This window comes from Paraburkholderia sp. SSBN10T (genome assembly GCF_056619545.1).
This window is the reverse complement of sequence record NZ_JBWQQI010000008.1, coordinates 114,683-230,025: the sequence shown is the minus strand read 5'-3', so window position 1 is coordinate 230,025 and position 115,343 is coordinate 114,683. Positions and strand designations below refer to the sequence as shown.

Below are 115,343 nucleotides of genomic sequence, written 5' to 3'. Positions count from 1 at the left end.
GCCGTCGAATGTACCTTCACGGGGCTGAATCTGGCATCGTTCCGTTGGTTGGCCCCGCCGGAACTCGTCAAGACCAACGAGGACGCCGCGAGCGATAGCGCGGAATAAACGCCGCTGCGCGCTGGGCCTGTATCCCTTGATTCTCGGGTTCCGTGTACGGCGTGAGCCGGCTTCGATGTACGTTTCGACAGTCCTGGCCGTGCGTTCACGCCGGCTAGTCGGCGCGCGCAAACAGCGCCGCTTGCGAATCTTCTTCACACATCTTGTCACGATGTCGCTTCATCATCTTGTCACAATATCGATTCCTTAAAGATCAGCAAGACTAACAATCTCATCACTGCTCATTCCCGGAATCGAACTATCGCACCTGGCTCATAGCAAATATGCCCGGCTGCGGACCTGGCGAATTTTCAGTCAGAACGCGTAGTACGGGCCGGCGCCGGCCGGGGTGAGGCGCGCCTCGATGGCGGTGTAGATGCGGCGTCCATAGAAGAACGGCAGACCCCAGCCGAAACTGTTGCTCGAGATGCCCGCCAGGTTGCTGAATGCGTTGTTGGACGAGTTGAAGAGCGCCGTCGCGTTGCCCACCGAATAGGACACCACGGCCGTCGCGCCGTCGCTGCCCGCAATGGTCGCGCTCGCGGCCTGCGACCCGGCTGGGCAGTACCACAGGCCGCATTGCGGCATCCCGGCGTTGGCGATGAACAGCGCGTTCGAGCCGCTGTCTAGGTAGCTGAACGAATAAGTCCGGCTGTTGCTGAGCGTCGTGACGTAGCCGCTCTGGGCATTCGCCCGCAGTACCGTCGCTGCGCCCAGTACATTGTTCGCCTGGGTGCCGATACCGAAGATCAGCGAGCCGCTCACCGTCGGCGCGCCGGTGGCGGCGACGGCCGGCAGGTCGATCACGACGCCGTTGTTGTCGAGCGCAAAGGCGCTCACCGGATTCGTGACCTGCTGGGCGAGCGGTTGGGCGCTCGCCTGACAGGCGCCGGTCGTGCCGCAACTGTAGTACCAGCGCGGTGCGGCCGTATTCGCGCAGGTGCTGCCGCAATCCGCGGCAAACAGTCCGACGCCGAGAATGCCGTTGCTGCGCAAGCTGCTTGAGGTCTGCATGGCGAGACCGGCGCCGCTGCAGTCGGACGGCACGCTCGGCACTGTGGGGTCGGCGATCAACTGGACCGGCAGTGCGGCGGCCAACTGGCCGGCCATCCGCACATCCGCGCTGCGCACGGCACCCCACGTGTAACCGCCGCCGAATACCGCACATTCGCCGACGCTGCCGCCGCCTGCCTGCAGCGCCGGCAATTGCAGCGTGGCTGGCAACGCCGAGGCGAGGATGCGCAGTCCCTGCGAGCCGGTGTCGACCTGCACGTTGTCGATGGTCGCGCAGTGGCTGGTGCCGGGCACGCAAACCGTGACACTGGTCGTGAGCATATTGCGCGTCAGGCCGGGCGCGGTGCTTACGGCGATCGGCTGCACGTTCGGCATGCTCGACTGGGCGATCGCCGCCGGACTGCTGGCCTTGCTGCCGGGCGAAGTGGCGGCGAGCGGCGCGCTGGTGGCGCCCGAGGCGGTGACGGGGGAGGACGCGGTGCCGGTTGCGCTGCTGCTGCCGCCACCGCCGCCGCAGGCGGAGAGGGCGCCGCATAGCGCGCTGCCTATAAGGAGCAGGAACACGGAGCGGGTCGGCATGAGCGGGCTCCTTCAGGGCAGATCGTCAGGCGTCACGCCGGCGGGCAGCGCGCCTGGCAGCCAGGCGCGGCCTATGTAGCTGCGCATCTGGCCGCCCGACTCCACGACCACATCGGGTTGCACCACCCGCGAGGCATGCAGCTCGCGTTCGGCCGCAAGACCCGCGGCGGCGCCCGTCCGGTAGGAGGCGTCGTAGGCACCCAGCAGGGCCGGCAGATCGGGCATGGTCGGGCCCTGCCAGGTGTAGGCGAAGATCTCGCCGGTGTTCGAGGCGTACTCGTTGATCGTCGTGCCGCCCGTATCGACGCTCGTGCGCATCAGCACGGCGCCGTTCAGCAGCACGACCGGCGCGGTGGCGGACGCGCTTGAGCCAGTGGAGCCAGTGGAGCCAGTAGAGCCAGTAGAGCCAGTAGAGCCAGTAGAGCCAGTAGAGCCAGTAGAGCCAGTAGAGCCGGCTGCCACCGCTGCACCGGTCGAGCCGGCGCTGACGGCGCTGACCGCGCCGATGGCCTCGCCGAGCGCTGCGTGAGCGCATGTTATGGGCAGTAAGGCGGCAAGCGCGGCCACCCGTACGGCGCTGGTGTTGAACGATCCAGGGACGATCCTCGATACCTGCATGGCTGACCTCTCGTTTCATTTTTAAGACGGTAAATTCAAGATATCACTGAGGTTTCCTGAGCAATGCCGGCAAGGTCGAACGAGGTGTTCTGAAATCTCAAAAATGGTCATCGTGCGAGCTGGGAATGGCTCGAATAAACAAGGGGATAGCGCCTCTGACAGGACTGTCTGATGCAGATGTGGGAAACGTTGTGAATTGTTAAAACTGGGCACGCCATGACGGCTGTTAAAGCGTGTCGTCCGGGCCATTTCCGGTTGCGCGGGAAGCGCCATTCCGACGCGGCGATGAGTGCTTCGCCGTGGGCCCGGAACACACGCTAAAAGCGCCTTTGCGGCCCCGTCCGACGGGAGCCATACCGGCTTTTTGCACAGGTTCGTCCGGTGCCGGTAAAATCACGGGTTGATCCACGGAAACTTGCCGTGGCGTAGCGGAAGGATTCCCTGAACATGACTGATCTTCGTCTTACCAAGCGGTTTGCAGTATTGCTGATGGCAGGCGGGCTGGTCGCCGGCTGCGGTACCTCGTCGCCGACCCAGATTGACTACAAGAGCGATTCCAAATCGAAGCAGGTCTCGCTGGCCGTGCCGCCGAACATGATCGATGAGACGTCCGATCAGCGCTCGCTACCGCCACAGGGCGGCGAAACCTCGTTGTCCACGCTCAAGCAGGTGCAGGCCCAGGCGCCGGTTGCCGATCTGGGCGTGCTGCCGCCCGTCAAGGGCATGCATATCCAGCGTGACGGCACGGAAAGCTGGCTCGTGATCGACGGCAAGACGCCCGATCAGGTCTGGCCGCAAATCCGTCGTTTCTGGCAGGAGCAGGGCTTCCTGCTGGTGGTCGACCAGCGCGACAAGGGCGTGATGGAGACCGACTGGAACGAAACCCATGCGCAGATCAACGAGGGCCTGATCCGCGACACGCTGTCGAAGGCGATGGGCAATTCCTATGTCGCCTCCGAGCGCAACAAGTACCGTACCCGTCTCGAAACCGCGCCGAGCGGTGGCACCTACGTGTTCGTCAGCCAGAAGGGCATGCAGGAAGCCCTGAGCGGCGCCAACAACGATTCCACCACCTGGCAGCCCAAGCCGAACGATCCGGGCCTCGAAACCGAGTATCTGAAGCGCCTGATGGCGTCGCTGGCAACGGCCGATTCGCGTGGCGACACGCAGAGCGCGGCGCTGTCGCCGGCCGGCGCGCAGACGGCGCCGGCTGCGGCAACCGCAGGCGCAAACTCGGCTGCGGCCAGGAACGCGGCGCAAAACGTCGCCCTGGCGGCGCAACAGCCTACGCCGGAGCAGGACGCGGCGAGCACCTCGGCGCAATATACGTCGACCGAGCTTACGCTCGGCGAGCCGTATGACCGTGCGTGGGTGCGCGTGGGCATCGCGCTGGATCGCAGCAACTTCACGGTGGACAACCGCGACCGTACGCGTGGCCTGTATTCGGTGCGCTACGTGGATCCGAAGGACATGACGTCGGCCGAACAGGGCTTCTGGAGCCAGGTGTTCCATGGCAAGACCGAAAAGGTCGCCAAGCAGTACCTCGTGAACGTGCGCGCTGTCACGCCTGACCAGACCCGCGTGTCGGTGGTCGACGACAAGGGCAATATCGACTCGTCGGCGCCGGCCAAGCAGATCATGAACCTCGTGGTCGATCAGTTGCGCTGATCCATCGGGCTTCGCTCGAAAACCCGCCTGGGGTGGTTTCCCAGGCGGGTTTTTTTATGGCCGCTGTTTTTGCGGGAGTGCGCCTGTGGTCCCGTTGACGGATCGGCCCCGTGCGCATGGAGCTTGCTTATCTGGCCGGACCAGGACCAAGGAGACCGGCCATGTTCGACCTTATTCCCTACTGGATGTGGGCAGTCAGTTTGCTCTTTCTCGCGCTGGTGTGCGGCGCAGCGCTCTCGGAGCATGAGCCGAGGCATGCGGCGGTGCGCACGCGCGGGCTTGGGCTGCGTATCAAGTGGCGGGTGCGCTGAGCGCCGGCACCGTTTTCTCAGCGGATGTGCGGTCCGCACGTAACGTGACGTTACGGCGTAACGCGCCGCAAAAACCCTTCCGTTTTTCCGTGCGATAAAAAAATAAATATAAAAATCAATCGCTTGCGATTGTGTGTCAACGGTATTTCAGCCTGGCACGCAAGCTGCTGTTATCTATCTCATGGGGCCGGATGGCCACGCGGCGGCGGCGCTTGCAGCGACTGCGCGTGGCGCCGACTCACTCCGAAACCTGTTGATTGCACGCCGGACGACGAACCGGCGTGTTGCCGAATGATGGCTTGCGCGCTTGACGCGCGGCCCCGTTGGCCCCGTCGCCTATCCTCGTAGGGCGACGGTTTCGCCCGCGCTCCGCTGGAGCGCGGGCTATTTTTTTGCGTCAGTGGTTTTGCCCGCCTGCGTTCAGGCGTTCAGGTATCCGCGCCGCTCGGGCGGCGCGCTCCGAACGGAATGCGTTTGACGACGCCGGTCGCAAGCGCGGTGCCCATCAGGATGACGACGCAGCCCTCGAGCATGCCCGGCGAAACGCTTTCGCCAAGGAACAGCGCACCCCACAGGATGCCGAAGATCGGAATCACGAAGGTCACGGTGATCGCACGCGCGGGACCGATCGCCGCAATCAGGTGGAAGAACAGCATATAGGCGACCCCGGTGCAGGCGACGCCGAGCGCGATCACCGCGCCCCACGCGTGCAGCGAGACTGGCGTAGCGGGCCAGTAGATCACGGCGAGCGGCAGCAGCACGAGGGTGGCGCCGGTCATGGTGCCGGCGGCGACCGTGAGCGGATCGACGCCGCTCAGATGGCGCTTCGTGTAGTTGGCGGCAATGCCGTACAGCAGCGTCGCGCCGAGCGCGGCCGCCGCGGCCAGCGCGGCGGTCTGCGGCGTGGCGCTGGCGCCGTGGGGCGTGGCGATCTGATCCCAGACCAGCATCAGCACGCCGAGGAAGCCGACCGCGAGGCCCACGCTGCGCAGCGCGCTCAGCCGGTCCTTGAGCCACAGGAACGCCACCAGCGCGCCCCAGAGCGGCGTGCTGGCGTTGATGACCGACGTCACGCCCGCCGACAGCGTCAATTCCGCGTAGGCGAACAGGCAGAACGGCGCGGCCGAATTCAGGATGCCGACCACCAGCAAGGGCAGCGCGCGCTTGCGCAACGTGGCGACCGCTTCGCGCACGGGCCGCCGGGCCACCAGCAGGACGATGAGAAACAGCGCGCCGATGCCGACGCGCAGCGCCATCAGCGGCGCCACGCCGAAGTCGGTCACGCCGACCCGGATAAACAGAAACGACGCACCCCACAGGGCAGCGAGAACGAGGAGTTGAAGCAGGCTTTTGGTATTCATGGGAAGCGCGTCTCGCGCAGTTGAGTCGGGACGCGAAGTGATGTTAACAGCGTGATCTCGCGGATGTTTCAGGCTGGAATGAAACAGCAAGATGTTTTTGCCTGGGCGGGTCCTGAAGGGTTAAGCGTAAGCGTCGTGAAGGCTGGCGTAAAACGAGCAATTCTCACGGATATGTGAGAAAAATTGACAGAAACGCGGGTTGGCAGCGAGACGGCGAGCGTGCCTGAGAAGCCGCAAAAGGGCAACCAAAGAGCAAGCGAAGGGCAACAAAAAAGGCACGCCCTCGGGCGTGCCTTGATTCCTCACATCGAGTATCCGCTCAATGCGGGATCATGCCTTGCAGGTAGTTCTGCTGCAGCCACACGATGATGCCGAGCACGATCGTAAGAATCAGCGAGTGCTTCAAGGTCTTCGAGAACACCACGCCTTCCTTGCCTTTGAGATCGGTGGTCGCCACGCCGGTGGAGATGTTCTGCGGCGAGATCATCTTGCCCATCACCCCGCCTGACGAGTTGGTGGCGGCCATCAGGACCGGATTGAGATTGAGCTGATTGGCGGCCACCACCTGCAGGTTGCCGAATAGGGCATTGCCGGAGGTGTCGCTGCCCGACAGGAACACCGCGACCCAGCCGAGAAAGGCCGACACCAGCGGGAAGAATGCGCCGACCGACGCCACGCCGAGCCCGAGCGTATAGGTGAGCCCCGAGTAGTTCATCAGGTAGGCGAGTGCGACGATGGTCGCCACCGTCAGGATGGCGATGCGCGTCTGCACCCAGGTATCGACAATGGCCCGGCCGAATTCGGCTGCGGACAGCCGCACCAGCAGCGCGGTGATGATCGCCGCAACCAGGATCGCGGTGCCGGTGGCGAGCGGCTGGAAGTCCCAGATGGCCGCATACGGCGTGTTGTACAGCGTGATGAAGACGGCCTTGTTCAGACCCGGCCAGGCGACCTTGACGTCGCCGATCGTGAAGACCTTGGCGATCGTCCAGATAATCACGACCACCGACACGATGATCCACGGATACCAGCCCTGCGCGCCGCTGATCTTGCCGCGCACCTCGCCGATCCGGTCGATGTTGACCGCGAACTGCGGATCGGCGGCGGGCTTCCAGACCTTCAGGAACGACACCGTCACGATCAGCGAGACCAGTGACGAGAGCACGTCGGTCAGACTGTAGTTGATGTAGTTCGAGGCGGCGAACTGGGTGATGGCGAAGCTGCCGCCGCCGACCAGCAACACCGGCCAGATGCGCAGCATGTTGCGAAAACCCGCATACACGGCAATCACATAGAACGGCAGCACCAGTGCGAACAACGGCAACTGGCGCCCGACCATCTTGGCGAGGGTGTCGGCAGGCAGGTGGGTGACGGCGCCGAGCACGGTGATCGGCACGCCGAGCGCGCCGAACGCCACCGGCGCGGTGTTGAAGATCAGCGTGAAGGTCAGCGCCTCGAGCGTCGGAAAGCCGAGCAGGATCAACAGCGAACTGGTGATGGCGACCGGCGTGCCGAAGCCGGAAATGCCTTCGAGCAAGGCGCCGAACGAAAAACCGATCACGACGAGGACGATGCGCCGGTCGTTCGGCAGGTTGTCGATCATCCACATGCGGAACGCGGCGAAGCGGCCCGAGCGTTGCGCGATGTTGTAGAGCAGGATCGCGTTGACCACGATCCACATGACCGGCCAGAGCGCGAATACCGCGCCGGCGACGACCGTATCGAAGGCGAGCCCAACCGGAAACTGCCAGCCGAAGATCGCCACCAGCAGTCCGACGATCAGTCCGGCGAGCGATGCCTGCCACGCCGGGAGCCGGGCCCAGCCGAGCAGCACCAGCACCACCAGGATCGGTAGCGCGGCGACGAGGAATGACGGCAACAGCGAATTGCCGATAGGGGTGAGTAGCTGATGAAACATCACGTCTCCTTCGTTGTTGTTGGAGTCGACGCGACGGACTGCGCGCTACCTGACGCGTCGGGTGGAGCAGGACGGATGGCGGTGTGGCTGCGTGCGGTGAGCGCACCGGATCGCGTATTTAAACAGATAGTGCATGTGGCGGTTCCAGCATAGGACTTGGGCCGGCGCAGTCAAGACGGGAAACTACGGCAAGGGCGTGGGGGAATACGCAGGCGGCGCGGAGATGGCTCGAGGGTGGCCTGGAAATGACATGGACGTCATGAATGGATGACGTGGCACGCACTGGAGAGGCAACAGGCGTGATGAGCGGTAGTGGGTAGTGCAGTGAGGCGCTGCGAGGGGAGATGCAGCACGTAATCGGCAATAGGCCGGAAGCAATGGATCAGGAGCAGCGCGCTAGGGGCAGCGTATCGACGCGAGCCGCTGCCCTGCGCGCATAACCCGGCTCAGGTGGCCGGTTGGCTGGCTTAGCGATGGCCGTGCCAGCCGCCGCCCCAATGCCCACCCCAGCAGCAACCGCCGCCCCAAAAACCGGCGAAGCCGATCGAAACCGACGGCCCCCAGTAGGCGGGATAGCCGTATCCATAGTAGGCAGGGTAGGCCGGATACGGATAGTAGGCGGGATAGACCGGCGCAGGGGCCGGCACATAGACCTGCTGGGCCACCACCGGCGCCGCGCTTGACACGGCCGGCACGGTGTACGAGCCGGACGTCGTCACCGAGGGCGGCGGCGGGGCAGGGATCGGAGCGTGCTGGTTCAACGCGCCGACGGGCTCGCCGCTCGCCGTCACCGGCACAGCCGTTTGGGTCGCCGAAGCCGGTACGGTTGCGTAATAGCCGTTCGCGCCGTAGGGATAGTAGCCATACGGGTAATAACAGCCGGACAAGGCAAGCACCATGGCCGCGGCGGCGAGGCGGGTGGTGGCGGAAAGGGGACTCATGGCACGCTCCTGATGCATCTCGATGCCGTGGCGGTTGGTATTGATGATTCTGAAAAACGGCATGATCCGCTTAGCTTACGCCGTCGCGAGTTGCCTCAGGTTGCAATCTCGTTACCGCTTGTTTCAGGTCCGAGGCACGCCCACGCGGCCTGTCACGACGGCGACGGCGCCGGCCAGCAGGCTGCGCAAAAGCAAAAATGCAAAAGCCCGCCGGCGGCGGGCTCCTGCATGCATGGCAAGGCAAGCAGCGCGGCGCCTCCTGCAAGCGCCGCCTGCCGCCCTTACTGCCGCTGATAAATTTCAGCGCCCTTCTTCATGAACTCGATCGACTTCACTTCCATGCCTTTCTGCAAGGCTTCGTCGTCGGAGACGCCTTGCTGCGCCGCGAACTCGCGCACGTCCTGGGTGATCTTCATCGAGCAGAAGTGCGGGCCGCACATCGAGCAGAAATGCGCGACCTTGGCCGAATCCTTCGGCAGGGTTTCGTCGTGGAATTCACGCGCCTTGTCCGGGTCGAGACCGAGGTTGAACTGGTCTTCCCAACGGAATTCGAAGCGTGCCTTCGACAGCGCGTTGTCCCGCACCTGCGCGCCCGGGTGGCCCTTCGCCAGGTCCGCTGCGTGCGCCGCGAGCTTGTAGGTGATGATGCCGGTCTTGACGTCGTCCTTGTTGGGCAGGCCCAGGTGTTCCTTCGGCGTGACGTAGCAGAGCATCGCCGTGCCGAACCAGCCGATCATCGCGGCGCCGATGCCCGACGTGATGTGGTCGTAGCCAGGGGCGATGTCGGTGGTCAACGGTCCCAGCGTGTAGAACGGTGCTTCGTCGCACCATTGCAGTTGCAGGTCCATGTTTTCCTTGATGAGCTGCATCGGCACGTGGCCGGGGCCCTCGATCATCGTCTGCACGTCGTGCTTCCATGCGATCTGCGTAAGTTCGCCGAGCGTCTTCAGCTCGCCCAGTTGCGCTTCGTCGTTGGCGTCGTAGATCGAGCCGGGACGCAGGCCGTCGCCGAGCGAGAAGGCCACGTCGTAGGCCTTCATGATTTCGCAGATGTCTTCGAAGTGCTCGTACAGGAAGCTTTCCTTGTGATGCGCCAGGCACCACTTCGCCATGATCGAGCCGCCGCGCGAGACGATACCCGTCATGCGCTTGGCCGTCAGCGGCACATATTGCAGGCGCACGCCGGCGTGGATCGTGAAGTAGTCGACGCCTTGCTCGGCCTGTTCGATCAGCGTGTCGCGGAAGATTTCCCAGGTCAGGTCTTCGGCCTTGCCGTTGACCTTTTCGAGCGCCTGATAGATCGGCACCGTGCCGATCGGCACTGGCGAATTGCGGATGATCCACTCGCGCGTTTCGTGAATGTGCTTGCCGGTGGACAGGTCCATCACCGTGTCGCCGCCCCAGCGGATCGCCCAGGTCATCTTGTCGACTTCTTCGCCGATCGACGAGGTCACGGCCGAATTGCCGATGTTCGCGTTGACCTTCACGAGGAAGTTACGGCCGATGATCATCGGCTCGCTTTCCGGGTGGTTGATGTTGTTCGGGATGATCGCGCGGCCGCGGGCCACTTCTTCACGCACGAATTCCGGCGTGATTTCCGTCAGGCCGTTCGGGCCGAAAGCGCTCGCGCCGAAGGCCTGGCCGGGATGCTGGCGGCCCATCATCGCGGCCAGCTTCTCGCCGTTCGGGCCGCTCGTCTTCAGGCTTTCCAGATACGCGGCGCGCTGCTGGTTTTCGCGGATCGCGATGTACTCCATTTCCGGCGTGACGATGCCGCGGCGTGCATAGTGCATCTGCGAGACGTTCTTGCCGGCGACGGCGCGGCGCGGCGTGCGGTGCAGGCCCTGGAAGCGCAGCTCGGCGGTGGCCGGATCGGCGGCGCGTTCGCGGCCGTAGTCGCTCGTCAGACCCGTCAGCGCTTCGGTGTCGCCGCGCTCTTCGATCCAGCGCTGACGCAGCGCCGGCAGACCGGCGCGGATGTCGATCGACGCTTCCGGATCGGAGTAGGGGCCCGACGTATCGTAGACATAGACTGGCGGGTTCTTCTCGCCGCCGAAGCTGTCCGGCGTATCCGACTGGGTGATTTCACGCATCGGCACGCGGAGATCCGGGCGCGAGCCGCTGACGTAGATCTTGCGCGAATTCGGCAGGGGCGCGACGGCGGCCGCATCGACGTGAGCGTCGGCGGAAAGGAACTTCGGATTGGCGTTCATCTATTTCTCTCCTGTGTCGACCGGAGTTGGCGCTTTAGCGCTTACTCCGGTCCCATGCAAAGCTATGTGGGGCGGCTAAGCAGAGGAGACGAGACGGAAGTAGTCGGAATTCGCTAGAGGATGAAACGGTACAGCGGCGGCGAATTCCGTACGCTTCCCTGCGCTGGCATTATCCAGATCAGGTTCAAAGGGTATTTCTCACCCACGCAGCACGGACCTCCAACCTCCGTGCGACGCAGGACCCCCGCGTTAGCAGCGCACACGATACACCGGCCGGCCGGTGCTTGGCAACCTGTCTTGAAATGGGCGGCACGCCAGCAGAGACCGCCTTACAGGCCCGCAGGCTTATCTCTATTGGGCGGCGCATGGTGATGCGCCGCAGCATGAAAGGTGGCCGTAAAAGGAGCAAGCTGGTAGCTATCGCCAGCATGAATGGCATGCCGAACTGAGCGGCGCAGGCGCAGCATCAACCGGGAGCACGGGCAGCGTAGGCCACCCGGCACCCGCACCTTGCGCAAAAATATTTTCAAAACCGCTGTCATAACCGCCGGCCCCGTTCGACAAACGTGCAGATTTCCTCATGGAGCCTGCCATGCATCCCGTCAACCGCCGCCTTGCCGACTCGCGCTTCGTGCGTGCCGTTTCGCTGGCCGCCGCGCTCGCCGTGCTTGCCGCGAGCGGCGCCGCTCAGGCGGCTGCCTCGATGTGCACGGCGCACAGCCCGGCTCACCGGGTCGCTCTCGTGGAGCTCTACAGCAGTGAGGGCTGCAATAGCTGCCCGCCCGCGGACCGGTGGCTCAGTCAGTGGAAAGACAGCGGCGCGTCGCAGAGCATCGTGCCGCTCGCGTTGCACGTGGACTACTGGAACAGCCTCGGCTGGACCGACCGCTTTTCGCAGCATCGCTTCACCGAACGCCAGCAAAGCCTGACCGATCTCGCCGGCGGCCACACCATTTACACGCCTGAAGTCTTCGTCTCGGGCCGCGAATTGCGCGGCTGGTCCGAGCCTTCGAGCTTCGAAGCGCGCATCCACAAGGTGACCGCCGAGCCGGCCCAGGCCGATATCGCGCTGGAACTGGCTGCGCCTGCCCAAAGCCGCACCGGCTTCGGCGTCGACGCGCGTTTCACCGCGAAGGCCGCCGCCGGCGACTCGTTGAACGCCTACGTGGCGGTCTACGAAAACGCCCTGACTTCGCAGGTGCGTGCCGGCGAGAACAGTGGCGCGACGCTGCATCACGAGCGCGTGGTGCGGCAATGGATCGGTCCGGTGCCGCTCACGTCGGGCAGCGCGCAGATTCGCCGCGAGATCGCGCTCGACGCCTCCGAAGCCACGGACAGCAATGCGCAGCCGGGCAAGTTCGGCGTCGTGGCCTTTGTCGAAAACGCCGCCACCGGCGAGGTATTGCAGGTGGCGGAACTGGCGGCCTGCCATTGAAACAGACCGCCCGCAACTCCTGGAGACTCGCATGACTGCCTCTCGCACCCTGGCCGACACGGCGCCGCCCACCGCGCCAAGTCAAGGCACGATTCACCCGGTCTGGGTGCGTGTCACCCATTGGCTGAACGCGCTCGCCGCGATCGTGATGATGCTCTCCGGCTGGCGCATCTACGACGCGTCGCCGGTTTTCAAGGGCTTTATGTTTCCGCCTTCGCTCACGCTCGGCGGCTGGCTCGGCGGTGCGCTGCAATGGCATTTCGCGGCGATGTGGCTGCTGTTCTTCAACGGCTTCGTGTATCTCGCGCTCAACCTCGTCAGTGGCCGTTTCTTCCGCAAGTTCCTGCCGCTTTCGCCGCGCGCCATCCTGCACGACTTCGTCGCCGCGCTGACCGGCAAGCTCTCGCATGCCGATCTGCGGGTCTACAACGCCGTGCAGAAATTCGCCTATGTGTTCGTGGTCTGCGACCTGATCGTGCTGGTGCTTTCGGGCCTCGCGATCTGGAAGTCGGTGCAGTTTCCGCTGCTGCGCGAGCTGATGGGCGGCTACGACAACGCACGCATCGTGCACTTTTGCGCCATGTCGCTGATGGCGGCTTTCATCGCCGTGCATCTGGTGATGGTGGCGCTCGTTCCGCGCTCGCTGCTGGCGATGCTGCGCGGCCGCTAAGGAGATCATCGTGACCACGCAAGACAAGAAACCCGCCCGACGCGTCCTCGCGAGCAAGCTCGACCGTGAGTCGATCCTGATCGACGCCCGTCGCGAGCTCGCGCTGCCGTCGCGGCGCATGTTCGGCAAGCAGTTGCTCACACTCGGCGGCCTGTCGATGCTGACCGGTTGCTCGCTGACCGACGATAAATCGGTGAATGCGTTCCTGACGGCCGTCTCGCGTCTGAACGATCGCGCCCAGGCGTTCATCTTCGATCCGCAGCAACTGGCGCCCACCTACACCGAGGCGCAGATCACGCGGCCGTTCCCGTTCAACGCTTTCTATGACGTCGATTCGGTGCCCGACGTCGACGCTTCGGACTACCGGCTGCAACTCAGTGGCCTCGTCACCGGCCAGCGCACGTGGAGTCTGCCCGAACTGTATGCGCTGCCGCATGCCGAGCAGATCACACGGCACATCTGCGTGGAAGGGTGGAGCGCGATCGGCCGCTGGGGCGGCACGCCGTTTGCGGATTTCCTGCGGCGCGTGGGCGCCGACACGAGCGCGAAGTACGTCGGCTTCAAATGCGCCGACGACTACTACGAAAGCATCGACATGGCGACCGCCCTGCATCCGCAGACGCTCCTCACGTTCCAGTACGACGGCGAGCAGTTGCCGCCGAAATACGGCTTCCCGATGAAGCTGCGCATGCCGACCAAGCTCGGCTACAAGAATCCGAAGCACATCGTCGAGATGTTCGTCACCAACACCTACCCTGGCGGCTATTGGGTCGACCAGGGCTACAACTGGTTCGGAGGCTCCTGACGCGCGCGGGTTGGGCCCGACCCTCGAGCGGCAGAAGCTTCGGAAACACGCCGGCTTGACCGGCTCTCTTTATCCACATCAAACGGAGTCATCCCATGAAGAAGTACGCAATCGCAGCACTGGCCGTGGCATTTCTGACGAGCGGCACTGCCGCCTTCGCCCAGGCGAGCGGCGCCATGTCGAACGATGCGATGTCGCACGACACCATGAAGAAGGACAGCATGTCGAAAGATTCGATGTCGAAGGACACGATGAAGAAGGACGCCATGTCCAAGGACAAGATGAAGAAGGACGGCGATGCCATGGGCATGAAGCACGAAGCCTCGGGTGCGATGGCCAACTGAAGCGGCTTCATCCGGTCCGCGCAGGCGCGGCCGGGCCGGGCCGGGGTTTGGCCCCGGCCCGGCTGTGTTGCGGAAACACAATTTACGATTCTTTCATGGACGCCCAACGGCGTTCCTGCATAATGCTGCGGTGCGCGCCCAACGGTCGGCGCGCCAGGGTGTTCGCCGGTTTTGAGGCAACGCCCGCTGCCCTCAGGCGGCGCAGGGAGCACAGCGTATCGTGACGGCCCGGCCGCCTTGACCGGCCTGGTTTGCCGTTCCACGTTCTTCTCCCTGTTCGACCACCATGTTTTCCAGCCTCGCCTGTCAGGCCGCATTCGCGATGCGGCGCCCGCCATCCGGCCTTCGGGTCTTGAGCGCAGGCGCAGCGCCTCGAACGGCACGGGTGGGCTGAAGGCATGGCGCTGTCGCTTCCACACCGTTTCCCGCTTCGTCTTCCCCAGTCCCGTAACGGCCGGATCGCGCTCGCGCTCGCGGTCGTCTATCTCGTCTGGGGCTCCACCTATCTGGCCGTGCACGTCGCGCTCGGCTCGTTTCCGCCGCTTCTGCTGTCCGGCTTGCGCAACCTGTTTGCCGGGATCGGCCTGTTCGTGTTCGCCGCGCGCCGCAATCCGGTCTGGCCGGGCGTGACCGAGATTCGCAACGCCGGGCTGGTCGGCACGATGCTGGTCGGGCTCTCGAGCGGCATGCTGGCCTACGGGATGCGCACGGTCGGCACCGGCACGGCTGCCGTGATGGTCGCCACGGTGCCGCTGTTCGCGACGGTCATCGCCGCGTTCGCGGGACGCAAGATAGGGCGGGGCGAATGGTTCGCCGTCGGCCTCGGCCTCGTCGGCATTGCGATCCTCAGTCACGGCGGCGGCTCGTCCGGTTCGGCCGGCGGCAGCCTCGCGATTCTGTGCGGGGCGCTCTTCTGGGCCGGCGGCGCGCATCTGGCCGGGCGCTTGCGGCTGCCCTCGGACCTGTTCCTGTCCACCTCGCTGCAGATCGGCCTCGGCGGGGCGATGTCGACGATCGTCGCCTGGGTGTCCGGCGAGCGCATGGCCGAAGTGCACTTTCTGCCGCTGCTGGCCTTCTTCTACCTGATGCTGGTCGGCACGATGGCCGCCTATGTCGCGTACGGCTATCTGATCCGGCACACCAGCCCGATCATCGCCAGCAGTTGCATGTACGTGAATCCGGTGGTGGCGGTCGCACTCGGCGCGCTGCTGCTCGGCGAGCCGGTGACCAGCGCGACGGTGATTGCGACCGTGGTGATTCTCGCGAGCGTCGGCCTGTCGTTCTGGTTCGATTACCGGCGCCGCGGCCTCGCGTGAGGGTGGCGCGGCCGGCGCTGCGCTACAGCCGCGCCGCCAGTTCCGCGCCTTCGCGGATGGCCCGCTTCGCGTCGAGTTCGCTGGCGAGCGCCGCACCGCCGATCACGTGATAGCGTGGGCCGTCGGCGGGCGGGGTAGCCGGCTGTAGATCGCGCAACGAATCTTGCCCCGCGCAGATCACGATCGTCTCCACTTCGAGCCATTGCTCGACACCCTCGCGGGCGATCTTCAGGCCGCGCTCGCCGATCTCCAGATACGACACGCCGTCGAGCATGCGCACGCCGTTACGCGCCAGCGTCGCACGATGGACCCAGCCCGAGGTCTTGCCTAGGCCCGCGCCGAGCTTGCCCGCCTTACGCTGCAGCAGCCAGATGTCGCGCACCGGCTGCGCGGGGTGCGGCGCTTTTAACCCGCCGCGCTCGCCCACCGCGAGGTCCACGCCCCATTCGTCGAGCCATGCGTCGCGCGGTTTCGGCAGCGGCTCGCCGGCGCGATGCAGCAGAAACTCGCTGACGTCGAAGCCGATGCCGCCCGCGCCGATCACCGCGACGCTGCGGCCGACCGGCGCGCCGCGCAGCACGTCGACGTAGGACAGCACATTTGCCCGGTCGATGCCGGCAATCGCCGGGCGGCGCGGCACGATGCCGGTGGCGAGGATCACCTCGTCATAGCCGCCAGCGGCGAGCATCGCGCCATCCACACGGGTTGCGAGCCGCACTTCGACGCCGTGCCGCTGCAACTGGCTCTGAAAATAGCGGATCGTTTCGCGGAACTCTTCCTTGCCGGGCACGCGCATGGCGAGATTGAACTGCCCGCCGATGGTTGCGCTTGCATCGAATAGCGTGACGCGATGGCCACGCGAGGCGGCCACCGTCGCCGCCGACAAACCTGCCGGACCCGCACCCACCACGGCGATCGAACGCGGTGGCTGGTTGTCCGCGAGCGGCCGGTACACCAGTTCGGTTTCGCGTCCCGCGCGCGGATTGACGAGGCAGCTTGCCTTGCGGTTCTGGAACGTGTGATCGAGACAGGCCTGATTGCAGGCGATACAGGTGTTGATCTCGTGCGCGCGTCCTTCGGCGCTCTTCACCACGAAGTCCGGATCGGCGAGCATCGGCCGCGCCAGCGACACCAGATCGCCGGCGCCCTCGGCGAGCAGCGCTTCGGCAAGCTCCGGCGTATTGATGCGGTTCGAGACGATCACCGGCACCTTGACGGCCGCTTTCAGACGCGCACTGAGCGGGGCAAAGGCCGCACGCGGCACCGAGGTCACGATGGTCGGCACGCGCGCCTCGTGCCAGCCGATCCCGGTGTTGAACATCGTCACGCCGGCAGCCTCCAGCGCCTGCGCGACCTGCACGGTCTCGTCCCAGGTATTGCCGCCTTCGACCAGATCGATCAGCGAGAGCCGGTACACCACGATGAAGCGCTCGCCGCACGCGGCCCGCACGGCCTCGACGATCTCGCGCGCGAGCCGCATGCGGTTCTCGAGGCTGCCGCCATACGCGTCGCTACGCCGGTTGGTGCGCGGACAGAGAAACTGGTTGAGCAGATAGCCTTCGCTGCCCATGATCTCGACGCCGTCGTAGCCGGCGCGCTGTGCGAGGCGCGCGCAGCGGGCATAGTCGCGCACGGTTTTCGCAATGCCGGCCAGCGTGAGGGCGCGTGGCTTGAATTTCGAAATCGGCGACTTGAGCGCCGATGCGGACACCACGAACGGCTGATAGCCATAACGTCCCGCATGCAGGATCTGCAGCGCGATCTTGCCGCCCTCCGCATGGACAGCTTCCGTCACGAGGCGGTGATTGTGCAGGTCGAAGACGGAATTGAGCGTGCCGCCGAAGGGCAGCAGCCAGCCTTGCCGGTTCGGCGAGATGCCGCCCGTGATGATCAGGCCGACGCCGCCTTTGGCGCGCTCGCGGAAATAGGCGGCGAGCTTCGGGTAATGCCAGAAGCGGTCTTCCATGCCCGTATGCATCGACCCCATGACGACGCGGTTGCGCAGGGTCGTGAAGCCGAGGTCGAGTTCGGAAAGCAGGAGGCGGTAAGGCATGCGGCGGCCCTGGTAAAAGTGGGATGCGCCCGAACGATACACCGCCGGCTGGGCCGGACTGCCGAGGAAAAATTCTAATCGGCCTGGCTCATGAGCCGCCAGGCCGCTTTTCGTTCGAGACGGTCCAGGCTGGTTTAAGCGGCGCGACAAGGCCTGCTGTGCCGCCGCGCCTCGCTCGCCACGGAGCTCAGGAAGTCGCCACCGGCCGCGGCTGCCGGCGCGCATGGTTCCATCCGGCGAGCCCTGCAAACGCCAGCCCGGCGATGCTCACGCCAACCCATCCGAACGTCGACCAGACCATCGCGCCGACCGCCGAGCCTGTCGCGCCGCCGATGAAATACGCCACCATGTAGACCGTATTCACGCGGCTGCGGGCGTCCGGCGAAAGCGCGTAGATGCGCGACTGGTTGGAAATCTGCGCGGCCTGCACGCCGACGTCGAGAATGATCACGCCCACCACCAGCCCGGCGATGCTCGCGCCGGACAGGCCGAACACCACGAACGACACGGCCACCAGCCCGATCGACAGCGAGATGATCGTGCGCGGTCCGCGGCGGTCGGAGAATTTGCCGGCCAGCGGCGCGGCCAGCGCACCCGCGGCGCCGACGATGCCGAACAGCCCCGCGGCCTGCGGTCCGAGATGGAACGGCGCGCCCGCCAGCAGCAGCGCCAGCACCGACCAGAAGATGCTGAACGCCGCGAACATGCACGCGCCGGTGAGCGAGGCTTCGCGCAAGCCGGGATGCTCGACGATCAGATGCCACAGCGACACCATCAGCTTGCCGTAGGGCAGCGCCGAGGTAGGCCGGCTTTTCGGCAGGCGCAGCCAGATGACGACGGCCAGCACCAGCAACGCCACCACGGAGGCGCCGAACACCGCGCGCCAGCCGAAATACTCGGCGATGATGCCCGCCGCGGTTCGCGCCAGCAAGATGCCCAGCAACAGCCCGCTCATCACCGTGCCGACCGCGTGACCGCGGCCCGACGGCGGCGCGAGTTCGGCGGCGAACGGCACGGCCTGTTGCGCGATGGTGGCGAGCACGCCGATCGCGAGGCTGGCGCCGATCAGCACCGTGAGATTCGGCGCGCTGGCGGCGATCACCAGCGCGACACAGATGCCGGCGATCTGCAGCAGGATCAGCAGGCGTCGGTCGAAGCGGTCGCCGAGCGGCGCGAGCAGCAGCATGCCGGCGGCGTAACCGAGCTGCGTCACGGCGGGCACGGCGCCGACCCACGACGCGCTGTGCGGAAACGATTCGCGGAAATTGTCGAGCAGCGGCTGGTTATAGTAGATATTTGCCACGGAGATGCCCGCGATGGTGGCGAGCAGAAGCAGCAGCGCGCGCAGCGAGCGATCGGTGGTGGCGGGCGAGGCGGAATCGGAGGTGGACATAAGCGGCGGCGTTCGATGGACGACCAGGATGGGCAAGCTCCAGGCGAGCCGATCATACCGGAGCGGGGCGGATCGTGCTGACGCGCTGCCGATGTGGCCCACGCGGCCGGCTCGCGCGTAGCGGGTCTCTCGTACAATAGTGCCCACTGTTCGAGGTGGACTGCCAATGACGCTCGCGAAGTTCAGGTTGTCTCATGCCATTGCGGCGCGTCGTGACGCGCTTGCCGCCAGTCTTCGTCCACGCTTGCGCTACCTTCTCTCACGGCGGGCCGCCGTGTCCTGCGTCTTGATCACACTCGCGCTGCTGGCGATGCTGCCGTCCCACGCCGCACCGTCGATCGCCCAGTTCGGCCAGCCGCGCTACGCCGCCGGCTTCACCCATTTCGACTACGCGAACCCGGACGCGCCCGTCGACGGCACCCTGAGCTTTCCCAACTACAACGCCCTGCAGAGCTACGATTCGCTCAATCCGTTCCTGCTGCGTGGCGCGCCGGCCCCGGACATTCTCAACCTGATGTTCGATACGCTGATGCAGCGTAGCTGGGACGAACCGGCCTCCGAATACCCGCTGATCGCAGACGACGTTCAGGTGCCGGCGGACCTGATGTCCGCGACCTTTCACATCAATCCGGCGGCGCGCTTTTCCAATGGCGACCGCATCACGGCAGCCGACGTGAAATATTCGTTCGACCTGCTAACCAGCCCGCAAGCCTCGCCGCTCTTCAATTCCGGGTTTGCGGTGATCAGGCGCGCCACCGTGCTCGACGCGTCGACGATCCGCTTCGACTTCAGGCGTCCCGAACGCGATGCGCCGCTGATCGCGGGCGACCTGCCGGTGTTCTCGCCGAAGTGGGGCATGCGGCCCGACGGTACGCGCCCACCGTTCGACCAGATCGCCAACGTGCCGCCGATCGCCAGCGGCCCCTATCTGATCGAGCGGCGCAGCAACGACAAGACCATCACCTACCGGCGCAACCCGGCTTATTGGGCTGCGGATCTGCCGTCGCGGCGCGGCATGTTTCGTTTCGAACGCGTGACGTTCCATCTCTTCCTGGACAACTTCGGTCCGCTCGAAGCCTTCAAGGCCGGCAATCTCGACGTCAACGTCGAAGGCAGCGCCACCGTCTGGGCGCGCCGCTATGTCGGCCGGAAGTTTCGTGATGGAGAACTGAGGCAAGGCACGTTTGCCAACGGGCCGCCGTATATGCAGGGCATTCTCATCAACGTGCGCCGGCCGATGTTTCAGGATGCGAGGGTGCGCCATGCGCTGACGCTCGCGTTCGACTACGAGTGGATGAACCGGATGATGTTCTACGACCAGTACCGGCGCTCGACCAGCTATTTCGATCCTGATACGTTCGGCGCCACCGGCATGCCCGGCGCGAAGGAACTGGCGTTGCTCGAACCGTATCGCGCCAGCCTGCCGCCCGCCGTGTTCGGCCCGATGCTGAAACAGCCGTCGACGCTGCCGCCCAGCTCGCTGCGCGACAATCTGCGCGAGGCGCGCGACCTGCTGGCCGAAGCCGGCTGGCACTACCGCGACGGCGCGCTGCGCGATGCCAACGGCACGGCCATGAGCATCGAGATGCTCGACGACGAACCCGGCATGGACCGTCTGCTGTTGCCCTACATGCAGGCGCTGAACATGCTGGGTATCCAGACCCAATGGCGCGAGGTGGATAGCGCGCTATACCGGCAACGGCTCGACAGCTTCGACTTCGACATGACCACCGGCGGTTATCTGCCGATCGCCGTTCCCGGCGTCGAACTGCTGAGCCGCTTCGGCAGCGCGGCGGCCTCGGAAGTGGGCTCGGAGAATTACGTGGGGGTGCATTCGCAGGTGGTGGATGCGCTGATTCAGGCCGCGTTGTCCGCGCCAACGCTCGACGATCTCGAAGCGGCCACCCGCGCGCTCGACCGCGTGCTGATCAATGCGTATTACGTGGTGCCGGAGTTCTACGCGCCGAATGCGCGCATCGCCTATAAGGCGACCTTCGGCTGGCCCGCCGTCTTGCCGAAGTCCTATCGCGACGTGGACTGGGTCATCGACTACTGGTACGTCAAACCGCGCGGCGCCATGACGGCTGCTGCGTCGGGTGTGCCGGGGCTTGCGGCACATTGAGTGGGAAGCGCTCAGATGGCTTGCGAGTGCGCCCAATCATAAAGCCGAGCGTTTCCATGACCGGAAAAGGTCGAGCAATGCCTGCGCTTGTGTCGAGAGGGCGCCGGTCCGGCACCAGACTGCCCCGACGTCCATCGTAGGGACGGCAACGCTCAAATCCCGACGACTGATACGGTTTCCCTCCAGCGACCACGGCCGATAAACCAGGTCTGAAAGAATGGTGACGCCCTGGCCAAGGGCCACAAGACTCCTCACGGCTTCAATCGACTTGCTTTGCATACGCACGCGAGGCCGCACGCCATATTTACCCCAGTACTTTCCGACGGTCTGAATGTGTTCATCCATGTCGAGCAGGAGGTAGTCTTCCTGGGCCACGTCTTCCAGGGTCACCCGCTGAGCTTCCTGCAAGGGGTGGTCGGGATGAGTCCAGAGACGCCGCTGGGAGCGAAGCATTGTTTCGCTCTTCAGTTGGGGCAGTAATGCCGTGTTCGAGACCAGCAGCAGGGCGATGTCCAGTTCGTGGTCGACGAGGCCCTGTTCGATCGCCTGCCGGTCGCGTTCGACGATCTGAATCTCGAGGTTGGCGAAACGCTGGCTCATCGTCGATATCAGGGCGGGCATGAGATACGCCGAAATGGTCTCCGTCATGCCGATGCGAACGCTGCCGGCGAGCTGGCCAGGCTCTTCCTGGGCGGCGAGGATCGCATGGTCGACGGAAAGCGTGGCTTGCTGGACATGACGCAGGAACCGCTCGCCCGCCGGCGTCAGATGCACGCCCTTCGCATGCCTTTGAAGCAGCGGCACCCCGACTGCGTCTTCGAGATTCTGCAGGGCCACGGTCATTGAAGACTGCGAAACGTTGGACAGATTGGACGAACGGGAAATTTGACCCGTATTCGCGACAGAGATGAAGTATTCGATCTGGCGAAGCGTGATGTGCGTGGCCACGATGTCCGCCGCTGTTGGGGATAGCCGAAGGCGCGAATCATAGCACCGCGAGTCTGGCCTCGGCGGGCGCGCGGCACCGGGAAAGCAGGTATCGAAAAAGTATATATCGAGGCATGCGAAATATGAATTAGGAATCAAAATTCTGGATGCATACGATCGGGCCTGTCAACTGGAGAGGCTGCTGTGATCGAGGTTCAGGAGAAGAAGGGGTACTGCACATTGTGCCGTTCCCGGTGTGGGACGTTGAACACCGTGCGCGGCGACATGCTTCTCCAGGTACGTCCCGATACTTCGCATCCGACGGGCAGTGCGATGTGCATGAAGGGCAAGGCCGCGCCGGAGCTCGTGCATAGTCCGAACCGGGTCCTCTACCCGATGCGCCGCACGACTCCCAAAGGCTCTGCCGATCCCGGGTGGCAGCGCATGAGCTGGGAGCAGGCACTCTCCGAAATTGCCGCGAAGCTCGCGAGGTTCAAGCGTGAAAGCGGGGCAGAGTCGGTAGTATTCGGCGTCACCACGCCAAGCGGCACTCCGATGAGCGACAGCATCGATTGGGTCGAGCGCTTCATATGGTCGTTCGGTAGCCCGAATATCTGCTATGCAACCGAGATCTGCAACTGGCACAAGGATTTCGCGCACGTATTCACGTTCGGTTGCGGTATGCCGACGGCCGACTATCAGAATGCCGAAGTGATCCTGCTGTGGGGCACGAACCCGACCAACACGTGGCTCGCGCAGGCCGATGCGATCGGCAAGGGGCGGCGTAACGGCGCGCAGCTCATCGTGATCGATCCGCGGCCGACGGCGCTGGCAAGGGAGGCGAACGTCTGGATGCGGGTGCGTCCCGGAACGGATGGTGCACTCGCGATGGGCATCGCACGGCAGATGATTGCCACCGGCAATCTCGATTACGCGTTTGTCCGCGAGTGGACGAATGCGCCGTTGCTGGTGCGGGGCGATAACGGACGTTTCCTGCGCGAACGCGATTTCGATCCCGAGTCGTTGCAGAACCGTTACGCGATCTGGAACGCTTCGCGCAACCGTGTTGAACTGGTCGGCGAGGAGGCGCAAACCACCGCAGCCGATCTCGCGCTGGACGGCAACTACACGGTGTCTGTCGTGAAAGCCGGCCGTGCGGCCGCGATCCAATGCACGCCTGCATTCGAACTCTATAAAGGCGCCCTGGACGAATACACGCCGCAGCGCATCGAAGCGCTGACGGGCGTGCGCGCCGAGGATGTCGTCGCGGTAGCCGAAATGCTCGCGCCGCGTCGACGAATCGCCTATCACGCATGGTCCGGGGTCGGACAGCACACCAATGCGACTCAGACCGAGCGGGCTATCGCGACCTTATATGCGCTGACCGGTGCATTCGACACGCGCGGTTCCAACCGCGAATTCACGAAACAGCCGGCCAATGCCGTCAGCACGTATGCGCTGCTCGGTCCGCAGCAACGGGCCAAAGCGCTTGGGCTCGAGGAACGGCCGATTGGGCCGCCCGCGCAAGGATGGGTGACCGCCCGGGACGTCTATCGCGCCATCACTGAGGCCCGTCCCTACAAGGTACGTGCGTTGTTTGCCTTCGGCACCAATTTCGTCCTGTCTCAGGCAGATGCCGGTGCGGCACACGAGGCGCTTTGCGCGCTCGACTTTCATGTGCACTGCGACCTCTTCGAGACACCCTCGTCACGCTATGCGGACATTTTTCTTCCTGTGAACACGCCGTGGGAGCGAGAAGGGTTGCGTCTGGGCTTCGAGATCAACGAGAAGGCGGTCGAACTGGTGCAACTGCGGCAGCGGATGGTGCCGCCGCGAGGCGAGAGTCGTGCCGACTATGACATCGCGCTCGACCTTGCCGTGCGGCTCGGTATGGGCGATGCATTCTTCGGCGGCAGTATCGAGGCGGGATGGAACCATATCCTTGCTCCGCTGGGTCTCGATGTCGCCGAACTGCGCAAGCATCCGGGTGGAATCTATCGGCCGCTTGCCCAGCATGAGAAAAACTACTCGCTGCAAACGCCGGATGGCGTGCGAGGATTCAGGACCGAGACGCTGCGCGTCGAGCTGTACTCCGAAAAGCTCTTGCGCCACGGATATCCTCCCGTTCCAGAGTACGTACCGCCTCAGCATGGTGGCGACCCGGACGGCGACCGCGCGAAATATCCTCATGTGCTCACGTCCGTCAAGAACGGCTATTACTGTCACAGCCAGCAGCGCAGCCTTGCCAGCTTGCGCAGGCGCGCGCCTTATCCGGGCGCGGAGCTGAGCGCGCAACTCGCTGCCGAGAAGGGCATTGTGTCCGACGACTGGATCGTCATTACGACGTCGAATGGTTCGGCGCGCTTTCGGGCGCGCATCGTGCCGGAACTGGCGCGCGACGTCATCATCGCCGAGTATGGCTGGTGGCAATCGTGCGACGAAATCGGCATGCATGCGCTGCCGACCGAGGGCAAGAAAAACAGCAATTTCAGCAATCTTGTTTCGGCTGCGGCGCTGGACCCGCTTAGCGGCTCCTCACCGCTGCGCTCCACGCCTTGCGATGTGCGGCTCGACCCCTCGGTCGACCCCGCGCGACGGGTTTGGCAAGGGTTCAGGGAGTTTGTCGTGTCATCGATCGTCGAGGAGGCGCTCGGGGTGCGGACCGTCACCTTCGCCGCAGCCGACGGCGCTCCGTTACCCGACTATCTACCGGGCCAGCACGTCACGGTGCAGGTTCCCAGCCTGGGAGACGGCGGTACGGCCCGCGCTTATTCGCTGGTAGGGCCAGCCGTCGAGGACGAGCGCCGGACGTATTCGATCTCGGTGCGGCACCAGCGAGGCAAGACACCGGAAGGCGAACAGTTCGAGGGTGCGATGTCGGGCTATATCCACCGGGTATTCGAGGTCGGCCACAAGGTATCGCTTCGTGCGCCGAGCGGGACTTTCATCGTTCCCACCTCGTCGAAGCAGCCAGTGGTGATGTTTGCAGGAGGGATCGGCATCACGCCGTTTATCTGCTGGCTGGAATCGGTCAAGGATCTCGAAGGCGCTCCGGAGTCCTGGCTCTTCTATGCCAATCTGAACAGCGCGACGCATGCGTTTCGCCGGCGGATCATCGAGCTGCGCAAAAGGCTGCCGCGCTTGCGCGTCGTCAATTGCTATAGCCAGCCGCAGGACGAGGTGTCTGGCCGCGATTACGAAATGAGCGGCTATCTCACGGCCGACGTCGTCGACGAGGATCTGATCAGCCGCCGGGCGAGATTTTATTTCTGTGGCCCGGAGCCGATGATGAATTCGCTTACGGCGGGTCTCGTTGCACGTGGCGTGCCGCCGTTCGACATCTTCAAGGAGGCGTTCCGCTCGCCGTCCAAACCGCGGCTCGATCCGGCACAACGCTTTATGGTCGAGTTCATCCGTTCCGGGAAGAAGGCGCTATGGACACCTGATGATGGGAGTCTGCTTGCCTTTGCCGAGCGTCTGGGAATCCCGATGCCGAGCGGCTGCCGCGTTGGGCAGTGCGAAAGCTGTGCGGTGCGGGTGGCCGCGGGAAAGGTCGAGCACCTGTCAGGTCATGGACCGGACGAAGCGAATATGTGTTTCGCGTGCCAGGCGATACCCGCCAGCGAAGTGGCAATCGAAGCGTAAAGAGACAGTTTGATCTTGTTCGTTAATGAAGAAGGGGACCAGCATGAAGCAATTGTCTCAAACGGAAAGTACGGCGGCGCCCAAGGCGGAGTTGGCCGGCAAGCTCGAGCGCATGGCGGCGGGAGTGACGCGATGGTCGGAGAGGTGGTTTCCGGACGCGTATATCTTTGCGGCGATTGCGGTCGTTGTCGTCGCCCTTGGAGCCCTGGCTATCGGCGCCCCGGTTCAGCGCGTGGGAATCGCCTTTGGGGACGGCTTCTGGAGCCTGATTCCGTTCACGATGCAAATGGCCGTCGTGGCCATTTCGGGCTATGTCGTCGCGGTTTCGCCGCCGGCTTCCCGGGTGATTGCGTGGCTTGCCCGACTGCCGTCGGGGGGACGAGGCGCCGTTGTTTTCGTTGCCTTGGTCAGCATTCTTGCGTCGCTGTTCAATTGGGCGATTAGCCTGATTTTCAGCGGTCTTCTGGTTCGGGCGCTCGCGCAGAGAAAGGACTTGCGGCTGGATTACCGGGCCGCGGGCGCGGCCGCTTATCTTGGCATGGGCGCCACGTGGGCGCTGGGTCTCAGTTCGTCGGCGTCGCAATTGCAGGCAAACCCCGACAGCTTGCCAAAGGCGCTGCTGGCGATCACGGGTGTGATCCCTTTCTCGGAAACGATCTTCCTGCCGCAGTCGATGCTGATGGTCGCGGTATTGACCGTGGCGTCGCTGCTGATCGCCTGGCTTTCCGCGCCGCAGGGCGATCGTGTGAAGACTGCCGCAGAGTTGGGCGTTGTCCTCGACGATGGGGGGCGCCTGCTCGAGAAGCCGTCGCGTCCGGGCGACTGGCTTGAATACAGCCCCCTTGTCACGATCCTGATTGTCGCGCTCGGTGCGCTTTGGACATGGCACGAGTTCACGACGAAGAACCCGGTGCTTGCCATTTCAAACCTGAATACCTACAACTTCGTGTTTCTGTTGCTAGGCATGCTGCTGAACTGGCGCCCGCGACGCTTTCTGAATGCGGTGGCCAGGTCGGTCCCTTCTACCGCCGGCGTATTGATTCAGTTTCCGCTCTATGGAGGAATCGCTTTCATCCTCACCAAGGCTGCGGCTCCGTCGGGCCTGCCGTTGGCGGAGCACCTGTCGCAGTTCTTCGTGGCCATTTCCTCGCATGCCTCTTTCCCGGCGGTGATGGGGGTCTATTCGTCGATTCTGGGCTTCTTCGTCCCATCCGGCGGCGGAAAATGGATTATCGAGGCACCCTACGTAATCGAGGCGGCGAAAACCCTCAACGTGCATCTTGGCTGGGCGGTTACGGTGTACAACGCAGCGGAAGCCTTGCCGAACCTGATCAATCCGTTCTGGATGCTGCCGCTGCTTGGCGTCTTGGGGTTGCGGGCACGTGATGTGGTCGGCTTTACGTTCACGCAGTTCGTTGTCCACCTTCCGCTGGTGATCTTTATGCTGTGGGCGCTCGCCGGGACGCTGGCATACCATCCGCCCGTCATGCCGTAAGAGCCGCAAGCGGGCCTTTGAGGGCGGATGGGGCGTGCTTCGTGGCGGCTTCCCGGCCGCTTCCTGGCCGCTTGCTAATCGATCAACGCGCCTTCGGGCTCATAGAACGGATACGGTCCCTCAGCGGCATCGACATACCCGTGATGCGTCACCAGCCCGCTCGCCGCGTCGTAGCGATGCAGCGCGAAGGCGGGCGGTTCGAGCCTGAACGCGGACGGCGCGTCCGTGCGCAAGTCGAGCGCGACCTGATGCGCGGGCGCCGGCACCGCCGAGGCGATCGTGCCGCCGAAGCGCACGAACATCGGCCGGTGCACATGGCCGCAGATCACCCGCTCGACATTCGGATGGCGCGCGATCAGCGCCGCCAGTTGCTGCGCTGCCTGCGGTTCGAGGCGCAGCGCATCCATATGTCCGATGCCGCACTCGAACGGCGGATGGTGCAAGGCGACGATCACCGGCTTGCCTCGTGCTTCATCGAGTTGTCCGGCGAGCCACGCAAGGCGCGCCTCGCACAGGTTGCCCGCGCTTTGGCCGGGCACGATCGAATCGAGTGCGATCAGGCGCAGCGGACCGAGATCGGCCGCGTAATGCACGAACTCGCCGCCCGTGCGCAACTCGGCGCGCTCGCTGAACGCGTCGCGCAGCGCCGTGCGGTCGTCGTGATTGCCGACCAGCAGGTAGTAGGGAATCTCGAGCGGCGCGAGCAATGCCTTCAGGTGTGCGTATTGCTCCGGGTCGCCCTGGTCGACGAGGTCGCCGGTCATGACGACGAAGTCGGGCCGCGGTTCGAGCGCATTGAGCGCCGCGACGCAGCGGGCGAGGGCGGCGCCGGTGTCGACGCGGCGGTAAGCGAGCGCGCCGGGCCGTTTGATATGCAGGTCGCTGATCTGGGCTAGCAACATGGGGATGTCCTTATGGGTTCGTCAAGGTCACGATAGCGCAATCAGCGCTTCGGGCGCGATTGAAATGCCGACCGGCGTGCCGCGCGCCAGTTCGACGCGGCCCGCGACGTCGACGACGAGCGCGTCGGGCGCCGCGCCGCCGATCGTCAGCCGGGTGCGCTCGCCGAGAAACGCGGCGCCTTCGATGGTGCCGCGCAGATGGGCGCTGGCCGGATCGGCGAGGTAGGCGTCTTCGGGCCGGAAAAACAGTTCGTGTTGCCCGGCCGCGGGCGCTCCCGCTGCGCCGAATGGCAGCGGCAACGGCAGCGGCACCGCGCCGCCCGTGGTGGTCAGCACGCCGTCGCGCCGCTCGCCGGCGAGACGGTTGATGGTGCCGACGAACTGCGCCACCGTACGATTGGCCGGCCGGTAGTAGATATCGCGCGGCGTGCCGATCTGTTCGATCCGGCCGGCGCTCATCACGACGATGCGGTCGCCCAATTCCATCGCCTCGGCCTGGTCGTGCGTCACATAGACGGTGGTGATGCCGAGCTCGCGCAGCAGCGCATTCATCTCGCTGCGCAAGGCGTCGCGCAAGCGGGCGTCGAGCGCAGTCAGCGGTTCGTCGAGCAGCAGCACGCGCGGCTGCATCGCCAGCGCGCGGGCCAGCGCGACACGCTGGCGCTGGCCGCCGGAGAGCTGATCGATGGGTTTGTCGGCATGGGCGGTGAGCCGCATCATCGCGAGCAGTTCGTCCACGCGCTGCTGCGCGATCTCGGCTGCGACGCGCTTGATCTTCAGCCCGTAGCCGATGTTGCCGCGCACGGTCAGGTTCGGAAACAGCGCGTAGCTCTGGAACACCATGCCCACCTGGCGCTTCTCGATCGGCAAGGCGGTGACGTCGTCCTCGCCGAAGGCAATCCGGCCACCCGCGTCAGGCGTTTCGAGGCCGGCGATCATGCGCAGCGTGGTGGTCTTGCCGCAGCCGGACGGTCCGAGCAGCACGAGGGTTTCGCCGGCGCCGATCTGCAGGTCCAGCGGCTCGAGCACACGGGTGCCGCGAAACGTCTTGGCGCATTGCGTGAGCGTGATGGGAACGGGAGCGAGTTTCATGGCGTGTCGTTGGAACGGGTTGAACGTGCCGGCGCCGCGTTGCCGCGGGCGGGCCTGCTGCTGCGCTGGCCGGTGGCGTCGACGCCGAGCCACTGCATGGCGACCAGCAGCGGCATCGTCATGATGAAAAACAGGATCGTGTAGGCGCTGCCGATCTCGATGCGCAGCGACGCGTAGGTGTCAGCAAGACCCACGGGCAGCGTCTTGGTGTCGGGCGTGTGCAGCATCCAGGTGAGGTTGAATTCGCCGATCGAGAGCGTCAGCACCGCCAGTGCGCCCGCGACGATACCCGGGCGCACGTTCGGCAGCACGATGGTCAGGAAGCGCCGCGTGAAGCCCGCGCCGAGGCTGGCGGCGCCTTCTTCGAGGGTGCGCAGGTCGGCGCTCGCACAGACGGCGGCGACCGCGCGGACCATGAACGGCAGCGTGAACACGACATGGCCGGCCACGATGAACCAGAGGCTCATGCGGAACATCGTGAAGCCGCCGTAGACCACCAGCAGCGCGAGCGCCGACGCGAGACCGGGCAGGGCGATAGGCAGCACCAGAAACTCTTCGACGATGCGCGACAGGCGCGTCTTGCTGCGCGCCAGCACATAGCCCGCCGGCACGCCGGTCAGCAGCGTGATGACGAGCGTCGCCGCCGCGACTTCGAGCGACAGGAGCACCGAGCCGTGATACTGCGTCCACACTTCGCCGAGCCAGCGCAGCGTGAGGCCGCTCGAGATGCCCTTGAAGTAGTTGACGGTGAGCCCGGCCATGATCGACATCACGACCGGCACGATCAGAAACGCGCACAGCAGCAGCGTCACGAGCCACTGGCCGGCCGCGAGCAGCGTGCGCGACGACAGGCGCGGCAGGCCGCGGCGCCGCGCCGTCGGTGCCGAGGGCGGCGCGGCCGGCGGCCGGGCGGTATGGGTCACGGAATTCATCGGAATGTTTTCATACGGATTGAGAGCGGTGCTTTACCTAAGCGCTCGCGGCGACAGCCGAGCCGGTGATGTTGCGCGCCAGCGCCAGCACCAGCCACGTCACGAGACCCAGCACGATCGACAGGCCCCCGGCCGTCACCATGTTCGCGTTCAGCGTGAACTCGGTGTAGATGGTCATCGGCAGCACGTCGATATCGGTGGCGAGCGTAAAGGCCGTGCCGAATGCGCCCATCGAGGTCGCGAAGCACACCGCGCCGGCGGCGATCAGACCGGGCGAGAGCGCGGGCAGCACGATGTCGCGCATGATCTGCCACGGCGACGCGCCGAGCGAGCGGGCCGCTTCTTCGAGCGATGCATCGAGCTTGGTCGCCGAGGCCATCACCGTGACGATCACGCGCGGGATCGAGAAGTACAGATAGCCTAGAAACAGGCCGCTCATCGAATACGCGAAGACCCAGCGGTCGCCGGTCAGTTTCAGCGACAGCGCGCCGACCAGCCCCTGGCGCCCCGCCAGCATGATGACCATGAAGCCGACCACTACGCCGGGAAACGCCAGCGGAAACGTCAGCAGCGCCAGCAGCGTGCGCTTGCCCGGAAACTCGCGCCGCGCCAGCAGCAGGCCGGAGATCACCGAGAGCACCAGCGTCGTGGCCGTGACCGCGGCGGAGAGCAGCACGGTCGCGCCGAGGCTCGTCATGTAGCGCGCGTTGGTGAGCAGCGCGCGATACGTCTCGAACGCATGACCGTTGCCGCTCAGTTGCGCGAGCGCGCCCATCGGCAGCAGCCAGAACGCGATGAAAACCGCCAGCGCCGGCGCGATCAGGGCGATGCGCCAGCGCAGCGGGAACGTGACATCGTTCAATGCATCACCTGCAGATACTGTTCGCCGAAGCTTTGCTGCTTCTCGGCCATCTTGCCGAAATCGACCGGCTTGGCGCGCGCGTAATCGCCGGCGGGCAGGAACTTCGAGGCTGCCTCCGGGCTCATCGCATTGGCGCGGACCGGACGCAGATAGGCATTGGCCCACAGCTTCTGGCCTTCGTCGGAGAGCACGAAGTCGAGCACCTTCTTGCCGTTCGCTTCGTGCGGCGCGCCCTTCACGAGGCTCATCACGTACGGCACCGAGATCGTGCCTTCGGTCGGAATCACGAATTCGACGTTGGCCTGATCCTTGTACCTGGCGCGGTAGGCGTCGAAGTCGTAGTCGAGCAGGATCGGAATTTCACCGGAGAGCACGCGCGCATAGGCGGTCTGCTTCGGCACGATCGGCGCGTTGGCCTTGAGCTTGCGGAACCAGTCGAGACCCGGCTGGAAATTATCGAAGCTGCCGCCCAGCGCCTGGTTGACCGCCACCGCACCCGCATAGCCGACAAACGCACTCGACGGATCGAGGTAGCCGATCATGCCTTTGTACTCGGGCTTGAGCAGGTCGGCCCACGAACGCGGCACCGGCTTGCCTTCGAGCGCATCCTTGTTGACGAAAAAGCCGAGCGTGCCCGAATGGATCGCGAACCAGTAGCCTTGCGGGTCCTTCATGTTGGCGGGGATGTCGTCCCAGTGAGCCGGCTTGTACGGCTGGATCACGCCTTTGTCTTTCGCCTGGAAGGCCGACGATACGCCGAGGTACACGACGTCCGCCACCGGGCTTTTTTCCTCGGCCATCAACTGGGCGATGGCCTGGCCGGAGTTCTTGTTGTCGAACGGCACGCGAATCCCGGTTTTGGCCTGGATGGCCTTGATCTGGCTGGCCCAGTCGGCCCATTCGGGCGGGCAGTTGTAGCAGATCGCGGTTTCGTCGGCATGGGCCGCGAGCGGCGTGACGAGCCCCGTCAGCGCCGTGGCGCAAAGCGCCGAGGCTGACAGCATGCTGACGCCCGTGCGTCTGATGGTGCTTAGGGCGCCGGTGAAGGCGCCGCTCAGGGAGTGCAGCAGAGGACCAAAACTGGAGGAACGGCGGGTCACAGCGAATCTCCTTGGAAGGAAAGGTGCGAGAGGCGTTGCGTTACACGGTAGTACTGCGGCCGGACGTGAAAAGCGGTCGGCCGCGTGGCGATAAAGGCAAGGACTTGGGCCCGCGCGTGAGCGAATGCGTCAGTCAGCACGCACGCGCGAGCATCGACGCGAGCCGTCACGTCAGCGGTTGCATCGAGCGCACACGCTGCGTTTCATTGGTGCTCGAAATCGCGGCGATGGTGGCGCCTTCGCGCAGCGAGTGCGGCAGCGTGAGCGACAGCGAAGCGTCCGTATAGGTGCCGTCGATGCGCGCCAGCAGCCGTTGCCAGGCCGCGCAGCCGATCTCGCGATTCGGCGCGCAAATGCTGGCGAGCGGCGGCTGCAGCAGCTCGCCCATGGCGAGGCCGTCGAAGCCGAGAATCGACATGTCGGCCGGGATCTGCAGGCGCGCCCGGCGCAGGCCACGCATCACCACCATCGCCAGCAGGTCGTTACTGCAAAAGAGGGCGGTGGGGCGGTTCGGGCCGCTGGTCAGATGCGCGAGCACGGACGGGGCTAGTTCGTCGGCGTTGAAATCGATTTCAAGCGCCGGGGTGGGCGTGAGCCCGGCCTGCTGCATGGCCTGCGTGTAGCCGAGGTGGCGCAGGCGCGCGCGGTCCGAGGCGGCCAGCGTGCCGGCCAGCATGAGGATGCGGCGATGGCCGTGGGCGATCAGCATGCGCACGCCGTCGTGGGCGGCGAGGCGGTTGTCGACCGAAACCGACGGACGGCGTACCGTATCGTTATGCATCAGCACGTAGAGCAGGCCGGCGCGATCGAGTTCGTCCAGCAGCGGATGGGTATCGGCGTCGGCCACCGTCAGGATCAGGCCTTCGACGCGATGTTCGCGCAGCGTTTCGATGGCGTGGCGCTCGCGGTCGGCGTCGTACTGGGTGGTCATCAGCATCAGCCGGTAGCCTTGCGCGGAGGCCAACTCGTCGATGCCTTGCAGGCACTCGGCGAACACCGGGTTGGCGAGCGTGGGCAGCACGACGCCGATCAGGCGGGTGCGCTCGCCGCGCAACTGGCGGCCGAGCGGGCTAGGGCGAAAATTGAGGGCGTCGATCGACTGGCGGACCTTGTCGAGCGTCACGGGGTTGACGGTGTGCGGCGCGTTGATGGCGCGCGAAACCGTGGCAATCGAGAAGCCTGCGTGTGCCGCAACATCCTTGATGGTGGGGGTCATCGCTGTGGTTTCCGCTCGGGTTGTAAACGTTTTCGTGAGGGGAATTATCAGGACCCTTTGTGACTGCGCGATGAATCGGGTGGCATGGCAAGGCGTGCGTTTGGTGCAGCCGCGGCGCAATGGTAGAATCGCGTCCGCCCTGCCGGGGTGATGAAATTGGTAAACATAGCGGACTTAAAAAATTGAGTGCCCGACCGGAAACGGCCGGTGCAGAACCCCTCAAATTCGGTGAAACCCCTGGTTTTGCGCACGGCGCATCACCGCGGCAATGCCGAGCCAAGCCCGCCGTCGCAAGCATGCGAGGGTGCGGAAGGTGTAGAGACTAGACGGGGGGCGCCTAAGGCGGTGGCCGGCGGTATGCCGGCGCGGCCGCGATGGCGAAGGCATAGTCCAGCGCACGAACGAGGATGCCGCCTGGTATCGTCGGCGTCGAAAGACGTGGTGTGACGAAAATCCGCCGCTTAACAGCTTGCCGGTTCGAGTCCGGTCCCCGGCACCAGCTACCTTCCAGACGTTCACAACGTTTTCCCGGAAAATCCCGCTAATCCCCGCCATTGGGTGGACTACGACATCGACGACACGGTGACCCCGAGCGATTCGGTGCAATCCATCGCGAACGCAAAAGCATTTGCGTCGCACCTGGCAAATTTCCGTGGCCAGACCGGGAGCGCCGGAACTCAAGTCGCGACCGGGAACCCCAGGACGCGACAGGAACTTGACGAACAAATTTCCTGACGTTTCAACGTTCCAGTGCAGACGCCTCGCCCGAGCGGGGCTTCTCATTGGTGCTGCATCAAATGCTCCGCGCATACATCCAGCACGCCCTGCACCGTCGGCGATCTATAGTCGAGCCGCCAACCATCCACGAGCAGACCACACAAATCGGCGAGCCGGAGGCCTGCTTGGCCGAATACTGATGGTCCGTGTGCAACAGCAAAGACAAAGGGGCCTCGCGGCCCCTTGTAGTCATGCCCGGATACAGCTTGCCGTGTATCGCCCCGGTCCGAACCGCCCAGTAGGAACTAGCATTCCTCTATGCTACGATCCAGCGCGATACCAGCGTTGCTTGGTGGCGGTGTGCGCTACCCCCAGAGAGAGACTATGACAGCGACTTCCGACAGAGTTGGCTACCACTCTATCTTCGGTGGCATGTGGATCGATCAGGCCGATTGGCTGGAGCAACTGCAATCCAAAGGAGTTTCTCCGGAGCTTGCCAGCCTCATCGCCTCGTTCGCCGCGAATGGCTTTATCGTGCTGCAGGGTGCCGCGGACCTGTGCAAGGTCGACGCTTTCCAGGCGCAAATCGACCGCTCGTTCAGGGAAGGCAACCCGAAATTGTTTTACCAGAAGCACGGTTCGCGTGAGACCTTGCCGCTTAACGAGCCAGTGAACCGCCTCGGTTCGCGCGTCGTCGATTGCTATGGCGCTATGGATGAGGCACTGGATCTCTTCTCGTCGCCGCGCCTCATCGCTTTTCTGAACGCGATCTTCAGCGAAACGCCGCTCCTCTTTCAAAGCCTGAGCTTCGACCAAGGTTCGCAACAGGGCCTGCATCAGGATACCGCCTACGTTGTCGTCGATCGCCCTATGGAGCTCGCGGCGTGCTGGATTGCGCTCGAGGATGTCAAGGAAGGCTCGGGCGAACTGATGTATGCGCCTGGGAGTCACCGCCTGCCTGACTGGCCGTTTGGCGACGGGCGCAAGCACTTCGACGCCGATGTTGACGGCTGGGATGTCCACGAACAATGGTCCGATCGATTGCGAAGCTTTGCCGCCGATAGCGAGCGGGGCATCGAGCGTTTCCTCGCGAGGAAGGGCGACATTCTTGTCTGGCACGCCGACCTTGCGCATGGGGGCTCGCCCGTTGTAGACCCCGCCCTCACTCGCCAGAGCCTCGTCGGACACTTCTGCCCAGCCTCGGCACGACCACGATATTTCGACCATGGTGTATGCCGGAGCGCGGTCGTCCGGCGGGGGCCGCTGTGCTATTCGAGCATGTACTACGATCTGCAGCCCGAAGCACTTTCCCGCCGCACGTTCTGGAACTCGATCAGGTCCGTACTGGCGAAATAGGAAACGTCGTGACCTTCCGCGGCGCTTCGTTTCGGCTCTGGTGGTCGATCTATCGCGTCGGCGGGTGCCAGGTACCGGGAACGCAGCTCGAATGCGAATGGCAGCGTTCAACCCCATGACGAACTTGAACGCTGCTTACCTTTGGAAGGCGCCTTGCTTTCGCCTCCCGCTTTATAGGACAGTCACTACAGGCGGCATTAATAGGTAATGCTGTTGTAACCGTAGGTGCCGAGCCCACTTGAATAGGCGCCGCTGAGATTCAGCTTGCCGCGGGCAACCTCGCTTTGCCTGGTCTGGCTGAGGAGCCAGTCATAGCTATAGGTAATGCCGTTGGCATAGACCCAGGTCAACTTATGGCTGCCGTTAGCCAGCGCATTCCAGTAGATGCCCAACTTGGTAGACGTCCCCAATAGCGCTTTCAGCAAGGTGTTTTCCTCCGTCTCGGACGTAGTCGTCGGGTCCCAGGTTGCATACGGAACGGTTACGCCGGCAAGGCTACTGAAGAGCGTCTGGACCTGGTTCCAATACCCGGTGGCGGTGGCATCGCCAGTCATGTTGGTAGCCAGAATATTGTCGTCGGAAATCGAGTAGTACCAGTTCTGCCAATCAGCGTTGGTAATAATCGTTCCGTCGGTGGGGTACGTGTAGTAGACCTTGCCGTTATAGCTGGCGCTCTTGTTGTAGTTGTTGCCCCACTGCGAGGCGATCGCCCAGATGCCCGCGAAGTAGTTATCGCGCTGGGCTGCCATATCCAGTATCTGCATCCCGCCCATGGACTGACCGGACGCGTATATGCGATTGGTATCGATATTGTATTTGGACGTAATGTAGTCCATCAGTTGCCAGGTCGCGGGTATGTATTCGTTGCCCGTCAGGTTATCGGCCACACTCTGGCCTGAGTTAGGTATCTGCGGAATGACGACGATCAGTCCGGCGTAACCCTGAGCCTTAGCCAGCGCCTGCACCCTGTCTGAAGCATAGTTTGCCGCTTCCTGTGCCTCTGTCAGGCTGATCAGCGGGTCATCGCCCAAGCCGCCGGCATCTTCGATGTGTAGTACAACCATGTATTTCTTGCTCGCATCGTAACCGGAGGGGACGAAGAGGCTGTACTTCAGACTGACGTCATGGTACTGGCCATCATATTCGCTGAAGCAGTGGGTAGCCTGAAAGGGGCTCCCCGCCACCATGGAAAGTATGGTGGCATTTGGGTATGTGGTTGCAACGCCGTTTGCTGTCGTCCCGGAATAGGATGGCGTAACATCGTCTGTATAAAGCTTATAGCCCGTGATGCCGTTGATAACATAGGAAGTGTCATCGAGAACGGTGTCCAGGTAAACGGAGTTGTCACTGCCGTCTGGGGCGAAGTTATAGTAATAGTCTGATACGTAGTTACTTTTCACCGTGGTGCTGGGGCTAATGGTTACGTCTTCGTTGACGCTGATGGACGTCTTCTGTTCTACACCGCCGGCCACGCCTGCTCTCCAGTAAGGCACGGCGTTAGCCAGCAGATAACTGGTGTTGAGTTCGATGACGACATAATTGCCGCTGGCGGCGCCCGTGTGATTAGTCGAGTCAATCGTCGGCGTGGAGTTCACATAGACATAGGTGGGGGCGCCAGGAGTCCCAGTTTCTTGCGCAAAGGCCGGATACGCACCAGTCAAACCATTCCTCGTGGCCGCTGCGGCATCATCGTAATTCTGGGCAAGATTTGCATAACTAAGTGCGCTGTAGGTATTCAGGTTCACCGAGCCCGCTTTCAGCGTGTCCTTGTACTTGAGGACAATTGCCTGAACCTTGGGGCCGTCCAGGTCAACAAAAGAGATCGTGGAGACGCTCGAAATGGCGTCGTCAGCACTGGTCGTGGTTTTTAAGTCGCTACCGCAACCGGAGAGCCCCAATCCCAAAAGCATGCAGACGGCAAAGCATTTGTATTTCCTCACACTCAATGCGACTCTCATGCGATGTCTCCAATAGTCATATACGGACCATAATCAACGACCAGATTTCGTCGAAGAATTTTGTCTCTAGTGGAATACTATCCTTCGGAGAGCTTGTGCCGCCTTGGACAAAAGTAATGTTCGACAGAACTTTTTAATGAACGAATGGTTAACCCCGAGTCGATTACTCAGATGAAATGATCGGGCAATAACTGGAATGGTGTACTAAGCATCGAGCACCTGCGGTCGAATTTATATGTTTGCTGGGCGCGGCAGTTCGTGTGTATCGAAGCAGGGATGGCTGACCTCGGCGACATCAATCCTTTTCCGAAGACTCTGTGTCAAGCTCAACCGGAAGCCGGCGATCAACATGCCTGTGTGGATTTATCCATGCCGGCATGGTGCTTTACGAGGTTCATAAGCGTGCCGGCGATAAGCCGGAACGGCGCCGTGCCAGCCACGAGGTCGTGAACCGCTTTTACGCGCTCGCTGCCTGTTTCGTCCAGGAAGTATTCGCTGGTTCTGTGGAGTTGCGCAAATTCATCTTCCGTCAGCGCAGCCGCGAAGGTTTCTACGGATCGCAGTGGATGCGCACGTGCATGCTTTGCCTCGAACTCCGACAATGCACGGCGAATAGCCTCGATTCGGCCCGTGCCGTTAAGGACGATGAAGCGCTCCGCTCCGCCCCAACCAATCGTCAGTGGATCGGAGGAGGGGGCGAGGTGGTCGAGAGTGGGAATATCCATGACAACGGCATGAGGATTTTCCTCGAGCCATTGGCCGATACTCTCGGCACGCTTAGCCGTCTTGTCGACGGCAATCCCCGAGATGCCATGCTGTGAGCGTATATCCGAAAGCGGAACGGGCAAACGCGAATAGTCGCCCGCGTCGATATTTCCAGTGACCCACGATGCCGTATTGTGACGTTTGACTCGCGCAGTGTCAGTTACGGTACCTGGAAGCTCACGCATCCTGGCAAGACGAAGGAATCTGTTCGCGTTCGCGAGGATGCCCCCGCTGTCCTTTTGCCCTGGAGGCAACCCAGTCTGTGTCAGGTACTGCCTGGCCTCGCGTTCATCGTGTGCGTCGTTGGGTGACGAAGACTGATTTTGCTGCGCTCCGGATTTTCGGAAAGCCGCTTTGAACCGCGTGCCAACGCTCGTCCCCGGTTGACTTTTTAGCGGTGCTAATTGGACTGAATCTGGCCCGGGAACCGAACCGGAAGGAACATGGGTTTGCTGTGCTTCACGTGTGGAGGTTTCCGGTTCGTTCAGCGAGTGGTTGTCTCGGGACGAAGGGATGCGTTGAGAATCCATGAAAGCTCTCCGTGATCAACTTGTCCAGGATAAACGAATCCCGCGCGGGACGTTTAAACACAACAGGGCTAAAAGTATAGATCGCATAGGCCCCGCAGCGGACGATCGGAGGCCATATGGTTTCGTTTGAAAGCACGCTACTTAGTGCCGGTCCTGGCTTATGAATTGGGGGCGGGAGAGCTGTTTCGGGAAGCCAGGCGTGACCGGACAACAAGCATGATGCGTTCGAGTTCGGCGAGCTCACGATGGGCAGCCCAAAATCCGGACGTGCAGGCCGTGGCTTCGCGCCTGCAAACGTCCGTTCGACTGGCGAAGATGAGCTTGCGTCCTGGGCCAGAAGCTGTCCCTCGCGCAATATTGCCGTGACGCGGAAGAAACCGAACCGATAAACCGGTGGTCGGAGGCCGGTTTCCACGTTATCGTGAGGCTTATGAAACCTGCAAATTCAATCCCGCCGAATTCGAATCCTTCTCGTGCATGGGATGAGTGACAGGTGACGCTGAACACGAAGCTGGCTCACCTGATGCCGGCGCAGCGTGAGCAAGCCCGTGCAGTTTTGATCAGGCTGCTCAAGGCGCGCGCGATTCGCCGCTCTGGCGCTCTGACTGCTTTCCCATTGCGGGACGGTGGGCGCTTGAATGCTCAAGTGCGGCCATGACGCAGCGAAGTGAGGCAACTGTTAATTATGGTTAGCGATCTGGAAAGCAGTCAACGAGGATGGTCTTGGCACGTTGGGAGAAGCACGGCATCCACCGTCTGTTTTAAAACCTTTGGGGGGAACAGCATGAAAACTCTAGTCGCGACCGCATTGCTTGCGAGCCTTGGAATCAGCCTTTCTGGTTGTATCGTCCAGGGCCCCGGGGGTATTGCGCCTGTACCCGTTGGAATCACAATTGGATGGCATGGGGATCAGTACTATGATGGCCATCGTTACTGGGCGCACGACGACTGGATGCGAAATCATCCTGGTGATCGGGACCCGCACCGTGACCATGGCGATCGCCACGATGACGACCACCATCAAGAGGATCACTGACGGACGCATGATTCGACATCCGCGCTCTCTGCCTTGTGCGGGCCCTCGTGATGGTCTGACGCGTCACGCCGCACATCCTCGAGCAGTGCGTATCGATATCCCTGCGGCCAGCTTTGCCGGAACATCGGCTTGATACGCACTGTGTCAGTGCGCAGGGGTGGCCAGGCTTTGCCCCTGCAACTGTATGCAGTTACCTACTGGAGGAATCTATGAAAGTACACATGCACTGCGCCGTGGCTGCGGCAACGTTGATCGGACTGTCGATCCCGTTTTCCGCAGCTCACGCCCAACTCGGCAACCTGCTCAACCAAGGCACCAACGGTTCGTCTTCAGGCTTCGGCGGCTTGACCGGTGGCACTGCGTCGGGGAGTCTCGGTAGTCTCGGTAGTGCGCTGTCCGGTGGCTCGGTGACGTCCAGCAACAGCAGCAACGTCGCGGGCGTGCTGCAGTTCTGCATCAAGAATAACTATCTGGGCGGCAACAGTGCGTCGTCGGTCAAGGATTCGCTGATGAGCAAGCTTCCGGGTGGTGCGTCGAATTCCAATAGCAGCTACACCGACGGTGCCAACGGTATTGTCGACACAGGCAGCGGCCAGAAGCTGAGCCTCAGCGGCGATGGCGTCAAGCAGCAACTCACCAAGCAGATCTGCGACAAGATCCTCGACCAGGGCAAATCGATGCTGTAGGTATCGCAAGCTCAAATTCTGCGGGAGTGCTGATTGCCTGCAGGGTCGTCTTCCTGGCCGCACTGGGATGAGGTTGATTTCCCTCGGTTGGATGTACGAAATATTGAAGGCTATATCTTGATGACGTGCGCAAGGAACCCGGCCGAAGCCGGGTTCCTTGCCGTTTCTCTTGTGTGGATCGGCGGTTCAGCGGGTGTGCGCGTCGATTTCCTGCCGCAGACGCTTCTCTTTATCTTGAAGGTCCGGCGTAAAGGCTTCACCGAAATCGGCCGGCTCAAAAAACGGGCGGATTTCAATCTCCGAGTCACTTGTCATCGGGTTCGGGCAGCGGCGGACCCATTCGACCGCCTCGTCCATCGACTGGACTTGCCAGATCCAGTATCCGGCGATGAGTTCCTTCACTTCGGCAAACGGGCCGTCGACCACCGTTCGATCCTTCCCGGAAAACCTCACGCGAACGCCTTGCGAGCTTGGCTTCAGCCCGTCACCACCCTGCATGATGCCGGCCTTGACCAATTCCTCGTTGTATTGCCCCATGGCCGTGAGGAGTTCCATGCTGGGCATTTGGCCCGCTTCGGATTCGGGTGTCGCTTTGACAATGACCATCACACGCATTGCATGCTCCTAAAAAATATGATGAATTCCAGATTCGTGTTGAAAGGCAATCGCTGCCTTCAACAGCACGACGATTGATTGTCCGGGAAATCGACATGCAGCACCAAGATTTTCCACTTTCCGGTTCGACATGCATCAGGAGAGGCTCGCCGACGCCGCGGTGTCCCGTGCCGGCTTTCGAAGTCAAGGCGGACGGCTCACTTGTCTACCTGACGCTGGCCGAGGCCGCGTGAAAACGCGCGCGGAATGCAGCGCTCAAACTGCACCAAAAATCGCAATAATTCAAGGCCTTGCGCGATCGCCTTCTCTCGGGTTATACGAAGGCCGCCGGCGCCGGGGCGCGAGCGATGAGTTTGGCATCGGTCAACCGCCCGACGATGCCGACACCGACTTTTAGCGCGCGGAAAGTCCCGCCTTGTGCAGAAGGTCAAGGCGATATTGCACGGCCACATCATTCGATTAGACTAGCGCTTCACTATAACGGGGATTACGGAATGTCTACATACGGAAACTATGTCGAAAGCGTCAGGCAGAGGTTCGAGGCCGCGCGAATCAAGAGGGAGCGCAACGAGTATCAGCTTCGTCGGGCGGCGGCCTTTCTCATTGATCATGTGCGCTCGTATGCAGAGATCCCGCTCGGGCTTCCCGAAGCACTAGCATTGTGCGAGTACGATGGTTCATCTGCAAGTCTGATTCAGCCAACCGAATTGAGCGACTTTCCTAACGACACGACACTCAGATTTGGATTGAGCTTCAAGGCGCTGATCGACACTGCATCCCTCGGAAGCATCTTCATTCCCGTCATAGCCAGATGTGCCGAGGTGGATGGCGAGTTTATTCTCAACATCGACGACAACGAGTTGCCGTATACCCCCGATTCTGCGGAATCCGTTGAAACAGCGAGTGAACTCTGGAACATTTTGACCCGCAAATTCGACGAGCATCACCGCTAGCCGACGGGACCGAATGGCGCGATGAACATGCGCCAGATGCCGAACGGCGAACAGCTTTCGAATGTTTCCGTCGCCGGCGTGCACGCAAGTTCAAACAGCGTCGGGCCGCTCGCGCAGCCCGCTTTGGTTGGGTGCGTCACCGTCTTGTTTACGCGCTCCGCACGGGTGAGGGCGTCCCAAGGCAGCGCGCCTGGTGCGAGCCAACATGTGTGACAACCCACGCTCCACGGTGAAAGTGAGTTGTCCGCGGGCGGACCCGACACTAATGTGATTGCAACGCATCGCCCGGTTGGGGGCATCAGCGCGGTGATCACATGAAAGGGGCGCCCATGGACGGAATTCGAGCGTTCCGGCAGCGACTGATGCCAGGCGCCACCCGGGTGGCAGCCCTGGTCCTTGGCATTGTCGTGCTCGGCGGGCAGGCACGCGCTGCCGGACCCTTCGATGGCAACTGGAACGTCACGCTCACGTGCCCGAACACGGAAGAGGGCGTCTGGGGTTACACATATCACTTCACGGCGACTGTCTCCGACAGCGTGCTGCATGGCGAACAGGGTACGCGCAACACCCGCGGATGGCTGTCGCTCGACGGCCAGATCGGGCAGGACGGCAATGCGCGCCTCGATGCCGAGGGACTGACAGGCTCACCGGCATATACGATGGGTGGGGCGAAGCCGCTCACACCCTACGGGTTTGATGCCGACGCACATTTCGACGCGACCGGTGGAACAGGCAAAAGGCTTGGCACACGGCGTTGCGATCTGCTCTTTGTGAAACAGTAGAGCTGAGGTTGGCCCTTTCATAGAACGCATTAGATGGCCGCTATAGTCGCGCTACCGGCCGTCGTCGTGACGGCATCCTGATTGTGCGGTTTCCAACCGCTCCACATTGCATCGAGCAATGTGGAGCATCGTTAAAACCGGTACCCGATAGAGGCAAACGAGATGATCGGGTCGAGCTTGAGTTTCGTGCTACTCGTCACTGTCCCGGCCGCGGAGTGCGTAGTCAGAGTCGCCCGCGTCGACAGCCACATATACGACAACGAGACATCTACCGACCAGTGCTTGTCGATGTTATAGGAAAACCCGGCATTGACGACCGGTGCAAACGAGCTGCTCAGCTTCGCCGTGGTCGTCCCCTCCAGCTCGCTTCCGTAGGCTGACGAGTAAAGAAAACTACCGCTCGATACTGCCTGGCTCAATTTGACTCCGCTATACCAGACGTATGATCCACCCGCGCCAACGTAGGGACGGAAGTGACTCTGCGCATCGTTGAAGTAGTACTTCAGAAGCAGCGTCGGGCTCCATTCGTATGCAGAGCCGAGTTGCCCGAGCGCGGCAAGCGAGCCGGTACCGTTCAAATGGAACTTCGGCGGCGCACCAAATACCGCTGTCGTGGCGATGTGATCGGTGAAAAAATAGGTTCCCGTAATACCGAACGTATCGGAATCGTCAACCGACGCACCGGTGTTAGCCTCCGTTACGCTCGTGCCGACTGCGTTGACCGTGAGCGGTTTGCTCGAGTCCTGCGGCGCGAGATGGAACCAGCCGAGATTCGCGACGAAATCGCCGGCGCTCTGTGCTTGTGCGGCAGTACTCACTAACAATGCCGCCGCTAAACCGAATACTCGAGTCTGCATCACCTTGTCTCCTCTGTTTCAAACAGTTTTGTTTGTGAATCAGAGGTGATTCTATGCGCACGATCGTTCGATTCGCTATCCGATCCGTTGAGTGTTGTCTCTGAAATTTGGTAAGGATTTGGCGAGCCGCCAGGCGCTTCAATATCAGTTTGCAGTGCTTTGAATATGTGGAGCCATATTCAGTGAAAGGGAATCGGCCAAAGCCAAAAGCCCACTGGTTAGAGTGGGCTTCCGGTTGCCTTTTGGGAGGAAAATTACCTTGTGTCGCGGCGTTGCATGCAACACGAGCTTATTTAACCGCAGCGGAAACGCTATGCGCAAGGACTATCGCGAAGATGTGCGCGTCGACTTCCTTCTCTTTCCTTACGTGCCTGCGCTGTGGGCAGCGTGACTGGAAGGCACGTGCGATACAGGGAGACAGCCTGTATGGCGAGAACGCAAGTGTGCTTGATAGACGTGCGAGCCGGCGCATGGGTTCGATTGGCTCGCGTCCCGGCATGAGGATGAGAACGTGGCCGGAAACTGCACGACGCTTACGGCTGACCGGTTCGCGACGCTTCTGAAATGCCTGCAGGTACAGCGGGAGTCGGGCGATCCGGTTGCCCAGGTGGAGGTTGCGTTTCCTTGAGCGCCAGCCTTTCTATAGGCAGCGTCGTTGCGGCATCGATCTTGTCGACGTAGTGGAAGTGGTAGCGATCGTACGTAGCTTGCAATCTTCCGAAGCCATGGTAGAAGTCGTCGTGAACAGTGGTCCAGAAACCTAGTGGGTAGTGCGCACGTTCGAGACATGTTCCTTGCTGATCCGCGCCGTACTGTTCGTCATTGAAGATGAAATCCTCGGTTGTCTCTGGATCACACGACGCCACCGCGAGCGCGCAAAAAAATGCTGCAAGGACAATCCCAACTATTGGTGCGCGCATGTCGAGTCAATTCGTGGTGTTAACGGTGACTACAGACTCACGCAGGACAACAAAGTTTTTTACCCCGACCTTACACCTTGTTTCTCACAGGCTGGTTTCTGAATGGAGGCGATGACTGCGTCGGCGACGGTGCGCGGCCGGCCGACGCTCCGCGTTAGCGCGCCGCCAGCCGGAACACCCCGACGACGGAGCGCAGGCGCCCAGCCTGTTCGTCGAGCGATGAAGCCGCGGCTGCCGCTTGCTCCACCAGAGCGGCGTTCTGTTGCGTGACTTCATCCATCTGCGATACGGCCCGGCTGACTTGCTCGATACCGGTGCTCTGCTCGTCCGACGCGGCGGAAATCTCGCCCATGATGCCGGTTACCCGGTCAATCGATTGCACGATCTCGGTCATACGGTCACCGGCCACTTCGACGAGTCGCGTACCGTCACTGACGTTGGTGACCGATGCCTGAATCAGACTCTTGATATCCTTGGCCGCCGCGGCGCTGCGTTGCGCAAGCGCGCGCACTTCGCTCGCCACCACCGCAAAACCACGGCCTTCCTCGCCGGCTCGCGCGGCTTCGACGGCTGCATTGAGTGCGAGGATATTGGTCTGAAACGCGATCGTTTCGATTACCGAAGTGATCTCGGCAATCTTGCCCGACTCGTTCGCGATCTGATGCATCGTGCCGATCACTTCCTTGACTGTTGCGCCGCCGCGGGCAGTCGCTTCAGTTGCCTGGCCGGCGAGCACATTGGCGTGCCGCGCATTGTCCGCATTCTGTTTGACGGTCGCGGTGATCTGCTCCATGCTGGCCGCCGTTTCCTGCAGCGATGCCGCCTGCTCCTCGGTGCGTTGCGACAGATCGAGGTTGCCCTGGGCGATTTCGCTGGAGCCCGTCGCAATGGAATGACTGGCGGCCTGGATTTCTGCAACGATCGCGGCCAGTTTCGATTTCATGTCGCTTAGCGCGCCGAGCAGGCTGCCCGGGTGCGCGTGACGCATCTCCACTTCGATGTCGAGATTGCCGCCCGCGATTTGCGAGGCAATGTGGGCGGCGTAGGCCGGCTCGCCTCCAAGCGTCCGGTTGACGCTACGTGTCACCGCCCAGGCCAGCACCCCGACGGCTGCGAAAATGAGCGCCGCAATGGAGCCGAGAAGCGTCGCCAGCTTGTTGAAGGCCGCATTGATGTCATCGTAGAAGAAGCCTGTGCCGATCCACCAGTCCCAGTCCGGAATCGCGACGACGCCCTGCAGCTTGGGCACGGGTTCCGCGTCCGGGGTGCGCTTCACGAGCACGTCAACGAGGGCAATATGCGTAGCCGCCATGCCCTGGCGATACGCCTCGCTATCGGTCAGCCCCGTGGTGGTTTTATTGCCCTTCGCCCTGGTGCCGATGAAGCGGGCAATCGGATGCACGAGGTTGACCCCGTCAGACGTGGTGACCCAATAGTAGCTTTGGGTATTGGCATTGAGTTGCGCAACCGTGTCTTTGGCGGCCTGTTGCGCCTGATCGCAGGTCATGACGCCGCGCGCCTGCAAATCGCGGTAATAGTTGACCACGTGCTCGGCTTTCGTCAGGAGAATGACGATCTGTTCGCGCCGGCTATCGACCAGCGAACTGCGCAAGGTCTGCAGCGCTGTCACCGTCAAAAGCGCGACGCCGAGCAGCGCCGCGATCACCAGCGCCAATAACTTCGTAGAGAGTTTCACGCCCACGCCCCAAAATGGTAACTAACTAGTACATTTATCGGCATTATCGGGGCACTTCTTCAGTCGCCAGAACCCAGGGCAAACCCTTCCTGCAGCGGGAGTTCGGGGCGGGCGGTTGGGTGCGAGCTCTCTTGTCTCAGGCGTTCGCGAGAGCGCGTTTCAGCGGAGGGATCGATGCTTGAGTTACCGCCTGGCTACGAGTCGGTATGAGGCTATGGAGCCGGCGTGACGCACGAACGGATTGGGCCGGACTGCCAGTGTGCCGTGTGGGTCAAGCGTCTTTCTGAATCATGTCGATGCGCCGCTTGCCTTCTACATATCCAGCTTCACGGGCTAATTCTTCACTGCGAAACGTGGCGACCAGTTCCTCAAAGCGAATGCTTTGCCCAGCAAGATGAGCGTCCGCACCATGGCGGCAGAAATAGCCTGTGTAGTGCCACAAGGTGTCCGGAGCCGGTGGACCGTATGCAAGGATCGGTAGGACCCACACTTCGTATCCGTCATGTTCGATCTTGTCCCACATGGCAGTCTCCATCTGGAATTTGAAAGAATCGTAGCATGCAACCGGGGCGGATACGACAAGCACGCTGTTCATCAACGATTGGTCCTTCGCCTAGGGAGGAGGGCCGATAGGTACCGGCAAGGTGGGCGTATGCCGGAGAATTTCATTGCGGTTCTCCGCATCGGAAACGAGCGAAAAAAACACCCCTTCGAAAAGGGGTGTTCACTCCAGCAAGTACGCTGAATGCCGCAGCCATCCCTCCCGGGACGAAGGAACAGCTAACGGCGTACCGCCATCATGGAGTGAGCGATGTGCTCAGCTTGGTGAAGTCGAGGCTGCCAAATCCGGTGTCGTCGTCAAAACCGGCCTTGGCGTTGTAACCATGGCTGCTATAGCCGTTGTTGCCTGACGTCACATCGTGGATAGCCGTTTTGTTGCTCGGGAAGGTCTGATAAAAACCGGCCGTCGGCAAGCTCAGGCTGTTGCTGTGGGCCGATTCGACACGAGCCCAGCCGCCGACGAAAATCGGCGAAGCGAGGCTCGTGCCGCCAACCTGTTGATTCGGCTGGCCATTGATGACGATGTAAGCACCGGTTGCCGAAGCCGCATCGAACGCGACGTCCGGCACGACCCGTTTGGTGACCGAACTTCCCAATGCCGCGGTTTGCCAGCTCGGCGCGGCTTCGAACAGACTGACACCACCCCCGGTTGCCCAGATACGCACGGCGTTGTCGACGGGGTTGCCGCTGCTGTCGAGGTCGGCATAGGCCACACCTTCGTTCCAGACCGTTTCGCCGGCCCACGTGGTGGTATTGGTGGTCGACAAGGTCGTACCGCCTACCGCGACCACGTACGGTGAGCTGGCCGGCGACGACACGCTGTACTTCGAGAGGTTGATGGTCGTCTGGATGCTGCTTCCGTTGTAGGTGCCGATATAGCCGGGTGCCCCTTGCGGCGACGTGGACCACTGATACACGCCGGCGTCGCCTGCTGCTATGGAGAAGATCTGACCTTGAGCCACTGCCTGCTTGAAGACGGCATCGTTGGCTGCCACCGAGCCATCCGAGTTCGCCGCCGATTCATCCTCGCCTAACGAGACGTTGATGACTTTGGCCAGATCGTCGGTCACGACCTTGCTGTAGGCCGCAGTCAAGGTCGCGTCGGTCAGGCCGCTGTCGTTGCTGTCGCCGTTGACGGCGGCGTAGAAAATCAGTTGCTTGACTCCGCCCGAGGTGCCCACAATGTCCTGGCTATCGAGATCCCACTCGCTCGGATCGCCGTCGTCGGCGAGCGTACCCTGGCCTCCCGCTACCACCGCCGTGTTCACGGTGGGCAGACCGGCATTCGCGGTGAAGGTGTTCAGATCGGAAATCGTCTGGGTCATGTCACCCCAGGTAATGATGCCCACCGTGGTGTTCGTGGCGGCTGGCAATCCACTCGCGTCGTAGATCTTCGCGAAGTCGGTCGGTTGGTGCCCGACCTGTGCGGCCGCCGCGTTCGTCCTGGTTTGCTCGGGTTCAATGGCCAGATTGGCCGGCACCACACGATGATTCAACCGGTGCGGCACAACTGCGTTCTGCAAACCGAGCACCGAATCCACGGACGCACTCAAGGACGCCGGAATCGACGCCGCCGAATCGTTGGCGTAAGCCGGCTTGCCGCGATAGGTAAAGCGCTTCAGGCTCGTGTGAAAACCGTTCTGCGCATTGTTGGCGTTGCCGTCCGCCGAAACCAGCCTGTTATTCGGCGATACGGTGATGTTGGTGAAACCGTTGGCCTTCAGATGAGCGACAACCGCCTGAACCTGCGCATCGGTTGGTGCGAAGCGGGCGTTGAACTGCTGCGGCGTCAGATATTTATGGTAATTCGCGCTACCCCGCTGGTTAAGCTCGCTTAGAAACGCATCGAGCTGATCTTCGTTACGGCCTTTCAACACCACGGTGATATGCAGCGGCTGGCTTATTTCAAGCGGGCTCACCAGGCTGTTGATCGGTTCGGCCGCGGTGTTGCTGAGCGTGTAACCGCCGGACGCCACGGCGGCATTGCTGGCCTGGGATTGCACCGCCGTGCCGGCAGCTTGTGCCGAGGGCACGAGGAAAGCACCGGTCCGGGTCGATACCCAGGAATCTGCCGCCTGGGCAGATACTGGGATCAGGGTGGCGGCAATGGCCAGGGGAAGCAGCGCCTTGGCGAAGTCTCTGGAAAATACACTATTGACTTGCATAACCTTCTTCATTGTTTGAGCTCCAGGATAGTGGCAAAGAACCGACATATCGATGCATTGAAAGCATGATGCAACTCGTATAGCGCACACTGAAAACAGGCAATCCGACGCTTTAGCATGGCAATTGCCTGGTACCTCAATTCGGCATGGTTTTTCTCCTTAATGAAAATGTAATGTATGAATAAAAGCCGCCTCATTGGCCAATAGGGCAGGGGCGGGAAATTTATTCGTATCGAAGCATCCCGATAATTCTTGACTTGCGGATCATCATGAACCATTCCGGGGAAATTTTACAAAGTTAGGAATGCTATAAGCTATAAATGCATCGATACAAGATAATATGATTCCGCATAGAACCGCCAGCCGCCCTGATAAAGGTGGTTGCAATACGATCTACGGATTCGAGCGCGGTGCTATCTGCTGCGTTGCTCTATTCAACTTCTTTCAGTTGGCGAAATAACCCGGTCACCTGGCCAGCAAGCCGGATGGCTTCTACGTTCTCCGCAATTCGTCAGACTCACCAAAGCAAAAATGGATATATCTTTATTCGGAGAATAAATCTTCTCTATTCGCGACTTGCCACAAACCACCGAGGCAAAGAGGTGGGTATGGTAAATAATGCCGCCAAGATGGAAAAATTTACCGGATGCTATTTATCCGCACGACAATGCGTAGTGCATGGTTTATCGGTGAGCCTCGCTGGTAGATGCAAAGGGTAATAAAGAGATAACAAATGGGATTTGAGTGCTCAAAAGATAGGAGGAAGAAATCTTACTGTCAAACTTTTTTTGATAGGACTTGGAGTTTTTTGAAATATTCTTCGGTGTATTTTGTAATTATAAGAAAGCTTAATGTAAATATATGCGGAATCGCAGTAATCGATACAGGAAGATCGCAGGGGATTGTTAAATCCGCATCAGAACGCGAGATGCCTAGGCTTTGGGGAGGAACCCTCAGACGTCCTGCCAAAGAATTGAACTGATCTTCCACGCTCCCGCTACCTTGCAGAGCTGGATGAACTTGATTCCCTTTCCGGCATACGGGGCACCTGCGAGCGTGCCGGTCTTTTGATAGCGGGAGTGGCGAGAGGCGATATCGTGCGACACGATGGTCTTCGCCTCTATCTCCCATTCATGGAAATCACGTAACTGGCCGTCTGTCAGTAGCTTTTGCCGAGGCTCGACGAACGACTCCAGATTCCACTCGTCGACGCCGTCCGGTCCGATTCGCGCGATCGTCGCGCGAGGCGTAAACATCGTGAGCAGCGCCGAGATGGCGGGCGCTCGTCCAGCGCGGTTGTCAAACGCAGAGTAGAAGGCCGCGATCAGCTTGTCGATCTCGTCCAGCGTCTTGTCCATGTGGCTACCCTGTAGTAACGACGGCTTTCGCAACGCCGACGGCCGGTCTCAATCGATGAGGCCTAAACGTCTCGCATAATCGGTGGCTTGGGTCTTTGTGGTCACACCCAGCTTCCGCTTGGCGTTCTGCACATGAAACTGTACGGTAGCACTTGCCACACCCAGCATGGCCGATAGTTCATAGGTCGTTTTTCCCTGCGCGCTCCATTTCAAGACTTCGATTTCCCGCGGCGACAACTGATGCCGATATCGTTTCGAATTTTCGCTGTCGATCAGATTCTGCAGTTTTGACGTAACGAATTCAGCCAGCATCAGTAAATGAGGTTGCAATTCGTGTGCTTCGATCGACGTAACCGGACTCTGGCTTCTCGCCAGTGTCAATAGAGTAAATACTCCACCTCTTGCCCATGATGATTGAGCCACGCCGGCGCGTAATTCGAAATCCTGCGCTTCGGACCATAGGTCGTGCGCTTTCGAGAAAATTGCATCGCTCCAGATTATTGCGTTGCGACTGCGCGCGCCAATTCGTACCGTCGGGTCGATCGCCAGATATCCCGCATGCATGTAACGGTCCAGCCATGCGGGCGGGTAGTTGGAGATGATCTGCGCAGCGTCGTGTTTTCCCGTGATCGCCATCCCTTTTGCGCCGACGGCGACGTAATCGAATCCGAGTCGCTTTCCAAAGTGCTGCATCTGTTCGAGCAGCGACGCCTCGGTGACCACTTGACTGAAGCTGGTAGACACGTCGCGCCACCAAAGCGATAAGTCAGAATTCACATTGCGCTCCTTGAAAGGTTCGTTATACGAACTCAATTGATTCATAAAAATTCGATATCCAAAGACATCAATTCGGCATCTTTTATTGTATAAAAATGCAATACGAATAAATTCATCGCCTATTGAATTGAGTGACGCGTGCCGGTAATTGGGTTATCGCACAGAACGCGAATCTATCATGCAAATAGTGCGTATAGAGTGCATGGATAGCGACGTCAGAAATATGACAACCGATCTAGCCGATTTCGCATTCGCGTTCACGCTGTGTCGCATTCGTGCGGCATATGGCTCGCGCTGCTAGTCCGGCGCCTGCTCGGGAGCCCCTATCAACACTGATAGTGCTGGCGTCGTCTCAGCATGGGCATGTCGACACTTAGGTGCGACCATTCAATGGTTTATAGGCATTGAACTAGCGTGCCGCGCGAATCAGGCGCTGTATCGACGCAGCCGCAGAGGCAACGCGACACCACCGATTGTCGAACAGGAGCACGGTGCGTGTCTGCGAATGTGGAGCACGCCGCGCTGCACATCCATCCGGAAGCCGAAGCCGTGCATTTCAAGGCCACATGAAGCCATCGCTGCCGGCCGATGGCGTCTTTCACAACATCGCTTTGAGTATCAAAAGGATACGTGCCAAATGAAGGCGACGATCAGTTGGTGGAATCTGGAAAAGTCCGAACAGACTGTCGATTCGCTGCGAGGCTCTCTAAACGCGGAAGGCGTGAGTCCATGGGAGGCCGTATCCGGTATGCATTCCAAGGCATGGATCTCGGACCGCGCGAGCAATCTGTGGGGGGCAGTGGTGATCTGGGACTCACCTGAAGCGATGAGTCAGCCGTTGCCGCCCAATCGGGCCACCGAGCTAATCGGTTATCCACCGAGTGTACGCGTGACATTCGATGTGGAGGCACTCATCGAAGAGCACATTACGCGGCACTGGCTGGTTGACGAAGCGTTCAAGGATGTTCGTTGATGAGCCACTACGGTATTGCATCGCCTCCTGAAATGGTTGCGTATTCCCACTTCCAGCAAAGCCGCCTTTGTTGCCCCGAATGATGAAAGAGACTATCAACCTGAGGACACTCCGTTTATGGATCGATACGACGATTCCCTCGAAGATCAGCTAGACACGTCGATTTTCAACGACGCTCCGGCCGATCCCATTGCACTTCTCCAGGTATGGGTCGAGCGGGCCCGCAAACTTCAGGTGCGAGAACCGGGTGCCATGGCGTTGGCCACCACCGGGCCCGATGCCCATGCGTCGAACCGCATTGTCCAGGTGCTCGACATCACGCGTGATTCCCTCGTTTTCGCAACTCACGCACACAGCCAGAAGGGTCGCGAAATCGCTGCGTTGGGCTGGGCCTCGGGTGTGTTCTACTGGCGCGAGATCCAGCAGCAGGTGACCCTGTCCGGCCCGATTGCACCCATCCTGGACGAAGAGTCTGATGCTCTATGGGTGAGGCGCTCGCCTGAGACTTATCCGATGTCCAGCGTTTCGCGCCAGAGCGAGACGCTGGAGGATGAGCAGGCGCTGCGTCTCGAGGCGCAGCACCTGGCGAGTTTGAGGACCCCGCTGCCGAGGCCCGCGAACTGGATCGGTTATGCACTCCGTCCCTCGATCGTCGAATTTTGGCAGGCCGCGCGCGACAGGCTGCATGGCCGCCTGCGTTACGACGCGACGCCATCCGGCTGGAGCACTCGCAGGCTTCAACCTTAGTGAACGCTGCGCGAATAACGGTAACCCTACAGGTTGCCGGGGAATTCGGCGTCCGAACGATTGAAGCTAACCCTGCCGCGGTCCTGATCGACGCTGCTGGGTTCGCCGCCTCCCCGCCTCCGATAGGCAGCGCATTGCGGAGAAGCCGCACCTGTCCGTCAAGCCACACGACACCTCGCTCAAACGAAGTGCATTCACCGTAGCGCCTATCATGCCAACGCTCAATCTTGTGTTGCTGTACGTCCGGGATCCGGCCAGAAGCAGCCGCTTCTACGAGAAGCTGTTCAAGAAAGCACCGGTTGCATCCTTTCCTGACTATGTCGCTTTTGAGCTCGATAACGGTATGACCTTGGGACTCTGGTCCACCGCGGCGCCTGGTTTTGTCTCGACGGGGATCGGGAATCTTTCCGAAATTGCCTTTATGGTCAAGGATGACGCGGAAGTCGACAGGACTTACGAGGCGTGGTGCGCGGACGGAGTGACGATCGAACAGCCGCCGGCGTTCGCCGTCTTTGGCCTGACCTTTGTGGCGCTCGATCCTGACGAACATCGAATCAGGGTCTGTACTCCTGATAATTGAGCAGAGCAGGCTCAATTTTCACCATGCACCGCTACCGCCGTAACGCTCCCCATGCGGTAATAGCGGCGCCCTAGCGAAAGTGCGGGGTCTCCTGGTGAAAACCCATACCTGAGCACTAGCGGCGAGTCACTCAACGCGTCGACAATGAACTGTCGCCGGGATAGCCCGAGCGTCGTCAATCTACGTCTTACACATGAAAACCGGTCCCGGCGCCACGATGGCAGGGTCATCGTGACGCCCCGGAACGCCTGCGGCGAAATCTTCATTTTTTAAATTCATATAGTTTTTCACGCAGCTATACAGATTAAGCCGCTATTTATGATGTTTTTCGATACTGGGAGTAGTTCAAATGTTATCAACGGCGAGCGATCGGCGGTGGGTGAAAAGTATCAGGATTGACCAGCCAGCGGAGTTGAAGCAGCTATACAGCAGCGACGAAGCGGGCGAACAGTGTGTGTCCCATGCGCGCAAAGACGTGGCGGATATCTTGCATGGCAAAAACGACAGGCTGCTCGTCGTCGTTGGGCCTTGCTCGATCCACGACCCGTATAGCGCACGCGAATACGCAAAACGCCTCGTAGAACGCCGGCATCAGTTCCGTGGCGATCTCGAGATCGTAATGCGGGTCTACTTCGAGAAGCCGAGAACCACGGTGGGATGGAAGGGCTTGATCAACGATCCATTTCTTGACGGAAGTTGCGAGATCGGCCATGGACTGCGGCTCGCGCGCCAGTTGTTGCTCGATATCACGGCGATTGGCTTGCCGGTCGCCTGCGAGTTTCTTGATCTCGCGACGCCGCACTATCTGGCCGATCTCGTGAGCTGGGGCGCCGTCGGCGCGCGCACGACGGAATCGCAGATCCATCGCGAACTGGCGTCGGGACTGCCTTGTCCGATTGGCTTCAAGAACGGCACCCAAGGCAATGTGCAGGTCGCGATCGATGCGATCCGCGCGGCAAGCCGCGCGCATGTATTTCTCGCGGCCGACACGGGCGGCGAGTTCGTCAGGGCGCAAACGGCGGGCAATCCAGACTGTCACATCATCCTGCGCGGCGGGAAGCAACCGAATTACGACGCGCAAAGCATCGAGGAAGCGTGTCGATCTCTCGGATCATGCGGATTGCCGCCATACCTGGTAATCGACGCGAGTCACGGCAATAGCGGGAAGAACCACGAGAATCAGCTACCCGTGTGCGAGTCGATCGCAGCCCAGGTGGCGGATGGCGACGAGTGTATCGCGGGCGTCATGATCGAGTCGAATCTGGTCGCTGGCAAACAGAATGTCGCAACGGATACTCCGCTCGTGTATGGGCAGAGCATCACGGACGGCTGCATCGGTTGGGGAGACACGGTTGAATGTCTCGACACGTTGGCATCCGCTGTGCGGGCCCGTCGGCGTGCAAGGAACCTTGCAGCTAGGGCGCAATACGATCAGATTTCGGTGTAACTTAGGCGTTCGCTTCGGGCATGGCGACGCTCCCAGAGAACGCGGGAGCTCGCCAGTTGCCCTGGCAGAAGGGCGAGACTACCTGCTGCTTTCGAAGAGAAAACCTTTGAAGCTGTCTTTCGACAATTCAGACCATGCGTGACGGTAACTGTTGAGACCACCGAAATAGAACAAGGTCTGACTCTTTGCATCGGGGACGTTAGCCCCGAAGATCCAGGACTTGACCTTGGGCAACAGCGTGTACGCCGCAAACGTATTGCAGATCGTGGTCCATTCCTGTTCTGCAGCGGGCGTCACACGAACCGCCGCGGCGGAGGCGTTCTCGGCTTTCCTGATCAACTGTGCAATCCAGTCGAGCTGTGCTTCGATTCCGGGCGGGATGTTGCAAAAGACGCTCTTGGGTCCAGGAACCATGAAGAAGTTCGGGAAATTCGCCGTGGCGACGCCCATGTAGCTCGTCGCTTCATCCTTCCAGTGCTGCTGCAATTCCAGGCCGTTCAGACCGCGAATTTCGATATCCCTGAAGCTTCCGATGATCGTGTCGAAGCCGGTCGCGTGGGCCAGGATGTCGAGTTCATGCTCCTTGCCGTCGTCCGTTCGCAAGCCGGTTTCCGTAAACTCGACGATGCGGGTGTCCTTCAGCGAAATCAGCGAGACGTTGGGCTGGTTGTAGATCTGATAGTAGTTGTTGATGGAGATCGGGCGCTTGGCATAGAGTTCGTCCGGAATGAGCTTGCGCGCCGTTTCGGGGTCTTTGACGATCTCCCGGATCTTTCCTTCGATAAAGTTCGTCGCCTCGCGGTTCGCCTCTTCATTGCTTGCAATGTCGGAGAAGGTGCCGAACATGAAGCGGAATCCGGTGCCGACTTGCCAGTTTTCCTCGAAGACCCTTTCCCGCTCTTCGGGCGATACGCTCAGCGCCGAAACCTGACTCTCGGGAAAACCGCAGGCAATCCTCGTGTCCCTGATGTTCTCCCATACCTCGTCGAACTTTTCCCGGTAGTCGGCGATTTCCTGCTCGTCGATCAGATCGTCGCCGGCCGGCACGCAATACTGAGCGGAGCGCTGAAATACGGTCACGTGCTGCGCCGATTTCGCCGCGGCGGAAATGAGCTGGACGCCGGTCGACCCGGTGCCGACGACCCCGATCTTCTTTTGCTCGACGCTCAGGTTTTCCGGCCAGTTTCCCGTGTGGACGATGGTTCCGCGAAATTTCTCGCGGCCGGGAATATCCGGCGTGTTCAGCTTGGAAAGAACGCCGATAGCGCTAATCAGATACTTGCAGGTGTAGGTGTCGCCATCGGCAGTGGTGACCGTCCACTCCTGCGAGCGCTCGTCGTAGATTGCGGATTTGACGGACGTGTTTAACGAGATGTGTTCGTCCAGTTCATAGTGCCGGGTGACCGCGCGAAGATAGTTCAACACTTCGGGTTGGTTGGCGAAGCGGCTGCGCCAGTTCCAGGCGTCGTAGATTTCCTTGTCGAACGAGTACCGGTAGACGCGCGTCTCCGTGTCCGTACGGGCGCCCGGGTAGCGATTCCAGAACCATGTCCCGCCGATGCCGCTGCCTTTCTCGAAGCACCGAACGCTCAGTCCGAGTTGAACGTGGAGCTTGTATAACGCATAGATTCCGGCGAAGCCTGCACCGATCACTACGGCGTCAAGACGATGTTGGGGTTTGCTCAAGTCTGTCTCCATGGGAGGATTGAAGAAAGATTTATCGGCCTTCAACGTTTTGCCTGTAGCGGCTCACCAGGTCTTTTACAGCGGCCGCTTTTGCTTCGTTGCTCGAGCCGGATACGGAAGCGGCTCGCTCGGCGCGGTCTCTATGTCTGTTCTCGATCACGACTTTGCTGGTGGCGGGGCGTCGGGCGCTTTCGTAGTTCGCAAAGGCGGTGGCAACATCTTTCTGATGGGCAATTTCGAAGGCGAGCGTGGAGGCATCCAGGATCGTCTGGGAGGCGCCATTCGCACCAACCGGATACATAAGATGGGCGGCATCGCCGAGCAGCGTCACCCGGTTGCTTCCCCATCGTTCCAGCGGGTCGCGATCCACCATCGGATATTGCAGAATGGTCCGGCTTCGGCTCAGCAGGTCTTCAATGTCGAGCGCTTCGAGGTGCCAGTGAGAAAAATACGGGAGGATATCTTCCAGTTTTCCGAGTTCGGTCCAGTCGGGACGATTGAGGTGCTCGCGCGCGTGCGTGGATACCATGCAAACCCAATTGACGAGATCGGTGCCGCGCCTGGCATGCTCGCCGGAAATCGGGTATGCGATCAGCCGTGTCGTGTAGACGTCGTTGGCGACGATCATCGTCCGGCCGTCCAGAAAGCGGTCGAATTCGGTCACGCCGCGCCACATCGTGACCGGTGTGGGAATTACCTTGTTGCCGTCACCCTGGAGCTGAGCCCGAACGGCGGAATGGATACCGTCGGCCCCGATCAGCGCCTTGGCGCGAAACTGCACTTCCTTGCCGGTCGATTGATCGATAGCGATGGCGCACACCGAGTCGCCACTGTCTTCGACGAAAGAAAGTAGCCGGATGCCCGTGCGGACCGCGTTTCGCCCAAGCCTGCCCTTGACGGCTCGCAGCAGGAACATTTCGAGGGCGCCCCGGTGAATCGATATTTGCGGATACGGGCTGCCGGCCGGCAGGCCACGGGGTTCGCTCCACAGGAGCGTGCCGTTCTCATCCAGATGAGCGACTCGCTCCGTCTTGATGCCGGAGCGTTCCAGCGCCCGGTTCAGGCCAAGCGCGTAGAGCTCGGCGACGGCCGCGGGTTGAATGTTGATGCCTACACCTAACGGGCGGATCGGATTGGCAGCCTCGATGACCAGCAGGTCGTGAACGCCTTGGGCATGCAGCGCTAGCGCTGTAGAAAGCCCACCGATGCCTCCTCCCACTATCAAAACGTCGGTATCAATGGTAGTTGTCATGATTTGGCGTTAGCGCGCTTCATGGTAGATCGGTCGAACGCAATAACGCCCCCGCCATCGAACGGGGGCGCGGCTTGCCGAATTTATGCAGGATGCCGTAGTTAAAAATGCATCAGGCGTGCACGGAAACCACCGAGTACAGGTTAGGCACGGCCTTTGCGATCGCCGCGGTCTTCTTCGCGTATTCCTGAGCCGCCGGGTCTTCGCGAACGGCCGCCACGTTTGCGGGGCTTTCCCATTGCGCGATGTTGATGACGCTCGTGCCGTCCTTGCTGGCGAGGATGCTTGCCGAAATAAAGCCGTCCTTATGGCGGATCACCTTCTCGACGCCCTCGTTGAGTACCTCGATCAATTTGGCCTGGTTGTCCGGGGTCACTTCGATGATGTTGACGAACGTGACACCCTTGCCTGCGCTAATGACCGCTTCGTTCTTTGCCATGGTTGGCTCCTGACGGAAGTCGTGTGGACCCGGTCGGGCTGTATGCAACCTGCCTGCCGGGCAGGCGCGTCGCATACTACCGGTGTGAGTCGCACTGGTTACGGGATATAAAACGGGTAAGAGGATTGCGTGCCTGCAAGCTAATGGAGCGATTCGCTTCACGTTGGGGACACGCATGCCTCTTGGTCCAAAGATAGCCCGCCGTCGGGCGAAACGCCTCAGTACTTTCTACCCATCTTGTGATGGCACGCCGGGTGCGGAGCGTACTTTTATCCGCAATGCAAAACGCAGGCATGCGAAATACATAATGCGTTTTGCTGACGCGATGCGCATTGCGTTGCAAAGCCATCAGGACCGTACCGAACCGCTCTGGAGTCAGGGCGCGATTGATAATTTCTGGTGTTTAGCGTGTATGCTAGGCAAGACATGACTTCAAGTCATTTTCGTATCGATCCGGACCCAGTGTTCTGTTTACCGTTTAAGGAGAGGGGCGCGATGAGTAACCTGATCGGCTCGGCATTCTCGAGTTTGATGGATCAGATGCCGGGCGTTTGTGCATGCAAGGATGCCGGGTCGGTGTTTTTATACGGAAACTCGGAATTCAAGAAGTCCATGGGGCTGGACGAGGACGTTTCGCTACGCGGACTGCGTCATCTGGATCTTCCTGCCGGTTTCGGGTCGTACGACGATTCGTATGTCGAGCAGGACAGGTTTGTGATGGAAACCGGCGAAATGATTAAAAGCATCAACGTCTACCACGCTGCCGATCAAAAGGTAAAAGCCTACCTCGTGGTGAAGAAGCCGTTCTTCGACATCGAAACGCATATTCGCGGTGTGCTGATGCACGGCACGGACATCACGAATATCAACGGCGATATTCTGCGACTCAAGGCAGATGAGTGCGAGCGGCGTCAGAGTCCGTCCAGGTCCATGCCGCGCGGAACGTTCGTGATTAAAGGCAGCGACAAGGAGCTGGATCTGACGCGGCGCGAAACCGAAGTGTTGTTCTACTTGCTGCGCGGCGGGGTGGCTCGGCGCATCGCAAACCTGCTGTCGATCTCGGTGCGAACCGTTGAGCATCACATTGATGCCCTGAAAGACAAATTCATGGTGGACTCGAAGCCCGAGCTGATCGAAAAGGCTATTCAGATGGGCTACTTCTACATCACGCCGGCGGCGCTTTTCGGGCCGGATTGAACGACCGCACCTATAAGAACTGATAGTCGCCAACGCGCTACGCTCAGGTATCGTAATGCAGGTCTAAACCGCATCCTAAAGATCATGCCGACCGTCATTTCAGGTAGCCGCCTAACCCTTCCTCTTCATCTGATCGACGCCCTTGGCCGTTATCGGCATCAGGTATTCGTCAAGCGTCTCGGATGGCAATTGCCGATGGTCGCGCCGCACGACGACACCGAATGGGACGAGTTCGACGGCGCCGATACGCTTTACGTCATGCTGCTCGACGACAAGAGAACGATTCGCGGCTGTGCCCGCCTGCTGCCGACCACCGAGCCGTATCTGTTGCCAAAGCTGCTGCCGGACTCAACCGATACGCGCGCCGTCGCCGATCCGTCCGTTTGGGAGCTGTCCCGTGTGGCGGTGTCGGATGAGCGCGAATCGGCGTCCGTGGATAAAGAGGCGGGCGACTGGATGACGATGCTGCTGCGCGCGGTGATCGCGGAGGCGGCGGACCGGCGGGTGCGACGACTGATTGGGCTCGCGGTGCCGGGCATGATGCGCCTCTATAGCCGCAAAGGTATCCGGCTGGTGGCGGAAGGTCCGGGCCTCACCCTCAAAGGAGAGGCGCTGCGGGTGTTTTCGCTCGATGTCCGCGAATCCTCGGTGCCGGTGCCGAGCCGGCATGCGGGGCTGACCGAGCGCCTTGCTGCATGTCGGGCCGGAGCCGATGCGCACCGGCCCGATTTGCGTTAGCACCAGGCGCCAATCGACGCGTCGGTGCCGATGAGCCCGGTAGAGAGCAGCCCCAGCAACGCCGCCTTCGCGACCGCGTGAATCTTGTTCGATGCGCGCAGTTTTTTCACCGCGTTGGTCACGTGGTAGTTGATCGTGCTCTCGGCGACCCCGAGGATCGAACCGATCTCCGCAGCGGTCTTGCCTTCCGCGCTCCACAGCAGAACTTCCCGCTCGCGCTCGCTCAAGCCGTTGCAGACCTCGGGCAGCGTGCTGGGCAGGAGGGCACGCGCCATGGCCGCGTGGCCGAAGCGGGTGAGCCATTCGAGGCGCGATTCGTTCGCGTCCAGTTCTGCGCGTCCAATGGGCGTGTGACTGCGTGCAAAGGTGAACATGCCGATGGCGCCGGACGGGTCGCGTGCCGACTGTGCCCAGCCGTGCGTCAGACCATGCGACCACGCGGCCTGCCAGAACTCGCTGCCGTTCGCCGCGGGTGTTGGCCAGAGGAATGGCAGCGTTGAGCCGAGGCCGCGCGAGACCGTCGGGTCAGCGCGCAGATAGCCGTTTTCACGGTAGATCTGCTGCCATTGCAGCGGGTAGTTGTTCTTCAGGTAGACCGGCAGCCGGGATAGCGGGATCGGCATGCGCATGCCGAACGCACAATATTCGAAGCCAAGGGTGAGAGCACTCCTTGCGACAACCGAAAACACTTCTGCATTGTCGCGGGCCTGTTCGATCCGGCCCATGACGTCTTCGCGCCAGTTATCCATTTTTTCCTCGAGTCAGCAAGCAATGAGATTGGTATTGGCGCGCAAACAGGGCGCCGCGCGGCGCATCATATCGGAATGGCGGTCGGTGGTAGCCGCATCGTCGGATATGCGATGTGGATATCCGGATGAGGCCGCGAGCCGTAGCCGGGTGCAGTGTTTTGCACCCGTGTTTCGCATATCTGTTTCGCACCCCTATAAAGTTCTGCAGGGGACTGCGTCGGGCCCGATCGCCTGCCGTTCAGTCGTCCCATTAGAATTTCCGAGGCATTGCAAGCTAGTCAAGGTAGCGAGGACGAGGAGGAGACGCTTGATGGACAACGCTTCAGTCGATAAGCAAGCCGGCGCTTTTTCGCGCGCGCGGCGTCTCGTTCTCGTCGGCATGATGGGGGCGGGCAAAACGACAATCGGCGCGCGCCTCGGCGCGCTCTCGGCGCTCGCTTTCGTCGATGCCGACCGCGAGCTCGAACGGCGTGTCGGCAAGACGGTGCGCGATATTTTCCGCGACGAGGGCGAACCGGCGTTCCGGCGGCGCGAGGCGTTGCTGCTCGACGAGCTGACCGCGCGTACCGGCATTGTCGTCGCAACCGGCGGCGGTGCGGTGTTCGATGCGGCCAGCCGTGAGCGCTTGCGCTCGCGCGGGCTGGTGGTCTATCTGCATACTGAGCCGGCACAGTTGTGGGAGCGCGTGCGTACGGACACGGGCCGGCCGCTGCTCAATGTCGGGAATCCGCTGCAGACGCTCGAGTCGCTTTATGCGATCAGGGATCCTTTGTATCGCGACTGCGCCGATGTAATCGTCGAGACGGCAGGGCGTTGCGCTAACGAGGTTGCCGACAGTCTGTGGCACGCCATGCGGGCGACGGCAGCGATTTAGGTGTGCCGGGCGCGCCTGCTGAAGACCGGGCGGCACGGGTGAGCCAGTTGGCTGCGGATTCGTTGCGCACCGGCGGGGGAGACCGATAGCAGAGGACGTTCGCGCAAGCCGAGCCGGCAATCTCAGGGCTTCGGTTTGTCGACATACTACAAACCACCCAGTCGGTTTACCTGCGCGATCGGGAGTGTTAGGCTTGCGTCTCATCTGAACCGCCATCCTGCGTGAACAGCCGCTGGCGAGCTTGGCGATGGCTCGCCCGGCTCGTGACCGGCGCAGCCGCACCTGAGACATCATGGATAATCCGACACGTTCCGAACGCTCCCGCCAGGCCGCCATTCAGGCGGCGTTCACCGTCATTGCGCGTGATGGCCCGGGGCAACTCACGTTCGATGCCATTTCGCGAGAAAGCGGCATCAGCAAAGGCGGACTGATGCATCAGTTCCGTACCAAAGGCGACGTGCTGAAAGCGTTGCTCGAGCACGACATCGAACATTTCGACAGCTTTTCCCGGCAGTATCTGGCGACCGAGGGCGCCACGAAGTCCGAGGCTCATCTCGCCGCGGAAATCGCAACCATGCGCGAAGCCACCAACAACCACACCGCCGGGGGTTTTGCCATTCTTGCCGCGCTGGTCGAAGATCCCGTGCTGCTTGCCGCGACACGCGAGCGCGGCGGAGCAAAGATGAAGCATATCAAGGCTGAAGCGGCCGACCCGGATCTGGCGCTGGTGCGCTGGGCAGCCGCCCAGGGGCTGCTTTTCACCGCGCGGCTTGGCCTGTCCCCGCTCTCCGACAAGGACCGCGCACGTCTGTTCGAGTGCCTGCTCGACGAGAGCAGGTGGTCGCCGCCAGCCGAGGCGCCTGCCGCGGCGAAAAAGAAACCGCGCGCCACCCGCTCACCCCGACGCACCTAAGCGGTCGAACCATGGGGCGCGCCAGTGACGGGCGCTCCTGACAGAACTTCCATCGCCACTCTCCGGCATTTTTCTCCAAGGTTCATCCAAAAAACAAACCGCCTGGACGGTTTACATATTGAAATTGCAATGGTAGTCTTGCGCCTCAATACGAACTGTTGTTCCTGGGTCTCCGGGAGAGAGCAGGGGCGAAACCGGAACTGGAGAAACACATGCTCAAGTCAATCAAGCCGCAACACCTGTTGCTGGCGGTCCTCTGCACCGCCCTGATAGGTTGCGCCAGCGTGACGCCCGTCGCGTATTCAGACCTCGCCTCGGCGCCGTACTTGCGGCCCAATCCTCAGGACGACTCCGGTCGCACGCCGTACCGGTTCGCACCGCAGACCGAGTGGCAGAAGTACACGAAGCTGCTCATCGATCCGGTGACGATCTATCAAGGCGCCGACAACCAGTTCGGCGATATGCACGATGCGGACAAGGCAGCGCTCGCGAGCTACATGCAAACCGAGTTCGCGGAAAAATTGCGAACCCGCTTCGAACCGGCCAGCCAGTCCGGTCCCGATACGCTGCGCCTGAAGCTCATCCTGACGGGCGCGAAAACGAGCACCCCCGTGCTCAGCACGTTTTCGCGCTTCGATATTGCCGGCGGCCTGTACAACGTGACTCAGGCCGCGCGCGGCAAGGAAGGCGCCTTCACCGGTTCGGTGATCTACGCGGTGGAGATCTACGACTCGTCCAGCAACCGGCTGCTCGGCGCTTACGTGACCAGGCAATACCCGAATCCATACAACATCGGCGCGAGCTTCGGGTCGTTGAGTGCGTCGAAGACCGGGATCGAAAAGGGCGCCGATGCACTGGTTGCGCAATTCAAATAAGCGAATCCGGGGTGACGGGGCACTCATCCTGACGTGGGCAGGAGGATTGCGCCCCGAGGCGCCCCGATTGGCCAGCGGTTGCCGCGCCTGCATACCGATGTCGAACATGAATGCCACCAGCCTGATTGCTTGTCACGAGTGTGACTTTCTCCAATGGGAGCCGCGGCTCGTCGCGGGTGGCGCCGCGCGTTGCCAACGTTGCCACGCCGTCCTCTACCGGAGCGTGCCGGTGAAGCACGAACGCGCATTGGCGCTCGCCGTGGCGGCTGCCGTTCTGTTTCTGGTGGCCAACTGTTTTCCCGTTGTCGGGCTTCGGATCAATGAGGCGCTCGTCGAAACCACGCTGTTCGGGGCGGCTTCGGCGCTGTATGCCGACGGTATGTGGCCGATAGCGGGTCTGGTCGTGGTGACGACGCTGCTGATGCCTTTGCTGAACATTGCGGCACTGATCTATCTGCTATTGCCGTTGCAGCTTGGCGGCGTGCCCCGCCGGCCCGAGAGCGTGCTGCGTGTGTTACGGCACATTGCCCCGTGGGGCATGATCGAAGTGCTGATGGTCGGCATGCTGGTCGCGCTCGTCAAACTCCAGCACATCGCGACGGTCGTCCCTGGCATCGCGATGGGCGCGTTCGGCGCGGTGATGGTGTTGCTTGCCGCGGCCTCGGCAACGTTCAATGCGCGTGACCTCTGGGCGCGTGTGGATTCCGCGGGGGAGGAGGGTGGCATGGCGCTTGTGCTGTCCTCGGGGACCACGAACGCTACGGCGGCGCGTGCGGGCCTGTTCGCGTGTCACGACTGCGGCCTGCTTTCACCGCTGCCTGTACATACTCATGCTGGGCGCGCTCCACGCTGCCCGCGTTGCAGGGCCGCGCTGCATCTGCGCAAACCCGCCAGTCTCACGCGCACCTGGGCGTTCCTGTGTGCCGCCATGGTCCTGTACATTCCCGCCGTTCTTCTGCCGGTCATGGTATCGAGCACCTTGTTCGGCGCACAGGTGGACACCATCCTGAGCGGGGTCGTGTATCTGTGGACCTCGGGAGCGTGGCCCCTTGCAGTCGTGGTTTTTATCGCCAGTATCGTCGTGCCCATGCTAAAAATCCTTTCCCTGGCGTATCTCGCCTGGAGCACCCAGTTGCGTTCCGCACGGCTGCCACGTGAGCGATCGCGTATCTATCGGTTGATGGAACTGATCGGCCGTTGGTCGATGCTCGATATCTACGTCATCACGATCCTCGTTGCACTCGTGAAGTTCGGCTCGTTGGCCACCATCGACGCCGGGCCGGGGGCGATGGCATTCGGCGCAGTCGTGGTGCTGACCATGTTCGCCACCTTGTCGTTCGACCCACGCCTGATCTGGGACGCAGTGGAGCCGGAGGATGAGTAAGCAGGCCGAAACAACCAACGATGCGCACACCTTGGCCTTGCCAACCGCCGTTGCCGCCGGCCGGTCGAAATGGCGCATCCAGCTTGTCTGGCTGGTGCCGCTTGTCGCGGTGCTGATCTCAGGCTGGCTGGCGGTGCAGTCGATCATGCAAAAAGGCCCCACCATCACCATCAGTTTTGTCAGCGGCGACGGCATCGAGGCGGGCAAGACCAGAATCAAGTTCAAGAATGTCGATATCGGCACGATCAAAAGCGTGGTGCTTTCCGACGATCACAAGACCGTGATCGCCAGCGCTGAGATGTCGCGCAGCGCCGCCAGCATGCTGGTCGACGATACGCGTTTCTGGGTGGTTCGGCCGCGCATCGCCGGGGGTAACGTATCGGGTATCGGCACGCTGCTGTCCGGCTCGCATATCGGCATGGACGCCGGCACATCGGCGAAGACGCGCCGCGACTTCGTCGGCCTGGAGTCGCCGCCGGCGCTTGCCTCCGGCACGCCCGGGCGCGAGTTCGTGCTGAAGAGTCCGACCATCGGCTCGCTCGATATCGGCTCGCCGGTATTCTTCCGCCGGCTGCAGGTCGGCCAGATCGTCTCCTACGCGCTCGACCCGAACGGGGCGGGCATGTCGATTCATGTGTTTGTCAACGCGCCCTACGACAAGTACGTCACGAACGATACGCGCTTCTGGCACGCGAGCGGCGTCGATGTGACTTTGGATGCGACCGGTGTGAAGGTCGACACCGAATCCCTGATGTCGATTCTGATCGGCGGTCTGGCATTCGAAAGCCCGCCTGATACGACCAGCACGGTGGAAGCCGAGGCGCGCCGCGAATACCCGCTCTTCGCCGATCGTGCCGAGGCCATGAAGCGGCACGATGCGATCGTCGACAGGTATGTCCTGAACTTTACCGAGTCGGTGCGCGGCTTGACCGTGGGTGCGCCCATCGATTTCCGTGGGATCGTGATCGGCGAGGTATCGGGCATCTCCGTGCACTTCGATCGGGCGACCCGGCAATTCAGCATCCCGGTCGAGGTCAGTATTTATCCCGAGCGGCTGATCTCGCGTGACGACTGGGGCGCCAGCAGGAACATCGAAGCGCAACGCAAGGCGTTTGCCGACTATCTGGTGTCCAAAGGAATGCGCGCGCAATTGCGGACCGCCAGTTTGCTGACCGGACAACTGTATATCGCGATCGACTTTTTCCCCGCCGCGCCGAAGGCTGCCGTGGACTGGAGCAAAGCGACGCCGCAACTGCCGACCGTGCCGGGCAACCTGCAGAGCCTGCAGGACTCCATCGCGAGTCTGGTCGCCAAGCTGAACCGGATTCCGTTCGAGGGCATCAGCAGCGACTTGCGCAAGACGCTCGGCGACGCCGACACGCTGCTCAACACCATCAACACGGAGATAGCGCCGGAGGCGAAGGCCACGTTGAGCTCGGCGCGCGAAGCGCTCGGCGCGGCCAATCGTACCTTGCAAAGCGACTCGCCGTTGCAGCAAAGCACGGTCGAAACCATGCGCGAGCTGTCACGGACGGCCGTCTCGTTCCGCTCGCTCGCCGAATATCTGGAGCGGCACCCGGAAGCGTTGCTGCGTGGCAAGACCGAGGACAAATGATGCGTCGATTTCCACTGCTCATCCTGGCCGTGATGCTGCTGAGCTTTTGCAGCGGGTGCGTCACGTCGCCCGCTTCGAGCTTCTACACCTTGACCCCTGTTCAGCTTACTGAGGCGCCGCCCGTTCTCATGCCCTCCGGCGCGCCGCTCATGATCGCCATCGGCCCGGTCACGGTGCCCGAGCTGGTCGATCGTGCGCAGATCGTCACGCGGGTGGACGCGAACCGTGTCTCCATCGACGAGTTTGCGCGTTGGGCCGATCCTTTGAAGAGCCAGATTCCTCGCGTCCTTGCAGCGGATCTTCAGCAGCGCATACCGGGAGCGATTGTCTCGACTTATCCGCAGCGCGTGGACGACAACGCTTACCGGGTCTCGCTCGATGTTCAGGACTTCGATGCTTCGCCGGGGCACGACACCGTCATGCTGGCTGCGATCTGGTCGGTGCTGCCGCCGCGGCGCGGGCAGGCGCTCAGCGGCCGCACGGTGGCGCGGGAAGCCGTGAGCGGGCCGGGCTACGACCCTCTCGTCAAGGCATACAGCCGGGCGCTCGCGACCGTGGCGGGCGAGATTGCCGATGCGGCGCGCGCCGCCACGTCCGTTGCACGCTAACGCCCAGACGCTCAGGCCGTCGTCGACACCAGGGTCCCGGTCGTCTGCATATGCGAGTGCCCTTTGAGGTTATCGGCAAGCGTCTGCACGAACGACTGCAACGAGGTCCCCGAATTGCTATCCCCGAGCGAACTCAGCAGAGACTGAAAGTCGGTCTGCAACGTCGACGCTTCTGAAGACGATGAAGACGAATCGCTGCTGCTGCTCGAGCTTCCCGAGGTCGTGCTCGAGGTCGTCGTGCTATCGGAGCCGAGTTGCTGAGCCAGCGCGTTCAGCGCGCCACCGATATCCCCATAGGACGATGCAACCGAACTCGTCGTCGAACCGCTGCCGCTGCTGGACGTGGACGCGCTAGTGCTGTCCGGCGGCTGAAGCCCGCCCATTGCCTGAAACAGCGCGCCGAGAAATGTCTGGAGTGCGGCGGCAACCGAACTGGCCGAGGTGGCGTCGCTGGTCGACGAGGCAGTTGTGCTCGCCGAGGTGGCAGCGCTCGATGCCGTACTCGAGGTGCCGGTGGTGGTGGAGGTCGACGAGGTGCCCGACGTACTGCTGATCCCCAGCGCGGACAGGGCGGCCTCGAGCGCCGTGAGCAGTGGATTGTCGCTGGTCGAACTGGTCGACGAAGACGAGGAAGAGGTGGACGAAGACGCCGCTTCGCACCCCGAAGCGCCGCTCGAGCGGCGTGTGGCGCCGACCGAAAGCAGGTTGGTGCCGGTTTGCGCACCGCTCAGACTTTGGATACTCATGATAGACACACTCCTTACGGGTTGAGTCTTTAGCGTAAGGTGTGGGAATAAATTCAAATGCCTGGTAAGGGGTGGATTCTCCCTCCATCTCGGCCACCGGTAAGAAGCGGAAAGGTTTGGATCGGCGGCAAGGCTGGTTTGTGCATCTTCCGTGCTTGACTGTTCGTGCAAAGCGTGGGCGTGTGCTGCATGCGCCTGCCGTGCCCGACTGCGAGCAGGCCGTGCAGGACGTGCTGGCGCTCGCGCACGGCATGATCGACGGCGCCGGTGAGCGTGGCGAGACCGACGCGCGCGGCCTGCGCCTGCGCGTCGAGGTGGCGGTGCGTGGTTGTTACTTGGTAGGGATGGCGCGCGCCGGTTAGCCTTGCGGCGGCGCTTCGCTTACTGGTCGGCCACCGGCTCCGCCGGCGACTGCGCGACTGTAGCCAGTCCGCAGAACCAGTCGCCGCTGTGGGGCGGATACTGCCAGCGCGTGCCCTGCTTGAGGACGGTTGCGCACTGGTCATGCCATGCGATCCCGGGCTCGGCGGCGGTGCATTGCAGGGCCAGTGCGTGGCCGGACGGCGAGGTGATCAAGTGTTCCGCAGAGGGGGAAGCAGTGGTTGCAGCCTCAGGGACAGCCGCGGTTTGGACGGCGTGTTCGACGTGTGCGGCGGCGCCCGCGTCTGGCTGAACGCCGGGCTGAGCCCCGGACTGAGCATCGGCGAGTGCGCGCCGGTCCGGATCGCGCGGCAGCTCGCGCAGACGCGGCGCCGGTACGGCCGGCTGAGCGGGTTCGTCCGGTTGAGGCGGCTGGCCTTGCTGCAGGCTCGCCAGCAAGCGCTGCAACTCTTCGATGCGCCCGCTGTACCACGTCCGCAGACACGCCTCGTCGGCGCAGTTCGCTTCGCGCCACGCCCATTTGCTGTCGCTGTCGGCGCGGAACGCCCTGGGATTGGAGACGCTGCGGCGCGCCTGCCGGTATAGCTTGCCGAGTTCGTCGTCGAGTCTGGACAGATCGGCCCGATGGCAGATCAATTGCTCCGGGATCGAGCGGCCCTTGTTGCAGTCGAAGCTGGTCGCATGGACCGAAGGATGGTTGAGCAGCAAGCTGGCGAGAATGGCAGTGCGGAAGATCTTCATGGCGGTCCCGGCAAAACGAAGTTCAGTCTTGCGCTGAATGATCGTCTGAGTTGGAATCCCGCAGCCCTCAAAAAAAGGACCAGTTTGAGATCTGCTTACCAGATGTTTCGCGTGCTGCGGATTTCCCGCGCGAGCGGCTCGCGTGCAATGATCTGCGGCGGTCACCGGGATGCGGTACGCTAGCTCTCGCCGTAACAATTACAACCGCCCCGACCCCAGGAGGCCGCAATGCGAAGACAGTTCGTGCAGTGCTGTTATGCAGGCTTGACCGGTCTGTTACTCGTGCCCACCGCGGTCTTCGCACAGGCGCAGGCCGTCACCAACAGCCCGGTGAATCTGCGAGCCGGGCCCGCGCGCGACTATCCGGTCGTGTCGCAACTGCCGGGTGGCCTGCCGGTCACGGTGATGGGGTGTGTCGCCGGTTACACATGGTGCGATGTCGCGGCCCCCAATCTGCGCGGCTGGGTTTACGCTGGGCGTCTTAACTACGCTTATCAAGGCAGTCCGGTTCCCGTGCTGAACTACGGCACCGTGATCGGCTTGCCGATCGTTACGTTCTCCATAGGCACTTACTGGGGCAACTATTACCGCGGCCGGCCGTGGTATCGGAATCAGTCGCGTTGGGCACGTCATCCGCCGCCTCCGCCTCCGCCGCCGCGCCCCGGCGCCGGCCGTCCACCGCGCCCGCAGCCGGGCGGGCCGGGCGGCAGACCGCCGGGCGCCGGGGCACGCCCTCCCGGTGGACAGCCGCCCGGCGCAGGATGGCGGCCGCCTGGCGCCCAGCGTCCCGGTGGCTAGGGCGGTGGGGGCGGTGGCGGTGGGCGCCCGCCCGCAGGCGGCGGGGGCCGGCCGGGTGGCGGCGGTGGACAGGGCGGCAACCAGGGCCGGCCGCCACCGGGTAACTGAACGGGTCCGGCCACGAGCCGGAGCCGTCAACCGGGGCTGCGTGGAGGCTGCATAACCGCATGCCGCGGCTTGCATCGATCCGCATTCGCGGACGTGACACAGATTGATCTCACCGGAGACAGGCGCGATGGCATTGGGCGAATACAGGACAAGTGGCGCAACGGCGGTCGGACTCGCCACACTGGCCGCCGACGGCACTGTTCTCGATAGCTGGTTCCCGGAACCGGAACTGACCGACGCGCCGCAAGCGGGCGGCACGCTGCGTCTGTCGCACGAAGAGGTCCTGCGGGCGCTCGGCGACGCGGCGGCCAACTGCGCCGGCGCCGACGAGCGCCGCGGCGTCGAGGTGGTCGGCGTGCGCACGGCGATTGCCTCGCTTGCCGAGCCGCCGCTCGACGCGCACGACGTCTATTTGCGTCTGCATTTGCTGAGTCACCGGTTGATCCAGCCGCATCAGGCAAATCTGAGCGGCCTGTTCAGCCTGCTTGCCAACGTGGCGTGGACCTCGTTCGGCCCCTGCGCGGTGGAGTCGGTCGCCCAGGTGCGCCTGAAGGCGCGTGCCGCGCGCATCCCGTTCGAAGTGACCAGCATCGACAAGTTTCCGCGCATGACCGATTACGTGGTGCCGGCGGGCGTGCGCATCGCCAATGTGGATCGCGTCAGGCTCGGCGCCTATCTGGCTGCCGGCACCACGGTCATGCATGAGGGCTTCTGCAATTTCAACGCGGGCACGCTCGGCGCCTCGATGGTCGAAGGACGCATCAGCTCCGGGGTCGTGGTCGACGATCGCAGCGATATCGGCGGCGGCGCGTCGATCATGGGTACGCTGTCGGGCGGCGGCACCCAGGTGGTGTCGGTGGGCAAGCGCTGCCTGCTGGGCGCCAACGCAGGTATCGGCATCTCGCTTGGCGACGATTGCGTCGTCGAGGCCGGCTGCTATGTGACCGCGGGCACGCGTGTGCGTCTGCCGGACGGCTCGGTCGTCAAGGCGGCGCAATTGAGCGGGCAAGCCGGGTGGCTGTTCCGGCGCAATTCGCAAAGCGGTGCGCTGGAGGCGATCTCGCGCACCAGGAGCTGGGGAGAACTGAATCCGGACTTACATACGCATAATTAGATAACCGGCGCGGGCGACTGGCGTGGGCGACCGGCGCAGTCTGTCCACGCAGCGTGGATAAACCCATGCGATCCAGGTGTAAACCCCAGTGCGCTGCCGGTCGAAACCTGCCGATGTCGGGTAAGGGAGCTCAGATATGACTTGCCAGACGACACCACGTGACACGGTTGGAGCAGCATCTGACAGCACCCGCATTCCGACGGAGCTGGCGGAGCGTTTGCTGGCCTCGGAGCGCAGCGTCTTGCGGCTGATCACGCGCAACACGCCGCTGCCGGAGTTGCTCGACGAAGTTTGCCGCCGTGCGGAAGCGCTGCTCGGCGAGGGCGCATGCTGTTCGATTCTGCTACTCGATGCCGACGGCGTGCATGCGCACCCCGGCGGCGCGCCGTCGTTGCCGAAGTCGTACACGCAGGCGCTCGACGGCGTCGCCATCGGCCCGCAGGTGGGCTCGTGCGGCACGGCGATGTATCTGCGCCGGATGGTGGTGGTCGAGGACATCGAGACCGATCCGCTGTGGGCGGACTTCAAGTCTCTCGCCTTGCCGATCGGCCTGCGCGCGTGCTGGTCGATCCCGTTCGAAAACGATGCGGGCCGGGTGCTCGGCGCGTTTGCCGTCTACCATCGCACGCCGCGCCGTCCGGGACCGGAGGAAGAGGCTACGCTGCGCGAGATCGGCCACAGTGTCGGTCTTGCGGTGCATCAGGACGCCATCGCACAACGCCTCAAGCAAAGCGAGGAGCATCACCGTCTGGTGGTCGATCACCTCAACGAAGGGATCCTGGTGCAATCGCGCAGCGGCGTGGTGCTGGCGTGCAATCCGAGTGCGCTGCGCATCCTGCATGCGGGCCCGGACCTGATTGGCCAGGACATCCTGACCGTGATGCGCCGGGCGCTTTACGAGGACGGCACGCCGATCACCGCGGCCGACCGCCCGACCGCGCGCGTACTGACGAGCGGCAAGCCGCTGCTCGGTCTGACGATCGGTATCGAACTGATCGACGGCGAGACCGTCTGGATCACCCAGAACGTGGTGCCGATCCTGAAATCCGGCGAGCGCGAACCGGGTTCACTGCTGATCTCGTTCACCGATATCGGCCCGGTGCGCAAGGCCCAACAGCAGCTCAAATATCTCGCCACGCGCGACCCGCTCACGGGCCTCTATAACCGCGCGTATCTCGCCGACCGGATGCGCGACCTGTTCGAACCCTCCGGCCTGGCCACCGAACTCGCGCGCGTCGCGGTGCTGTTCGTCGATCTCGACGGCTTCAAGAAGGTCAACGACACCGCCGGCCACGAAGCGGGCGACGCGCTGCTGTGCAACGTGGCGCGGCGCCTCGCGTCCTGCGTGGACAAGCAGGACACGCTCGCGCGGGTCGGCGGCGACGAATTCGTGATCGTCGTGAGCAACTACGATACCACCGACGACCTGATTGCCCTCGCGCGTCAGATCCTCGAAGCGGTGGCCGTCCCGTTCGCGGTGGCCGGCAACGAGTACTACCTGGGGGCCTCGATCGGCATCAGCCTGTTTCCGGAGGACGGCCAGGACGTGCCGACCCTGATGCGCAATGCCGATTCGGCGATGTACTCGGCCAAGCAGCGCGGCCGCAACAACTTCGAGTTCTTTACTGCCGATCTGAACCGGCATCTGCAGCGGCGCTTTGCCATCGAGCAGTTGCTGCGGCGCGCGCTGGCCGCGGGCGAGCTGAGTCTCGTCTACCAGCCGATCGTCGATAGCCGGCGCGGCCGCACGGTCGGCGCGGAAGCGCTGCTGCGCTGGTACAGCCGCGAACTGGGCGACGTCTCGCCGGTGGAGTTCATCCCGGTCGCGGAGGATACCGGGCTGATCGTGCCGATCGGCAACTGGGTGCTCGAACACGCCTGCGAGCAGATTGCGCACTGGCGCCGCACGCTGGCGCCGGACCTGGTGATCGCGGTGAACCTGTCGCCGCGCCAGGTGAGCGAGGGCCTGGTGGAGCGTATCGAGCGTTGCCTGGCGCGCTACGGCATCGGCGCCGATGCGCTGGAACTCGAGATTACCGAACGGCTCCTGATGAACGACAGCGACACCGTGCTGCCGATTCTCAGCGCGCTCAGCGGGATGGGCGTGCGGATTTCCGTCGACGACTTCGGCACCGGCTATTCGTCGCTGTCGTATCTGAAGCGCTTTCCGCTGCACAACCTCAAGATCGACCGCTCGTTCGTGGCCGGCTTGCCCGATCATCGCGACTCGATCGCGATTACCCAGGCGGTGGTGGCGATGGCGCATTCGCTCGGCATGAACGTCACCGCGGAAGGGGTGGAGACGGCGGCCCAGGCGTCGTTCCTGCGCGCGATCGACTGCGACAAGCAGCAGGGTTATCTGTTTAGCCGCCCGGTGGCGGCGAGCGCTTATGCACGCGGCTTGCAGCAACCGTCCTCCATCGGAGCAGAGACGGATGAGACCCCGCAGGAGCCGGCGGTGCTACGGCAAACCAGTCGATAGAGCCACGTTGTTTGCCGCGCACTTTGCGCTAGAGTCATGCATTCCTTCCATCTCGAACCACGAGGCAACGAATGCAACTGATCGGCATGCTGGACTCCCCCTATGTGCGTCGCGTCGCGATTTCGCTGGCCGTGCTCGGCCTGCCTTTCGAGCATCGCAGCGTGTCGGTGTTTCGCCATTTCGACGAGTTTGCGAAGATCAATCCGGTGGTCAAGGCGCCGACCTTCATCGAAGACGACGGCACCATGCTGATCGATTCGAGCCTGATCCTCGATCACATCGACCACAAGGTCGCGCCGGAGCGCCGTCTGTTGCCCGACGAACCCGCTGCGCGGCTGCAGGCGCTGAGCCTGATCGGCTTCGCGCTTGCCGCCACCGAGAAAGCCATGCAGACGGTATACGAGCGCACTCTGCGGCCGCAGCAGTGGCAGTACGAGCCGTGGGTCGAGCGCGTGCAGAAGCAGATGCACGAGGCATACGCCGTACTCGAGACGCGTCTGGCCGGACATGAAGGCTGGCTGTGCGGCGCGCGCCTGATGCAGCCCGACATTACGGTGGCGGTGGCGTGGCGCTTCACGCAGTTCATGTTGCCTGGTGCGCTGGACCCGGCGCGTTATCCGGCGTTGGCGGCGTTCTCCGAACGGGCGGAAGCGTTGCCCGGGTTTCTCGCCGCGCCGCTCGAATAACCCTTGCCGGCGTGTGGAGGCTGTCGGGCCGGCAGGCCTCACGGCGCGTTGCTCAAGCCGTCGCCGTGGCTGCCGCAAGCGTTGCCACAGACCCCCGCATGTTCCGCAACACCGCCACCAGCAAGGCGCTCCGGCCGTGCTGCCGATTGTTCGCTTTCCGCAACAACTCCCTTCGCTTTCGCGCTATTTATCCGCGCGGCGCGGATGCCTAGAATCCCACCATCGAAACGTAAGTGGCGTCGTGCCGAAGCGGCGCGATGCAGTGGGAGCAGGTATGCGAGACTTGATCGAACGACAGCTTTATCACCCCTCGGTGGTCCTGCCGATGGTGGCGCTGATGCAGATGATGGTGGCACAGGACTTCAACCTGAGCCAGGTAGGCCTGATGATGGCCACGAAGGGCGCCCAGGCGGCGCTGCAGCGTTCGCGCGCGCTGATCTGCGCGCATCATTGCCACGGCTGAACCAGCGAACTTCTGATACGACTCCGGCATGGTCCGGCGAGGGCTGGCGTAAGATGGCAGCACCGCGCCATCGCCCCTCGGGAGACCTGCCATGCCCCAGCACTTCGACGCCGTCGTGATCGGCACCGGACAAGGCGGTGCGCCGCTCGCGGTGCGACTTGGCGAGAGCGGCCGCAAGACCGCCGTGATCGAGCGGGCCGCGTTCGGCGGCACCTGCGTGAATGTCGGCTGCACCCCCACCAAGAGCTATGTCGCGAGCGCCCGCACGGCGCATGTCGCGCGTCAGGCGGCCGCATACGGCGTGCAGGTGGCCGGCCCGGTGACGGTCGATCTGGCGCAGGTGAAGGCGCGTAAGGACCGGATCATCGGCCAGTCGCGCAGCGGCGTCGAAAAATGGCTGCGCGGTACGCGCAATCTCACCGTGTTTCAAGGTCATGCGCGCTTCACCGGCCCGCGCACGGTGAGCATCAGCGGCCATGACGGCCAGCTCGTCGAGCAACTCGAAGCCGACGAGATTTTCCTCAACACGGGCACCCGTGCCGTGGTGCCGCCGCTCGCCGGCATCGAACGGATCCGCTACTACACCAATGCTTCGCTGCTCGAACTGAGCGAATTGCCCGAGCATCTGGTGATTGTCGGCGGCAGTTACATTGCGCTCGAATTCGCCCAGGTGTTTCGCCGCTTCGGCAGCCGGGTCACGGTGCTGGTGCGCGGCGCGCGCGTGCTGGCCCGCGAGGACGCCGATCTCGCCCAGGCCTTGCAGGCGGTACTGGAGCGCGAAGGCGTCGAGTTTCGCTTCGGCGCCCAGCCGCAACGGGTCGAGCCGCTCAGCGGCGAGGGCGTGCGCATTATGTTTGGAGACGGCGAAGCCGCGCTCGATGCGTCGCACCTGCTGTTCGCCACCGGCCGCCAGCCGAATACCGACGACCTTGGCCTTGCCGCGGCCGGTATCGACACCGACCGGCACGGCATGATCGCGGTCGACGGCGCCCTGCGCACCCAGGCGCCGGGCGTGTGGGCGATCGGCGACATCAACGGCCGCGGCGCATTCACGCATACCTCCTACGACGACTACCAGATCGTCGCGGCGAATCTGTTCGACGGCGGCGCGCGCAGTGCCGATCAGCGCATCATGGCGTATGCGGTGTTCGTCGATCCGCCGCTCGCAAGGGTGGGGCTCTCGGAGACCGAGGTGCGCGCCTCCGGACGGCCCGCACTGATCGCGACGCTGCCGATGACGCGGGTCGGCCGCGCCCGCGAGCGCGGCGAGACCGATGGCTTCATGAAGGTGCTGGTGGACGCGCACAGCAAACAGATACTCGGTGCGGCGATTCTCGGCATCGAGGGCGATGAAGCGATTCATACATTCATCGACATCATGACCGCCCGCGCGCCGTATCCGACGCTGCAATACGCCATGCACATCCACCCGACCATCAGCGAACTGGTGCCGACCTTGCTGGACGGTCTGAAGCCGTTGCAGTAGCGCATGTGGCTTTAGTGCGCTGCGGGTTGGCGCACGCGCCTCGCCAACGCTGAGCATTGCTGACTACCGTTGCTTCCGGGAGCCGTCATGCCGAGTATGGGCAATCTGTTTCGTATCCTGGCATCCGAGGCGCAAGGTGAGCGCTTCGATACGCTGCTCGAGCAGGAGGGAACGCTGATCGAGCGCATCGTTTCGACCGGGCAGGCCAGCGCACCGGGCTTCTGGTACGACAGTCCGCGCGCCGAATGGGTCGTGCTGCTGAGCGGCGCGGCGAGTCTCGAGTTCGCCGGCGACACCCATCTGCACGTCATGCAGCCGGGCGACTATCTGCTGATCGAGGCGCATCGCAAGCACCGGGTCGCGTGGACCCATGACACCGAGCCGACGGTATGGCTGGCGGTGCACTTCGCGCCGCACGGCGGCAGTCCCAGGTTAGCCGCGGTGGTTCAGCCTGACTGAAATCTGCAGGTGCATATTGCGGCCTTGCGCAAGGCGCTCAAGGGCGACCGCGACATGATTCGCACCGTACTCCACATGCTCGAGCGGCATGGCACACTGCACTACCTGCGCCGCAGCGTGCGGCGCACAACGATTCCCCGACGCGCGCCATCATGACGATCCACTCCCGGCCGACCCGTATCGGTCTGATCTCCGACACGCACAACCTGGTGCGGCCCGAAGCCTTGCGGCATCTCGCGGGCTGCGACGCGATCATTCACGCGGGCGATATCTGCGAGCAGGCCGTGCTCGACGCGCTCGAACGGATTGCGCCGGTCACTGCCGTGCGTGGCAACAACGACACCGGCGAGTGGGCGCGTGCGCTGCCGACGCACGCCACGCTGAGCGCACAGCAGGTGAAGATCCGGGTCGTGCACGACATCGCGGATCTGGATGGCGATCCGCAGTCGCAGGGGATTGGGGTGGTCGTGAGCGGTCATTCGCACAAGCCGCTGATCGAGGAACGCGAGGGCGTGCTGTTCGTCAACCCTGGCAGCGCCGGGCCACGCCGCTTCAAGTTGCCGGTGTCGGCGGGGATGTTGATCGTGGACGGGGCGCGCGCCACGGCCACGTGGCACGCGTTGCTGGAATAGCAAACGGGCCGTCCATGCCTTGCGGCATGGACGGCCCGTTTCAGGTGCGGCGCGGAGTGCAATCCCCCAAAGGGGGCTTCCTACCGTGGCGGGAAACTTGGGGCGGCCCGGCGTTTCCTTGCGCGCGGCTGATTGGTTGCGCCTGATCGCCTTTGGCCGCTCTCGCTTGCGCCTGGCCGCTGCCCGCTGCGCTTACGCCCGCGCAGTCGAACCTGCGGCGTAACGTTCATCCATCTCTTCGGCTTCGCGCTCGCCGCGCAGCACGGCGTGCGCTTCGGCCCGGGTGGCGACGCACGGGCCCGAGCCGAGCAAGGGCTTGCGGGCGGTTTCGCGCAAGGCGAGTACCGAGACGATACCGATCACCGATGCGCCCATCAGGTAGTACGCGGGCATCATCAGATTGCCGGTGTGCTCGACGAGCCAGGCCGCGACGAGCGGTGTGGTGCCGCCGAACAGCGACACCGAGATATTGAAGCCGATCGCGAGCGCACCGTAGCGAATCCTGGTAGGGAAGAGCGCCGGCAGCGCCGACGGCATCACGCCGGTGAAGCACGACAGCAGCACGCCGAGAATCAGCAGGCCGCCGAACACCGGCAGCATCGAGCCCGTGCGGATCAGCAGCAGCGCCGGAATCGCCAGCGCGAACAGACCAATGCAGCCGAACAGCATCACCGGCTTGCGGCCGACCGTGTCGGACAGGTGCCCGGCGAACAGCGTCATCGGCATCATCAGGAGCATCACCAGCAGCACGAGAAAGAGGCCGTGCGTCTCGTCGAAATGCAACGTCGACGACAGATAGCTCGGCAGGTACGACAGCGCCATGTAGTCGGTCACGTTGAAGATCAGCACGAGGCCGACGCACAGCAGCAACGGCTTCCATTGCTGCGCAATCAGCTCGCGCAAGCGTTGCTTCGGCCGCGCCTTGTCTTGCGCCTCATACGCCTCGGCTTGCTTCTTGAACGCGGGCGTTTCTTCGAGCTTGAGACGGATGTACAGGCCCACCAGACCCAGCGGCCCGGCGATCAGGAACGGCACGCGCCAGCCCCACGACAGCAGCGCATCGTGCGACAGCGCAGCCGTCAGCAACGCCACCGTGCCGGCGCCGAGCACATAGCCGAACAGCGTGCCGAATTCGAGGAAGCTGCCCATGAAGCCGCGGCGCTTGTCGGTCGAGAACTCGGCGATAAACGTCGCCGCGCCGCCGTATTCGCCGCCGGTAGAGAAGCCCTGCACCAGACGCGCGACGAGCAGCAGAATGGGCGCGAAGATGCCGATCGAGCCATAGCTCGGAATCAGGCCGATCGCGAAGGTGCCGACGGCCATCATGATCATGGTCATCGCCAGCACGCGCTGCCGGCCGATGCGGTCGCCAAGCGGCCCGAACACCATGCCGCCGAGCGGACGCACGAGGAACGCCGCCGCGAACGTGCCGAACGTGGCGATCAACTGCGCCGACGGATTGCTCGACGGGAAGAACACCTGGCCGAGCGTGACGGCGATGTAGCTGTACACGCCGAAGTCGAACCATTCCATCGCATTGCCGAGCGCCATGGCGCCGACTGCGCGTTTGAGGAGGGATTTGTCGACAACCGTGATGTCGTCGAGGGTGAGGCGTTGTTCTTGTTGGTGGTGTCGCCAGAAGCCGTTGCTGGAAGCGGTCAAGGTGAAAACTCCAATGACTGCGACGAAACTCATGAAAACGCGCATGAATGTTCCGCCACGGGTGCTGGGGAAGTGCAGTTTCGCGAACCGGGCGTAGGCGAGGCGGCGATGACGTGGGCAGGCTTGCACGAAAAAGCCAAACGCCGTGCCTGAACCGCCCGCTTGCGCGCATTCGCGGAATTGCACTGATCAGGTGCTGCTGATTGTGTGCATCTGCGTGGCCGTGGAAGGGGGGCAGATGCATGAGGACGCTGTGGCAGTTGAAAACCGCCTGCACGCCGGTGAAAGGCTTGGCACGAAAAAGGCCGGTGATGACCGCGATAACTCCGCGACGTGACCGACAAGCCTTCTTGTATAAAAACTGCTCAAAACGCGATGCGCAGCACGTGGCGGGCGCATGGTGAATTGAACGCGAATGATGGTGAATTGCTGTTGGAACGGTGCACATGGTAGCACGATGACGGAGGATCGTGCAAACCGGGCGACCGGCCGAGGGCCTCTGGAGTCGCTCAATCCCTTGCATGGCGGGGGATCTGGCGGAATCCGAAAATTTGAAACGAGGGCTTAAAAGCGGGCTGCCGACGCCGGACAGGACGAAAAAAATCCGCGCTCGCGGCGCGGATTTTTCGTCGGTTGAACTGCCGGTTTGCAGCCCTCGCGGGCGTGGCTCAACCCTGGGTCGGCGGCACGTAGCCCGACGCCTGATCGGCGCCTTCGCCGAAGAAGAACTTCTCGGTCTGCTTCATCAGGTACTGGCGGGCGCGCGGATCGGCCATGTTCAGGCGGTTTTCATTGATCAGCATGGTTTGCTGCTTGAGCCACGCCTGCCACGCTTCCTTCGAAATGCTTTCGTAGATCCGCTTGCCGAGTTCGCCCGGCAGCGGCGGGAAATCGAGGCCTTCGGCTTCCTTGCCGAGCTTCGCGCATTGAACCATACGAGCCATGCTGTGCTTCTCCTGTAATCGATGTGGGGCTGTGGCGTTATAGGGCAGTCGCGTCAGATGCGGCCGCTCAGAGCTGTTTCATCAGCACGAGCGATTTGCGCTGCCAGTTATAGAGGCGGCGGCGATCTTCCGGCAGGTCGTCGACCGTTGCCTTCACAAAGCCGCGTTTGAGGAACCAGTGTTCGGTGCGCGTCGTCAGCACGAAAATACGCGTGAGACCGCGTGCCCGCGCGCGCTGCTCGATGCGCTTGAGGAGCCGCTCGCCGTCGCCGGTGCCTTGCGCTTCGGGGGCGACCGTGAGGCACGCCATTTCGCCGATGCGCTCCTGGGTGTACGGGTACAGCGCCGCGCAGCCGAACAGCACGCCATCGTGCTCGATCACCGAGAAATGGTCGATGTCGCGTTCGATCTGGTGGCGGCCGCGCCGCACCAGCGTGCCGTCCGTTTCGAGCGGCTCGATCAGCGCGAGAATGCCGCCGACGTCGTCCGGCGTCGCTTCGCGCAGGCTTTCGAGGTTCTCGTACGAGATCATCGTGCCCACGCCATCGTGCAGGAACAGTTCCAGCAGCAGGCTGCCGTCGAGCGCGTAGGGGATGATGTGCGCCCGCGCCACGCCGCCGCGGCAGGCGCGGATGCAGTGCTTCAGATAGAAGCCGGCGTCGCCGGTGACTTCACCGCTCTCATGCAGCTTGTACGCGTCGTCGAGCGACAGTTCGCGCATCAGTTCGGGGCCGTCTTCGCCGTTTTCCATCAGGCCCGGCGTTTCGGTCAGGAACACGATCTTGTCGGCGCGCAGCGCGATGGCCGCGGCCGAAGCCACGTCTTCCATGGACAGATTGAACGCCTCGCCGGTGGGCGAGAAGCCGAGCGGCGAGAGCAGCACCAGCTTGCGGCTGGCGAGCGAATGGCGGATCGAATCCGCGTCGATCTTGCGCACCACGCCGGTGTGGGCGAAATCGACCCCGTCCAGAATGCCGACCGGCCGCGCCGTCACGAAGTTGCCCGACACCACGCTGATGTGCGCGTGCGCCATCGGCGTATTCGGCAAGCCCTGGCTGATGGCCGCCTCGATGTCCAGACGCACTTCGCCCGCCGCTTCTTTCGCGGATTCGAGCGCGCGCGCATCGGTAATGCGCATGCCGTGCGAAAACTCGGACTCCACGCCGTGCAGGCTCATCTGTTCTTCGACCTGCGGCCGCGAGCCGTGGACCAGCACGATCTGGATGCCCATGGCCTGCAACAGCGCGATGTCGGACACCAGCGCGTTCAGCAGCCCCTGATGCACCACCTCACCGCCGAACCCGACGACGAACGTCTTGTTGCGGAACGCGTGGATATAGGGGGCAACCGAGCGCATCCAGTCGACGAATTGCGCGTGTTGCGAATCGGATTCCGTAGCGCCGGACGTGGCCGGAGCGCTCTCGGGCGTGGGGACGAGGTCGGTTTGGGAATTCATGCCCGGGATTATAATGCGCCCCCATGTCGAATGTACCCAAAAGTCCCGCTCCGGCGAACGAGAAAACGGCGCCCGACGCCGGATCAGAGCCATCGCGTGCGTCCCGCGGCGAGGCGGAGCGCCGCGCGCGCCCTGGCGGCGGCGCGCAGCAGCCGCCGCGAGCGGCAAAACAGGCGCCCGAAGGCGGCGATGCCGGGCGCGCGCCTGGCGCCGACGTGAGGCCGTCACAGAAGGCCGCGCAGTCGCAGAGGCCGCAATCGCAGCCGCAGAAGCCGCAGCGGCAGTCGCAGTCATCCGAGCCGTCCCAGCCGCGCCGCGCCGACGCCGGACGTGAGCCGCGCGAACCGCGCCCACCCCGTCCCGCGCGCACGGTCGAAGCGAATCCGGTTCCGCCGATCACCTTCCCCGAAGCGCTGCCGGTCTCGGGGCGCCGCGAGGAAATCGCGCGGGCGATTGCGGCAAACCAGGTGGTGATCGTCTGCGGCGAGACCGGCTCGGGCAAGACCACCCAGTTGCCGAAAATCTGTCTGGCGCTCGGACGCGGGCTGGGCGCGGGCGGCTCGGGCCTGATCGGCCACACGCAGCCGCGCCGGATCGCGGCGTCAGCGACAGGCCGGCGCATCGCCGAAGAGCTCGGTACGCCGTTCGGCGAAGTGGTCGGCTACAAGGTGCGCTTTACCGACAATCTCTCGCCGGGCGCCTCGGTCAAGCTGATGACGGACGGCATTCTGCTCGCCGAGACGCAGACCGATCCGCTGCTCAAGGCCTACGACACGCTGATCATCGACGAAGCGCACGAGCGCAGCCTGAACATCGATTTTCTGCTCGGCTATCTGCGCGAGATCTTGCCCAAACGCCCCGATCTGAAACTGATCGTGACCTCGGCGACCATCGATGCGGACCGTTTCGCGCGCCACTTCGGCAGCGTTGACAAACCCGCTCCGGTCATCGAGGTGAGCGGGCGGCTCTACCCGGTCGAGGTGCGCTATCGTCCGGTGGAGCAGGACAGTCCCGCGGTGAAGTCGGCCGAAGGTGCCTCGTCCTCGTCGGCGCGCGAGCGCCCTAAAACGCAGCGCGAGACCGATCGCGACCTGATGGACGCGATCGTCGACGCGGTGGACGAACTGTGCCGCGAAGGCCCCGGCGACGTGCTGGTGTTCCTGCCCGGCGAGCGCGAGATTCGCGATGCCGCGGAAGCGCTGCGCAAGCACCATCCGCCGCATACGGAAATTCTGCCGCTGTTCGCGCGCCTCTCGGCGGCGGAGCAGGAGCGCGTGTTCCGTGCCTCTAATGCGCGGCGCATCGTGCTGGCGACTAACGTCGCGGAAACCTCGCTGACGGTGCCGGGCATTCGCTACGTGGTCGATACGGGCCTCGCGCGCGTCAAGCGCTACTCGTACCGCAACAAGGTCGAGCAGTTGCAGGTGGAGTCGATCTCGCAGGCCGCCGCCAATCAGCGCGCCGGGCGTTGCGGCCGGGTAGCCGACGGCGTGTGCATCCGTCTGTATGAAGAAACGGATTTCCAGGCGCGCGTGCGCTTCACCGATCCGGAGATTCTGCGCTCGTCGCTGGCCTCCGTGATTCTGCGGATGAAGTCGCTGCACCTGAGCGCAATCGAAACCTTCCCGTTCATCGAAGCGCCGCCGGGCCGTGCGATTGCCGACGGCTATCAACTGCTGAACGAACTCGGCGCCGTCGACGACGACAACGAACTGACGCCGCTCGGCCGCGAACTCGCGCGTCTGCCGCTCGATCCGCGCGTGGGCCGGATGATTCTCGCCGCGCGCGATCAGCAGGCGCTGCGCGAAGTGCTGATCATCGCCAGCGCGCTGTCGGTGCAGGATCCGCGCGACCGGCCGATCGAAGCGCAGGAGCAGGCCGATCAGGCGCACCGGCGCTTTGCCGACGAGCGCTCCGAATTCCTGCAATGGCTGAAGATCTGGACGTGGTTCGAGGAAGCGGTCGAACACAAGAAGTCCAATAAGCAGCTCGCCGACGCGTGCCGCGCCAATTTCCTCTCGCATCTGCGTTTGCGCGAATGGCGCGACGTGCATTCGCAACTGTTGACGGTGGTGCGCGAACACGGTTGGCGGCTCAACGAAGCCGAGGCGACCTTCGAGCAGATTCACCTCGCGCTCCTGACGGGCCTGCTCGGCAATATCGGCCTGAAGGCCGACGATGAGCCTTACTACCTCGGCGCACGCACCATCAAGTTCTACCTGTGGCCGGGCTCGGCGCTCGTCAAGAAAGCCGGGCGCTGGGTCATGGCCGCCGAGCTGGTGGAGACGAGCCGGCTCTACGCGCGCTGTATCGCGAAGATCGAGCCGGAGTGGATCGAACGGATCGGCGCGCATTTGCTGAAGAAGTCGCTCTCCGAGCCACATTGGGAAAAGCGCGCGGCGCAGGTGTCGGCGTACGAACGGGCCGTGCTGTATGGTCTGCCGATCTATCACCGGCGGCGCGTGAGTTTCGGCAAGCAGGACCCGGCACGGGCGCGCGAGCTGTTCATTCGCGGCGCGCTGGTGGAGGGCGAGTTCGACACCCGGCTCGCTTTCTTCGCGCACAACCGCAAACTGCTCGCCGATATCGAGCAGCTCGAACACAAATCGCGCCGCCAGGACGTGCTGGTCGACGACGAGCTGATTTACGCGTTCTACGATCAGGCGCTGCCGCCGGGCATTTATACGGGTGCATCGTTCGAACGCTGGTACCGCGACGAAGTGAAGAAGAGCGGCCAGCCGGAAGACAAGCTGCGCTTGCTGTACCTGTCGCGCGACGATCTGATGCGCCACGAGGCCGCCGGCGTGACGACGGACCTGTTTCCGAAGCGCATGACGATGTCCGGCGTCGAGATGGCGCTGACCTATCACTTCGAACCGGGTTCGCCGCGCGACGGCGTGACGCTCGCGGTGCCGCTCTACGCACTGAACCAGGTGGATGCGCGGCGCTGCGAATGGCTCGTGCCGGGGATGCTGAAGGAGAAGGCGCAACTGCTGCTGAAGTCCTTGCCGCAGAAGCTGCGCCGGCATTGCGTGCCGTTGCCGGAATATGCGGCGGGCTTCGTGGATCGCCACGGCGCTCCGCGTTTCGGCGCGGGTGGCTTGCTGGAGGCGCTAATCGCCGATATCCGCGAGCAGACCCAGGTGGCGATGAAGCAGTCCGACTTCAAGCTCGAGACCTTGCCCGCGCATCTGTTCATGAACTTCAAGGTCGTGGACGAGCACGGCCGGCAGCTCGCGATGGGGCGCAATCTCGCGCAACTGCGCGCGGAACTGGGCGGCCAGGCGCAGCAGCATTTTCAGAAGATCGCCTCAGGGGCGGCGGGTGTGGCGCTCGCCGGGGCGGGTAACGACAACGCGACGGCGCAGGCCGCCGGGCAGGGCGGCAACCTGCCCGGCCAGCCTGGTGGCAGAGGAGCCGCGTCAGGCGAGGCCGGCGCTGGCCGTGCCGCACGCGGGCAGGGTGGCGGCGTAGCGGTCCCACAGACCGCCGCGGCTAACGCGCCCGCAACGACGGCGCTCTACGAGAACCTGACGACCTGGAATTTCGGCAAGCTTCCCGAGTTGCTGGAAATCCGCCGCGGCGGGCAGACCTTGTTCGGCTATCCGGCGCTGGTGGATCGCGGCACGCATTGCGATGTCGAGGTGTTCGATTCGCCGGACGAAGCCGCGCGCATCCATCGCGCGGGGCTGCGCCGGCTGTTCGCGCTGCAGTTGAAGGAGCCGATCAAGTATCTCGAGAAGAACCTCCCGGGCCTGCGCGAGATGGCGATGCAGTTCATGCCGCGCGGCACCCAGGAGGAGTTGCGCGACCAGTTGATCGATACCGCGCTCGATCGCGCCTGCCTGCAGGATCCGCTGCCGGCCGACGACGTTGCGTTCCACACGCGCCGCGACGAGGGACGCAGCCGCCTGACCTTGCTCGCTCAGGAAATTGCCCGCCTCGTAGGACAAATTCTCAGCGAGTACGCGAGCGTGACGAAGAAGCTGGTGCAGGCGAAGCCGTTTGCGGCGGCCCATGCGGACCTGCAGAACCAGCTCGACGCGCTGATCGGCAAACGCTTCGTGATCGATACGCCGTATGCGCAGCTTGCGCACTTTCCGCGCTACCTGAAGGGGATCGTGCTGCGCGTCGACAAGCTGAAGGCCGACGCGGCCCGCGACGCCCGGCAGTTTGCCGAGTTTCATCCGTTGCTGCAGAACTATCAGCGTGCGCTCGCGCAGCGTGGCGGCGTGATGGATGCGCGGCTGTCGGAATTCCGCTGGCTGCTGGAGGAGTTGCGTATTTCGCTGTTCGCGCAGGAATTACGCACGCCGATGCCGGTATCGGTGAAGCGGCTCTACAAAGTGTGGGAATCGATGCAGCGGTGAGGGGGATTTCGTCGCCGCCAACCGGAACCTGCATCAACCGCGCATGCTTACGAACGGGCTACAATGCCCGCTCTTCTCTGAAGTGAGCTTTCATGCGCAAATTTTCTCTTCGCGGCCTGGGCCTGAGCGCCGGGTTCGCTGCAGGCACGGCGCTGGCCGCCGCCACCGGTCTGTTCTCGCCGTTCGCCGAGGCCAACAACGTGATCGTGCTCAACTCCGGCGAGGCCACGCTCAGCCTGATCGACGAAGCCACGCATCAGGTGGTCGGCACCGTGCCGACCGGCAAGGAGCCGCATCACCTGATGGCGACGCCGGACAACAGCTCGCTCATCGTCGCCAATTCCGTCTCCAACAACCTGATGTTCGTCGATCCGAAAACCGGCAAGGTACAGCGCTGGGTCGAGAACATCGAAGATCCCTATCAGATCGGCTTTTCCCCTGACAACAAGTGGGTCGTCACGACGGGCTTGCGGCTCGACCGCCTCGACATCTACCACTACGACGGGCACGACATGACGCTCGCGAAGCGTCTGCCGCTGGCGGTGATGCCGAGCCACATGGCGTTCTCGAACGACAGCAAAACCGTGTTCGTCACGCTGCAGGTTTCGGGCGAGCTGGCCGCAATCGATCTCGCCACCCAGCAGGTCAAGTGGAAGATGAAGGTGGGCAAGGTGCCAGCCGGCCTGTGGATGACGCCAGGCGACAAATATCTGCTCATCGGCATGACCGGTGCGGATTACGTCGCCGTGGTCGACTGGCGCAACCAGAAGGTCGTGAAGACAATCCAGACCGGCAACGGCGCACACAACTTCCGTTCGCTCGCCGACGGCAAGCACGTCGCGGTGTCCAATCGCGTCGCCAGCACCATCAGCATTATCGACGAAGAATCGCTGACCAATGTCGGCGACATCACCGGCCTGATGGCGGGGCCGGACGACATGGAGCTCTCCGCCGACAAGCGCTATCTGTGGGTGACCTTCCGCTTTGCGAAGCACGTGGGCATCATCGATCTGACTACACACAAGCTGATCCAGACCATCGCGGTCGGCCGCTCGCCGCACGGCATCTATTTCTACAATCGCGCACCGGTGACGGCGCCCAACGGCGCGTAAGCCTTAAGCAGGCGGCGTGCGGCGGCTGGCGAAGCCACCGCAGCTCGACGCCGCATTTCGACACTTTTGTTTCCGCTCCCGTCGCCGGCGCTACCGGCGGCGCGTCTCGTGGTTTATCCTGTCCAGATTTAGTGCACGGTTTGGCTGAATCTTTCGCCGCTTTCCGGTGTCCCATCGTTTCGTTCACTCGCACTGACTCGCATGAATGATCTGTTGCGCTCGTTCGGACGCGCGCTGGCAAGCGCGCTCCACCCGCGCATGCTCTGGCTGACCTTCCTGCCGTTTGTTGCGGCAACGGTCGTTTGGGGCGTGACTCTGTGGTTTTCCTGGCAGACGCTGATCGGCGCCACGCGCACGTGGCTCGAGGGCTGGTCGTTCACCAACACGGTGTACCACCTGTTCGACTGGCTCGGCTTTGCGGCGCTGCATTCGGTGCTCGCGCCATTCATCGTGATCGCGATGGTCATTCCGCTGATCGTGGTGACGATCCTGCTGCTGATCGCGCTGCTGTCGATGCCGGGCGTGATCCGCCATTTGTCCGCGCGGCAGTTCGCCAGTCTGGAGATGCGGCGCGGCGGGACGTGGTACGGTAGTCTCGGGCAGGCGCTGTGGACCACGCTGGTCTGTCTCGTGCTGCTGATCGTCACCTTGCCGCTGTGGCTGATTCCACCGTTCTTCGCGCTGATTCCGCCGCTGCTGTGGGGCTGGCTCACCTACCGCGTGATGACCTACGACGCACTTGCGTTGCACGCAAGCCGCGACGAGCGGCGCGCGCTGGTGCGGCGTTATCGTCTGCCGTTGCTGGCGATCGGGGTGGCGAGCGGTCTGCTCAGTTCGCTGCCCACGCTGCTATGGGCGTCGTCGGTCTGGCTGATCGTGCTGTTCCCCGTTATCACGGCGGTGACGATCTGGATCTATGCGTTCATCCTCGTCTTTTCTGCGCTGTGGTTCGGCTATTACTGTCTGCGCGCGCTGCAGCGCATGCGTGCGGAAGAGCAAGGCGCCCGTCAGGCGGCGCCGGTGGTTCCCTACTGAATTCAATCGAGAGGCCGCAATGGCATTTGGCGTCATCATCATCGGCGACGAAATCCTGTCGGGCAGACGGGTCGACAAACACCTTCCGAAGGTCATCGAACTGCTGAGCGCGCGCGGCCTGTCGCTCGGCTGGGCCGAGTACATCGGCGACGAGCCCGAGCGCATCACTGCCACGCTGCGCCGCAGCTTCGCCTCGGGCGACATCGTGTTCTCGACGGGGGGCATCGGCGCCACGCCGGACGACCACACGCGGCAGTGCGCGGCCGCCGCGCTCGGCGTGCCGCTCGAATTGCATCCCGAGGCGGCCGAACTGATTCGCGAGCGGATTCGCGACATGCATCCGGCCAGTTCGGCCACGCCGCCCGACCTCGAATCGCCGGAGAACCGTCACCGGCTCAACATGGGCACGTTCCCGCGCGGCGCCTCGATCATTCCGAACGGCTACAACAAGATTCCGGGCTTTTCGGTGGCCGACCATCATTTCGTGCCCGGCTTTCCGGTGATGGCCTGGCCGATGATCGAATGGGTGCTGGACACGAAGTATGCGCATCTGCATCACGCCATGCCGCACGCGGAGAAGTCCCTGCTGGTTTTCGAGCTGCCGGAATCGACGCTCACGCCGCTGATGGAAAAGATCGAGCGCGATTTCCCCAGCGTGCGGGTGTTCAGCTTGCCGAGCGTCGGCGACGCGGAGCGCGGCGGCATTTATGCGCGGCGCCATATCGATCTGGGTGTGAAGGGCGAGCCCGAAGCGGTCGCTGCAGCGTTTGTGAAGCTGCGCGAGGGCGTGCATCTGCTGGGCGGCGATATCGTCGAGCCGGAAGCGGCAGCGGTGGCAGCGGGCAAGCCGCGCACCTGATCATCGTCGTGTCACATCCAGCGCCGACGATGCAGTCAATGCGTCGCCGGCAGCCGGGTGTTCCAAGTGGCTTGCTTGCAGGTGCATTGCCAGTCGCTTCCCATTGCGGGGGCAGCCTTAAGCGCCGTTAAGCGCCGATCCACGGCAAACCGCGAAAACACCAGCCCGAGACCGTCTTCCGATGCCCCTGGCCGTCCTTGTCGCCTTCAAAGCCTTCCAGCAGGTCGAAGGCCTTGGTAAAACCGGCTTGCGTCGCGGCGATGGCGGCAAGCTTCGAGCGCGCGGCGCTGCGGCACAGAAACAGCACGGGCGTATCGGGGCTCGAGGCCGCGCCCAGTTGCTGCAGGAATTCCTGGTTCGGCACCGCCCCCGGATAACGCGTCCACTCCACATGGGCATATTGGCCGTCGCCGACCACCGGCCGGCCGACCCAGTCGAGTTCGGCGCGGGTGCGCACGTCGATGAGGCGGGTGCGCGGATCGAGTTGCAGCAGCTCGAAGGCCTCGGCGGGCGACAGGGCGCCGGCGTAAGGCAACTGGTTCTCGATGCGGCGCTTTTCGGCCTGCGCGTACAACTGTTCGAGCGTACTCATGACAGCAACTCTCCTTCGGACCAAATGATCATTCTAGCGCGGCGGCCTGGTCGTGCGTGCTGCGCCGGCACGGCGCAACGCCCTAGCCTGTCTTACGCTAAATGCGCCAAAAAGGTGCAAAATAAGCTGAATGCCCCAAGACGGGGATTCAATCCGATGCGCATTTCGGGATTGCCCTATGATGGTGCCGACGTTTCAGGAAAGAGGTCTCGTTCACGCCCGCCAGGGTGCGGCGATTCCCCGCAAACGCGCGTGGCGAAGGCCTTTGCGCCGGCTTGGCGCATACATGGCACAGAAGCTGCTTATCTGGTGCCGATCGATTCGACCACCGGCTTTTTGGCGTCCGCCTTCGTATCGCCTCAATGCGAGGTAGACGTGCCGGGACGGGTCAGCTAGATTTGGGCGGCGGCTCAATCCGCCGAATTCGTTAATCAGGAGATAGGTTATGAGTAAATCCGTGGCCGACGTCATGCAAATCGTCAAGGACGAGGACGTCAAGTTTGTCGACTTCCGTTTCACCGACACGCGAGGCAAAGAGCAACACGTATCGGTGCCGGTGTCGGCATTCGACGAAGACAAGTTCGAGAGCGGCCATGCGTTTGACGGTTCTTCGATTGCCGGCTGGAAAGGTATCGAGGCCTCGGACATGCTGCTCGTACCGGACGCGAACACGGCGTTCATCGACCCGTTCTATGAAGAGTCGACGCTGGTGCTGACCTGCGACGTGGTCGAGCCGGCCGACGGCAAGGGCTACGAACGCGATCCGCGCTCGCTCGCCAAGCGCGCAGAAGCCTATCTGAAGAGCACGGGCCTTGGCGACACGGCTTTCTTCGGTCCGGAACCCGAATTCTTCATTTTCGATTCGGTCCAGTGGAACACGGACATCTCGGGCTGCTTCGTGAAGATCGGCTCGGAAGAGGCACCGTGGTCGTCGGCCAAGGAATTCGAAGGTGGCAACACCGGTCACCGTCCGGGCGTCAAGGGCGGCTACTTCCCGGTGCCGCCGGTCGACTCGTTCCAGGACATCCGTTCGGAAATGTGTCTGCTGCTGGAACAGATCGGCATTCCGGTCGAAGTGCATCACCACGAAGTCGCGGGCCAGGGCCAGAACGAAATCGGCACCAAGTTCTCGACGCTGGTGCAACGCGCCGACTGGACCCAGCAACTGAAGTACATCGTCCACAACGTCGCGCACACCTACGGCAAGACGGCAACCTTCATGCCGAAGCCGGTGGTCGGCGACAACGGTTCGGGCATGCACGTTCACCAGTCGATCTGGAAGGACGGCCAGAACCTGTTCGCAGGCAACGGCTACGCTGGCCTGTCGGAATTCGCACTGTTCTACATTGGCGGCATCATCAAGCACGCTCGCGCGCTGAACGCCATCACGAACCCGACGACGAACTCGTACAAGCGCCTCGTGCCGCACTTCGAAGCACCGGTCAAGCTCGCCTACTCGGCGCGTAACCGTTCGGCATCGATCCGCATTCCGCACGTGTCGAACCCGAAGGGCCGCCGTATCGAAACGCGCTTCCCGGATCCGATGGCCAACCCGTACCTGTGCTTCTCGGCACTGATGATGGCAGGTCTGGACGGCGTGCAGAACAAGATCCATCCGGGCGAAGCCGCCGACAAGAACCTGTACGACCTGCCGCCGGAAGAGGATGCAAAGATCCCGACCGTGTGTGCCGGCCTCGACCAGGCGCTGGACGCGCTGCACAACGACCGCGAGTTCCTGACGCGCGGCGGCGTGTTCACGGATTCGATGATCGACGCTTACCTGGAACTGAAGGAAGCTGAACTGCAACGTGTGCGCATGACCACGCACCCGGTCGAGTTCGAACTGTACTACTCGCTGTAAGCGGCGATGGCGCTTCGCCCCCTACGTGTGGCGAAGCGCGCGCCCGACGCTCGTGACTGGTCGAATGCGGGTCACAAAGGGACGGCGGCGCCGTCCCTTTTTTGTTGAATCTGGATGATGTGCGCCCCCAACCTGGCGCTTCGCGCCATGCCCCCCGAGGGGGCCCCAGCAAAACTTGGGGGGGCCCGGCGCTTTTCTGGGCTAACGTTTGCGATGCCGTTTGCGATGTGCGGGCGGTTTGTTTTACCACCATCTCTCATCGGCCAGACTGCAAGATGGTTCTGAAGAATCTGATCAAAGCAAGAAAAGGGCATGCCGAGCCGCTGTCGGAAAACGCACAGTTGGTGGACTCCGGTTTACTGACCGGCTTCGAGGCTTTGCCGACGGTTGTGCTCGTACTCGAAAAACGCACCCTGCGCGTAGCGTTTGCCAATCCGTCCGCGGAGGCGATGCTCGAGTTGTCGCGCCGGCAATTGACGCAGATGGCGTGGCCGGACATCTTCGCGAACTCGGACGAGCTGATCGCGACGGTCGCCTCGATTGCCGCACAGCGTTTTCACGCGACGCATCTCGATGCGGTGCTGGAGCGCCAGGGCCACGAACCGCTGCATGTGCATGCGATCGTGGGCTATCTCGAAGGCGCGCCTGACTACGTGCTGCTCGAACTGTTCGAGAACGAGCGCCACCTGCGCACCGACCGCGAAGAGCGCATCAACGATCTGACTGCGGTCAACAAGCAACTGATCCGCAACCTCGCGCACGAGATCAAGAATCCGCTCGGCGGGATTCGCGGTGCGGCGCAATTGCTGGAATTCGAACTGGGTGTGCGCGAGCGCGACGAGTTGCGCGAGTACACCCAGGTCATCATCAAGGAATCGGACCGGCTGCAAACGCTGGTCGACCGGCTGCTCGAGCCGCACCGTCATCCGCATATCGTCGGCGACGTGAATATTCATGAAGTGTGCGAGCGTGTGCGGGCCGTGATTCTCGCGGAGTTTCCACGCGGCCTGACGATCGAGCGCGACTACGACGTGAGCGTGCCCGATCTGCGCGGCGACAAGGAACAACTGATTCAGGCGGTGCTCAACATCGTGCGCAATGCGGCTGAAGCGTTGCGTGAACGGATTTCGCAAGGCGACGCGCGCATCGAGTTACGCACTCGTGTTGCGCGCAAGATCACCATCGCCAAGCGTCTCTGCAAGCTGGCATTGGACTTGCATATCATCGACAACGGACCTGGCATTCCAGAAGATATCCGCGACCGCATTTTCTATCCGCTCGTTTCGGGGCGCGAGGATGGCAGCGGTCTGGGTCTCACGCTCGCGCAGACTTTCGTGCAGCAGCACGACGGGCTGATCGAAGTGGAAAGCCGTCCGGGCCACACCGAGTTTCAGATTCTGCTGCCGCTCGACTGCTAATACCTCATGCGTCACAAGCGCACCTAAAGACTTCTGACCGACCTTATGAAGCCGATCTGGATAGTAGACGACGATCAATCGATACGCTGGGTGCTCGAGAAGGCCCTCGCCCGTGAGAACTTCGCGACGCGCAGCTTCGCGAATGTGCGCGAAGCAGCGGTCGCGCTCGATCACGACAGCCCGCAAGTGCTGGTGTCCGACATTCGCATGCCTGGCGGTTCGGGCCTCGAATTGCTGCAGACCGTGCGCGACAAGGTGCCGGGCTTGCCCGTCATCATCATGACCGCGTTCTCGGATCTCGACAGCGCCGTGGCCGCATTTCAGGGCGGCGCCTTCGAGTACCTCGCCAAGCCGTTCGACGTCGACAAGGCGGTCGAACTGATCCGCCGCGCCGTGGACGAAAGCATGCGCGGCGAGCAGACGTGGGACGAACGCATCGCCGATGCACCGGAAATGCTCGGCCAGGCGCCGGCCATGCAGGACATGTTTCGCGCCATCGGCCGCTTGTCCCATTCTGCGGCGACCGTGCTCATTACCGGCGAATCAGGCACCGGTAAGGAACTGGTCGCACGCGCCTTGCACCGGCATAGCCCACGCGCGAATGGTCCGTTCATCGCATTGAATACCGCGGCGATTCCAAAAGATTTGCTGGAGTCCGAACTATTCGGCCACGAGCGCGGTGCCTTCACCGGCGCGCAGTCGATGCGTCAAGGGCGTTTCGAGCAGGCCGAGAACGGCACGCTGTTTCTCGACGAAATCGGCGACATGCCGTTCGATCTGCAGACGCGTTTGCTGCGCGTGCTCTCCGATGGGCAGTTTTATCGGGTGGGCGGCCACAATCCTTTACGCGCGAACGTGCGGGTGATTGCCGCTACGCACCAGAATCTCGAATCGCGGGTGCGTCAGGGCCTGTTCCGCGAAGATCTGTATCACCGTCTCAATGTGATCCGCTTGCGCCTGCCGGCGCTGCGCGAGCGCAGCGAGGACATCCCGTTGCTCACGCGCCACTTCCTGCAGAAGAGCGCGCGCGATCTCGGCGTCGAGCCGAAGCGGGTCTCCGAGGAGGCGCTGGCCTATCTCGCCTCGCTGCCGTTTCAGGGCAACGTGCGCCAACTGGAGAATCTCGCCAACTGGCTGACGGTGATGGCGCCGGCGCAGACCATCGAAATCAAGGATTTGCCGCCCGATCTGGTGCCGGCTCAGGCCGGCTCGGCCGAAATCTCCGCGAGCGGCGTGCTGGGCGGCGATGCGGCAAGCGGCGCGGCAGGGCAAGCGGCGACGAACGGCGCCACGCTGTCGGCGCACGTGCCGTCGATGCCCGGCGTGCCGCTCGCGGCGACCGTCGCCGTGTGGGAGAGCGGCTTGCGCACCGAAGTTGCGCGGATGCTGCGCGAGAACGCGCCCGATGTGATGGACGAACTTGCGCGGCGATTCGAGGCTGCGGTGATTCGCGAAGCGCTCGACTTTACGCGCGGCCGCAAGGTGGAAGCGGCTGAACGATTGGGCATTGGCCGCAATACGATCACGCGCAAGATCCAGGAGCTGAACCTCGAACCTTGAGGTTGGCCTGACCATTGCATCTGACGAGCGGGGCGCTGCAAGGCGGCGCCTCGCGCCCGCCCCAACGTGCTCGGCGTACGCTGGACTAGCGGGTGATCTGAAGATCGTATGCCGCGCCCGCATCGGTGAGGCATACGCCGGTGCCTGATTGACTCTCGTCCCTGAACGTGAAAACACATCGCAGGTTGTGGCCGTCCGCGGATTGCGCGAGGACGTTGCCGTTACCGAGGGCGTTGACGTTGACGGCCGTGCCGTCATATTTCTGCCCACCGTCGTTTGCGCTTGTCAGCGCGAACGAGCCACCTTCCACGAGCGCATAGCGCCCCTTATAGGTGCGGCCGTCCAGCTTGACGGTCACTGATTGGCTCATCTGCTTTGCTGTGCCGTGGGCCATCGGCCCCGCTGTCCGCGGCAACAACGAGAGATTGTATGTGGCGCACCCCTGCAACGTCAGCGCCGCCGCGCATACCGCAAGCGTTGCTCTACGCATTTGCTACCCCGTCTTGAACTGGTCTGCGCGGGATTGTAACGGAGCAGAATTTCAGCGGCTTAATCGTTTCATTACCGTTTCACCACCACGACTGTCCACGCTGTTCCAGCCGGGATCAGGATCGGGTCGGGCGACGCACAAGGCATAATCGTCGTTGTTCAGTTACGATGGTCCACCATGCCTGTATCCGCTTTGTCTTCACCGGCTTCAGTTTCCTGGCCTCTTGCTCCCGATCCTTTCCTGTCGCTCGAATCGCTCGACGATCCTGCCGCGCTGGCCTGGGTCGAGCAGCAGAACGCGCGCACGCGTGCCGCATGGTGCAACGGCGCACGCTTCGACGGCCTCACGCAGCGCCTCGCCGCGGCCTATCTGCCGCACGAGCGGCCGGTGATTCCCGAGCGCTGGAAGGACTGGGCCTACGACCTGTGGCAGGACGAACGCAATCCCAAAGGTATCTGGCGCCGCACCTCATGGGCGAGCTGGCGTGCGGGCACGTCAACGTGGCAGAACCTGCTCGACTTCGACGCCCTTGGCGCAGCCGAGGGTACGCCGTGGGTTTGCGTCGAACTCGACATCCTCTATCCCGATGGCGATCGCGCACTCGTGAGCTTGTCACCGGGTGGCTCGGACGCCGTGGTGGTGCGCGAATTCGATATCGACGCGCAACGCTTCCTGAGCGACGGCTTTATCGTGTCGAAGGCGGGCAAGCATACGGTTTCGTGGATCGACCGCGAGACGGTCTATGTGGGTTGGGACAAAGGCGGCAAGACGTTGACGCGTTCGGGCTATCCGCGCGAAGTGCGGCGCTGGTCGCGCGGCACGGCGCTGGCCGAGGCGCCGGTCGTGTACCGCGGCGAGTTCGACGACATCAGCGTCGATGCCCAATACGACCCGATCGATTTGCGGCACACGCTGGTGCGCAGCGTCGACTTCTTCGATTCCGAAACGTATTACCTCGATGCTGCCGGTGCCTGGCAGCGTTACGACGTGCCCGCGCATGTGGCGGTAGGCGGCTGGGAAGGGTGGTTGCTGCTCGAGCCGCGTCTCGACTGGTCCTGCGAAGGCGCGCACTATCCGGGCGGCGCGCTGCTGGCGATTCGCGAGCGTGAGTTTCTGGCCGGCGCGCGCCGCTTCGTGCCGCTTTTCATGCCGACCGCGCAGACCTCGGCGTGCGACTGGACGCACACGCGCCATCATCTGATCGTTTCGTATCTGGACGATGTACAGGGCAAGACGGTGCTGTGGCAGCCGCAGCAGACCGAGGGCGGCGCGTGGCAATGGTCCTCGCGGGCTTTCCCGGCGCGCGCGAGCTCGCAGGTCGACGTGTCGCCGATCGAGCCGACGGTGAACGACGAGGTGTATGTCGACGTCGACGATTATCTTCAGCCGCCCGAGTATTGGCTCGCCGACCTGGCACGCGACGATCTGGCCGAATGGGAGTTGCTCGACCGCTGGCCGACCCAGTTCGACGCGATGCCTTATACGGTGAAGCGTGGTCACGCGCATTCCGCCGACGGCACGCGGGTGCCATACACGGTGATCGGTCCGCGCGCACTTTCGGCGGACGGTCAACCGGCGCATGGGGCAGCCGCAACCCGCCCGTGTCTGTTGACCGGTTACGGCGGCTTCGCGATCCCCCTCACGCCGAGCTATCTGACCGGCCCTGGGATCGGCTGGCTCGCGCAGGGCGGGGTGTTCGTGGTCGCGCATATCCGCGGTGGCGGCGAGTTCGGCACGGATTGGCATCGCGCGGCACAAGGCGAACACCGGCAGCGTGCGTTCGACGATTTCATCGCCGTGGCGCAGGCGTTGATTGCCGATGGTGTGACCACGGCGGCGCAACTGGGCATCAAGGGCGACAGCAACGGCGGCTTACTGGTGGCGGTGTGCATGGTGCAGCGGCCCGAGTTGTTCGGCGCGGTGGTGTGCGAAGTGCCGTTGCTCGACATGAGCCGCTATCACCTGCTCCATGCAGGCGCATCGTGGATCGACGAATACGGCGACCCCGACGAGCCGGATGAAGCGCGCGTGCTCGCAACTTACTCGCCGTACCATCACGTGTGCGACGAGGTGGTTTATCCGCCGGCGCTGTTCACCACGTCGACCAGCGACGATCGGGTCCATCCTGGACATGCGCGCAAGATGGTGGCGCGCATGCAGGCGTGCGGAGCGCAGCGCGTGTGGTATCGGGAGAATACGGACGGCGGGCATGGCGGCGGCTCCGATGAACTGGAGCAGGCCGTCCATGATGCGATGGTGTACGAGTTTCTGTGGACGTGCCTGAGCGGATCGGCGTCAGGTAAAAGCGCAGGGTAGGGCGCGACGCTGCCCGCGGCAGTACGGCGCCGCCACGCGTAAGCAATTGTGCAACGCGGTGCGGCGCTGGCACGGTCAAGCAGCGTTAACGACGGTTCAATCGATCTGTGCGACCACCGGTGCATGGTCGGACGGCTGGTCCCATTTGCGCGGCGTCTTGTCGACGTCGCAGAACGTGCAGGCCGCGGCAAGCGGTTTCGACAGCAGGATGTGATCGATGCGCAGGCCGGCGTTGCGGCGAAACGCGAGCATCCGGTAGTCCCACCACGAAAACACTTTCTCCGGCTGATCGAACAGGCGGAATGCATCGATGAGCCCCAGTCCGGTCAGCCGCACGAATTCGGCGCGTTCTTCGGGCGACACGAGGTTCTGTCCTTCCCAGGCTTTCGGATCGTGGACGTCGCGATCTTCGGGGGCGATGTTGTAGTCGCCGAGCAGCGCGAGCTTCGGGTATTGCGCGAGTTCGCTTGCGACCCAGTCGTGCAGTGCGGCGAGCCAGCTCAGCTTGTAGGCGAACTTGTCGGTGCCGGGCGCCTGGCCGTTGGGGAAGTACGCCGAGATGACCCGCACGCCTTCGATCGTCGCGGCAATCACGCGTTGCTGCGGATCTTCGAAGCCCGGGATATTGCGCACAATCGTGCTTTCGTCGACGTTCAAGCCCTCGCGCACCAGGATGCCGACACCGTTATAGGTCTTCTGGCCGGCGTACCAGCTCCGATAGCCTCTGGTCTCGAGCTCGGCGCGCGGGAATTTGTCGTCAGTGAGTTTGAGTTCCTGCAGGCACAGGACCTCGGTGTGACTCGTTTCGAGCCAGTCGATCACGTGCTGCTGGCGGACTTTCAGCGAGTTGACGTTCCAGGTGGCGATTTTCATCAATGGCCTAAAGTATTGAATATCAATAGATATACCATTTAGCCTGGCTAATGATATACATATTGATAGACGATTTTACGGATGGTGCGAATACTCAGGGCTCACATGCCACGCCAGCCCTGCGTCTCACGATACACCCCGTTCTCATGATGCTTTCTGGCGACGGTGCTCGCCCGTCTCCTGATCAATAAAGCTCCATCGTACCTCTGCCCCGGCGATCATCGCCGGGTAAGGCTCATTATAAAAGTTGGCAAGGTCAAGCAGAACGATTCCTCGAGGCAGCACGCTTCGCTCAAATCCCGCCAAACGAAAAATACTTGCCGCCCAACCAACATTGCAGATCGACCACGATTGGTTCAGTTTGGGGCATGGGTCTCAAGGCGGCCCACAACAGCCGTTTGTCGCAGGCAACGCGTCAAGGCTGGCTGAATCTTTCACGAAGGTGATGGGTCGCCGCCGGGAAAGGGCAACAATAAAGGTTGACACAAAAATAGATGACCGGTTATCTTGCTAACTCGTAAAAACAGACTACGCTTATGCCACGCCCTCTAAATCCTGAAGTCCGTTCGCGACTGCTTTCCATCGGACGCGACGTCGTACTGGAACTAGGTTTCAATGGCTGTGGGGTAGGTGACATCACCGCTGCGGCCAATGTCCCGAAGGGCTCGTTCTACAACTATTTCGACAGCAAGGAGGCATTTGCTGCGGAGATACTGGAAGCGTACTGGTTGTCTATCGAGGCCCGGCACGGTCCGATCCTCTTCGATGCGCGAGTCAAACCGCTCGTGCGCATCAGCAGGTTCTTCCATGCCGTTTCGGACGATCACGCCCGCAAGAATTTCGCGCTTGGCTGCCTGATAGGCAATCTGTCGCTTGAGCTTTCCAACTGCAGTGAGGATACGCGACAGCAGCTTACGAGCCTGATGAGTCGCTGGGAGAGGGCGCTGGCGGACTGTCTGCGGGAGGCGCAACTGCGGGGTGAGTACCCGCAGGAGCGGGACGCGGCAGAGGTGGCCGCAATTCTTGTTGAGGCCTACGAAGGGGCAGTCATGCGGGCAAAAGTCGAGCAAAGCGGCAAGGCATGCGAGCGTTTCGAGACGGTCGTACTGCCGTTACTGTTGACGTAAAAATTTTTCTCTTTTAATAAAGCGACTGGTCAGCTATTGTCGAATCGTCGTGTGCGGACCGGTTTTCAGTAGTTCGTTTTTATCTGGAGAGGTTCTTTTATGAGCAGCGAAAACGCAGCGCAGCAAGCCGACCAGGGGCGGTACGCCGACCCCGCCAATCCGGTGCTCTCGCAGTCCGGCTTCAGGCTGGACCGGTCGAAGGCGGCACTTGTGGTGATTGATCCGCAGAACGACTTTCTCAGTCCGAGTGGTGTGAGCTGGCCGTTTTTCGGAGAAAGCATCGTCGAAAACAACACGGTTGAGCACATCGGGCAACTGCTCAAGACCGCGAAAGAGTTGGACATGGTCGTCGCCGTCTCCCCGCACTACTACTATCCCGTCGACCATCACTGGCACTTTGGCGGTCCGCTCGAGAAAGTGATGCACGGCATCGACATGTTTGCCCGCAAGGGGCCGAACACGCTCGAAGACTTCGAAGGTTCGGGGGCGGATTTCCTCGAGGAATACAAGCCCTACATCCTCGATGGTAAAACGATTATCGCATCGCCTCATAAGGTGTACGGTCCGGAGACAAACGATCTGGTCTTGCAACTGCGCAAGCGGGGTGTCTCCCAGATCATTCTCGCCGGCATGGCCGCGAATCTATGCATCGAGTCACATCTGCGCGAACTGATCGAGCAAGGCTTCGAGGTCGTCGTGGTGCGTGATGCGACGGCCGGTCCGCGTGTGCCGGAAGGTGACGGCTACCTGGCGGCGATTATCAACTATCGGTTCCTCGCCCACGCCCTCTGGACGACCGATGAAACCATTACGCGGTTGAAGGATTAAACAGCGGAGCTGATCAGGAGGAGGATCAGCTCCGCGGCATCGAGGTTGGTGTTGGTGTGCGTCACCTGGCATTCGACGAACGAATTTTCCTTCGGGCGAAGAAAGCCTCTTGCGCCGCCTTCTGCGCGGGGGTGCCCCAAAGCGCGCCCACACCTTTTGCTTCCGCCTCGAGTCCAGCCGCACGACCTTCATACAGCCCGGTGCGGACCACTGACTTCAAGGTCGCGAGCGCTTCGCCCGAATTTCGCGCGATCAGATTTGCCAGCGTCAGCGTGCGATCGAGCAGTTCGCTCGCTTCGACTACCTCGTTGGCGAGCCCCGTATCGAGGGCCCAGTCGGCAGAGACGGGGTCGCCCACCAACATCATCCGCATTGCCCGGGAGGCGCCGATGAGCGCGGGTAGACGCTGCGTGCCTCCCCAGCCCGGGAAGCTCGCGAGTGTGATTTCAGGCAACCCGAGCCGTGCCGTGTCCGCGACGATCCTCAGGTCGCACGCCAGCGCCAGCTCGAGCCCGCCACCGAACGCGACGCCGTTGACGGCGGCGATCGTCGGTTTCGAGAACGCCTCGATACGGTTGAAAATGGCTTGACCCCAGCGCATATGCGCGTACGCGTCCTCGGGTGAGAAGTCGCGCTGCTCGTTGATGTCCGCTCCTGCGGAGAAGGCCTTCGTGCCTGCACCTGTCAGCACGACGACGCTCGTGTGAGCGTCATTGCCAAGACTGACTAACGCGTCGTCGAGGCTTTGCAGCAGTGGCTTGCTGAGTGCATTCATCCGCTCGGGGCGATTGAGCGTGAGTACGGTAACCGTACCGAAGCGTTCCTGCCTGATTGTTTCCATGATGATTTTCCGGTCGATGTCTTGTCGCCAGTTAGCCGGCCGATGTCTGCACGAGCGAGCCATGTGCGCCGTTTTCACGTTGTTCGTGCTGGTCCTTGATGCCGCGCAGCGCCAGCAGCGACTTGAGGAAATAATAATCGCCGTAGATCGTCGACTCGTCGATGCCCAGGCCGTGCGGCAAATCCGCCGTTGCATGCGCGAGAATCGGCGCGCGCTCGTCGCGTATCAGGCAGTGCGAGCAAAGTGCTTTGAGCATCGTTTCGGCGAGGTCGAGATGACGCGCGTCGGAGGTCAGTTCCCAAAGCCGGATAAGACCATACGCGGTGATCGCGCCGGCCGACGAGTCCTTGACCGCTGGTGCGCCTGCCGAATAGTCCCACGGCGGGATGAAGTCTTCCGGCAGGTGCTTCGCCACATAGTTCGCGACGCGCTGTGCCGCCGCGAGATATTCCTGCGCCCCCGTCATGTCCGCGAGCATCGCGAAGCCGCCTAGAGCCCAGCCCTGTCCGCGAGACCAGGCACTCGAAGCATCGAGTCCCTGATACGTATCGCCGGCAATCGGCGTGCCGTCAGCGGGGTCGAATTGGTACACGTGAAAGACCGAACCGTCGGCGCGCTGATGGTTGGCGAGCGCGGTTCTGGCATGACGATGCACGACATCGAGGAGACGCTCGTCTGCACCATGGTTGACGGCCCAGACGAGCAGCGGCAGATTCATCAACGTATCGATCAATACCGAACCCGACCAGTTTTCCCCGCCGAAGAAACCCCAGCCGGGAATAAAGCCGCCTTGTGGGTTGAACTGCGCCGCGAGGCTATTGGCGGCAGTGAGCGCGGCGTTCAAATACCGTTCGTCGCCCGTGATCCGCCAGCCTTTGATTGCGCTCGGATAGAACATGAAGCCGAGATCATGGTTGACGGCGTCGGCGGCGCGCGGGAGGAGGCGGTCTGTGAGCGACGTTGCGGCTTTCAGCAGTGCGCTGCTTTTTTGCACTTCATAACCCAGCCAGAGCAGGCCCGCCCAAAATCCACCGGTCCATACGCCATCGGGCGTCGTGCACCATTTTCCGTCCTGCGTGATATGCGGGAAGTCGCCGCCCCGGCTTGCCTGGGCGTCAACCTTGTTCACGGCCGCTTCAATGCTGTCGGTCAACCAATTGCTCATGTCTTCTCCTCTCGCAGGTGCGTCCGGCGTGCTGCTCAGCCGGGGTGAAATGTTTGACAACGTTGTCACTTTGCGGCATTTTTTCGCTGAAGGCAAGTTCTTGGGGATTGGGTGATCCATGCTTCCAGCGGCTCTGGCATACCGGTTCTAGAGGATTTTTTGGCTATTTTAAGGGTTTACGAGCGCAAGAAATTATCAGGTATCTCGTTGACAACGATGCCAGACAGAGCCTATCTTGTCTGCAATCGTTGTCATAAGCCGGTCGAGCGTGAGCCGCAACCTTTCCGTCTGCGGGCGATTCGACGGCAAACCAGAACACAAGGAGACAGGAGATGGTCGCAACCCCCCTTCCTATCAAGCGATGGTGGATCATTCTGCCGGTCGCGTTCATCACGTACAGCCTCGCGTATCTCGATCGGGCGAACTACGGCTTTGCGGCCGCGGCGGGCATCGATCACGATCTCGGCATCAGCCGCTCGACCTCCTCGCTGCTCGGCTCGCTGTTCTTTCTCGGCTACTTCTTCTTCCAGATTCCCGGCGGCATGTACGCGGAACGGCGCAGTGTGCGTCGGCTGATCTTTTTCAGTCTGATCGCGTGGGGCGGGCTCGCCGCGCTAACGGGCGTCGTTACCAGTGTGCCGATGTTGATGGCCGTGCGTTTCGCGCTCGGTATCGTCGAAGCGGCAGTCATGCCTTGCATGCTTGTGTACGTGTCCAACTGGTTCGTGAGGCGCGAGCGCTCGCGAGCGAACACGATCTTTCTGCTCGGCAATCCCGCGACCATCCTCTGGATGTCCGTTGTTTCCGGCTATCTGGTGCAATCGTGGGGCTGGCGCGCAATGTTCATCGCGCAAGGCTTACCGGCGGTGCTGTGGGCATTCGTGTGGATCGTCGTGGTGCGCGACAAGCCCTCGCAGGTGAACTGGCTAACCAATGCGGAAAAGACCCTGCTCGAAAACACCCTGGCGGACGAGCAGAAAGATCTCGCGCCCGTGAAGAACTACCGCGAGGCGTTCAGGACGCTCGCGGTGTGGAAACTCGCGGGCGTGCTGTTTTTCCAAAGTCTCGGCTTCTATGGCTTCCTGTTGTGGTTGCCGTCCATCCTGAGGCACGGTGCGACGCTTAGCATGGTCAACACGGGGTGGCTCTCTGCGGTGCCGTACTTCGGCGCCGTGTTGTGCATGCTGCCGGTCGCATGGATGTCGGATCGCATGCAGAACCGCAAGCTCTTCGTCGCAGTGCCGCTGGCGATTGCCGCGCTGTCGTTCTTCGCGCTGTATTTCGTGGGTCCGTCGAATTTCTGGCTGTCGTTTGCGCTTCTGACGCTCGCCGGCATTTCCATGTATGTGGTGTTCCCTCCGTTCTTCTCGATTGCGCCTGAAGTCTTACCGCGCACGGTGGCGGGCGGGGCGTTAGCATTGATCAATAGCGTGGGTGCATTGGGCTCGTTCCTCGGCTCCTACGCAGTCGGTTATCTGACCGGCCTCACGGGCGATCCGGCGTCCTCGTATCTGTTCATGGGCGGCGCGCTGATCGTGGCCGTCGCGTTGGCCAGCAGCGTACGGCGTGCGCACGCGAGTTCATCGCTGCCGCTCGCGACCCGCTCTGCGCAGTGAGCCGGCTTCAAACTATTTTCATCTGGAGAATGTAATGCTCGAAGGTATGCGCGTCGTCAGCTTTTGCCACTATCTGCAAGGGCCGGCGTCCACTCAATATCTCGCCGACATGGGTGCGGACGTCATCAAGATCGAAGCGCGCGACGGCGCTTACGAGCGGCATTGGTCCGGCGCGGGAGTGTTCATTGAAGACGTCAGCGCATTCTTTCTCTGCGCCAACCGCAACAAGCGGGTGATCGCGCTCAATCTGAAGTCGCCGGAAGGTATCGAGATCGCGATGAAGCTGATTGACGAGGCGGATGCTGTCGTCGAGAACTTCCGGCCCGGTGTGCTCGACCGTCTTGGTCTCGGCTACGAAGCGGTAAAGGCGCGCAAGCCCGACATCATCTACGCATCGGCGAGCGGCTTCGGCGGCTCCGGTCCGATGCGCGACATGCCCGGTCAGGACCTGATGATTCAGGCGCGCACCGGGCTTGTGGCGGCATCAGGTGGCGGCGCGACGGCGGTCGGCGCCGCGATCTGCGACCAGCACGGCGGCGCGCTGCTCGCAATGGGCATTCTCGGCGCTTACGTGAAGCGCATGAAGACGGGCGAGGGCACACGCGTGGAAGGCAATCTGTTCAACGCGGGTATCGATCTGCAGGCCGAAGCGATCACAAACTATCTGACCGCCGAAAAGAACGCGGAAGTGTTCGAACGCGACGCGCATCTGTCGACGTGGTTCCATCAGGCGCCTTATGGCATCTATCGCACGGCGGATGATCGTGCGGTGGCGATCTCGCTGAACAATCCCACCGTGTTTGCCGAAGCACTCGACGACGACGGCTTGCGCGCGCTCGCCAATTGCAATCCGTATGAAGAGCGTGATGCGTACGCTCGCGCCACGGCGAACGCGGTGAAGCGTTACAGCCTCGATGCACTGGCCGCCGCGCTCGATGCCAAAGCCATGTGGTGGGCGCCCGTGCAGGACTATAGCGACCTGCGCGATAACCCACAGGCGAAGCACAACCGCGTATTCGAAACAGTCGACATCCGCAACGGCAAGGCGACGCTGATCAATCATCCGTTGCGTTACGACGGTGAAGTGCCTGCTGTACGGCATCTGGCGATCGAGATCGGCCATGATACTCGGCAGATTCTGGAAGAACTCGGCTACGAGGGTGAGCGGATCCAGTCGCTCGCGGATGCGGGTGTGGTGTCGGGACGCGGCCTCGCGCAAGCGACCGTGTCGGCTTGATGAGGTCGAGCACGGCGATGAGCGATTTTTACCTGTGCGTGGGCGATACTGTGTCGCTCGAACAGCACGTTGGCGCGCAAGCCATTCGCGCGTTTGCGGACCTCAGCGGCGACCATTCGCCGAATCACGTCGACGAGCAGGCGATGGCCGCAAGCGCTTATGGCCGCGTGATCGCGCACGGCGCGCTGCTGGTGGCATATATGTCGGCGTGCTCGACGGCAATCGTCGAACGCGTGAGCGGCGTGCGAGAGAGCGAAACGCCGGTGTCGCTCGGCTACGACCGCATACGCTTCCTGAAGCCCGTCTTCGCGGGCGAGACAATCAGGCTTGACTATACGATTCGCGATGCCGATGCGCAACGGCGCCGGACGGTGGCTGATATTCGTATCGTCAACCAGGACGGCCAACTGGTTTGCGTGGCCGAGCACATTCTCAAATGGGTGGCCGCGCAATGAACGCAACAAGTGAAGTAATGAACCCGACGGGCCGCTATTTCGACGATCTGAATGTGGGCGATTCGATCGACCTGGGCGGTGTGACGATCACCGACGCGAGCATCGTCGCCTTCGCGGGCGTCGGCGGTGATTTCTACGAGGTTCACACGGATGACGAAGCGGCGCGCGCGCTCGGTTTCGAGCGGCGCATTGCGCATGGCCTGTTGATTGTCGCGCTGGTCGATGCGATGAAAATGCGTTGTGCGTGGCGCCTGCAAGCTGTCGCAACGCTTTCGCTGACGTGGGACTATAAGCAGGCGGTGGTCAGTGGCGACCGCATCACAGCTATCATGCGCGTGGAATCAAGACGCGAAACGAAGCGCGCGGACCGCGGCATCGTTGTATTGGCGATCGACGTGTTCAATCAACGTGGCGAGTGCGTGCAAATGGGCAAGACTACCACCATGATGGTGCGCAGAAGCAGCCAGTAGGTCGATGGCTGCGTGGCCGGCTACGCGCTGCGCAGCTTCGAGGTGGCCGGCTGACCCGTCGTGCCGCGAATGACGAGTCGCGCTTCGAGCTCGACCCTGTCGAGAGGCGATTTGCCTTCCAGCATATCGACGAGAAAGCGCCCGGCTTGCTCGCCCATTTCCATTGCGGGAACCTGCATCGTCGTAAGCGGCGGATTCAGATGTGCGGCGAAATCGAGATCGTCGAAGCCGGTGATTGACAGCTCGCGAGGCACCGCAATGCCGGCCGCCGTGCATTCCGCGAGACAGCCGAATGCGAGGATGTCGCTCGTGCAGATGACTGCTTGCGGGCGCACCGGAAGATTCAGGAGCTTTCGCATGCCGTTGCGTCCTGCCGTGATTGCATACGGGCCTTCTATGATGCGTTCCGGGGCGATCGCGAGGCCGTGCTCCTGCAAAGCTTCCTCGACGCCTTCGATACGCGCGCGCACACGGTCGTTGTCCTTGCGCACGCCGGTCAGCATGGCGATCTCCGTATGGCCGAGACTCAGCAGATATTCGGTGACCTGCCTCGCCGTGCGCCTGTTGTCGAACCCTATACACGGATGAGTTGCTTGCGGCGTGTATACGTAGGTGTTGATGTACGGCACGTTGCGCAGACTGAGGAACTCGTAGAGCGCGCGCTCGTGCGCGTCGCCGACGAGCACCACGCCTTCCGCGCCGCGTTCGATCATGAGTTGCGTCTGCTCCAGCTCTTTACGCGCTTCAAAGCCTGAGGTCGTCACGATGAGCGAGTAGCCGTTAGCGGCGAGCTGGGTTTCCAGCGCATTGGCTAGACGGGCGTAGATCGCATGCTCGAGCGTAGGGAGCACGGCGCCGATCATTCGTGTGCGGCGGGAACGCAGCGCACGCGCGGCATTGTTCGGCGTGTAACCGAGCTTGCGTACCGCGGCGAGCACGCGCTGCGCGACTTCGTCGCGTACCACGTGGGGGGTGCGCAAGACGCGGGAAACGGTGGAAGGGGAGCAGCCTGCCGCGCGAGCGACGTCGTTCAAACTTACCGGAGCCATGGAGCTTGCAATCGTTGTCTAGGTTGATACGGCGACGTGATGAAGAAGTCGCACTGCAATGAGATGCAACTGTAGGCCTGCGTAAAGGCATTGCGGCGCGAACCGATTGAAGGTTACCACGAGCGTGTGCGGCCGCTGACACATTCGGCCGGCACTGGTGACAACGTTTTCACTCTATTTTTTCTTTTGCATTCTCGATTTCGACGGAACGTTGTGTGGCACGTATGAGACCATCAGGCACTGCATCGGTCCGACCTTCGATCACTATGAAATCGAGCGTCCGGCGCCCGATCGGATCGATGACGTCATTGCGGCAGGCGTGGTCATGGAAGAGGCCCTGTCGACGCTCGTTGATGGACGATTGAGAAGAGAGGTGTGGCGGCGACTTTATGACGAGCGCTTGTTACAACGCGTCGAGATGTTGTTTGACGTCGTCCAGTACGGACTGCGACAACTCCGGATCGTCGACCACGCGCGCCATCGTGATCGCGCCGACCATCGCTGATAGCGCGAAAACGGCATCCGCTCGCGCGGCTTCCGGTTTCCGTCGCCGGATATGCCGCGCGATCATTTCCACGAGATCGGAAAACGCTTTCGTCGCGGCCGCGCGCGTCGGCTCATCCGCGCGCGCCAGTTCGCTGCCGAGGCCGGCGAGGAAGCAGCCGCTCGACGGATCGTCGCGATGCTCCACGGACAGATACTGTTCGACGATCGACTTGAACGCTGCCTTGCGATCGTCTTCGTCGGCGGCGGATTCGGCCGACCCTTCGACCTCGCCGAGCACCACGGCCATGCCCGTCGCGCACGCTTGCGCGACTAGTTGGTCCTTCGATTCGAAGTGCCGGTAAAAGCCGCCGTGCGTCAAGCCGGCCTTAGTCATCACGTCCGCGAGCCCGGTCGCCTGAATGCCGTTGCGGCGGATCTCCTCCGCCGCGATTTCGATGATCCGTTTGCGCGTTTCGGCGGTTTCGGCCTTTGATTTCCTCACGATTCACGACCTCCTGACTGTCATGTCACGATGTTAGACGACGTGGATAACGATGTCGATCATCATCTAATTCTTGACCGACGTCACGACGGCCTGTATCTTTGGATGATCATAATCATCTAAATGGGCGATCGTTCACGGTCGTGCCGATGCCAGACATGACCGGATATAGAGAAGAGGCAGGTGTAGGCGAGGAAGTGGCCGACGACGTCGCGCTGTTCAGGCAAGGCGTTGATCGGACACGAACGGGTACGTGGGTCGTCGTGATCCTGCTCGCGCTGATCGTTGGGGGCGGCGGGTGGTTCTGGTCGTCGCGCGGGCGCGGCGCTCAAGCCGGCGCCAGCCATCCCGGTGTGACGACGGTGACGGTGAGTGTGCCGCTGCAACGCGATCTTTCCACGCGGCTCGGCTTTCTCGGCCAGTTCGCGGCGGTCGACGACGTCGAGATTCGCGCGCAGGTCGGCGGCACGCTGAAGGAAATCCACTTCAAGGATGGCGACATCGTCCACAAGGGCGATCTGCTGTTCGTGATCGACCCGGAGCCGTACGAGATCCGGCTCGCGCAGGCGAACGCGCAGCTCGAAAGCGCGACCGCTCGACTCGAACTCGCGAATCGCGAGTTCGCCCGGGCGCAGACGCTTCGTCAAAGCGACGCCGGCAGCCAGGAGAACGTCGATCAGCGCGCGGCCGACCAGCGTGCCGCGCAGGCATCGGCAGACGACGCGAAAGCGCAGATTCGCGACGCGAGGTTCGACCTCGACCACTGCCGGGTGAGCGCGCCGTTCACTGGCCGCATCGGCACGCACCTCGTGTCGGTCGGCAACCTGATCGCCGGCAGCCGCGCGGCGACGAGCCCGACGACGCTGCTCGCGAAGATCGTCTCGCTCGATCCGGTCTATCTCGACTTCGACATGAGCGAAGCCGACCACGCGACGTTCCTGCACGAGCGCGCGGCGCAGAACGGGCCGCTCGCGAGCGGCGTCGAGATCGCGCTCGCCGACGACAAGGACTTCAGCCGGCACGGCACGCTCGACTTCATCGACAACTCACTTGACCGTTCGAGCGGCACGATCCGTGCGCGCGCGACGGTGCCGAATCACGATTTTCGCCTGACGCCGGGCGAGTTCGCGCGGGTGCGCCTGACGCTGTCCGAGCCGGTGCCGACGCTGCTCGTGCCCGATGCGGCGGTGCTGCCGGACCAGTCGAACCACGTCGTGATGACGGTCGCGCCCGACGGCACCGTCGTGCCGAAGCCGGTGCAGATCGGCGAATTGCGTGGTGGGTTGCGCGTCGTGCGTGCGGGATTGAAGCCGGACGATCACGTCATCATCGCCGGCTTGCCGTATGCAATGCCGGGCACGAAGGTGAAGCCGACGAACGGCGAGATCCGGCTTGTGTCGGGGTCTGCGTCCGGGTCTGAATCCCCGTCGCCGGCCCAAGGGGAGTGAGCGCCCATCATGCGTCTGACTCATTTCTTCATTGACCATCCGCGCTTCGCCGCGGTCCTCAACATCTTCGTCGCGTTGTTCGGTCTTGCCGCGCTGACGCTGCTGCCCGTCACGCAGTACCCCGAGATCGTGCCGCCGACCGTGCAGGTGACGACGACCTATCCGGGCGCGTCCGCCGAAACGATCGCACGCACCGTCGCGACGCCGCTCGAACAGCAGATCAACGGCGTCGAGAACATGCTCTATCTGAGCAGCCAATCGACCGGCGACGGACGCCTCACGATCACGGTGACGTTCCGCATCGGCACCGACCTGAACGTTGCGCAGATGCTCACGCAGAACCGCGTGCAGGACGCGCTCTCGCATCTGCCCGACGACGTGCAGCGCGAAGGTGTGACGGTGCGCAAGACGACGCCCGCGATCCTGCTCGCCGTGCATCCGTATTCGCCCGATCATTCGCGCGACGCGCTCTATCAGTCGAACTACATCACGCTGCACGTGAAGGACGTGCTTGCGCGCCTGCCTGGCGTCGCCGACGTCGTGTTCGCCGGTGAGCGCCAGTACGCGATGCGGATCTGGCTCGATCCCGACAAGGCCGCGACGCGCGACGTGACCGGCGCCGAAGTGCTTGCGGCGCTGCGCGCGCAGAACGTGCAGGTGTCCGCCGGCTTGCTGAACCAGCCGCCGACGCCGGGCGAATCCGGATATCAGATCAACGTCGAGACGCTCGGCCGGCTGCTGACGCCGGAGCAGTTCTCGGACGTCATCGTGAAGTCGGACCCCGACGGGCGCGTCACGCGCATTCGCGACATCGGTCGTGTGGAACTGGGCGCGGCGGATTACGGTTCGTCGGCGTACAAGGACCTGACACCCTCGACGCCGCTGCTCGTCTATGCGGAACCCGGCGCGAATGCGTTGAGCGTCGAAGAGTCCGTCATCGCGAAGATGAAGGAACTGAAGACGACGTTCCCGCAAGGGCTGGACTACCAGATCATCTACGACCCGACGCACTTCGTCGGCAAGTCGGTGAACGAGGTGATCACGACGATCTTCATCGCGGTCTTGCTCGTGGTCGCCGTGGTGTTCATCTTCCTGCAGACGTGGCGCGCGACGATCATTCCGGTCGTCGCGATCCCGGTCTCGCTCGTCGGCACGTTCACGATCCTGAAGGCGCTCGGCATCTCGATCAACAACCTGTCGCTGTTCGGGCTCGTGCTCGCGGTCGGGATCGTGGTCGACGATGCGATCGTCGTCGTCGAGAATGTCGAGCGCAACATGCGCGCGGGCATGTCGCCACGCGAGGCCGCGCATCGGACGATGGACGAAGTCGGCGGCGCGCTGATCGCGATCGCGCTGACGCTCTGCGCCGTGTTCGTGCCGTCGGCGTTCATCTCCGGCATCTCGGGGCTCTTCTTCAAGCAGTTCGCGGTGACGATCGCGGCCTCGACGGTGATTTCGTGCTTCGTCTCGCTGACGCTAAGCCCTTCGCTGTGCGCGGTGCTGTTCAAGCCGCATTACAGCCACGACGTGCCGCGCAGCGGATTCACGGGCTGGCTCGATCGTCAGTTCGGCCGCTTCAATCGCGGGTTCGATCGCGTGTCGAGCGGCTACGGAAATCTCACGCGGCGGCTCGTGCGGGCGTCGTCGGTGGTGGTGCTCGTTTATATCGGATTGATCGCGGCCACCGGCGTGCTGTTCTCGCGCGCGACGACCGGCTTCATTCCGGAACAGGACCAGGGCCTGTTGATTACGCTCGTGCAACTACCGCCGGGCGCGACGCTCGCGCGCACCGAAAAGGTCGTGCTGGAAGCCGCGAACATCATTGCGAAGACGCCGGGCATCGAGCACATCGCGCCGTTCGTCGGGCTCGATGCGACGACGACCACGATCGCGTCGAACGGCGGCACGATCTTCGTCGGCCTGCCTTCGCTCTATAACCACGAGATTCCGGGCGTGACGGCAGCGTCGGTGCTGGCGACGTTGCGGCAGCGGCTGTCGGTGATCCGCGACGGGCGTGTGCTGGTGATCCAGCCGCCGCCGGTGCAGGGGCTCGGCAGCACGGGCGGCTTCAAGATGATGCTCGAAGACCGCGAAGGACTCGGCCCGGCTGCGCTCGCGAAAGCGGCCAACGCGCTGGTCGCGGCCGCGAACCAGGACCCGACGTTCGCCGGCGTGTTCACGCTCTATAACGCGGGCTCGCCGCAGGTCTATACGGACATCGACCGTCTGAAGGCGGAGAAGGTCGGACTGACGCCGACCGACGTGTTCTCGACGCTGCAGGTCTATCTCGGCTCGCAGTACGTGAACGATTTCAACTATCTCGGACGGACTTACCAGGTGATCGTGCAGGCAGACGGGCAGTTCCGGCGCACGCCGGAGGACATCGCGCGGCTCAAGGCGCGCAACGCCGCCGGCGAGATGGTGCCGGTCGGTACGGTCGCGCAGTTCAAGACCGTTACCGCGCCGTATCGCGTGCCGCGCTACAACCTGTTCCCGGCGGCCGAGATTCTCGGCGGCGCGGCGCCGGGCGTGGCGTCGGGCACGGCGCTCAAGCGCATGGAGGAGATCGCGAACCAGGTGCTGCCGAAGGGCATCGCCTATGAATGGACCGATCTCGCGTACCAGCAACAGCAACGCGGCACGCCGACGCTCGTGATCTTCGGTGCGGCCGCGCTGTTCGTGTTCCTCGTGCTCGTCGCGCAGTACGAAAGCTGGCGGCTGCCGCTGTCGATCGTGCTGATCGTGCCGATGTGTCTGCTCGCGTCGGTGATCGGGCTCGACGCGCGCGGGATGCCGATCGACATCCTCGCGCAGATCGGCTTCGTCGTGCTCGTCGGGCTGGCCGCGAAGAACGCGATTCTGATCGTGGAGTTCGCGCGCCAGCGGCAGGACGACGACGGCGTACCGGCCGGCGAGGCCGCCGTTCATGCGGCGCGTACCCGCTTGCGGCCGATCCTGATGACGTCGTTCGCGTTCATTCTCGGCGTGGTGCCGCTCGCGATCGCGACCGGCGCGGGCGCGGAGATGCGGCAGTCGCTCGGCACGGCCGTGCTGTTCGGGATGATCGGCGTGACGGGCTTCGGTCTCGTGTTTACGCCGACGTTCTATACGATCGTTCGCCGCTTCGGCCGCAAGGCGATGCCGCGCCGATTCAGCCGGGAGGAGCGCGCATGACGGCCTCGATGATTCGTTCCGTGACGCGCACGGGCGGTGGAGTGGCCGCGTGGGCGATGGTCGTTGCGTTGTCGGGCTGTATGGTCGGCCCGGATTATGTCGCGCCGAAGACCGACCTGTCGGCGTTTCACAACCTCGATGCGGTGTCGGCACGGCAAACCACGCTGGCCGCGCCGCCGCTCGACCAGTGGTGGACGGGCTTCCACGACCCGATGCTCGTGACGATCGTGCAGCGCGCGCTCGCGCAGAACCTCGATCTGGCGGCCGCTTATGCGCGGGTGCAACAGGCGCGCGCGGTGGCGTCGGCGTCGGGTGCGGAGCTGTTGCCGACGCTCGATTTCGATACCTCGGCGACGGCTCAGCATCAGAGCGTCGAAGGTCCGATCGGCTCGCTCGCGCGGGGCTTCCCCGGTTATACGCGCGGCCAGCGCGAATACACGCTGGGGCCGTCCGCGAGCTGGGAAATCGATCTGTTCGGCGGCCTGCGTCGAGGCGCGCGCGCGGCGCGAGACGAAGTGCAGGCGGCGCAGGCGGACCATGCCGGCACACGCGTAACCGTCGCGGCGGACGCAGCCGATGCGTATATGCAGATTCGCGGCTATCAGACGCGGCTCGCGGTGGCCCAGGATCAGGTCGATACGGATGCACAACTGCTGCGTCTCGTACAGTCACGCTACCAGGCGGGGCAGGCCGATGGACGCGAAGTTGCGCAGGCCGAGGCGCTGTTGAAGGAAGCACGCGCGTCGATTCCGACGTTGCGCGTGGGCCTCGAATCGCAACTGAACCGGCTCGACGTGCTGATGGGCGCCCAGCCCGGCACTTACGCGTCGCAACTCGCGTTGCCGGCCGGGATTCCATCGGTCCCGGCGATCGGCGGCAACGATCAGCCGCTCGACGTGCTGCGACGCCGGCCCGACGTGATCGCGGCCGAACGGCGCCTCGCGGCATCGAGCGAACGGATCGGCGCGGCGATCTCCGACTACTACCCGAAGATCTCGCTGTCCGGCGCGCTCGGTTTTGACAGCCTGAACGTCGGCCACTTCCTGAGTTCGGACGCGTTCCAGGCGACGGGCGGCGGGGCGTTGCGCTGGCGTCTGTTCGACTTCGGCAAGATCGACGCGGAAGTCGCGCAGGCGCATGGTTCGAACGCCGAAGCGCTGGCGCAGTATCGGCTGGCGGTGCTGAAGGCGGCCGAGGATGTGGAGGACGCACTGAATGCGCTCTCGGAGACGGAGCTCCAGGTCGCGGAGCTGCAGGGCGAGGTCGATTCGCTGGCCCGCGCGCGCGATCTGTCGCAGCAGGCTTACGAGGCGGGTTCGATCCCGCTGACGGATGTGCTCGACGCTAACCGCCAGTTGCTCGCGACGCGCGACAAGCTCGATGCGGGTCGCGCCGATGCGGCGCGCGCGGCGGTCGGCACGTTCCGCGCGCTGGGCGGCGGCTGGACTGTGCCGGCCGACGCGAAGGAAACCGCGGCCGTCGCGGAACAACCGGGAGCCGGCGATGCAAAAGCACGTTGAACTGCTGGGCGCGCAAACCGGCAATTGCATTCGCGCGGCGATTGCGCTCGAAGAGGCGGGCGTGCCATATGTCGTACGTCACATCGACCTTCGGCGAGGCGAGCAGCGGCAGCCGGAATTTGTCGCGCTGAATCCGGCGGCCAAGGTGCCGGTGATGATCGACCACACTGACGCGGCCGCGCCGCTGGTGCTGTCGCAGTCGAACGCGATCATGCTGTACGCGGCGGAAAAGGCGCCAGGGCGTCTGCTTCCCGATGGCGATCCGGTGCCGCGGGCCATTGCGCTCGAACGGTACTTTTACTTCATCACCGACGTGATTGGACCGAATCACGCCGGTTTCCACGTGAAGCACCAGCGCATGCCCGATGCGGCGGCGGCGCTGCAATCGCTCGCCGTGCGCCGGCTGGCCGACGCGGAACGTTTCGTTGCTCACTCACCGTTCATCGCGGGGGACCGGTTCACGATTGCAGACATCGCGGCCTTCACGATAGCGGGCTCGATGCAGACCGAACTCGAGGGATTGTCGCTGCCGAACCTGGAGCGGTGGTTTCGGGAAGTGGCCGCGAGGCTCTCTGTCGTGCGGGGTTATCGCGCGTTTGCGGAGGACAACATAGGACCATAGTTGACGGCGCGTATTTGCCCGATGTCACGGTCTGGAATGCGCTTACCGGCGGTTCAAATCCTCTCACCCCGACCAGAGAAATCAAGGCCTTATGGATGCATGTCCATAAGGCCTTTTTCGTTTGGAGCGGATTTTGCCCCCACGTTTGCCCCACACGACGGACGGCTCTCGCGGGAACAGGGCGGAGTTTTCGGTGGGAGAGGGCGTCCTTTCGTGTGGCAAGAGACGTCGACCCACTGCGGGTAAACACCATTTTGTTTTGGTTGCCAGCTTTATTTCTGGAACATAGTATACAAAACACTGTACGCTTTCAAATATTACGCGTATCCGTTTACCTCTGGAGACGTAATGGAACCTCACGTTGTACTTACCCCGGCGCATTGGATCTATCTCTGCGGCATCGTCGCGATTATCTGCACGATGGTTTGCAGGGCGAATGTCGTCGCACCCGCCATCCTGGCAACTTTTGCGACGGTGCTGGCGTATTCAGGGCATGGGTCGACGGCGCTAGAGGCTGTATTTTTCGCGCCACTGACTGCAGCACGAGAGTTGTTCAACATCTTCCTCGTGATTTCATTGATGACGGCCTTGCTCAATGCGCTCAAACGCATCAACGCCGACGTCCGGATGGTCCAGCCGTTCAAGGTCCTGATGATCAACGGCCACGTCGGATATTTCGTGCTCGGCGGGGTGAGCTACGTGTTGGCACTGTTCTTCTGGCCGACGCCCGCCGTCCCGTTGATCGCCGGTATCTTGCTGCCGGCTGCGATCTACGCCGGCGTGCCGCCGCTCGGTGCAGCGATGTGCATTGGCATCGCGGGGTTGGGCACGGCGCTCTCATCCGATTATGTCATCAAGGTCGCGCCCGGCATCAGCGCGAAAGCCGCTGCGGTCGCGATGCCGGCAGTCGCAGATAAGGCGCTGCTGCTTTCCCTGATTACGGGCGGCATTGCCTTTCTGATTGCCTACTTCAGGATTCGTGGACGCATCGTCGCCCCAAGCATCGAAAATCTCGAGCGCTGGGAAGCGATCGAGATCACAGCGAACTCGTCGTCGCAGGTACGCGCGCCGAGCCACGCGCGCATTCGCCGCGACAAGCCTCAGCATGCTTCAGTCGGCGATGGTGGCGGACAGGGCGTCGCTGTAATGCGCTCTTCGACTTCACAGCGCGACTCGCTGACGCCCGCGCAGGACTGGTGGTCACGCTGCTTCGCGATCGTCACGCCAGTGGCCTTCCTCGGCGTCGTCGCCTATATGGTGTTGCCGCACCTGATCCCCGGCTTCCAGGGTGCGAGTGGAAACGCGGCGGCCGCGCTGGT

97 protein-coding genes and 1 riboswitch (2 of these 98 running past the window's edge) are annotated in these 115,343 nt (G+C 62.8%); of the genes, 56 read left to right on the top strand and 41 right to left on the bottom strand.

Features of this window, described 5'->3' with window-relative positions; genetic code table 11:
* Positions 1–108, top strand: the 3' end of a protein-coding gene (locus AC1ECK_RS15340) for a hypothetical protein (protein WP_480320506.1). Its footprint begins 465 nt before the window's first position; only the last 108 of its 573 coding nucleotides appear in the window; its start codon lies off the left edge, out of view; its stop codon occupies positions 106–108.
* A gap of 306 nt (positions 109–414) precedes the next feature.
* Here the strand turns inward: AC1ECK_RS15340 and AC1ECK_RS15335 are convergent, their stop codons facing one another.
* Positions 415–1,692, bottom strand: coding sequence for a DUF3443 domain-containing protein (locus AC1ECK_RS15335; RefSeq protein WP_480320504.1), 1,278 nt, complete (start codon positions 1,690–1,692; stop codon positions 415–417).
* A gap of 12 nt (positions 1,693–1,704) precedes the next feature.
* Positions 1,705–2,199, bottom strand: coding sequence for a DUF2844 domain-containing protein (locus tag AC1ECK_RS15330; protein WP_480320642.1), 495 nt, complete (start codon positions 2,197–2,199; stop codon positions 1,705–1,707).
* 558 nt (positions 2,200–2,757) lie between these two features.
* Between AC1ECK_RS15330 and bamC the strand changes: the two genes are divergently transcribed.
* Complete coding sequence (gene bamC, locus AC1ECK_RS15325; RefSeq protein ID WP_480320502.1) at positions 2,758–3,978, top strand: outer membrane protein assembly factor BamC; 1,221 nt, start codon at positions 2,758–2,760, stop codon at positions 3,976–3,978.
* 161 nt (positions 3,979–4,139) lie between these two features.
* Entirely contained in the window at positions 4,140–4,289 is a 150-nt protein-coding gene (locus tag AC1ECK_RS15320; RefSeq protein ID WP_480320500.1) for a hypothetical protein, read from the top strand.
* Between the two features lie 428 nt (positions 4,290–4,717).
* Here the strand turns inward: AC1ECK_RS15320 and AC1ECK_RS15315 are convergent, their stop codons facing one another.
* From AC1ECK_RS15315 to thiC, 4 genes are all read right to left on the bottom strand, one after another.
* Positions 4,718–5,650, bottom strand: a complete 933-nt coding sequence (locus tag AC1ECK_RS15315) for a DMT family transporter (protein ID WP_480320498.1) — start codon at positions 5,648–5,650, stop codon at positions 4,718–4,720.
* 319 nt (positions 5,651–5,969) lie between these two features.
* Positions 5,970–7,568 carry an L-lactate permease gene (locus AC1ECK_RS15310; protein ID WP_480320496.1) on the bottom strand — a complete coding sequence of 533 codons (1,599 nt, stop codon included), beginning with the start codon at positions 7,566–7,568 and terminating at the stop codon, positions 5,970–5,972.
* Positions 7,569–8,035: 467 nt separating this feature from the next.
* A complete protein-coding gene (locus tag AC1ECK_RS15305) occupies positions 8,036–8,509 on the bottom strand; it encodes a hypothetical protein (RefSeq protein ID WP_480320494.1) in 474 nt (157 codons plus the stop codon).
* 281 nt (positions 8,510–8,790) lie between these two features.
* Positions 8,791–10,722, bottom strand: coding sequence for a phosphomethylpyrimidine synthase ThiC (thiC, locus tag AC1ECK_RS15300; RefSeq protein ID WP_480320492.1), 1,932 nt, complete (start codon positions 10,720–10,722; stop codon positions 8,791–8,793).
* 137 nt (positions 10,723–10,859) lie between these two features.
* A riboswitch (TPP riboswitch) is annotated at positions 10,860–10,978 on the bottom strand.
* Between the two features lie 336 nt (positions 10,979–11,314).
* On the opposite strand from thiC, the gene AC1ECK_RS15295 reads away from it, so the two are divergent.
* From AC1ECK_RS15295 to AC1ECK_RS15275, 5 genes are all read left to right on the top strand, one after another.
* Positions 11,315–12,157 (top strand): DUF1223 domain-containing protein, encoded by an 843-nt coding sequence (locus tag AC1ECK_RS15295; protein WP_480320490.1) that lies wholly within the window; start codon positions 11,315–11,317, stop codon positions 12,155–12,157.
* A 31-nt stretch (positions 12,158–12,188) separates the two neighbouring features.
* Positions 12,189–12,827 carry a cytochrome b/b6 domain-containing protein gene (locus AC1ECK_RS15290; protein WP_480320488.1) on the top strand — a complete coding sequence of 213 codons (639 nt, stop codon included), beginning with the start codon at positions 12,189–12,191 and terminating at the stop codon, positions 12,825–12,827.
* Positions 12,828–12,837: 10 nt separating this feature from the next.
* On the top strand, positions 12,838–13,632 hold the full coding sequence (locus AC1ECK_RS15285) for a molybdopterin-dependent oxidoreductase (RefSeq protein ID WP_480320486.1): 795 nt from the start codon (positions 12,838–12,840) through the stop codon (positions 13,630–13,632).
* A 95-nt stretch (positions 13,633–13,727) separates the two neighbouring features.
* Positions 13,728–13,976 (top strand): pentapeptide MXKDX repeat protein, encoded by a 249-nt coding sequence (locus AC1ECK_RS15280; protein ID WP_480320484.1) that lies wholly within the window; start codon positions 13,728–13,730, stop codon positions 13,974–13,976.
* 398 nt (positions 13,977–14,374) lie between these two features.
* Entirely contained in the window at positions 14,375–15,292 is a 918-nt protein-coding gene (locus AC1ECK_RS15275) for an EamA family transporter (RefSeq protein WP_480320482.1), read from the top strand.
* A 22-nt stretch (positions 15,293–15,314) separates the two neighbouring features.
* On the opposite strand, the gene AC1ECK_RS15270 is transcribed toward AC1ECK_RS15275, so the two are convergent.
* Together AC1ECK_RS15270 and AC1ECK_RS15265 are read right to left on the bottom strand one after the other, a co-directional pair.
* Positions 15,315–17,345 (bottom strand): 2,4-dienoyl-CoA reductase FMN-binding domain-containing protein, encoded by a 2,031-nt coding sequence (locus tag AC1ECK_RS15270; protein WP_480320480.1) that lies wholly within the window; start codon positions 17,343–17,345, stop codon positions 15,315–15,317.
* Between the two features lie 187 nt (positions 17,346–17,532).
* Complete coding sequence (locus AC1ECK_RS15265; protein WP_480320478.1) at positions 17,533–18,738, bottom strand: MFS transporter; 1,206 nt, start codon at positions 18,736–18,738, stop codon at positions 17,533–17,535.
* Between the two features lie 166 nt (positions 18,739–18,904).
* On the opposite strand from AC1ECK_RS15265, the gene AC1ECK_RS15260 reads away from it, so the two are divergent.
* Positions 18,905–20,860, top strand: coding sequence for an extracellular solute-binding protein (locus AC1ECK_RS15260; protein WP_480320476.1), 1,956 nt, complete (start codon positions 18,905–18,907; stop codon positions 20,858–20,860).
* A 36-nt stretch (positions 20,861–20,896) separates the two neighbouring features.
* Here the strand turns inward: AC1ECK_RS15260 and AC1ECK_RS15255 are convergent, their stop codons facing one another.
* Positions 20,897–21,808, bottom strand: a complete 912-nt coding sequence (locus tag AC1ECK_RS15255) for a LysR family transcriptional regulator (RefSeq protein ID WP_480320474.1) — start codon at positions 21,806–21,808, stop codon at positions 20,897–20,899.
* Positions 21,809–21,994: 186 nt separating this feature from the next.
* Between AC1ECK_RS15255 and AC1ECK_RS15250 the strand changes: the two genes are divergently transcribed.
* Both AC1ECK_RS15250 and AC1ECK_RS15245 read left to right on the top strand, forming a co-directional pair.
* Complete coding sequence (locus tag AC1ECK_RS15250) at positions 21,995–25,432, top strand: molybdopterin-dependent oxidoreductase (protein ID WP_480320640.1); 3,438 nt, start codon at positions 21,995–21,997, stop codon at positions 25,430–25,432.
* 43 nt (positions 25,433–25,475) lie between these two features.
* A complete protein-coding gene (locus AC1ECK_RS15245; protein WP_480320472.1) occupies positions 25,476–26,927 on the top strand; it encodes a short-chain fatty acid transporter in 1,452 nt (483 codons plus the stop codon).
* A gap of 74 nt (positions 26,928–27,001) precedes the next feature.
* Here AC1ECK_RS15245 and AC1ECK_RS15240 read toward each other — a convergent pair whose 3' ends face one another.
* The 6 genes from AC1ECK_RS15240 to AC1ECK_RS15215 all read right to left on the bottom strand — a co-directional run bounded on the left by AC1ECK_RS15240 (position 27,002) and on the right by AC1ECK_RS15215 (position 33,031).
* Entirely contained in the window at positions 27,002–27,829 is an 828-nt protein-coding gene (locus AC1ECK_RS15240) for a phosphodiesterase (RefSeq protein WP_480320470.1), read from the bottom strand.
* A gap of 27 nt (positions 27,830–27,856) precedes the next feature.
* Positions 27,857–28,921 carry an ABC transporter ATP-binding protein gene (locus tag AC1ECK_RS15235; protein ID WP_480320468.1) on the bottom strand — a complete coding sequence of 355 codons (1,065 nt, stop codon included), beginning with the start codon at positions 28,919–28,921 and terminating at the stop codon, positions 27,857–27,859.
* Positions 28,918–29,853, bottom strand: a complete 936-nt coding sequence (locus AC1ECK_RS15230) for an ABC transporter permease (protein ID WP_480320466.1) — start codon at positions 29,851–29,853, stop codon at positions 28,918–28,920. The genes AC1ECK_RS15235 and AC1ECK_RS15230 overlap by 4 nt, the downstream gene beginning before the upstream one ends.
* Positions 29,854–29,890: 37 nt before the next feature.
* Entirely contained in the window at positions 29,891–30,715 is an 825-nt protein-coding gene (locus tag AC1ECK_RS15225; RefSeq protein ID WP_480320464.1) for an ABC transporter permease, read from the bottom strand.
* Positions 30,712–31,719: an ABC transporter substrate-binding protein gene (locus tag AC1ECK_RS15220; RefSeq protein WP_480320638.1), complete on the bottom strand. Its 1,008-nt coding sequence runs from the start codon at positions 31,717–31,719 to the stop codon at positions 30,712–30,714. Before AC1ECK_RS15220 ends, AC1ECK_RS15225 begins: the two co-directional genes overlap by 4 nt.
* Positions 31,720–31,981: 262 nt before the next feature.
* A complete protein-coding gene (locus AC1ECK_RS15215; protein ID WP_480320462.1) occupies positions 31,982–33,031 on the bottom strand; it encodes a LacI family DNA-binding transcriptional regulator in 1,050 nt (349 codons plus the stop codon).
* Between the two features lie 1,101 nt (positions 33,032–34,132).
* On the opposite strand from AC1ECK_RS15215, the gene AC1ECK_RS15210 reads away from it, so the two are divergent.
* On the top strand, positions 34,133–35,104 hold the full coding sequence (locus AC1ECK_RS15210) for a phytanoyl-CoA dioxygenase family protein (RefSeq protein ID WP_480320460.1): 972 nt from the start codon (positions 34,133–34,135) through the stop codon (positions 35,102–35,104).
* A gap of 197 nt (positions 35,105–35,301) precedes the next feature.
* Here the strand turns inward: AC1ECK_RS15210 and AC1ECK_RS15205 are convergent, their stop codons facing one another.
* Together AC1ECK_RS15205 and AC1ECK_RS15200 are read right to left on the bottom strand one after the other, a co-directional pair.
* Positions 35,302–37,062, bottom strand: coding sequence for a prolyl oligopeptidase family serine peptidase (locus AC1ECK_RS15205; RefSeq protein WP_480320458.1), 1,761 nt, complete (start codon positions 37,060–37,062; stop codon positions 35,302–35,304).
* A 344-nt stretch (positions 37,063–37,406) separates the two neighbouring features.
* On the bottom strand, positions 37,407–38,357 hold the full coding sequence (locus AC1ECK_RS15200) for a hypothetical protein (RefSeq protein ID WP_480320456.1): 951 nt from the start codon (positions 38,355–38,357) through the stop codon (positions 37,407–37,409).
* Between the two features lie 784 nt (positions 38,358–39,141).
* Here AC1ECK_RS15200 and AC1ECK_RS15195 point away from each other — a divergent pair.
* Together AC1ECK_RS15195 and AC1ECK_RS15190 are read left to right on the top strand one after the other, a co-directional pair.
* A complete protein-coding gene (locus AC1ECK_RS15195) occupies positions 39,142–39,393 on the top strand; it encodes a hypothetical protein (protein ID WP_480320455.1) in 252 nt (83 codons plus the stop codon).
* Positions 39,394–39,602: 209 nt separating this feature from the next.
* Positions 39,603–40,079 carry a DUF2501 domain-containing protein gene (locus tag AC1ECK_RS15190; protein ID WP_480320453.1) on the top strand — a complete coding sequence of 159 codons (477 nt, stop codon included), beginning with the start codon at positions 39,603–39,605 and terminating at the stop codon, positions 40,077–40,079.
* A 186-nt stretch (positions 40,080–40,265) separates the two neighbouring features.
* On the opposite strand, the gene AC1ECK_RS15185 is transcribed toward AC1ECK_RS15190, so the two are convergent.
* Positions 40,266–40,694, bottom strand: coding sequence for a YciI family protein (locus AC1ECK_RS15185; RefSeq protein ID WP_480320451.1), 429 nt, complete (start codon positions 40,692–40,694; stop codon positions 40,266–40,268).
* A 494-nt stretch (positions 40,695–41,188) separates the two neighbouring features.
* Between AC1ECK_RS15185 and AC1ECK_RS15180 the strand changes: the two genes are divergently transcribed.
* Together AC1ECK_RS15180 and AC1ECK_RS15175 are read left to right on the top strand one after the other, a co-directional pair.
* Positions 41,189–41,647, top strand: coding sequence for a hypothetical protein (locus AC1ECK_RS15180; protein WP_480320449.1), 459 nt, complete (start codon positions 41,189–41,191; stop codon positions 41,645–41,647).
* A gap of 329 nt (positions 41,648–41,976) precedes the next feature.
* Positions 41,977–42,429 (top strand): hypothetical protein, encoded by a 453-nt coding sequence (locus AC1ECK_RS15175; RefSeq protein ID WP_480320447.1) that lies wholly within the window; start codon positions 41,977–41,979, stop codon positions 42,427–42,429.
* 131 nt (positions 42,430–42,560) lie between these two features.
* Here the strand turns inward: AC1ECK_RS15175 and AC1ECK_RS15170 are convergent, their stop codons facing one another.
* The 7 genes from AC1ECK_RS15170 to AC1ECK_RS15140 all read right to left on the bottom strand — a co-directional run bounded on the left by AC1ECK_RS15170 (position 42,561) and on the right by AC1ECK_RS15140 (position 50,808).
* Positions 42,561–43,286 (bottom strand): OmpW/AlkL family protein, encoded by a 726-nt coding sequence (locus tag AC1ECK_RS15170; RefSeq protein ID WP_480320445.1) that lies wholly within the window; start codon positions 43,284–43,286, stop codon positions 42,561–42,563.
* Positions 43,287–43,819: 533 nt separating this feature from the next.
* Positions 43,820–44,206: a hypothetical protein gene (locus AC1ECK_RS15165; protein WP_480320443.1), complete on the bottom strand. Its 387-nt coding sequence runs from the start codon at positions 44,204–44,206 to the stop codon at positions 43,820–43,822.
* 154 nt (positions 44,207–44,360) lie between these two features.
* On the bottom strand, positions 44,361–45,902 hold the full coding sequence (locus AC1ECK_RS15160; protein ID WP_480320442.1) for a methyl-accepting chemotaxis protein: 1,542 nt from the start codon (positions 45,900–45,902) through the stop codon (positions 44,361–44,363).
* Between the two features lie 271 nt (positions 45,903–46,173).
* Positions 46,174–46,425, bottom strand: a complete 252-nt coding sequence (locus tag AC1ECK_RS15155) for a hypothetical protein (RefSeq protein WP_480320440.1) — start codon at positions 46,423–46,425, stop codon at positions 46,174–46,176.
* Positions 46,426–46,699: 274 nt separating this feature from the next.
* Positions 46,700–48,640 carry a S53 family peptidase gene (locus AC1ECK_RS15150; RefSeq protein ID WP_480320438.1) on the bottom strand — a complete coding sequence of 647 codons (1,941 nt, stop codon included), beginning with the start codon at positions 48,638–48,640 and terminating at the stop codon, positions 46,700–46,702.
* Between the two features lie 941 nt (positions 48,641–49,581).
* The gene (locus tag AC1ECK_RS15145) at positions 49,582–49,986 is read right to left on the bottom strand and encodes a hypothetical protein (RefSeq protein WP_480320436.1); all 405 of its coding nucleotides are present in this window, start codon (positions 49,984–49,986) and stop codon (positions 49,582–49,584) included.
* Between the two features lie 48 nt (positions 49,987–50,034).
* On the bottom strand, positions 50,035–50,808 hold the full coding sequence (locus AC1ECK_RS15140) for an autoinducer binding domain-containing protein (protein ID WP_480320434.1): 774 nt from the start codon (positions 50,806–50,808) through the stop codon (positions 50,035–50,037).
* A gap of 592 nt (positions 50,809–51,400) precedes the next feature.
* Between AC1ECK_RS15140 and AC1ECK_RS15135 the strand changes: the two genes are divergently transcribed.
* The 4 genes from AC1ECK_RS15135 to AC1ECK_RS15120 all read left to right on the top strand — a co-directional run bounded on the left by AC1ECK_RS15135 (position 51,401) and on the right by AC1ECK_RS15120 (position 54,510).
* Positions 51,401–51,736: a hypothetical protein gene (locus AC1ECK_RS15135; RefSeq protein ID WP_480320432.1), complete on the top strand. Its 336-nt coding sequence runs from the start codon at positions 51,401–51,403 to the stop codon at positions 51,734–51,736.
* Positions 51,737–51,853: 117 nt separating this feature from the next.
* A complete protein-coding gene (locus AC1ECK_RS15130) occupies positions 51,854–52,483 on the top strand; it encodes a pyridoxal 5'-phosphate synthase (RefSeq protein WP_480320430.1) in 630 nt (209 codons plus the stop codon).
* Positions 52,484–52,694: 211 nt separating this feature from the next.
* The gene (locus tag AC1ECK_RS15125) at positions 52,695–53,063 is read left to right on the top strand and encodes a VOC family protein (protein ID WP_480320428.1); all 369 of its coding nucleotides are present in this window, start codon (positions 52,695–52,697) and stop codon (positions 53,061–53,063) included.
* 349 nt (positions 53,064–53,412) lie between these two features.
* Complete coding sequence (locus AC1ECK_RS15120) at positions 53,413–54,510, top strand: 3-deoxy-7-phosphoheptulonate synthase (protein WP_480320426.1); 1,098 nt, start codon at positions 53,413–53,415, stop codon at positions 54,508–54,510.
* 78 nt (positions 54,511–54,588) lie between these two features.
* On the opposite strand, the gene AC1ECK_RS15115 is transcribed toward AC1ECK_RS15120, so the two are convergent.
* The 3 genes from AC1ECK_RS15115 to AC1ECK_RS15105 form a co-directional block, all read right to left on the bottom strand.
* Positions 54,589–56,241, bottom strand: coding sequence for a flavin-containing monooxygenase (locus AC1ECK_RS15115; protein WP_480320424.1), 1,653 nt, complete (start codon positions 56,239–56,241; stop codon positions 54,589–54,591).
* Positions 56,228–57,448: an FAD-dependent monooxygenase gene (locus AC1ECK_RS15110; protein WP_480320422.1), complete on the bottom strand. Its 1,221-nt coding sequence runs from the start codon at positions 57,446–57,448 to the stop codon at positions 56,228–56,230. The genes AC1ECK_RS15115 and AC1ECK_RS15110 overlap by 14 nt, the downstream gene beginning before the upstream one ends.
* Positions 57,449–57,560: 112 nt before the next feature.
* On the bottom strand, positions 57,561–57,887 hold the full coding sequence (locus tag AC1ECK_RS15105; RefSeq protein ID WP_480320420.1) for an antibiotic biosynthesis monooxygenase: 327 nt from the start codon (positions 57,885–57,887) through the stop codon (positions 57,561–57,563).
* A 495-nt stretch (positions 57,888–58,382) separates the two neighbouring features.
* On the opposite strand from AC1ECK_RS15105, the gene AC1ECK_RS15100 reads away from it, so the two are divergent.
* Together AC1ECK_RS15100 and AC1ECK_RS15095 are read left to right on the top strand one after the other, a co-directional pair.
* Positions 58,383–59,084, top strand: coding sequence for a PAS domain-containing protein (locus AC1ECK_RS15100; protein WP_480320418.1), 702 nt, complete (start codon positions 58,383–58,385; stop codon positions 59,082–59,084).
* A gap of 84 nt (positions 59,085–59,168) precedes the next feature.
* Positions 59,169–59,822, top strand: a complete 654-nt coding sequence (locus AC1ECK_RS15095) for an acyl-homoserine-lactone synthase (RefSeq protein WP_480320417.1) — start codon at positions 59,169–59,171, stop codon at positions 59,820–59,822.
* On the opposite strand, the gene AC1ECK_RS15090 is transcribed toward AC1ECK_RS15095, so the two are convergent.
* Entirely contained in the window at positions 59,819–60,571 is a 753-nt protein-coding gene (locus tag AC1ECK_RS15090) for an autoinducer binding domain-containing protein (protein WP_480320415.1), read from the bottom strand. The genes AC1ECK_RS15095 and AC1ECK_RS15090 overlap by 4 nt on opposite strands.
* 310 nt (positions 60,572–60,881) lie before the next feature.
* On the opposite strand from AC1ECK_RS15090, the gene AC1ECK_RS15085 reads away from it, so the two are divergent.
* The 6 genes from AC1ECK_RS15085 to AC1ECK_RS15060 all read left to right on the top strand — a co-directional run bounded on the left by AC1ECK_RS15085 (position 60,882) and on the right by AC1ECK_RS15060 (position 66,840).
* On the top strand, positions 60,882–61,445 hold the full coding sequence (locus tag AC1ECK_RS15085; RefSeq protein WP_480320413.1) for a shikimate kinase: 564 nt from the start codon (positions 60,882–60,884) through the stop codon (positions 61,443–61,445).
* Positions 61,446–61,734: 289 nt separating this feature from the next.
* Positions 61,735–62,358 carry a TetR/AcrR family transcriptional regulator gene (locus tag AC1ECK_RS15080; protein ID WP_480320636.1) on the top strand — a complete coding sequence of 208 codons (624 nt, stop codon included), beginning with the start codon at positions 61,735–61,737 and terminating at the stop codon, positions 62,356–62,358.
* Positions 62,359–62,570: 212 nt separating this feature from the next.
* Positions 62,571–63,233 (top strand): DUF3313 domain-containing protein, encoded by a 663-nt coding sequence (locus AC1ECK_RS15075; protein WP_480320411.1) that lies wholly within the window; start codon positions 62,571–62,573, stop codon positions 63,231–63,233.
* A gap of 106 nt (positions 63,234–63,339) precedes the next feature.
* Positions 63,340–64,617: a paraquat-inducible protein A gene (locus AC1ECK_RS15070; protein ID WP_480320409.1), complete on the top strand. Its 1,278-nt coding sequence runs from the start codon at positions 63,340–63,342 to the stop codon at positions 64,615–64,617.
* Entirely contained in the window at positions 64,610–66,232 is a 1,623-nt protein-coding gene (locus AC1ECK_RS15065; protein ID WP_480320407.1) for a PqiB family protein, read from the top strand. Before AC1ECK_RS15070 ends, AC1ECK_RS15065 begins: the two co-directional genes overlap by 8 nt.
* On the top strand, positions 66,229–66,840 hold the full coding sequence (locus tag AC1ECK_RS15060; RefSeq protein ID WP_480320405.1) for a PqiC family protein: 612 nt from the start codon (positions 66,229–66,231) through the stop codon (positions 66,838–66,840). The genes AC1ECK_RS15065 and AC1ECK_RS15060 overlap by 4 nt, the downstream gene beginning before the upstream one ends.
* A gap of 11 nt (positions 66,841–66,851) precedes the next feature.
* On the opposite strand, the gene AC1ECK_RS15055 is transcribed toward AC1ECK_RS15060, so the two are convergent.
* The gene (locus AC1ECK_RS15055) at positions 66,852–67,586 is read right to left on the bottom strand and encodes a hypothetical protein (protein ID WP_480320403.1); all 735 of its coding nucleotides are present in this window, start codon (positions 67,584–67,586) and stop codon (positions 66,852–66,854) included.
* A 155-nt stretch (positions 67,587–67,741) separates the two neighbouring features.
* Between AC1ECK_RS15055 and AC1ECK_RS15050 the strand changes: the two genes are divergently transcribed.
* Positions 67,742–67,948, top strand: a complete 207-nt coding sequence (locus AC1ECK_RS15050) for a hypothetical protein (RefSeq protein ID WP_480320401.1) — start codon at positions 67,742–67,744, stop codon at positions 67,946–67,948.
* A gap of 19 nt (positions 67,949–67,967) precedes the next feature.
* On the opposite strand, the gene AC1ECK_RS15045 is transcribed toward AC1ECK_RS15050, so the two are convergent.
* Entirely contained in the window at positions 67,968–68,708 is a 741-nt protein-coding gene (locus tag AC1ECK_RS15045; RefSeq protein ID WP_480320399.1) for a lysozyme inhibitor LprI family protein, read from the bottom strand.
* 228 nt (positions 68,709–68,936) lie between these two features.
* Between AC1ECK_RS15045 and AC1ECK_RS15040 the strand changes: the two genes are divergently transcribed.
* The 8 genes from AC1ECK_RS15040 to AC1ECK_RS15005 all read left to right on the top strand — a co-directional run bounded on the left by AC1ECK_RS15040 (position 68,937) and on the right by AC1ECK_RS15005 (position 76,936).
* Complete coding sequence (locus tag AC1ECK_RS15040; RefSeq protein WP_480320397.1) at positions 68,937–69,506, top strand: SH3 domain-containing protein; 570 nt, start codon at positions 68,937–68,939, stop codon at positions 69,504–69,506.
* 235 nt (positions 69,507–69,741) lie between these two features.
* Positions 69,742–70,728 (top strand): 2,3,4,5-tetrahydropyridine-2,6-dicarboxylate N-succinyltransferase, encoded by a 987-nt coding sequence (gene dapD, locus AC1ECK_RS15035; protein ID WP_480320395.1) that lies wholly within the window; start codon positions 69,742–69,744, stop codon positions 70,726–70,728.
* A gap of 136 nt (positions 70,729–70,864) precedes the next feature.
* The gene (locus AC1ECK_RS15030; protein ID WP_480320393.1) at positions 70,865–73,210 is read left to right on the top strand and encodes a putative bifunctional diguanylate cyclase/phosphodiesterase; all 2,346 of its coding nucleotides are present in this window, start codon (positions 70,865–70,867) and stop codon (positions 73,208–73,210) included.
* Positions 73,211–73,281: 71 nt separating this feature from the next.
* Positions 73,282–73,896, top strand: a complete 615-nt coding sequence (locus AC1ECK_RS15025; RefSeq protein ID WP_480320391.1) for a glutathione S-transferase family protein — start codon at positions 73,282–73,284, stop codon at positions 73,894–73,896.
* Between the two features lie 274 nt (positions 73,897–74,170).
* Positions 74,171–74,359 (top strand): hypothetical protein, encoded by a 189-nt coding sequence (locus AC1ECK_RS15020; RefSeq protein WP_090685668.1) that lies wholly within the window; start codon positions 74,171–74,173, stop codon positions 74,357–74,359.
* 91 nt (positions 74,360–74,450) lie between these two features.
* The gene (locus AC1ECK_RS15015) at positions 74,451–75,845 is read left to right on the top strand and encodes an FAD-containing oxidoreductase (RefSeq protein WP_480320389.1); all 1,395 of its coding nucleotides are present in this window, start codon (positions 74,451–74,453) and stop codon (positions 75,843–75,845) included.
* 87 nt (positions 75,846–75,932) lie between these two features.
* The gene (locus AC1ECK_RS15010) at positions 75,933–76,304 is read left to right on the top strand and encodes a cupin domain-containing protein (RefSeq protein ID WP_480320387.1); all 372 of its coding nucleotides are present in this window, start codon (positions 75,933–75,935) and stop codon (positions 76,302–76,304) included.
* A gap of 152 nt (positions 76,305–76,456) precedes the next feature.
* Positions 76,457–76,936: a metallophosphoesterase family protein gene (locus AC1ECK_RS15005; RefSeq protein ID WP_480320385.1), complete on the top strand. Its 480-nt coding sequence runs from the start codon at positions 76,457–76,459 to the stop codon at positions 76,934–76,936.
* A gap of 192 nt (positions 76,937–77,128) precedes the next feature.
* Here the strand turns inward: AC1ECK_RS15005 and proP are convergent, their stop codons facing one another.
* From proP to argA, 3 genes are all read right to left on the bottom strand, one after another.
* Positions 77,129–78,631 carry a glycine betaine/L-proline transporter ProP gene (gene proP, locus AC1ECK_RS15000; RefSeq protein ID WP_480320383.1) on the bottom strand — a complete coding sequence of 501 codons (1,503 nt, stop codon included), beginning with the start codon at positions 78,629–78,631 and terminating at the stop codon, positions 77,129–77,131.
* A gap of 635 nt (positions 78,632–79,266) precedes the next feature.
* Entirely contained in the window at positions 79,267–79,542 is a 276-nt protein-coding gene (locus tag AC1ECK_RS14995; RefSeq protein ID WP_042301091.1) for an oxidative damage protection protein, read from the bottom strand.
* Between the two features lie 67 nt (positions 79,543–79,609).
* The gene (gene argA, locus AC1ECK_RS14990; protein ID WP_480320381.1) at positions 79,610–80,998 is read right to left on the bottom strand and encodes an amino-acid N-acetyltransferase; all 1,389 of its coding nucleotides are present in this window, start codon (positions 80,996–80,998) and stop codon (positions 79,610–79,612) included.
* A gap of 23 nt (positions 80,999–81,021) precedes the next feature.
* Here argA and hrpA point away from each other — a divergent pair, with 23 nt between their 5' ends.
* From hrpA to AC1ECK_RS14970, 4 genes are all read left to right on the top strand, one after another.
* Positions 81,022–85,368 (top strand): ATP-dependent RNA helicase HrpA, encoded by a 4,347-nt coding sequence (gene hrpA, locus AC1ECK_RS14985; RefSeq protein WP_480320379.1) that lies wholly within the window; start codon positions 81,022–81,024, stop codon positions 85,366–85,368.
* Positions 85,369–85,460: 92 nt separating this feature from the next.
* The gene (locus AC1ECK_RS14980) at positions 85,461–86,480 is read left to right on the top strand and encodes a YVTN family beta-propeller repeat protein (RefSeq protein WP_480320377.1); all 1,020 of its coding nucleotides are present in this window, start codon (positions 85,461–85,463) and stop codon (positions 86,478–86,480) included.
* A gap of 201 nt (positions 86,481–86,681) precedes the next feature.
* On the top strand, positions 86,682–87,515 hold the full coding sequence (locus AC1ECK_RS14975) for an EI24 domain-containing protein (RefSeq protein ID WP_480320375.1): 834 nt from the start codon (positions 86,682–86,684) through the stop codon (positions 87,513–87,515).
* A 19-nt stretch (positions 87,516–87,534) separates the two neighbouring features.
* The gene (locus tag AC1ECK_RS14970) at positions 87,535–88,374 is read left to right on the top strand and encodes a competence/damage-inducible protein A (RefSeq protein WP_480320373.1); all 840 of its coding nucleotides are present in this window, start codon (positions 87,535–87,537) and stop codon (positions 88,372–88,374) included.
* Positions 88,375–88,501: 127 nt separating this feature from the next.
* Here the strand turns inward: AC1ECK_RS14970 and AC1ECK_RS14965 are convergent, their stop codons facing one another.
* Positions 88,502–88,966 (bottom strand): rhodanese-like domain-containing protein, encoded by a 465-nt coding sequence (locus AC1ECK_RS14965; RefSeq protein ID WP_480320371.1) that lies wholly within the window; start codon positions 88,964–88,966, stop codon positions 88,502–88,504.
* Positions 88,967–89,411: 445 nt separating this feature from the next.
* Between AC1ECK_RS14965 and glnA the strand changes: the two genes are divergently transcribed.
* From glnA to ntrC, 3 genes are all read left to right on the top strand, one after another.
* The gene (gene glnA, locus AC1ECK_RS14960; RefSeq protein ID WP_090685590.1) at positions 89,412–90,827 is read left to right on the top strand and encodes a type I glutamate--ammonia ligase; all 1,416 of its coding nucleotides are present in this window, start codon (positions 89,412–89,414) and stop codon (positions 90,825–90,827) included.
* Positions 90,828–91,102: 275 nt separating this feature from the next.
* The gene (glnL, locus tag AC1ECK_RS14955) at positions 91,103–92,245 is read left to right on the top strand and encodes a nitrogen regulation protein NR(II) (protein ID WP_480320369.1); all 1,143 of its coding nucleotides are present in this window, start codon (positions 91,103–91,105) and stop codon (positions 92,243–92,245) included.
* Positions 92,246–92,290: 45 nt separating this feature from the next.
* A complete protein-coding gene (gene ntrC, locus AC1ECK_RS14950) occupies positions 92,291–93,805 on the top strand; it encodes a nitrogen regulation protein NR(I) (RefSeq protein WP_480320367.1) in 1,515 nt (504 codons plus the stop codon).
* Positions 93,806–93,890: 85 nt separating this feature from the next.
* On the opposite strand, the gene AC1ECK_RS14945 is transcribed toward ntrC, so the two are convergent.
* Positions 93,891–94,175 (bottom strand): hypothetical protein, encoded by a 285-nt coding sequence (locus tag AC1ECK_RS14945; protein WP_480320365.1) that lies wholly within the window; start codon positions 94,173–94,175, stop codon positions 93,891–93,893.
* Positions 94,176–94,472: 297 nt separating this feature from the next.
* On the opposite strand from AC1ECK_RS14945, the gene AC1ECK_RS14940 reads away from it, so the two are divergent.
* Positions 94,473–96,611, top strand: coding sequence for a prolyl oligopeptidase family serine peptidase (locus AC1ECK_RS14940; RefSeq protein ID WP_480320363.1), 2,139 nt, complete (start codon positions 94,473–94,475; stop codon positions 96,609–96,611).
* A gap of 96 nt (positions 96,612–96,707) precedes the next feature.
* On the opposite strand, the gene xth is transcribed toward AC1ECK_RS14940, so the two are convergent.
* Positions 96,708–97,484, bottom strand: a complete 777-nt coding sequence (xth, locus tag AC1ECK_RS14935) for an exodeoxyribonuclease III (protein ID WP_480320361.1) — start codon at positions 97,482–97,484, stop codon at positions 96,708–96,710.
* A gap of 536 nt (positions 97,485–98,020) precedes the next feature.
* Here xth and AC1ECK_RS14930 point away from each other — a divergent pair.
* The gene (locus AC1ECK_RS14930) at positions 98,021–98,611 is read left to right on the top strand and encodes a TetR/AcrR family transcriptional regulator (protein ID WP_480320359.1); all 591 of its coding nucleotides are present in this window, start codon (positions 98,021–98,023) and stop codon (positions 98,609–98,611) included.
* A gap of 99 nt (positions 98,612–98,710) precedes the next feature.
* Positions 98,711–99,439, top strand: coding sequence for a cysteine hydrolase family protein (locus AC1ECK_RS14925; protein ID WP_480320357.1), 729 nt, complete (start codon positions 98,711–98,713; stop codon positions 99,437–99,439).
* Between the two features lie 61 nt (positions 99,440–99,500).
* Here AC1ECK_RS14925 and AC1ECK_RS14920 read toward each other — a convergent pair whose 3' ends face one another.
* Both AC1ECK_RS14920 and AC1ECK_RS14915 read right to left on the bottom strand, forming a co-directional pair.
* The gene (locus AC1ECK_RS14920; RefSeq protein WP_480320355.1) at positions 99,501–100,280 is read right to left on the bottom strand and encodes an enoyl-CoA hydratase/isomerase family protein; all 780 of its coding nucleotides are present in this window, start codon (positions 100,278–100,280) and stop codon (positions 99,501–99,503) included.
* A 31-nt stretch (positions 100,281–100,311) separates the two neighbouring features.
* The gene (locus AC1ECK_RS14915; RefSeq protein ID WP_480320353.1) at positions 100,312–101,445 is read right to left on the bottom strand and encodes a glycoside hydrolase family 88 protein; all 1,134 of its coding nucleotides are present in this window, start codon (positions 101,443–101,445) and stop codon (positions 100,312–100,314) included.
* A 332-nt stretch (positions 101,446–101,777) separates the two neighbouring features.
* Here AC1ECK_RS14915 and AC1ECK_RS14910 point away from each other — a divergent pair, with 332 nt between their 5' ends.
* From AC1ECK_RS14910 to AC1ECK_RS14895, 4 genes are read left to right on the top strand one after another with little or no spacing between them, the layout of a single operon-like run.
* Positions 101,778–103,061: an MFS transporter gene (locus AC1ECK_RS14910; protein ID WP_480320351.1), complete on the top strand. Its 1,284-nt coding sequence runs from the start codon at positions 101,778–101,780 to the stop codon at positions 103,059–103,061.
* A gap of 34 nt (positions 103,062–103,095) precedes the next feature.
* Positions 103,096–104,298: a CaiB/BaiF CoA transferase family protein gene (locus AC1ECK_RS14905; protein WP_480320349.1), complete on the top strand. Its 1,203-nt coding sequence runs from the start codon at positions 103,096–103,098 to the stop codon at positions 104,296–104,298.
* Positions 104,299–104,315: 17 nt separating this feature from the next.
* Positions 104,316–104,753, top strand: a complete 438-nt coding sequence (locus AC1ECK_RS14900; RefSeq protein ID WP_480320347.1) for a MaoC family dehydratase — start codon at positions 104,316–104,318, stop codon at positions 104,751–104,753.
* Positions 104,750–105,223, top strand: a complete 474-nt coding sequence (locus AC1ECK_RS14895) for a MaoC family dehydratase (protein ID WP_480320345.1) — start codon at positions 104,750–104,752, stop codon at positions 105,221–105,223. The genes AC1ECK_RS14900 and AC1ECK_RS14895 overlap by 4 nt, the downstream gene beginning before the upstream one ends.
* 20 nt (positions 105,224–105,243) lie before the next feature.
* Here AC1ECK_RS14895 and AC1ECK_RS14890 read toward each other — a convergent pair whose 3' ends face one another.
* Together AC1ECK_RS14890 and AC1ECK_RS14885 are read right to left on the bottom strand one after the other, a co-directional pair.
* Positions 105,244–106,272 carry a LacI family DNA-binding transcriptional regulator gene (locus AC1ECK_RS14890; RefSeq protein ID WP_480320343.1) on the bottom strand — a complete coding sequence of 343 codons (1,029 nt, stop codon included), beginning with the start codon at positions 106,270–106,272 and terminating at the stop codon, positions 105,244–105,246.
* A gap of 403 nt (positions 106,273–106,675) precedes the next feature.
* The gene (locus AC1ECK_RS14885; RefSeq protein WP_480320342.1) at positions 106,676–107,260 is read right to left on the bottom strand and encodes a TetR/AcrR family transcriptional regulator; all 585 of its coding nucleotides are present in this window, start codon (positions 107,258–107,260) and stop codon (positions 106,676–106,678) included.
* Positions 107,261–107,418: 158 nt separating this feature from the next.
* Between AC1ECK_RS14885 and AC1ECK_RS14880 the strand changes: the two genes are divergently transcribed.
* The 5 genes from AC1ECK_RS14880 to AC1ECK_RS14860 all read left to right on the top strand — a co-directional run.
* Positions 107,419–108,708: an efflux RND transporter periplasmic adaptor subunit gene (locus tag AC1ECK_RS14880; protein ID WP_480320340.1), complete on the top strand. Its 1,290-nt coding sequence runs from the start codon at positions 107,419–107,421 to the stop codon at positions 108,706–108,708.
* Between the two features lie 9 nt (positions 108,709–108,717).
* Positions 108,718–111,882, top strand: coding sequence for an efflux RND transporter permease subunit (locus tag AC1ECK_RS14875; protein ID WP_480320338.1), 3,165 nt, complete (start codon positions 108,718–108,720; stop codon positions 111,880–111,882).
* Positions 111,879–113,402, top strand: coding sequence for an efflux transporter outer membrane subunit (locus AC1ECK_RS14870; protein ID WP_480320336.1), 1,524 nt, complete (start codon positions 111,879–111,881; stop codon positions 113,400–113,402). Before AC1ECK_RS14875 ends, AC1ECK_RS14870 begins: the two co-directional genes overlap by 4 nt.
* Complete coding sequence (locus AC1ECK_RS14865; RefSeq protein WP_480320334.1) at positions 113,386–114,024, top strand: glutathione S-transferase family protein; 639 nt, start codon at positions 113,386–113,388, stop codon at positions 114,022–114,024. The genes AC1ECK_RS14870 and AC1ECK_RS14865 overlap by 17 nt, the downstream gene beginning before the upstream one ends.
* Before the next feature lie 348 nt (positions 114,025–114,372).
* Positions 114,373–115,343: the 5' portion of a hypothetical protein gene (locus AC1ECK_RS14860; protein WP_480320332.1), read on the top strand. 577 nt of this gene lie beyond the right edge of the window; the window shows 971 of its 1,548 coding nt (coding positions 1–971); its start codon is at positions 114,373–114,375; the stop codon falls past the right edge of the window.

Excerpts from the sequence above, each read along its gene's own strand:
- AC1ECK_RS15310 (WP_480320496.1), bottom strand. The coding sequence starts at position 7,568 with ATGTTTCATCAGCTACTCACCCCTATCGGCAATTCGCTGTTGCCGTCA.
- glnL (WP_480320369.1), top strand. The coding sequence starts at position 91,103 with ATGGTTCTGAAGAATCTGATCAAAGCAAGAAAAGGGCATGCCGAGCCG.
- AC1ECK_RS15145 (WP_480320436.1), bottom strand. The coding sequence starts at position 49,986 with ATGGACAAGACGCTGGACGAGATCGACAAGCTGATCGCGGCCTTCTAC.
- AC1ECK_RS15095 (WP_480320417.1), top strand. The coding sequence starts at position 59,169 with ATGCCGACCGTCATTTCAGGTAGCCGCCTAACCCTTCCTCTTCATCTG.
- AC1ECK_RS14890 (WP_480320343.1), bottom strand. The coding sequence starts at position 106,272 with ATGGCTCCGGTAAGTTTGAACGACGTCGCTCGCGCGGCAGGCTGCTCC.
- AC1ECK_RS15125 (WP_480320428.1), top strand. The coding sequence starts at position 52,695 with ATGCCAACGCTCAATCTTGTGTTGCTGTACGTCCGGGATCCGGCCAGA.
- AC1ECK_RS14945 (WP_480320365.1), bottom strand. The coding sequence starts at position 94,175 with ATGAGCCAATCAGTGACCGTCAAGCTGGACGGCCGCACCTATAAGGGG.
- proP (WP_480320383.1), bottom strand. The coding sequence starts at position 78,631 with ATGAGTTTCGTCGCAGTCATTGGAGTTTTCACCTTGACCGCTTCCAGC.
- AC1ECK_RS15045 (WP_480320399.1), bottom strand. The coding sequence starts at position 68,708 with ATGAAGATCTTCCGCACTGCCATTCTCGCCAGCTTGCTGCTCAACCAT.
- AC1ECK_RS14915 (WP_480320353.1), bottom strand. The coding sequence starts at position 101,445 with ATGAGCAATTGGTTGACCGACAGCATTGAAGCGGCCGTGAACAAGGTT.
- AC1ECK_RS15245 (WP_480320472.1), top strand. The coding sequence starts at position 25,476 with ATGAAGCAATTGTCTCAAACGGAAAGTACGGCGGCGCCCAAGGCGGAG.
- AC1ECK_RS14905 (WP_480320349.1), top strand. The coding sequence starts at position 103,096 with ATGCTCGAAGGTATGCGCGTCGTCAGCTTTTGCCACTATCTGCAAGGG.
- AC1ECK_RS14910 (WP_480320351.1), top strand. The coding sequence starts at position 101,778 with ATGGTCGCAACCCCCCTTCCTATCAAGCGATGGTGGATCATTCTGCCG.
- AC1ECK_RS14870 (WP_480320336.1), top strand. The coding sequence starts at position 111,879 with ATGACGGCCTCGATGATTCGTTCCGTGACGCGCACGGGCGGTGGAGTG.
- AC1ECK_RS15040 (WP_480320397.1), top strand. The coding sequence starts at position 68,937 with ATGCGAAGACAGTTCGTGCAGTGCTGTTATGCAGGCTTGACCGGTCTG.
- AC1ECK_RS15130 (WP_480320430.1), top strand. The coding sequence starts at position 51,854 with ATGGATCGATACGACGATTCCCTCGAAGATCAGCTAGACACGTCGATT.
- AC1ECK_RS15315 (WP_480320498.1), bottom strand. The coding sequence starts at position 5,650 with ATGAATACCAAAAGCCTGCTTCAACTCCTCGTTCTCGCTGCCCTGTGG.
- AC1ECK_RS15140 (WP_480320434.1), bottom strand. The coding sequence starts at position 50,808 with ATGAATCAATTGAGTTCGTATAACGAACCTTTCAAGGAGCGCAATGTG.
- AC1ECK_RS15005 (WP_480320385.1), top strand. The coding sequence starts at position 76,457 with ATGACGATCCACTCCCGGCCGACCCGTATCGGTCTGATCTCCGACACG.
- hrpA (WP_480320379.1), top strand. The coding sequence starts at position 81,022 with ATGTCGAATGTACCCAAAAGTCCCGCTCCGGCGAACGAGAAAACGGCG.
- AC1ECK_RS15015 (WP_480320389.1), top strand. The coding sequence starts at position 74,451 with ATGCCCCAGCACTTCGACGCCGTCGTGATCGGCACCGGACAAGGCGGT.
- AC1ECK_RS15240 (WP_480320470.1), bottom strand. The coding sequence starts at position 27,829 with ATGTTGCTAGCCCAGATCAGCGACCTGCATATCAAACGGCCCGGCGCG.
- AC1ECK_RS15175 (WP_480320447.1), top strand. The coding sequence starts at position 41,977 with ATGGACGGAATTCGAGCGTTCCGGCAGCGACTGATGCCAGGCGCCACC.
- AC1ECK_RS14920 (WP_480320355.1), bottom strand. The coding sequence starts at position 100,280 with ATGGAAACAATCAGGCAGGAACGCTTCGGTACGGTTACCGTACTCACG.
- AC1ECK_RS15210 (WP_480320460.1), top strand. The coding sequence starts at position 34,133 with ATGACAGCGACTTCCGACAGAGTTGGCTACCACTCTATCTTCGGTGGC.
- AC1ECK_RS14925 (WP_480320357.1), top strand. The coding sequence starts at position 98,711 with ATGAGCAGCGAAAACGCAGCGCAGCAAGCCGACCAGGGGCGGTACGCC.
- AC1ECK_RS15200 (WP_480320456.1), bottom strand. The coding sequence starts at position 38,357 with ATGGATTCTCAACGCATCCCTTCGTCCCGAGACAACCACTCGCTGAAC.
- AC1ECK_RS15100 (WP_480320418.1), top strand. The coding sequence starts at position 58,383 with ATGAGTAACCTGATCGGCTCGGCATTCTCGAGTTTGATGGATCAGATG.
- glnA (WP_090685590.1), top strand. The coding sequence starts at position 89,412 with ATGAGTAAATCCGTGGCCGACGTCATGCAAATCGTCAAGGACGAGGAC.
- AC1ECK_RS15195 (WP_480320455.1), top strand. The coding sequence starts at position 39,142 with ATGAAAACTCTAGTCGCGACCGCATTGCTTGCGAGCCTTGGAATCAGC.
- AC1ECK_RS14940 (WP_480320363.1), top strand. The coding sequence starts at position 94,473 with ATGCCTGTATCCGCTTTGTCTTCACCGGCTTCAGTTTCCTGGCCTCTT.
- xth (WP_480320361.1), bottom strand. The coding sequence starts at position 97,484 with ATGAAAATCGCCACCTGGAACGTCAACTCGCTGAAAGTCCGCCAGCAG.
- AC1ECK_RS15295 (WP_480320490.1), top strand. The coding sequence starts at position 11,315 with ATGCATCCCGTCAACCGCCGCCTTGCCGACTCGCGCTTCGTGCGTGCC.
- AC1ECK_RS14970 (WP_480320373.1), top strand. The coding sequence starts at position 87,535 with ATGGCATTTGGCGTCATCATCATCGGCGACGAAATCCTGTCGGGCAGA.
- AC1ECK_RS15155 (WP_480320440.1), bottom strand. The coding sequence starts at position 46,425 with ATGTGGGACAAGATCGAACATGACGGATACGAAGTGTGGGTCCTACCG.
- AC1ECK_RS14975 (WP_480320375.1), top strand. The coding sequence starts at position 86,682 with ATGAATGATCTGTTGCGCTCGTTCGGACGCGCGCTGGCAAGCGCGCTC.
- AC1ECK_RS15205 (WP_480320458.1), bottom strand. The coding sequence starts at position 37,062 with ATGAGAGTCGCATTGAGTGTGAGGAAATACAAATGCTTTGCCGTCTGC.
- AC1ECK_RS14900 (WP_480320347.1), top strand. The coding sequence starts at position 104,316 with ATGAGCGATTTTTACCTGTGCGTGGGCGATACTGTGTCGCTCGAACAG.
- AC1ECK_RS15030 (WP_480320393.1), top strand. The coding sequence starts at position 70,865 with ATGACTTGCCAGACGACACCACGTGACACGGTTGGAGCAGCATCTGAC.
- AC1ECK_RS15215 (WP_480320462.1), bottom strand. The coding sequence starts at position 33,031 with ATGACCCCCACCATCAAGGATGTTGCGGCACACGCAGGCTTCTCGATT.
- argA (WP_480320381.1), bottom strand. The coding sequence starts at position 80,998 with ATGAATTCCCAAACCGACCTCGTCCCCACGCCCGAGAGCGCTCCGGCC.
- AC1ECK_RS15025 (WP_480320391.1), top strand. The coding sequence starts at position 73,282 with ATGCAACTGATCGGCATGCTGGACTCCCCCTATGTGCGTCGCGTCGCG.
- AC1ECK_RS15190 (WP_480320453.1), top strand. The coding sequence starts at position 39,603 with ATGAAAGTACACATGCACTGCGCCGTGGCTGCGGCAACGTTGATCGGA.
- AC1ECK_RS15260 (WP_480320476.1), top strand. The coding sequence starts at position 18,905 with ATGACGCTCGCGAAGTTCAGGTTGTCTCATGCCATTGCGGCGCGTCGT.
- AC1ECK_RS15275 (WP_480320482.1), top strand. The coding sequence starts at position 14,375 with ATGGCGCTGTCGCTTCCACACCGTTTCCCGCTTCGTCTTCCCCAGTCC.
- AC1ECK_RS15220 (WP_480320638.1), bottom strand. The coding sequence starts at position 31,719 with ATGCTGTCAGCCTCGGCGCTTTGCGCCACGGCGCTGACGGGGCTCGTC.
- AC1ECK_RS14895 (WP_480320345.1), top strand. The coding sequence starts at position 104,750 with ATGAACGCAACAAGTGAAGTAATGAACCCGACGGGCCGCTATTTCGAC.
- AC1ECK_RS15010 (WP_480320387.1), top strand. The coding sequence starts at position 75,933 with ATGCCGAGTATGGGCAATCTGTTTCGTATCCTGGCATCCGAGGCGCAA.
- AC1ECK_RS14880 (WP_480320340.1), top strand. The coding sequence starts at position 107,419 with ATGACCGGATATAGAGAAGAGGCAGGTGTAGGCGAGGAAGTGGCCGAC.
- AC1ECK_RS15090 (WP_480320415.1), bottom strand. The coding sequence starts at position 60,571 with ATGGATAACTGGCGCGAAGACGTCATGGGCCGGATCGAACAGGCCCGC.
- AC1ECK_RS14995 (WP_042301091.1), bottom strand. The coding sequence starts at position 79,542 with ATGGCTCGTATGGTTCAATGCGCGAAGCTCGGCAAGGAAGCCGAAGGC.
- AC1ECK_RS15150 (WP_480320438.1), bottom strand. The coding sequence starts at position 48,640 with ATGAAGAAGGTTATGCAAGTCAATAGTGTATTTTCCAGAGACTTCGCC.
- AC1ECK_RS14875 (WP_480320338.1), top strand. The coding sequence starts at position 108,718 with ATGCGTCTGACTCATTTCTTCATTGACCATCCGCGCTTCGCCGCGGTC.
- AC1ECK_RS15280 (WP_480320484.1), top strand. The coding sequence starts at position 13,728 with ATGAAGAAGTACGCAATCGCAGCACTGGCCGTGGCATTTCTGACGAGC.
- AC1ECK_RS15120 (WP_480320426.1), top strand. The coding sequence starts at position 53,413 with ATGTTATCAACGGCGAGCGATCGGCGGTGGGTGAAAAGTATCAGGATT.
- AC1ECK_RS15055 (WP_480320403.1), bottom strand. The coding sequence starts at position 67,586 with ATGAGTATCCAAAGTCTGAGCGGTGCGCAAACCGGCACCAACCTGCTT.
- AC1ECK_RS15185 (WP_480320451.1), bottom strand. The coding sequence starts at position 40,694 with ATGCGTGTGATGGTCATTGTCAAAGCGACACCCGAATCCGAAGCGGGC.
- AC1ECK_RS15180 (WP_480320449.1), top strand. The coding sequence starts at position 41,189 with ATGTCTACATACGGAAACTATGTCGAAAGCGTCAGGCAGAGGTTCGAG.
- AC1ECK_RS15230 (WP_480320466.1), bottom strand. The coding sequence starts at position 29,853 with ATGAATTCCGTGACCCATACCGCCCGGCCGCCGGCCGCGCCGCCCTCG.
- AC1ECK_RS15075 (WP_480320411.1), top strand. The coding sequence starts at position 62,571 with ATGCTCAAGTCAATCAAGCCGCAACACCTGTTGCTGGCGGTCCTCTGC.
- AC1ECK_RS15270 (WP_480320480.1), bottom strand. The coding sequence starts at position 17,345 with ATGCCTTACCGCCTCCTGCTTTCCGAACTCGACCTCGGCTTCACGACC.
- dapD (WP_480320395.1), top strand. The coding sequence starts at position 69,742 with ATGGCATTGGGCGAATACAGGACAAGTGGCGCAACGGCGGTCGGACTC.
- AC1ECK_RS15305 (WP_480320494.1), bottom strand. The coding sequence starts at position 8,509 with ATGAGTCCCCTTTCCGCCACCACCCGCCTCGCCGCCGCGGCCATGGTG.
- AC1ECK_RS15165 (WP_480320443.1), bottom strand. The coding sequence starts at position 44,206 with ATGCGCGCACCAATAGTTGGGATTGTCCTTGCAGCATTTTTTTGCGCG.
- AC1ECK_RS15110 (WP_480320422.1), bottom strand. The coding sequence starts at position 57,448 with ATGACAACTACCATTGATACCGACGTTTTGATAGTGGGAGGAGGCATC.
- ntrC (WP_480320367.1), top strand. The coding sequence starts at position 92,291 with ATGAAGCCGATCTGGATAGTAGACGACGATCAATCGATACGCTGGGTG.
- AC1ECK_RS15335 (WP_480320504.1), bottom strand. The coding sequence starts at position 1,692 with ATGCCGACCCGCTCCGTGTTCCTGCTCCTTATAGGCAGCGCGCTATGC.
- AC1ECK_RS15070 (WP_480320409.1), top strand. The coding sequence starts at position 63,340 with ATGAATGCCACCAGCCTGATTGCTTGTCACGAGTGTGACTTTCTCCAA.
- AC1ECK_RS15320 (WP_480320500.1), top strand. The coding sequence starts at position 4,140 with ATGTTCGACCTTATTCCCTACTGGATGTGGGCAGTCAGTTTGCTCTTT.
- AC1ECK_RS14930 (WP_480320359.1), top strand. The coding sequence starts at position 98,021 with ATGCCACGCCCTCTAAATCCTGAAGTCCGTTCGCGACTGCTTTCCATC.
- thiC (WP_480320492.1), bottom strand. The coding sequence starts at position 10,722 with ATGAACGCCAATCCGAAGTTCCTTTCCGCCGACGCTCACGTCGATGCG.
- AC1ECK_RS15085 (WP_480320413.1), top strand. The coding sequence starts at position 60,882 with ATGGACAACGCTTCAGTCGATAAGCAAGCCGGCGCTTTTTCGCGCGCG.
- bamC (WP_480320502.1), top strand. The coding sequence starts at position 2,758 with ATGACTGATCTTCGTCTTACCAAGCGGTTTGCAGTATTGCTGATGGCA.
- AC1ECK_RS15060 (WP_480320405.1), top strand. The coding sequence starts at position 66,229 with ATGATGCGTCGATTTCCACTGCTCATCCTGGCCGTGATGCTGCTGAGC.
- AC1ECK_RS15265 (WP_480320478.1), bottom strand. The coding sequence starts at position 18,738 with ATGTCCACCTCCGATTCCGCCTCGCCCGCCACCACCGATCGCTCGCTG.
- AC1ECK_RS15105 (WP_480320420.1), bottom strand. The coding sequence starts at position 57,887 with ATGGCAAAGAACGAAGCGGTCATTAGCGCAGGCAAGGGTGTCACGTTC.
- AC1ECK_RS15065 (WP_480320407.1), top strand. The coding sequence starts at position 64,610 with ATGAGTAAGCAGGCCGAAACAACCAACGATGCGCACACCTTGGCCTTG.
- AC1ECK_RS15290 (WP_480320488.1), top strand. The coding sequence starts at position 12,189 with ATGACTGCCTCTCGCACCCTGGCCGACACGGCGCCGCCCACCGCGCCA.
- AC1ECK_RS14865 (WP_480320334.1), top strand. The coding sequence starts at position 113,386 with ATGCAAAAGCACGTTGAACTGCTGGGCGCGCAAACCGGCAATTGCATT.
- AC1ECK_RS14965 (WP_480320371.1), bottom strand. The coding sequence starts at position 88,966 with ATGAGTACGCTCGAACAGTTGTACGCGCAGGCCGAAAAGCGCCGCATC.
- AC1ECK_RS15170 (WP_480320445.1), bottom strand. The coding sequence starts at position 43,286 with ATGCAGACTCGAGTATTCGGTTTAGCGGCGGCATTGTTAGTGAGTACT.
- AC1ECK_RS15135 (WP_480320432.1), top strand. The coding sequence starts at position 51,401 with ATGAAGGCGACGATCAGTTGGTGGAATCTGGAAAAGTCCGAACAGACT.
- AC1ECK_RS15235 (WP_480320468.1), bottom strand. The coding sequence starts at position 28,921 with ATGAAACTCGCTCCCGTTCCCATCACGCTCACGCAATGCGCCAAGACG.
- AC1ECK_RS15020 (WP_090685668.1), top strand. The coding sequence starts at position 74,171 with ATGCGAGACTTGATCGAACGACAGCTTTATCACCCCTCGGTGGTCCTG.
- AC1ECK_RS14980 (WP_480320377.1), top strand. The coding sequence starts at position 85,461 with ATGCGCAAATTTTCTCTTCGCGGCCTGGGCCTGAGCGCCGGGTTCGCT.